At 41.0% G+C, this 105,547-nt stretch carries 77 protein-coding genes and 2 pseudogenes (1 of these 79 only partly in view); 28 read left to right on the top strand and 51 right to left on the bottom strand.

The features are described from left to right. Nucleotides 1-537, top strand: partial view of an SPFH domain-containing protein gene (locus V7K79_RS20250; protein ID WP_335049770.1) — the 3' portion only. Its footprint begins 306 nt before the window's first position; only the last 537 of its 843 coding nucleotides appear in the window; the start codon falls outside the window, past its left edge; the stop codon is at nucleotides 535-537. On the opposite strand, the gene folP is transcribed toward V7K79_RS20250, so the two are convergent. Both folP and tpiA read right to left on the bottom strand, forming a co-directional pair. Next, nucleotides 534-1,394 carry a dihydropteroate synthase gene (folP, locus tag V7K79_RS20255; protein ID WP_335049771.1) on the bottom strand — a complete coding sequence of 287 codons (861 nt, stop codon included), beginning with the start codon at nucleotides 1,392-1,394 and terminating at the stop codon, nucleotides 534-536. The genes V7K79_RS20250 and folP overlap by 4 nt on opposite strands. 52 nt (nucleotides 1,395-1,446) lie before the next feature. Continuing rightward, nucleotides 1,447-2,178 (bottom strand): triose-phosphate isomerase, encoded by a 732-nt coding sequence (tpiA, locus tag V7K79_RS20260; RefSeq protein ID WP_335049907.1) that lies wholly within the window; start codon nucleotides 2,176-2,178, stop codon nucleotides 1,447-1,449. 295 nt (nucleotides 2,179-2,473) lie between these two features. On the opposite strand from tpiA, the gene V7K79_RS20265 reads away from it, so the two are divergent. Then, complete coding sequence (locus V7K79_RS20265; RefSeq protein WP_335049772.1) at nucleotides 2,474-3,955, top strand: GTP-binding protein; 1,482 nt, start codon at nucleotides 2,474-2,476, stop codon at nucleotides 3,953-3,955. Between the two features lie 326 nt (nucleotides 3,956-4,281). Here V7K79_RS20265 and V7K79_RS20270 read toward each other — a convergent pair whose 3' ends face one another. Together V7K79_RS20270 and hisF are read right to left on the bottom strand one after the other, a co-directional pair. Beyond that, complete coding sequence (locus V7K79_RS20270; protein ID WP_094348875.1) at nucleotides 4,282-4,473, bottom strand: hypothetical protein; 192 nt, start codon at nucleotides 4,471-4,473, stop codon at nucleotides 4,282-4,284. A gap of 99 nt (nucleotides 4,474-4,572) precedes the next feature. Beyond that, complete coding sequence (gene hisF, locus V7K79_RS20275) at nucleotides 4,573-5,346, bottom strand: imidazole glycerol phosphate synthase subunit HisF (RefSeq protein WP_335049773.1); 774 nt, start codon at nucleotides 5,344-5,346, stop codon at nucleotides 4,573-4,575. 245 nt (nucleotides 5,347-5,591) lie between these two features. Here hisF and ruvB point away from each other — a divergent pair, with 245 nt between their 5' ends. From ruvB to V7K79_RS20290, 3 genes are all read left to right on the top strand, one after another. After that, nucleotides 5,592-6,692, top strand: a complete 1,101-nt coding sequence (gene ruvB, locus V7K79_RS20280; RefSeq protein ID WP_335049774.1) for a Holliday junction branch migration DNA helicase RuvB — start codon at nucleotides 5,592-5,594, stop codon at nucleotides 6,690-6,692. Between the two features lie 237 nt (nucleotides 6,693-6,929). Further along, entirely contained in the window at nucleotides 6,930-7,733 is an 804-nt protein-coding gene (locus V7K79_RS20285) for a tetratricopeptide repeat protein (RefSeq protein WP_335049775.1), read from the top strand. An 11-nt stretch (nucleotides 7,734-7,744) separates the two neighbouring features. Continuing rightward, entirely contained in the window at nucleotides 7,745-9,031 is a 1,287-nt protein-coding gene (locus V7K79_RS20290) for a glycosyltransferase (RefSeq protein ID WP_335049776.1), read from the top strand. 89 nt (nucleotides 9,032-9,120) lie between these two features. Here V7K79_RS20290 and V7K79_RS20295 read toward each other — a convergent pair whose 3' ends face one another. Next, the gene (locus V7K79_RS20295; protein WP_335049777.1) at nucleotides 9,121-9,252 is read right to left on the bottom strand and encodes a hypothetical protein; all 132 of its coding nucleotides are present in this window, start codon (nucleotides 9,250-9,252) and stop codon (nucleotides 9,121-9,123) included. Between the two features lie 87 nt (nucleotides 9,253-9,339). Between V7K79_RS20295 and V7K79_RS20300 the strand changes: the two genes are divergently transcribed. Next, entirely contained in the window at nucleotides 9,340-10,164 is an 825-nt protein-coding gene (locus tag V7K79_RS20300) for an FkbM family methyltransferase (protein WP_335049779.1), read from the top strand. Nucleotides 10,165-10,184: 20 nt separating this feature from the next. On the opposite strand, the gene V7K79_RS20305 is transcribed toward V7K79_RS20300, so the two are convergent. The 3 genes from V7K79_RS20305 to V7K79_RS20315 all read right to left on the bottom strand — a co-directional run bounded on the left by V7K79_RS20305 (nucleotide 10,185) and on the right by V7K79_RS20315 (nucleotide 12,983). Continuing rightward, on the bottom strand, nucleotides 10,185-11,579 hold the full coding sequence (locus V7K79_RS20305) for a cytochrome P450 (RefSeq protein ID WP_335049781.1): 1,395 nt from the start codon (nucleotides 11,577-11,579) through the stop codon (nucleotides 10,185-10,187). Between the two features lie 74 nt (nucleotides 11,580-11,653). Then, nucleotides 11,654-12,469, bottom strand: coding sequence for a TIGR01548 family HAD-type hydrolase (locus tag V7K79_RS20310; RefSeq protein ID WP_335049783.1), 816 nt, complete (start codon nucleotides 12,467-12,469; stop codon nucleotides 11,654-11,656). 43 nt (nucleotides 12,470-12,512) lie between these two features. After that, nucleotides 12,513-12,983: a DUF29 domain-containing protein gene (locus V7K79_RS20315; protein ID WP_335049785.1), complete on the bottom strand. Its 471-nt coding sequence runs from the start codon at nucleotides 12,981-12,983 to the stop codon at nucleotides 12,513-12,515. A gap of 138 nt (nucleotides 12,984-13,121) precedes the next feature. On the opposite strand from V7K79_RS20315, the gene V7K79_RS20320 reads away from it, so the two are divergent. Further along, on the top strand, nucleotides 13,122-13,421 hold the full coding sequence (locus V7K79_RS20320; RefSeq protein ID WP_069071048.1) for a 30S ribosomal protein PSRP-3: 300 nt from the start codon (nucleotides 13,122-13,124) through the stop codon (nucleotides 13,419-13,421). A 10-nt stretch (nucleotides 13,422-13,431) separates the two neighbouring features. On the opposite strand, the gene V7K79_RS20325 is transcribed toward V7K79_RS20320, so the two are convergent. The 4 genes from V7K79_RS20325 to atpD form a co-directional block, all read right to left on the bottom strand. Beyond that, on the bottom strand, nucleotides 13,432-15,327 hold the full coding sequence (locus tag V7K79_RS20325; RefSeq protein ID WP_335049787.1) for a serine/threonine-protein kinase: 1,896 nt from the start codon (nucleotides 15,325-15,327) through the stop codon (nucleotides 13,432-13,434). A gap of 104 nt (nucleotides 15,328-15,431) precedes the next feature. Then, the gene (locus tag V7K79_RS20330) at nucleotides 15,432-17,543 is read right to left on the bottom strand and encodes an SPFH domain-containing protein (protein WP_335049789.1); all 2,112 of its coding nucleotides are present in this window, start codon (nucleotides 17,541-17,543) and stop codon (nucleotides 15,432-15,434) included. 153 nt (nucleotides 17,544-17,696) lie between these two features. Further along, complete coding sequence (gene atpC / locus V7K79_RS20335) at nucleotides 17,697-18,110, bottom strand: ATP synthase F1 subunit epsilon (RefSeq protein ID WP_335049791.1); 414 nt, start codon at nucleotides 18,108-18,110, stop codon at nucleotides 17,697-17,699. A 151-nt stretch (nucleotides 18,111-18,261) separates the two neighbouring features. After that, nucleotides 18,262-19,710 carry a F0F1 ATP synthase subunit beta gene (gene atpD / locus V7K79_RS20340; protein WP_335049793.1) on the bottom strand — a complete coding sequence of 483 codons (1,449 nt, stop codon included), beginning with the start codon at nucleotides 19,708-19,710 and terminating at the stop codon, nucleotides 18,262-18,264. Between the two features lie 742 nt (nucleotides 19,711-20,452). On the opposite strand from atpD, the gene V7K79_RS20345 reads away from it, so the two are divergent. Continuing rightward, complete coding sequence (locus V7K79_RS20345; protein WP_335049795.1) at nucleotides 20,453-21,277, top strand: SirB1 family protein; 825 nt, start codon at nucleotides 20,453-20,455, stop codon at nucleotides 21,275-21,277. Between the two features lie 138 nt (nucleotides 21,278-21,415). On the opposite strand, the pseudogene V7K79_RS30040 reads toward V7K79_RS20345, so the two are convergent. From V7K79_RS30040 to V7K79_RS20355, 3 genes and pseudogenes are all read right to left on the bottom strand, one after another. After that, a pseudogene (locus tag V7K79_RS30040) lies at nucleotides 21,416-21,517 on the bottom strand (PEP-CTERM sorting domain-containing protein); the annotation flags it as partial. 24 nt (nucleotides 21,518-21,541) lie between these two features. Further along, nucleotides 21,542-22,012 (bottom strand): annotated as a pseudogene (locus V7K79_RS20350) (DVUA0089 family protein); the annotation flags it as partial. A gap of 663 nt (nucleotides 22,013-22,675) precedes the next feature. After that, nucleotides 22,676-23,119: an SRPBCC family protein gene (locus tag V7K79_RS20355; protein WP_335049799.1), complete on the bottom strand. Its 444-nt coding sequence runs from the start codon at nucleotides 23,117-23,119 to the stop codon at nucleotides 22,676-22,678. Nucleotides 23,120-23,366: 247 nt separating this feature from the next. Here V7K79_RS20355 and V7K79_RS20360 point away from each other — a divergent pair, with 247 nt between their 5' ends. Continuing rightward, nucleotides 23,367-25,043: a mechanosensitive ion channel gene (locus V7K79_RS20360; RefSeq protein WP_335049800.1), complete on the top strand. Its 1,677-nt coding sequence runs from the start codon at nucleotides 23,367-23,369 to the stop codon at nucleotides 25,041-25,043. A 664-nt stretch (nucleotides 25,044-25,707) separates the two neighbouring features. Continuing rightward, nucleotides 25,708-26,739: an HNH endonuclease gene (locus V7K79_RS20365; RefSeq protein ID WP_335049802.1), complete on the top strand. Its 1,032-nt coding sequence runs from the start codon at nucleotides 25,708-25,710 to the stop codon at nucleotides 26,737-26,739. A 268-nt stretch (nucleotides 26,740-27,007) separates the two neighbouring features. Here V7K79_RS20365 and V7K79_RS20370 read toward each other — a convergent pair whose 3' ends face one another. The 25 genes from V7K79_RS20370 to V7K79_RS20490 form a co-directional block, all read right to left on the bottom strand. Beyond that, the gene (locus tag V7K79_RS20370) at nucleotides 27,008-28,312 is read right to left on the bottom strand and encodes a hybrid sensor histidine kinase/response regulator (RefSeq protein WP_335049804.1); all 1,305 of its coding nucleotides are present in this window, start codon (nucleotides 28,310-28,312) and stop codon (nucleotides 27,008-27,010) included. Further along, nucleotides 28,309-31,068, bottom strand: coding sequence for a CHASE2 domain-containing protein (locus V7K79_RS20375; protein WP_335049806.1), 2,760 nt, complete (start codon nucleotides 31,066-31,068; stop codon nucleotides 28,309-28,311). The genes V7K79_RS20370 and V7K79_RS20375 overlap by 4 nt, the downstream gene beginning before the upstream one ends. Before the next feature lie 246 nt (nucleotides 31,069-31,314). After that, entirely contained in the window at nucleotides 31,315-32,235 is a 921-nt protein-coding gene (locus V7K79_RS20380) for a DUF928 domain-containing protein (RefSeq protein ID WP_335049808.1), read from the bottom strand. 193 nt (nucleotides 32,236-32,428) lie between these two features. Further along, a complete protein-coding gene (locus tag V7K79_RS20385; protein ID WP_335049810.1) occupies nucleotides 32,429-34,999 on the bottom strand; it encodes a CHAT domain-containing protein in 2,571 nt (856 codons plus the stop codon). A gap of 81 nt (nucleotides 35,000-35,080) precedes the next feature. Then, nucleotides 35,081-37,555 (bottom strand): S-layer family protein, encoded by a 2,475-nt coding sequence (locus tag V7K79_RS20390; protein ID WP_335049812.1) that lies wholly within the window; start codon nucleotides 37,553-37,555, stop codon nucleotides 35,081-35,083. 486 nt (nucleotides 37,556-38,041) lie between these two features. Next, nucleotides 38,042-38,209: a CopG family transcriptional regulator gene (locus V7K79_RS20395; RefSeq protein ID WP_094348841.1), complete on the bottom strand. Its 168-nt coding sequence runs from the start codon at nucleotides 38,207-38,209 to the stop codon at nucleotides 38,042-38,044. A gap of 500 nt (nucleotides 38,210-38,709) precedes the next feature. Beyond that, entirely contained in the window at nucleotides 38,710-40,050 is a 1,341-nt protein-coding gene (locus V7K79_RS20400) for a DUF4910 domain-containing protein (RefSeq protein ID WP_335049814.1), read from the bottom strand. A gap of 127 nt (nucleotides 40,051-40,177) precedes the next feature. Next, nucleotides 40,178-41,113 carry an NAD-dependent epimerase/dehydratase family protein gene (locus V7K79_RS20405; protein WP_335049816.1) on the bottom strand — a complete coding sequence of 312 codons (936 nt, stop codon included), beginning with the start codon at nucleotides 41,111-41,113 and terminating at the stop codon, nucleotides 40,178-40,180. A gap of 43 nt (nucleotides 41,114-41,156) precedes the next feature. After that, nucleotides 41,157-42,041 carry a hypothetical protein gene (locus V7K79_RS20410; protein ID WP_335049818.1) on the bottom strand — a complete coding sequence of 295 codons (885 nt, stop codon included), beginning with the start codon at nucleotides 42,039-42,041 and terminating at the stop codon, nucleotides 41,157-41,159. 321 nt (nucleotides 42,042-42,362) lie between these two features. Next, entirely contained in the window at nucleotides 42,363-42,920 is a 558-nt protein-coding gene (gene rfbC / locus V7K79_RS20415; RefSeq protein ID WP_335049820.1) for a dTDP-4-dehydrorhamnose 3,5-epimerase, read from the bottom strand. 39 nt (nucleotides 42,921-42,959) lie between these two features. After that, complete coding sequence (locus tag V7K79_RS20420) at nucleotides 42,960-43,613, bottom strand: PIG-L deacetylase family protein (RefSeq protein WP_335049822.1); 654 nt, start codon at nucleotides 43,611-43,613, stop codon at nucleotides 42,960-42,962. Next, a complete protein-coding gene (locus V7K79_RS20425) occupies nucleotides 43,610-44,407 on the bottom strand; it encodes a sugar phosphate nucleotidyltransferase (RefSeq protein WP_335049823.1) in 798 nt (265 codons plus the stop codon). The genes V7K79_RS20420 and V7K79_RS20425 overlap by 4 nt, the downstream gene beginning before the upstream one ends. A 38-nt stretch (nucleotides 44,408-44,445) precedes the next feature. Beyond that, nucleotides 44,446-45,711 carry a class I SAM-dependent methyltransferase gene (locus tag V7K79_RS20430; protein WP_335049825.1) on the bottom strand — a complete coding sequence of 422 codons (1,266 nt, stop codon included), beginning with the start codon at nucleotides 45,709-45,711 and terminating at the stop codon, nucleotides 44,446-44,448. A gap of 19 nt (nucleotides 45,712-45,730) precedes the next feature. Next, nucleotides 45,731-46,759, bottom strand: a complete 1,029-nt coding sequence (locus tag V7K79_RS20435) for an NAD-dependent epimerase/dehydratase family protein (RefSeq protein ID WP_335049827.1) — start codon at nucleotides 46,757-46,759, stop codon at nucleotides 45,731-45,733. Between the two features lie 3 nt (nucleotides 46,760-46,762). Next, the gene (locus V7K79_RS20440; RefSeq protein WP_335049829.1) at nucleotides 46,763-49,306 is read right to left on the bottom strand and encodes a glycosyltransferase; all 2,544 of its coding nucleotides are present in this window, start codon (nucleotides 49,304-49,306) and stop codon (nucleotides 46,763-46,765) included. Between the two features lie 50 nt (nucleotides 49,307-49,356). Then, a complete protein-coding gene (locus V7K79_RS20445; RefSeq protein WP_335049831.1) occupies nucleotides 49,357-51,999 on the bottom strand; it encodes a tetratricopeptide repeat protein in 2,643 nt (880 codons plus the stop codon). Nucleotides 52,000-52,385: 386 nt separating this feature from the next. Further along, on the bottom strand, nucleotides 52,386-53,636 hold the full coding sequence (locus V7K79_RS20450; protein WP_335049833.1) for a calcium-binding protein: 1,251 nt from the start codon (nucleotides 53,634-53,636) through the stop codon (nucleotides 52,386-52,388). 110 nt (nucleotides 53,637-53,746) lie between these two features. After that, nucleotides 53,747-53,917, bottom strand: a complete 171-nt coding sequence (locus V7K79_RS20455; protein WP_335049835.1) for a hypothetical protein — start codon at nucleotides 53,915-53,917, stop codon at nucleotides 53,747-53,749. A gap of 6 nt (nucleotides 53,918-53,923) precedes the next feature. Continuing rightward, nucleotides 53,924-55,186, bottom strand: coding sequence for a nif11-class peptide radical SAM maturase 3 (locus tag V7K79_RS20460; protein WP_335049837.1), 1,263 nt, complete (start codon nucleotides 55,184-55,186; stop codon nucleotides 53,924-53,926). Between the two features lie 67 nt (nucleotides 55,187-55,253). Further along, entirely contained in the window at nucleotides 55,254-55,682 is a 429-nt protein-coding gene (locus V7K79_RS20465; RefSeq protein WP_335049838.1) for a Nif11 family protein, read from the bottom strand. A 231-nt stretch (nucleotides 55,683-55,913) separates the two neighbouring features. Beyond that, nucleotides 55,914-58,880 (bottom strand): tetratricopeptide repeat protein, encoded by a 2,967-nt coding sequence (locus V7K79_RS20470; protein ID WP_335049840.1) that lies wholly within the window; start codon nucleotides 58,878-58,880, stop codon nucleotides 55,914-55,916. Between the two features lie 531 nt (nucleotides 58,881-59,411). After that, a complete protein-coding gene (locus V7K79_RS20475; RefSeq protein WP_335049842.1) occupies nucleotides 59,412-59,645 on the bottom strand; it encodes a hypothetical protein in 234 nt (77 codons plus the stop codon). Nucleotides 59,646-60,079: 434 nt separating this feature from the next. After that, nucleotides 60,080-60,868, bottom strand: coding sequence for a peptidylprolyl isomerase (locus tag V7K79_RS20480; RefSeq protein ID WP_335049844.1), 789 nt, complete (start codon nucleotides 60,866-60,868; stop codon nucleotides 60,080-60,082). A 113-nt stretch (nucleotides 60,869-60,981) separates the two neighbouring features. Then, nucleotides 60,982-62,526, bottom strand: coding sequence for an HlyD family efflux transporter periplasmic adaptor subunit (locus V7K79_RS20485; protein WP_335049846.1), 1,545 nt, complete (start codon nucleotides 62,524-62,526; stop codon nucleotides 60,982-60,984). 121 nt (nucleotides 62,527-62,647) lie between these two features. Continuing rightward, nucleotides 62,648-65,740 (bottom strand): peptidase domain-containing ABC transporter, encoded by a 3,093-nt coding sequence (locus V7K79_RS20490; RefSeq protein ID WP_335049848.1) that lies wholly within the window; start codon nucleotides 65,738-65,740, stop codon nucleotides 62,648-62,650. A 2,407-nt stretch (nucleotides 65,741-68,147) separates the two neighbouring features. Here V7K79_RS20490 and V7K79_RS20495 point away from each other — a divergent pair. Then, nucleotides 68,148-69,347, top strand: coding sequence for an acyl-CoA dehydrogenase family protein (locus V7K79_RS20495; protein ID WP_335049850.1), 1,200 nt, complete (start codon nucleotides 68,148-68,150; stop codon nucleotides 69,345-69,347). A gap of 252 nt (nucleotides 69,348-69,599) precedes the next feature. Here the strand turns inward: V7K79_RS20495 and V7K79_RS20500 are convergent, their stop codons facing one another. From V7K79_RS20500 to ssuD, 7 genes are all read right to left on the bottom strand, one after another. Next, nucleotides 69,600-69,794 carry a hypothetical protein gene (locus V7K79_RS20500; protein ID WP_335049852.1) on the bottom strand — a complete coding sequence of 65 codons (195 nt, stop codon included), beginning with the start codon at nucleotides 69,792-69,794 and terminating at the stop codon, nucleotides 69,600-69,602. Between the two features lie 259 nt (nucleotides 69,795-70,053). Next, nucleotides 70,054-71,001 carry a D-2-hydroxyacid dehydrogenase gene (locus V7K79_RS20505; protein WP_335049854.1) on the bottom strand — a complete coding sequence of 316 codons (948 nt, stop codon included), beginning with the start codon at nucleotides 70,999-71,001 and terminating at the stop codon, nucleotides 70,054-70,056. 70 nt (nucleotides 71,002-71,071) lie between these two features. Next, the gene (locus V7K79_RS20510; protein WP_335049855.1) at nucleotides 71,072-72,019 is read right to left on the bottom strand and encodes a D-2-hydroxyacid dehydrogenase; all 948 of its coding nucleotides are present in this window, start codon (nucleotides 72,017-72,019) and stop codon (nucleotides 71,072-71,074) included. 113 nt (nucleotides 72,020-72,132) lie between these two features. Then, complete coding sequence (locus tag V7K79_RS20515; protein WP_335049857.1) at nucleotides 72,133-72,636, bottom strand: GNAT family N-acetyltransferase; 504 nt, start codon at nucleotides 72,634-72,636, stop codon at nucleotides 72,133-72,135. Nucleotides 72,637-73,090: 454 nt separating this feature from the next. Continuing rightward, a complete protein-coding gene (locus tag V7K79_RS20520) occupies nucleotides 73,091-73,861 on the bottom strand; it encodes an ATP-binding cassette domain-containing protein (RefSeq protein WP_335049859.1) in 771 nt (256 codons plus the stop codon). Between the two features lie 94 nt (nucleotides 73,862-73,955). Further along, complete coding sequence (gene ssuC / locus V7K79_RS20525; protein ID WP_335049861.1) at nucleotides 73,956-74,783, bottom strand: aliphatic sulfonate ABC transporter permease SsuC; 828 nt, start codon at nucleotides 74,781-74,783, stop codon at nucleotides 73,956-73,958. A 93-nt stretch (nucleotides 74,784-74,876) separates the two neighbouring features. Beyond that, a complete protein-coding gene (ssuD, locus tag V7K79_RS20530) occupies nucleotides 74,877-76,025 on the bottom strand; it encodes an FMNH2-dependent alkanesulfonate monooxygenase (RefSeq protein ID WP_335049863.1) in 1,149 nt (382 codons plus the stop codon). 495 nt (nucleotides 76,026-76,520) lie between these two features. Between ssuD and V7K79_RS20535 the strand changes: the two genes are divergently transcribed. The 13 genes from V7K79_RS20535 to V7K79_RS20595 all read left to right on the top strand — a co-directional run bounded on the left by V7K79_RS20535 (nucleotide 76,521) and on the right by V7K79_RS20595 (nucleotide 93,419). Next, a complete protein-coding gene (locus V7K79_RS20535) occupies nucleotides 76,521-77,228 on the top strand; it encodes a TVP38/TMEM64 family protein (RefSeq protein ID WP_335049864.1) in 708 nt (235 codons plus the stop codon). 111 nt (nucleotides 77,229-77,339) lie between these two features. Further along, on the top strand, nucleotides 77,340-78,356 hold the full coding sequence (locus V7K79_RS20540) for a glycosyltransferase family 2 protein (RefSeq protein WP_335049866.1): 1,017 nt from the start codon (nucleotides 77,340-77,342) through the stop codon (nucleotides 78,354-78,356). Between the two features lie 788 nt (nucleotides 78,357-79,144). Next, on the top strand, nucleotides 79,145-80,965 hold the full coding sequence (locus V7K79_RS20545; protein ID WP_335049867.1) for an iron uptake porin: 1,821 nt from the start codon (nucleotides 79,145-79,147) through the stop codon (nucleotides 80,963-80,965). Nucleotides 80,966-81,548: 583 nt separating this feature from the next. After that, complete coding sequence (locus V7K79_RS20550; protein WP_335049869.1) at nucleotides 81,549-83,168, top strand: FAD-binding protein; 1,620 nt, start codon at nucleotides 81,549-81,551, stop codon at nucleotides 83,166-83,168. Continuing rightward, nucleotides 83,165-83,494, top strand: a complete 330-nt coding sequence (locus tag V7K79_RS20555) for a ferredoxin family protein (protein ID WP_335049871.1) — start codon at nucleotides 83,165-83,167, stop codon at nucleotides 83,492-83,494. The genes V7K79_RS20550 and V7K79_RS20555 overlap by 4 nt, the downstream gene beginning before the upstream one ends. Nucleotides 83,495-83,513: 19 nt before the next feature. After that, nucleotides 83,514-84,566, top strand: coding sequence for an ABC transporter substrate-binding protein (locus V7K79_RS20560; protein ID WP_335049873.1), 1,053 nt, complete (start codon nucleotides 83,514-83,516; stop codon nucleotides 84,564-84,566). Nucleotides 84,567-85,131: 565 nt separating this feature from the next. After that, a complete protein-coding gene (locus V7K79_RS20565) occupies nucleotides 85,132-86,313 on the top strand; it encodes an acyl-CoA dehydrogenase family protein (RefSeq protein WP_335049875.1) in 1,182 nt (393 codons plus the stop codon). A gap of 67 nt (nucleotides 86,314-86,380) precedes the next feature. After that, nucleotides 86,381-87,202 (top strand): class I SAM-dependent methyltransferase, encoded by an 822-nt coding sequence (locus V7K79_RS20570; RefSeq protein ID WP_335049877.1) that lies wholly within the window; start codon nucleotides 86,381-86,383, stop codon nucleotides 87,200-87,202. Between the two features lie 303 nt (nucleotides 87,203-87,505). Beyond that, nucleotides 87,506-88,615, top strand: a complete 1,110-nt coding sequence (locus tag V7K79_RS20575; protein WP_335049879.1) for an aliphatic sulfonate ABC transporter substrate-binding protein — start codon at nucleotides 87,506-87,508, stop codon at nucleotides 88,613-88,615. A gap of 36 nt (nucleotides 88,616-88,651) precedes the next feature. Next, nucleotides 88,652-89,515 carry a TauD/TfdA dioxygenase family protein gene (locus V7K79_RS20580; protein ID WP_335049881.1) on the top strand — a complete coding sequence of 288 codons (864 nt, stop codon included), beginning with the start codon at nucleotides 88,652-88,654 and terminating at the stop codon, nucleotides 89,513-89,515. A gap of 444 nt (nucleotides 89,516-89,959) precedes the next feature. Beyond that, complete coding sequence (locus tag V7K79_RS20585; protein WP_335049883.1) at nucleotides 89,960-90,994, top strand: aliphatic sulfonate ABC transporter substrate-binding protein; 1,035 nt, start codon at nucleotides 89,960-89,962, stop codon at nucleotides 90,992-90,994. A gap of 90 nt (nucleotides 90,995-91,084) precedes the next feature. Then, nucleotides 91,085-92,167, top strand: coding sequence for a sulfonate ABC transporter substrate-binding protein (locus tag V7K79_RS20590; RefSeq protein ID WP_335049884.1), 1,083 nt, complete (start codon nucleotides 91,085-91,087; stop codon nucleotides 92,165-92,167). 214 nt (nucleotides 92,168-92,381) lie between these two features. Beyond that, nucleotides 92,382-93,419: an aliphatic sulfonate ABC transporter substrate-binding protein gene (locus V7K79_RS20595; RefSeq protein ID WP_335049886.1), complete on the top strand. Its 1,038-nt coding sequence runs from the start codon at nucleotides 92,382-92,384 to the stop codon at nucleotides 93,417-93,419. Between the two features lie 237 nt (nucleotides 93,420-93,656). Here V7K79_RS20595 and V7K79_RS20600 read toward each other — a convergent pair whose 3' ends face one another. Continuing rightward, nucleotides 93,657-96,692, bottom strand: coding sequence for a hybrid sensor histidine kinase/response regulator (locus V7K79_RS20600; RefSeq protein WP_335049888.1), 3,036 nt, complete (start codon nucleotides 96,690-96,692; stop codon nucleotides 93,657-93,659). Nucleotides 96,693-97,120: 428 nt separating this feature from the next. Between V7K79_RS20600 and V7K79_RS20605 the strand changes: the two genes are divergently transcribed. Both V7K79_RS20605 and V7K79_RS20610 read left to right on the top strand, forming a co-directional pair. After that, nucleotides 97,121-97,405 carry a hypothetical protein gene (locus V7K79_RS20605; protein ID WP_335049890.1) on the top strand — a complete coding sequence of 95 codons (285 nt, stop codon included), beginning with the start codon at nucleotides 97,121-97,123 and terminating at the stop codon, nucleotides 97,403-97,405. Between the two features lie 181 nt (nucleotides 97,406-97,586). Beyond that, nucleotides 97,587-99,794 carry a CHASE2 domain-containing protein gene (locus tag V7K79_RS20610; protein ID WP_335049910.1) on the top strand — a complete coding sequence of 736 codons (2,208 nt, stop codon included), beginning with the start codon at nucleotides 97,587-97,589 and terminating at the stop codon, nucleotides 99,792-99,794. Between the two features lie 328 nt (nucleotides 99,795-100,122). On the opposite strand, the gene V7K79_RS20615 is transcribed toward V7K79_RS20610, so the two are convergent. Continuing rightward, nucleotides 100,123-101,778: an NB-ARC domain-containing protein gene (locus V7K79_RS20615; RefSeq protein WP_335049891.1), complete on the bottom strand. Its 1,656-nt coding sequence runs from the start codon at nucleotides 101,776-101,778 to the stop codon at nucleotides 100,123-100,125. A 199-nt stretch (nucleotides 101,779-101,977) separates the two neighbouring features. Here V7K79_RS20615 and V7K79_RS20620 point away from each other — a divergent pair, with 199 nt between their 5' ends. Beyond that, nucleotides 101,978-102,535 carry a calcium-binding protein gene (locus V7K79_RS20620; RefSeq protein ID WP_335049893.1) on the top strand — a complete coding sequence of 186 codons (558 nt, stop codon included), beginning with the start codon at nucleotides 101,978-101,980 and terminating at the stop codon, nucleotides 102,533-102,535. A gap of 446 nt (nucleotides 102,536-102,981) precedes the next feature. Here the strand turns inward: V7K79_RS20620 and V7K79_RS20625 are convergent, their stop codons facing one another. Beyond that, a complete protein-coding gene (locus V7K79_RS20625) occupies nucleotides 102,982-103,965 on the bottom strand; it encodes an RNA polymerase sigma factor, RpoD/SigA family (protein ID WP_335049895.1) in 984 nt (327 codons plus the stop codon). Between the two features lie 361 nt (nucleotides 103,966-104,326). Then, on the bottom strand, nucleotides 104,327-104,467 hold the full coding sequence (locus tag V7K79_RS20630) for a hypothetical protein (RefSeq protein WP_335049897.1): 141 nt from the start codon (nucleotides 104,465-104,467) through the stop codon (nucleotides 104,327-104,329). A gap of 251 nt (nucleotides 104,468-104,718) precedes the next feature. Between V7K79_RS20630 and V7K79_RS20635 the strand changes: the two genes are divergently transcribed. After that, entirely contained in the window at nucleotides 104,719-105,483 is a 765-nt protein-coding gene (locus V7K79_RS20635; RefSeq protein ID WP_335049899.1) for a transposase, read from the top strand. Nucleotides 105,484-105,547: the final 64 nt, after the last annotated feature.

Genomic DNA, 105,547 nt, shown 5'->3' on the forward strand with positions numbered 1-105,547 from the left:
CTGCAAGGGGCATTGACACAGATAACCACAACCACGCTGCGAGAAATCATTGCTCAGAATACTTTAGAGCAGACCAACGTCTCTAGAGCAGAGATGGACTCAGCCATCTTAGACCAGTTGAATAGTGTAACGGCAGATTGGGGAGTTGATATACTCCGGTTAGATATTCAGAAAATTACTCTACCTGAGAGTGTGCGAAAGTCTAGGGAAGAGGAACAAGCCGCCGTCATCAAAAAACGGGCACTGATTACCGAAGCAGAAGGGGAAAAGGAAGCTGCGATTAAAAAAGCAGAAGGAACTATGGCTTCAGTGCAAATCATTTCTCAAGCTCTACGTTCCAACCCCGACAGTAGGGACATTCTGCGGTATCTTGTAGCTCAAGATTACGTAGATGCCAGCCAAAAACTTGGTGAGAGCAGTAATGCCAAAATTGTCTTTGTAGACCCAGCTAACTCAAGTGAAATGTTTCAGGAGTTGATAGCTGAGTCAGGAAATCAAGAAGGTAACGGCAAAAAATTCGAGAACGGTAATCCTTAAGAGTCATGCTGTATAACTTGTCTCAATAGGGCATCAGCTACTAGTGAAACATCACGCATTTCTTGAACATCGTGAACTCGGAGGATATCAGCGCCATTAAAAATAGCAGCACAACAAGCTGCTGCCGTTCCCCAAACTCGTGCTTTGGGATCTGGTTGATTTAAAATGCGACCAATAAAATTTTTACGAGATGCTCCTACCAAGATAGGACAGTTGAGTGGTGCGAGCGATCGCAAGCCGCGAAAAATTTCTAAATTTTGCTCATAGTTTTTAGCAAAACCAATACCAGGATCGATAATAATTTTATCCAGGTCAATGCCCGCAGTAGTTGCTGCCTGAATTTGCCAAGCCAAAAAACTATAAATCTCACTGAGCAAATCTTGATAGTCAGTCTGTTGTTGCATTGTTTGTGGTGTTCCCCGGATGTGCATTAAAATCATCGGCACACCTAATTCTGCGACTATTGGCAACATTTCTGAGTCAAAAGTGCCGCCAGAAATATCATTAATAATATCTGCTCCAGCTGCTACAGATGCTTGGGCTACAGCAGCACGGGTTGTATCTACAGAAATCGGGACTGAAATTTCTGGTCTTAGCACCTGTAATACCGATAGTACCCGGTCAAGTTCCTCTGCCAGAGTTATTTGCTTTGCCCCTGGTCGAGTTGATTGACCGCCCACATCGATGATGTCAGCACCAGCAGCTACCAGTGCTTGCGCCTGAACTAAAGCGGTAGAGGTAGTGTTAAACTCACCCCCATCACTAAAGCTATCGGGCGTTACATTCAAAATCCCCATTAAATAAGTGCGCTGTCCCCACTCGAAACAGCGTCCCCGAATTATCAAGTTCCTTAACATAAATCTACATTAGGCATTCCCATGCAGAGCATGGGAACGAGAAGAAAGCACATTATAGTGACTGAAAATTCACAATTCGAGCGAAACTCTCTGCTTCCAAACTTGCTCCTCCGACTAAAACACCATCAATTTCTGGTTGAGCCATGATCTCATCAATATTATTCGGCTTAACAGAGCCACCATATTGAATTGATACATTTGGATTTGTCAACTGGCTACGAATTAAGCCAATTATCCGATTTGCCTCCGTTACTTCACAAGTATCACCAGTACCAATCGCCCAAATCGGTTCGTATGCAATCACCAAATTATCCTGATCAATATCTACCAAGCCTTTGTCAAGTTGGAGAGAAATCAGTGATTCAGTTTCTCCCGCATCTCGTTGTTGTTTAGTTTCGCCAACACAGAGAATCGGGGTCAAACCAAACCTTTGAGCAGTTCGGAGGCGTAGATTAACGGTGGCGTCCGTTTCACAAAAGTATTGCCGTCGTTCGCTATGACCGACAATCACAAAGCGTACACCAAGTTCTGTCAGCATTGGGCCAGAAATCTCACCTGTATAGGCTCCATATTCTTCCCAATGGACATTTTGTGCCCCCAGTTGGATAAGGCTACCGTGCAAACTCTTAGACAGAACACTTAAATCAGTGAACGGAGGGCATAATATCACTTCTCGCCCTTGGGGGGTTTGCTCTAAGTGAGGCAGAAATCCTTGTAAAAACTCCTGGGTATCTGCCTGGGTTTTGAACATTTTCCAGTTGCCGGCAATAACGATTTTCCGCACAGTTAATTTAGTCAAGATCCTAACGAGTTATTTAGATGCATTTTTCAGTTTATGACTTTTTGTTAGTCATTATTCACTGGGAATTTGGAATTGGGCATGGGGAAGAGGACAAGGGGACTCTTGAAAATTGGAGACTCTTGAGAAGTCTGAGCGCTGTAAGCCAGCGCTCAGAACTTCGGAGGAAAAACTTGTCACCTTGTCTTTGCTCCCTCATCTTCACAAACCTCTGTTAAAAATAACTAGGATAAGAGACAGGGCTAATTTAAAAATCCCAAATTTCAAATCTCAAATTTATATGACTTCGACATTGCCCGTGCCTGAACCTGATCAAAGCGATTCTGCTAATACTGACGCAAATTCTCTCAGCTGGGAGGAAGAATTGGATAGTGCTATTTTCAGTTTTGAAGACATTCAGACAGAATTAAACTATAAACAAGCACAAACAGCGTTACGAAACTTGGTAGCAAATCTCGACCTTACTCCCCAGGAAAAAACCGGATTGGAGGCAGAAATTGCTGATTTGGAAATCATGCTGGGAAAGTTAGACCGCATGGTGGTGCAGATTGCGGCTTTTGGCATGGTGGGACGTGGTAAGTCTTCGCTACTCAATGCTTTGGTTGGGCAAACGGTATTTGAAACTGGGCCGCTGCACGGTGTTACCCGTGCTGCACAAAGAGTTAATTGGAGTATTAGTGAGGAGGCGATTGGGGAAAGTGAACGTACTTTGCGTGTCACTCTCCCTGGTGTAGGTCAATCCCAGGTGGAATTAATTGATACTCCTGGGTTAGATGAAGTAGATGGTGCAACCCGCGCCGCCTTAGCTGAACAGATTGCAAAACAAGCGGATTTGATTCTGTTTGTGATATCTGGTGATATGACAAAGCTAGAATACGCTGCCCTTTCTCAGTTGCGGGAAGCAGGTAAACCAATCATTTTGGTGTTTAACAAAGTAGACCAGTATCCAGAAGCAGACCGGATGGCAATTTATCACAAAATCCGAGATGAAAGGGTGCGGGAATTACTCACACCTTTAGAAATTGTTATGGCTGCGGCATCGCCATTGGTGAAGACGGCAATTCGTCGCCCTGATGGTACGAGGGGCATACAGTTACGTACAGGGAATGCCCAAGTCGAGGAACTGAAGCTGAAAATATTGGAAATTCTGCATCGTGAGGGTAAAGCCTTGGTTGCCCTCAATACTATGCTTTATGCCGATATTGTAAATGAGCAGTTGATAGAGCGAAAACTGATGATTCGGGAACGGAATGCCAATCAGTTGATTTGGAAAGCTGTAATGACTAAGGCATTAGCGATCGCACTTAATCCCGTAACTGTGGTAGATATTCTCAGTAGTGTAGTAATTGATATTGCTCTGATTTTGGGTTTATCTAAACTCTATGGCTTCTCTATGACAGAAGCTGGGGCTATACAATTGCTACAAAAAATCGCCCTGAGTATGGGTGGCATCGGTGCTAGTGAATTGTTAGCAAATTTAGGCTTGAGTGGATTAAAAACTTTACTTGGAATCTCTGCAACCGCTACGGGTGGTATTGCGCTAGGTCCTTATATATCGGTAGCAATCACCCAAGGAGGAGTAGCTGGTGTTTCTTCTTACGGGATTGGACAAGTTACCAAAGTTTATTTAGCCAATGGCGCAACTTGGGGACCTGATGGGCCAAAAGCAGTGATTAATCGGATTTTGGCAAACTTGGATGAAACTTCAATTCTTAACCGGATTAAAGATGAATTACTTCACAAAGTAAAACTCAAAAAGTGATGTATAAATAAGGTTTGGTTAGCCGTATTTGTCCTGAGAGTTAATTTGTTAAGAAAAGTTTAAGATGCCATTTACTTTACCATCAGAGGAATCAATCAGCCATAAATCATTGCTTCACTTAACTCTTTAGCTCTGTCTAAAACTCATAATCCTTACTCAAACGCCGAAATCGATTGCGACATCTAATTTGTAAATGTACAGTTGCGTTACCACCTGCACTATAAACCTTTAAAATAAATTATGTATAATTACTTAATTAATTATTACTTTGTCAAACTCTTTCTGAAAGCTAAATTTTAAATATCTCCTTTGGCACTCAGCACTTTCTAGGATACTTGCAACAAATAGGTCATACAATGCCCCATCAAAAAGTAAACTACTAACATGGCAGCAGCAGCCAAAGCAACCAATGTACCAGCCAACATTAGAGAAAATTCTTTACTCTCATAAGCCTTTTCCATTAAGTGCAGCGACCACGCTACCAGGGCTACATCAAAAAGTAAAATAGGAAGCAACATATTTCTTAATATTTGTTAATACTTGTAAAATAATCTTAACATCCTTTTTGGTAAGTGTGTCTAACCTAAGATAGATGTCATTAAATGGAAAATAGTGGATCAACAGAATGTTCTGACTGGCACGTTGCGATCGCGCAAGTAACTTTTAATTTCTGCTACACTTAAGTGTCCGTAATGTAACAGTGAGGCGAGTAATGCGGCTTCAGCTTTGCCTTCAGTTAGGGCAGTGTAGATATGTTCACAATTACCTGCACCACCAGAAGCAATAACTGGAATTTCCACAGCATCGGCAATTGCCCGTGTGATTTCAATGTCATACCCAGCTTGGGTTCCATCAGCATCCATACTTGTGACTAGCAGTTCTCCGGCCCCCCGTTTTTCAACTTCCTGTGCCCACAATAGGGCATCTAAGCCTGTATTTTCTCTGCCACCCCGCACATACACATCCCAACCTGGATTCTCCGGGTTATTTCTGCGTCTGGCATCAATAGCAACAACTATGCACTGATTACCAAAGCGATCGCTTGCCCGATTAATCAAGTCTGGTTCCCGCACTGCCGCAGAATTAATACTAACCTTATCTGCGCCTGCTCGTAACAAAGCTTTAACATTTTCTAAGGATTGAATGCCACCACCTACAGTCAATGGAATAAAGACCTGTTCAGCAGTTCGGTAGACCACATCTAAAATTGTAGCTCGGTCTTCATGAGTAGCTGTAATATCCAGAAATACTAACTCATCAGCACCGGCTTCGTTGTAAACCTTGGCCAGTTCTACCGGATCGCCTGCATCTTGGAGATTAACAAAGTTAACTCCTTTTACAACCCGTCCCGCCTTCACATCTAAGCACGGTAAAATTCTTTTAGATAACATAATAATTTTTGTACTTCTGGGTAATTGACCGGAATTTAAATTTTAAATTGGCGCGGGTATTATCAAACGAAAATTTTCACGGGCATTAGGCATGGAGAACAGACAAGGTAGACGACGAAGAGATAAAAGACAAGAAAGAAACTTGTTCATAATTCTCCCTTGTCCCCTTGTCCCCTTGTCTTTCCACTCCCAACTCCCCAGTCCCAACTCCCCAGTCCCCAGTCCCCTTATTAAATAGCTGAATTATGGCGATAATCTCCTCGAAAAAACAGCCTCCAGAACCTAACAAAGAACCAAAGCAGCGTCAAGAGTCGGCGAAAGCACCATCCACAGAAAATATTTTGAAGCCTGAAGCTGCTATTGATGAGCAAGAACAGCAAGAAGAAGGTATTCGACCACACCGATTTGCTGATTACATTGGGCAAAAAGATTTAAAGGATGTTCTAGATATTGCCATTAAAGCAGCCAAGTCTCGTGGTGAAGTGCTGGATCACTTGCTGCTGTATGGGCCGCCAGGATTGGGCAAAACCACAATGGCAATGATTTTAGCATCCGAAATGGGGGTAAATTACAAAATTACCAGTGCGCCAGCCTTAGAACGTCCACGAGATATTGTCGGGCTACTGGTGAACATGAAACCTGGAGATATCTTATTTGTAGATGAAATTCATCGCCTCTCGCGGATGACGGAGGAAATTCTCTATCCGGCAATGGAAGATTATCGCTTAGATATTACCATTGGTAAGGGTTCCAGCGCTCGGATTAGAAGTTTGCCGCTATCAAAGTTTACCCTAGTTGGGGCTACAACCCGTGTTGGTGCTTTGACTTCACCACTGCGCGATCGCTTTGGTTTAATTCAAAAACTCCGATTTTACGAAGTTGACGAACTGACTAAAATTGTACTGCGAACTGCTCAATTACTCAAAACCCCTATTACAGAAGATGGCGCTACAGAAATTGCCCGTCGTTCACGCGGAACACCACGTATTGCTAATAGGTTACTGAAGCGTGTACGTGATTATGCGGAAGTGAAAATATCTGGTAATATTAATGAAAACATTGCATCCGAAGCATTGCAACTATTCCAAGTAGATCCTTGCGGTTTAGATTGGACAGACCGCCAGATGCTAAGTGTGATAATTGAACAATTTAACGGCGGTCCAGTGGGATTAGAAACAATGGCAGCAGCAACGGGTGAAGATACTCAAACAATTGAAGAGGTGTACGAACCTTACCTCATGCAGATTGGGTATTTAACTCGGACTCATCGCGGTAGGATGGCGACAAAGGCAGCATATAAGCATTTGGGATTCACGCCGCCTAATGAACAGTTGTCATTATTGTAATTATGGGCATTGGGCAAAACAGTGCTGAGTGCTGTTAGCGTCAACGGGGCGTTTAGCCCGTGCTGAGTACTGAGTTAGGAGTTAAGAGTTATTCTCCCCCTCTGCCCCACTCAGCACTCTTGGAGGGCATGGGGCATTGGGTATTGATAACTCGTTAATGAGTCTTTGAACTCCATTCCTTTGCTCCATTCTTAATGACAAATGACAAATGACAAATGACAAATTAGGTAAACCTAGATGATTAAGTTGATTGGTATTTTTCTCAGTCTGTTATTTGTATTTGGCTGGGGTACACCAGTTATGGCACAATCTCAGCCGCCCATTACTCAAGAACAGTTAAGACAAGGTGATGAGTGGGCAAATCAAGCGTTTGCAGCGACGAATCAAGGTGATTTTGCGACGGCTGAAACTTACTGGACAAAGATTATTGAGCAATTTCCCACAAATGCGGGGGCGTGGAGTAACCGGGGAAATTCGCGGGTGAGCCAGAATAAGTTACAAGAGGCGATCGCAGATTATAACAAAGCTATAGAATTAGCGCCGAATGTTACCGATCCTTACTTGAATCGGGGGGCGGCGTTGGAAGGAATGGGAAAATGGGATGATGCGATCGCAGATTACAATCGCGTTCTAGAACTCGATCCTAACGATGCAATGGCGTATAACAATCGTGGTAATGCTACAGCAGGTTTGGGAAAATGGGATTTGGCGATCGCAGACTACAAGAAATCTAATGAGATTGCTCCGAATTTTGCTTTTGCTCGTGCTAACTACGCCCTCGCTCTTTATGAAACTGGTCAAAAAGAGCAAGCAATCCGGGAAATGCGAAATATTGCCCGTAAATACTCTAAATTTGCTGATGTACGTGCCGCTCTCACAGCTGCATATTGGGTAAATGGAGAACAAGGCGAAGCCGAAAGTAACTGGGTTGCAGCTTACGGACTAGATAGCCGTTATAAGGACATTAACTGGGTAACAAATATCCGCCGTTGGCCGCCCAGTATGGTATCAGCCTTAGATAAGTTCTTGAAAATCAAGTAGAGGTATTGATTGTGACTCATTTTGGCATCATCTGTCCTGGTGCAGCAACTGGCCCCCTCAACACTATGCTTCCCTTGGGGCAAGAACTTCAACGGCGTGGGCATCGCGTCACCCTTTTCGGAACACTCGATACTCAACCGAAAGCACTAGCAGCAGGAATAGAATTTCAAACAATTGGTGAAAAAGATTTTGTCCCTGGTTCAACAGCAGAAACCTTTGGCAAGTTAGGTCAACTGAGGGGATTGGCTGCATTTCGGTACACTATTGATTTGCTGAAGCGTATTTCATCTGTGACGCTCCAAGATGCCCCAGCATTAATTAAAGCAGCAGGTGTAGAAGCGTTGCTAATAAACCAAAGTTCTATAGAAGGAGGAACAATTGCAGAGTTTCTGAAAATTCCTTTCATCACTGTGTGCAGTGCTGTAGTACTGAATCGAGAACCTAGCGTTCCTCCTTTTTTCACAACTTGGAACTATAGCCCAGCTGCGTGGGCACGCTTACGCAACCAAATGGGTTACACGTTACTTAACAGCGTCGTCAAACCACTTGAAGATTTGCTAAATGAATATCGTCGAGAGTGGAAATTACCCTTGTACTCTAATCTTAAAGATGGCTACTCTCCACTGGCTCAAATAAGTAATGCACCTGCTGAGTTTGAATTTCCCAGGGAAGAATTAGCTCCTTGGTTCCATTTCACCGGAAGTTTCCATACTTCAGCCAATCGAGCACCTGTTTCTTTCCCTTATGAAAAATTGACGGGGAAACCGTTAATTTACGCTTCGATGGGAACATTACAAAATCGGCTGATTTGGGTTTTTCAGACTATTGCTTCAGCTTGTGAAGATTTGGATGCTCAGTTAGTAATTTCTCTGGGAGGTTCTGCTAAACCAGAATCACTACCAAACTTGGCAGGAAATCCTTTAGTAGTTGAATATGCACCTCAATTAGAAGTGCTGGAAAAAGCCACCCTGATGATTACTCATGCGGGAATGAATACAACAATGGAATGTCTCAAAAAAGGAGTGCCAATGGTGGCAATTCCAGTCGCCAATGACCAGCCAGGAGTAGCAGCGCGGATTGCTTGGACAGGGGCGGGTGAGCTTGTCACCCTCAAGAAACTGAATGTTCCTAGATTGAAAAATGCGATCAAGCGGGTGTTGACAGAAGAATCTTATAAACAGAATGCCCTGAGATTACAAGCAGCTACTCTCGCTGCTGGCGGGGTAAGTCGATCTGCTGAGATTATTGAGCAGGTTATTTCTACTGGCAAGCCTGTCTTGGCTCAAACACAGCAGTAATAAAATATTGTACATGTAGGAATTGTAAAAATTGTTTTTGAAAAAATCTCAGTAGTCTTGTAGTGGCGTTGCAAGGTTAAAATAGTGCATTAAATGTAGGTTGGGGAGCCACTGCGTTGGACGGGTTCCCCGGCTTGTACCCCTTCGGGGAAGCAAGCTACGCGCAGCTTCTCCCAAGGGGAGAAGCAAGTGGCGTTTGAGGAACGAAACCCAACATTCATCGGGGTGTTGGCAAAATTTAATTCAGCATTTTAAGCTTGCCACGCCACTAGGTGGATTTCAAAAATCAAATAGGAGTCATATATTTGATGGCAACTTTAATTCCAGAAAATACGCTTCCTAATGGCATGAAAATATTTTGCATCCGCAAAAAGGAAGTACCGATTATTTATAGGCAAATCCAGGAGTATTTTCGATACGGGATTGAGTTACATGAAGGTGACACCGTATTTGATGTGGGTGCAAATATTGGTTTATTCACATTATGGGTATTTCATCTGTGTAAAACAAATGTGAATATTTACGCATTTGAGCCTATTCCTGCCATTTTTGATGTTTTACAAGCTAATGCCCAACGCTTTGAACCAGAAAAAATTAAAGTGTTTCCCTGTGGGCTTTCACAGGAATCTAAAACAATGAAGTTTGCTTACTATCCTAACGCTACAGCATTGTCTAGCGCTTATCCTGATGGTTCAAAACAGCAACGAGATAAGTTTAAGAATGCTATTTTACGTAATCTCAAAGATGCACCAAGTCAAGTCCGTTGGCTTCGTTGGTTGCCGTTGTTTTTGCGATCGCTTATTCTCGATTACAAATTGGAGAAAGCTTTTCAAGTAGAACAAGTCACTTGTCAATTGAAAACTGTATCACAAATGATCCGTGAGTATGATGTTCAGAAAATTGACTTGCTAAAAGTAGATGTGGAACGAAGCGAGTTAGATGTGCTTTTAGGTATTGAGGAGCAAGATTGGCCAAAGATTAAGCAAGTCGTTGTAGAAGTACACGATTTGGATAATCGAGTTAAAAGAATTACAGAGCTACTTAAAAAATACGGTTTGAGCAAGGTTACAGTGAAGCAAGAACCCTTTAAAGAGGGTTCCGACACTTACAACTTATATGCCTTACGTAAGTGATATAAGGTATCTAAAACTCTTCAAGTTAAACTAAAGCTAGTCTCGATAATGGGCTGATTTTGAAGACGCTTCCCCTTTACCACCATCTTCACACCACCTGCTGGGCTAAATAGCAAACCCTTACGTACTGCCTGCACTGGTTTGCTATCTGGTAGTTCCATGTCCCAGTGAGATAGCACTGTCGCCAACACCAATTTCATCTCAAACAAGGCAAATGCCATTCCAATACAGCGACGGTTCCCGCCACCAAAGGGTAAATATTCATAGGGAGAAAATTGCCGTTCCAGAAAACGCTCTGGCTTAAATTGCTTTGACTGAGGATATAAATCTTCTCGATGATGGGTCAAATAAATAGAGGGAATTAGCACAGTCCCAGGCTCAAACTTGTATTCCCCAATTTGTAACGGTGATTTGACGACTCGATTTAGTGCCGATATCGCCACTGGGTAAAGGCGTAGTGTTTCAGAACAGACAGCATTCAAATAAGGCAATCGAAAAATAGCGTTTGGATCTGGTTGTTCACCCAACTTCTCTAATTCTTGCAGCAGTTTTTCCCGCACTTGGGGCAGATGATGAATCCAGTACAGCGCCCATGATAAGGTAGTTGCAGTAGTTTCGTGACCCGCCACTAATAGGGTCATCAACTCATCGCGTAATTCCAAGTCTGTCATCGGCTTTCCCCCTTCATCACGAGCAGCCATCATTAAAGATAGAATATCAGTCCGAGATGGATCGGGTTGTGCTTTGCGTTCTTGAATCTGGGCGTAGATAAGTTGATCGATTTGCTGCCGTAAACGCAAGTATTTCCCCCAAGGACTCCACGCTCCTAAATCCTGTCGCATTGATGGAAAAAGAAGCAGAATTGTTCTTAAAATAGGAATTTTGGGATTTAGGATTGCAATTAAAAGTTTATTAAGTTTCTCGTAACGTACCCCATCTTCTAGACCAAATACAGCCTTCAAAATTACTTCAAAAGAGATTGCTTGCATTGATGGTAGAACTGCAAAGGTTTCTCCAACCTGCCACTGATTAGTCACTTGCTCAGTAATGTCGCGGATTAAATCACCATAAGCTAGCATTCTTTCTCCATGTAAAGGGGGTGTCAATAACTTTCGTTGGCGCTGATGAGGCTTACCTTCTAGAGCTAGTAGTGATTGACGTCCTAATAAAGGCGATTTAATCCCTGCTGATTCACCAGAATCTAACTGTTTTGGATCTGTAGTAAAAATCTGCTGAATCGCCTGGGGATTGCTAATGAAAACTTGAGGAGGAACATTTTGTCCAAGCTGAAGGGTAAAGATATCACCATACTGTTTAGCACAGGCTTCCATGTATTCCAATGGGTTAATTAGCCATTGAAATGTTTGTACCCAAGGGTGAGTTTGAGGACCGTTAGGCAGTTTAAGTGCAGACATTTCTATTAATCTCCCAATGATTAAAGCAAGATTGTTATCAGCCAGTCATTCATCCACACGCAGCTTGATTAATCTTAGACTACAGATTGGGCAGATGAACTTATCACTTCCTGAATCTGCCTTGGGGTTAATTCTTGCACATTCCGCAAAACTACTGCTGCTCCTGCTGCTTTTAGTGTCTCACCATAAGCATCACTACGGGCTGCTGTCTCCTGTACATGGGGCGGTAAAACCCCTACTCCAATCCAAAGGTGAGCAGAATCTAAACGCCGCGCTTTCTCAACGGTATACATATCTGCTACCGTATCTCCCACATACATGATCGCTGATTTTTGCTCAATTCCATTTTCTAATTCACGAACTGTCGCAAAAAGTCCAGTGGGGTCTGGTTTACCTGGCGCATCTTCCATCGCAATCAATACTGGAGATTTTAAGCCCAAACGCTTTTCCAAAATGTAGTTAGCTGAACCACGAGTCGCACCGCTAAAAAATCCCCAAGCAATGCCAGCTTGGGTAAGTTGTTCTAGATAGCTAGGTTGTAATAATAAGGGTTCATTACAGATATACCCAGTAAAATTATTTGGGTCTGGGCCGCGGTAACGCGATTGAAAAAAGGCAACGATCGCACCATAATCTAATTGCAGTTGTTCGCGGCTCTGTTTTTGGGTTTCAAAGTAGCGGTAAATTAATTCTTGCGATGCTTCCCAATCGTTATTCCACACGCCTTCAGACTTGAGTTGGTCAATATCTAGTGGTGTTGGCCGATATGCTTGGGTAGTAAAATGTTCTACGGTATCTGCGATCGCACGGCGATAGGAACCGCCAACATCGCGCACAACGCCATCAATATCGAAAACAACGATCGCTTTTCTAGAAGTTTGGAAAGTCATGGGGTAAAAAGTAAAAGAGTTTACACGATCATAAAACGTGAGATCATGACTCAGGTAAAAAATCCGGGTTGAGGGCTTGCTCTGGCGTGAAGGGAGATTGTTCAGGGAAGATAGCCACATCCAATTCAGTTTCATCGGCAGCTAAGAGTCTAGCATCGTCATAACACTGCCCGAAAACCTCACCAAAATAGGGTTTAAGGCTAGGACTTTCTTCCAGAGCTTGTCTGAGGCGTTTGCGGTGCTCGCGAATTGTTGCTCGCCAACTACCAGAGCGCTTCTCGGCTTGATATTTATACTTCAATAGATGCATTAGCACTACTTCCAAATTGCTTCTGAGTGCTTTCTTTTCACTCCTGCCGATTGTTTCAATTTCATCAATCAAATTCTCTAAGTCCAGTTCTGTAAGCCGACCTTGTTTAAGCAGTTCTGCCGTGATTTGAATCCACAGATAAAAGTCTTGCTTATACAAATCTGAACTAGATGTTGTTTGAGATTGCGGCAGTTGGGCAGTCATAAGCATCTTTAGTTCGCGCCGACTAAACCTTATGGTAGCCAATTCTCAATCACTGTTTGGTCATTTGATAGGGTATTGCGTTAAAATAAGCGATCGCTATCCTAGTTAAGTAATGCCCGGAAATTCCCGGAGGTGTGATTGACCAAGTTTATTTTGAAAATTCTGTGGTTAGACGAAAACGTTGCTCTAGCAGTCGATCAAATTGTCGGCAAAGGCACAAGTCCCTTGACTAAGTACTTTTTTTGGCCCAGAAATGATGCCTGGGAAGAGTTAAAAAAGGAATTAGAGTCCAAACATTGGATTACTGACGTAGATCGTGTCGAGTTGCTTAATAAAGCAACAGAAGTGATTAACTACTGGCAAGAGGAAGGTAGAAACCGTCCAATGGCAGAAGCTCAGTTGAAATTTCCAGAAGTTGCCTTCACAGGTAGCGCTTGATATTACAAAATTAGCTATTGTCCTGTTCTACAAGCTGCCACAGTTTGATAGTCTTGTCCCGGCTACCACTTGCAATTAATTGTGTAACTTTGCTTACAGCAACAGCAGATACTGAGTCTACATGACCAGAGAGAGTAACAATCTCTTCTGCTGTGCTTACTCTCCAAAGTTTAACTGTTTTGTCGCAACTTGCACTTAGGAGGGTTTTGCCATCGGCAGTAAAAGCCACAGCGACCACAGACCAAGAATGGCCTACAAGTGTGCAAATTAGCTGACCAGTGTTTACTTCCCACAATTTAATAGTGTTATCATCACTACCCGTCGCTAAAATTTGACCATCAGGACTAAAAGCGACTGTCAAAACCGCCCATGTATGACCTGAAAGGGTGCTTAACAAGCTATAGCATGGGCGGTTTTGAACAAGAGGCAAGGGTGCAGGGGGCAAGGAGAAAGGGGGAATGTCCTCTGCCCCTTGTGAGTGGTCTTTTAACTCAGCACTATTTATATCCCCCTGCTCCCTACTTTCTGCTCCCCTGCCTCTTCCTAATGCAGGTATCTGCCACAAACGAATTGTTCTGTCATAACTAGCGCTGGCTAAAAGCTGTCCTTGGGGACTAAATGCCACTGAATTTACCTTTAATTGGTGTGCAGCTATGGTGCAAATTTCTTTGCCAGTATTGACATCCCAAAGTTTGATTGTCTTATCCCAGCTACCACTAGCGAGAATCTGCCCATCTGGACTGAAAGCAACTGATTTTACAGCGTGTGCGTGTCCCAAGAGGGTGCAGATTTGCTCTAATGTCTCAACTTGCCACAATTTGATCGTTTTATCATCGCTAGCAGTTGCCAGAATTTGACCATTTGGACTGAAGGTAACTGATTTTACAGCTTGGGTATGTCCTGATAAGCTAGCTAAAACTTTTTTAGTATTTAAATCCCACAATTTGATGTTTTTGCGATCGCTAGCACTGGCTAAAGTATAACCGTCAGGACTAATGGCAAGAGCATTCACACTACTCAATATCCCAGAATGTTCAGTTAAGGTATGCAAGCATCGCCAAGGAGGATTTGGTAATTTCAAATTTTGAGTTTTATATTCCATACCCATTGCTTGCATAACTTCGTCAGCTGATTGAAAGCGACGGTTAATAGCATTTTGCAGCAGCTTGTCGAGAATTTGCGCCAAGCGTAGACTCTTTGAGTCTTGTCGCCAGACATCGCCTACCTTAGCAGTAAGATATTGTTGCCAAACCCAACAATCGTTAGCAATATCAAATAAATCAAAGGGAGAAATCTGCGTAAGTAAGTAAATACAAGTTACACCCAAGCTATATAAATCACTAGCAAAAACGGATTTCCCCTTGGTTTGTTCTGGTGCAGCGTATTCTGGACTGCCGATACTGGTTTGTGATGTTAGCCAATCGATTTGTGTGACGATTTTCGCAGTCGTAAAATCGACTATGACGAAATCTCCCTTTTTACTAATTGGGGATCTACGGATGATATTTTGGGGTTTAATATCGCGGTGGATGATGTGGCGATCGCTAAGAAACTGAAAAACTGGCAACACATCTTCTAAAAGTTGCCAAATCTGAGTTTCATTAAAAGCGCCTTCTTCCTCAACCACCTGAGCTAAATTAGTGCCTGCAATAAACTCCTGCACTAAATAAAAATGCCCGTTCTGCTGAAAATAATTTAATAATGCAGGAATTTGCGGATGCTTTCCTAATTCTTCTAGCTGTTGCGCCTTTTGCTGAAAAGTAATAGAAGTCTCGTATTCTGGCGATAATTCTTGAAGGACGCAAGGAACTGGAGGAAACTGAGCTTCGTCTACAGCGAGGAAGGTTTTACAGAATCCTCCTTTACCAATCTGCTTGATTAAACGATAACGTTCTTGTAAAAGCAAAATTTCTCTACCTACAAGGTGGGCAAAATGCTCACAATAAGATATTGCCGTTTGTTTCTTGTAAGGGCACAACAATGTTATGCCCCTACTTCATGTTCCTGATGTTACTTATCTACAGGAAAATTCACAACTATAGGTGGATGACCGTTTTCTGTGGTTGGTTGTGCTTTGGTAACTACTGGTTGTGGATGCAAAGGTGTTGGTGTCAATTCACCCTTACCAGTTTGATTCCATAAAATCAAGGATAGTAGCCCATCCACTAAACCATTATTGCTACCATTACTGCCAACTAAGACATCTGGAATCAAGCGGACATTGCGATCGCCAATAATCTGCATCAGCTGCATTGCTGTATAACCTTGTGACCCCAAAGCTTCCACACCAGCGCGGTAGGTTTCAGCTTTGGCGTTACCTGTGGCCCGAATACCTTCAGCCTCAGCAATTGACCGGAGTTTCGTCCCCTCGGCTTCACCGTTCGCCTCTTTGATTTGGGCTTGGGCTTTCAGGTCAGCAATATGCACACTCTGCTCTGATTTTACCATTTCTTGCTGGATATCAGCGAGTGCCGTTTCCCGGACAAGTTGCTGCCGTTGGGTTTGCGCCATCTGCTGGACTTCATAAGTCTTGCGTTCTTCTTCGGCAATTTTCCGGTCTGTCTGTGTCTGCATTAATGACGCTGGTGGCTGAATATCACCAATCAAAGTGTCGATCGCTTGCACGTCATAAGCCCGTAATGCTGTTTTAATATACTCAGCAGCCTCAGATTGTCGTTCGCTGCGAGCGGTGAGAAAGTCTAGTACAGTATAATCTTGGGCTGAGTTACGGAAATAATTACCAATAGTTGGTTCTAATACATGGTCTACCAAATTTTGCATTGCACCAACGCGAGATATTACCTTCGGAGCATCTAAAGCACCCACATGGATAATTTGCGCTACTTCCAAATCAAAGGCAAACCCATCACGCGATCGCACTGTTAAAGAAGCCAGTTGAGCGTCATAGCTGTGACGTTCGGTACGATCTGACCAATTTAATACAATGTTAGTCGTTGGCACGAGTTCCATCTTCATGATTCGGGAATTAATCGGGTGCTTACCAGGATATAGCGGTTCGACCCACACACCCTTATGTCCAGGATTCACTAAGTTACCGTGGGTGAAAGCTGCACCACTAACATCTTGATGTGCTTTACCCACGAAAGAAATTACCACACCCACATACCCAATCGGAATTTCTGTCATCGGTACTTGCTCAACCTGGACAAACCAAGGATTCAAGTTCCAAGAACCCGAAAGCAAAGTCTGTTCTTGTAAACCTCGCCGTCCACCGCCATCAATAAATTTTTGACCATTTTGGAAGTTGTCGTGTCCCTCAATTATCGGCCCTGCAAGTTCACCGGCGGAGATTGGTAAACCATCTAAGGTGGTGACAATGCCAACTTTGTCAGATGCCAGACTGTACACCTGCAAATGTTCTGGAGTCATACCATGAGCGCTGGCATTTGTTGCTACGATGACTTTAAACAGGGCAGTATTAATCCGGTACGTACCAGCTGTAAGAAAACCCATTTGGCGTCCTTTTTCCCCACCTTGGGCAAGGAATTTTCGAGCATCTTGGAAGTTGTCACAACTGACAATTTTACCCAAAATCCGCTCTGGTGGGTTGGGTTGACCATCTGCTGCCACAATCAAAGCGATTTCCCCTTGGGGAACGGCAACTATCGGCTCTTTTTTTACAGAATACTGCCAAGGCCAATAGCCCCAATGCCAGCCAGGAGCTAAAGTATCTGCTTGCAAGCCAGCTTCGCCGTTGAGGGCAATCAAACTCCCCGCCGGGAGTCCCCGCCCGGAAAGGGTAAATTTTCTAACTACAATACCGACTTCACGCTCACCAATTACTACAAGCCCACCAAAGAATAGGGGGACAAATATAACTAAACCCCCAACAAGGACGATGGGGATTAATACAAAAGGATCAATTCCAGCAGCTTGATATTGAGTCCTGCTAATTTGTAACTGGGAAATATTTGGTTTGGTCTGATTTAGCTGGACTGATGCAGAAGTAGTTTTTACAGGAGCCGCATTGGCAAAGTGAATACTTCCAACGTTCGTCAAAGACACTGGCGCAGCGATCGCTAAAGTTGCTACGACAGATGCTGCAAAACGAGCTACCTTATTTTGTTTACAAGTACTAAGTAGAAATGAAAACCTTTTCATAATTTGTGCCCATCTGGGCAACTAATTAGCTAAGTTAACACTTCACTAAGGCTTGGCTCAATTTCTTAAACTTGATGTAATTTTTTTAAAATTTAATAAATCATTTGTAGGTTGGGCATTCCCCAACCTACAAAGTTGAAATAGAAAGTTAAATTAGACCGAACCACCAGCCGCTTGAAACCGAGCGCGGGCGCGTTTAAAGGCTTGAGTTGCCTGAATTTGAGCTTGGCGATCGTCTGCGGAAACTTGACTTAGACGTGTTTCTGCTTGATTGTAAGCAGTACGAGCTTCATCAAGGTTAATTTTGTCGCCACGTTCAGCGCCGTTAACCAGAATTGTCACTTCATTTTCTTCGACTTCGGCAAAGCCACCCAAAAGAGCGATCGCTTCCCAATTCTGATTTTTAGCGCCACGAACTCGCATCACACCTGTATCTAGAGCTGTCAAAAGTGGTGCGTGTCCGGTTAAAATACCTAGTTGACCAGTAGTGCTAGGCAAAACTATCTCTTCAGCCGGCGCATCCCAGACTGTTTTATCTGGGGAAATTACACGAACGGTTAATGTCATTTGTCCTTTGTCCTTTGTTGTTTGTCATTTGTCCTTTGTTGTTTGTCATTTATCGTTTTGTCTTTCGTAATTGCCATTAGTCATTAGCAGTTGAACTAATGACTAATGACCAATGACCAATGACTAATGACCAATGACCAATGACTAATGACTAACCTTTGATTTTGTCAGCTTTAGCGATCGCTTCGTTAATATCGCCAACCAAGTAGAAAGCCTGTTCTGGCAGAGCATCTAACTCACCAGACAGAATCTTTTGGAACCCTTTAATGGTGTCTTCCAACTTCACGTACTTACCAGGAGAACCGGTGAATACTTCTGCTACAAAGAACGGCTGAGACAAGAAACGCTCAACTTTTCGGGCCCGTGCCACGATCAGACGGTCTTCTTCAGACAATTCATCTAAACCAAGAATGGCGATAATGTCTTGAAGTTCTTTATAACGTTGCAGAGTTGATTGCACCGCCCGCGCCGTATTATAGTGTTCATCACCAACAATGTTGGGTTGAAGCATGGTGGAAGTCGAACCAAGGGGGTCAACTGCGGGATAAATTCCCTTAGCTGCCAAACCGCGCGATAGTACAGTTGTCCCATCCAAGTGGGCGAAGGTGGTAGCAGGTGCGGGGTCGGTAAGGTCATCCGCAGGTACGTACACTGCTTGAATGGAGGTAATTGAACCCTCTGTAGTCGAGGTAATCCGCTCTTGCAGTTCACCCACGTCGGTTCCCAATGTAGGCTGATATCCTACCGCAGAAGGCATCCGACCCAACAGCGCCGATACTTCTGAACCTGCTTGTACAAACCGGAAAATGTTATCAATAAACAGCAGCACATCCTGCTTGTTTACATCCCGGAAGTATTCTGCTACTGTCAATCCCGATAGACCAACCCGCATTCTGGCTCCGGGTGGCTCGTTCATTTGACCGTAAACTAGAGCAATTTTTGATTCGTTGAGGTTGTCTTTGTTGATAACCCCAGACTCAATCATTTCGTTGTAAAGGTCATTGCCTTCACGGGTGCGTTCACCCACGCCAGCAAAAACGGATACTCCACCGTGCTGAGTAGCGATGTTGTTGATCAACTCCATCATGATCACGGTTTTACCAACACCAGCACCGCCAAATAGACCAATCTTACCGCCGCGTCGATAGGGAGTCAGAAGGTCAACAACTTTAATCCCAGTCTCAAACACGGAAGGTTTGGTTTCCAGGTCGGTGAATTTGGGAGCAGAGCGGTGGATGGGTAAACTTGCCTCAGCATTTACAGGGCCCCTGTTGTCCACAGGTTCGCCAAGGACGTTGAAAATCCGGCCCAAAGTGGCTTTACCAACTGGTACGTTGATGGGAGCGCCTGTATCGGTGACTTCAAAACCGCGGACTAAGCCTTCGGTAGAACTCATCGCAACAGTTCGCACCTGGTTGTCGCCCAGCAGTTGCTGTACTTCAACGGTGATGTTGATTTCCTGTGCAGCTTCGTTGGTGCCAACGATTTTCAAAGCGTTGTAGATTTGTGGCAATTTCCCGCTGGGAAATTTAACGTCTACAACTGGGCCAATGATTTGGGTAATGTAACCAATGTTTGTTTTTTCTGCGGTTGTTACCATGCTGCGCCTAATGAGTGAAGCTAGATTTCAGATTAAGATCGGAGAAGACATAAAATTAAGCAATGTCACCTTTCAGATTAGCACTGAACGACCCTACCTTCGCCTTAAATTGATCCTTAAGACTGGTGTCTGAGCAACCAAAGTAGGCTTGCTTGTAAAACTGTTCAAGTCAGTCAAGCAATTTTGGATTTTGGATTGCCGATAGATAGCGTTGCGATCGCGAGTCCACGTTCGATTATTGTTTTCCGAGAGTGACAAAACAAAGTTATAAACGTAAAAACCTCGCAATTTCCTGTTTTAAAGAACAAACTAGCTTCACTGGGACGCCTGACTGGCTATTTTGCAAAAGAAAAGCCCTCACTTTGATATTGTCAAGGCGATTATAGTTAAGTTTCTCGTTGGGTTTTAGTCTAGTTAGGGTTTCTGGTATTCGCTTTTTCAGTTTGTTGTGGAATCGACGTATTTTGCACTGAGCAATTTACATTCTGAGTCTGGTTATTCGCAAAGGCGAACTTACTTAGACTGGGGAGTATTTAAGTATTTACTCAAATGATGGAATACTCAATAGCTTAATACTACTCTTGTACCCATAGGGTTTGATTAAAATCAAAAGTCCAAAGCTGCGTAAGTTTGGAACTACCGCTGTTAAATGGTGTTAATGCAGCGCTAAAATAAATGTAGTTACGACAAACTGGTGTAAGTTTACCCACTTCATCTTCACACCTCCACCGAGTAATAGCTTATGAATTTATCGTCAGCACGACAATATTTTTACCAGGAGATTCAGCAGTCTGACGAGCACATTGACCTAGCAAAGGCAGCTTTGTATATTGCACTAGAAGAATATCCCAACCTAGACCCAGAGGAATACCTCAATGCCCTTGATACAATGGCGTGGGAGCTTCAAGAACGCCTGCCTGACTCACGATATCCTTTGCGGATAGTTCAAAGTATTAATCAATATATTTACGAAGATTTAAAGTTTTCTGGTAATAAAATTGACTATTATGATCCACGTAACAGCTTTTTCAATGATGTAATTGATCGCCGATTAGGGATTCCCATTACCTTAGCGCTGGTTTACCTAGAGATTGCCAGACGGATTGATTTCCCAATGGTGGGTGTGGGTATGCCAGGGCATTTCTTGATCCGCCCAGATATTCCCGATATAGAGATTTTTGTGGATGCTTTCAATGGCGGTGAAATAATCTTTGCCCAAGATTGCGAAGACCGACTGTCTCAACTTTATCAGCAACCTGTAACCCTACAACCAGAATTTTTAGCTGTAGTTAGTAATCGACAATTTTTGGCCCGGATGTTGACAAATTTAAAATTTATTTACCTCAAACAGCAAGAGTTAGAAAAAACGCTGGCAGCGATTGAACGAATTTTGTTACTGTTTCCTGGTTTAACTTTAGAATTGCGCGATCGCGGTTTGATCTACTATCAACTCGGTTATTACCCCCAAGCCATAGACGACTTACAAAATTATTTAGCAAAAGTTCCTGATGCCGAGGATGCATCTGTGATTCGGCGGCTACTTACCGAATTGGGTAAGAATCGTTGAATCAAGTAAAAGGACTGGGTGAGAAAGATACAATAGCTTTGATTGCAACTTAAGTATCAAAATCAAAAATGCTGTGTCAGCAACATATTGACACAGCAGTGGTTAATTAAATTAAACAGCTTAAATAAAAATTGATGCTTATGCCTTAACTGCGGCTTGTTGTTTACGCTTGCGAACAGAGGTAATGCCGAAAGCACCTAAGCCTAAGATACCGATGAGAGAAGCGGGTTCGGGAACAGAAGCAGTCTCCTGGTTTAGGCTGATAGAGTAACTGTCAGGAGAAAAACCAGGACCAATAGAACCATAAGTAGGACCAGATTCGGCAAAGTTGGCGAAGGATGATATTCCCAACAAGTACTCACCACTATCTACAAACCGGTTGAGAGTGGATTGCGGCGTCAACTGATAATCGTCGTTCTCAGCGATTAGCGTACCTGACGAATCAAACAGTTGTAGTAGGGTATCGAAGGTGAAGGGTGTACCACCGACTGTCGTAGCGTTGAATTGCCCACCACCCCAAGAGAAAGAAAAGAGGTCAGCATCGTCGCTAGAAGAGATAGTTCCTTGGATGACATTAGTGCTACCAGGAAGATTTTGGGCGGTATTTAAAGTCTGACCTGCATCACCCACTTCAGTAAAAGTCGTAGCTTGTGCGGTTCCTGCTGCTCCCAGTGTAATAACTGCTGCTCCCACTGTAGACAGTGATAATTTTGTCAAAACATTTACATTAGCCATTCCGTTATTTACCCTATAAACGAATCTTTTTGTCTGCCTTCAACGCTTCAATCCTAAGAGGATGTTTGAAAAGTCATAATTGGTGTATTAACGTTTTTTACCCCACCCTAACCCTCCCCGTATGTATTGGGGAGCCACTGCGTTGGGCGGGCAATGCCCGACTTGAAGCAAGTAGCGTGAGGGAACTAGATTTTCCAGTTTCTCCCCTTTACAAGGAGGGATTGAGAGGGGGGTAAAAATTCGATTAAAATCACAGCCAACCACTTTTTAAACAACTTCTAATACGTGTTTCTAATGAGTAAAAACATTTTTAGCTATTCTACAGAAAATTGACTGAGAAATAAAGCTATTAATGTGCGGAAAAAAGGTAAAAATACATGCTTTAAAAAGCTTGTAACCACATCTACTAGAGGTTAGAAGCTGTATTTATACTTAAAATAATGATCAAGGAGTATTCTCAACAACTCAGTTGCTTCTCTGTCAAAGACGCTCTTGCTAGCTTGCTTCTTTGTAAAAGTACAAGTCGTCAAAAGTATTGTATTCCAGGCTTTCGCGTCATTTTGAATGGTATGTTTATTTACGCGCTCGTTGTACTAGTTAGCCACCGACAGCTTTTGGCACGAATACTGGGTAAAACTCAATACCAAATGACAAATGATCGAATTATTCTTGTTCTTCTGCAACTCGTTTGAGGCGGCGCAGTTGGGCTTGCATATCTTCTTTTGTCCAAGACGCGGCAAAGGTGTTAAAACCCCAACTAATTAAAGGGTTAGGGATATCGTACTCAAAGCGGTTGAGTAGGAGCGTTCCCTTTTCTGTTGGCTGACATTCCCAGCGATCGCGCCCTTGAAAAAAACCCTGAAATTCCCAGACTACCAAACCCGGTTGTCGTTCTACAACTACGCTATTCAACGTGGGTTTGAGTAAAGGAATTTGAATGATAAAACGACTTTCACTGCCGACATCGGTACTCCAAGCTTCGCCTACAGGTTCGCAACGCAGGACAGGGTTAAGCCAACGGTGCATGAGAGCTAAATCGCTAATACAGCGCTCCACCACCGTAGCTGTAGCATTAATTTGAATCGATTGTTCCAAAACTTGGGACATTCCACATCTTTGGTGCTGTTGCTGCAATTAGAGTAACGCAAAATTCAGCAAAGTGGGAGATGAGGGAGCTGGGGAGCTGGGGAGGCTGGGGAGGCTGGGGAGTAGAGGAGAATAATTAATCCCCAATGCCCAATGCCCGTATATTAAATCAAATATGAGTAAATATGTATGTTTTTACTGGTAAATTGATAGGCAAAACACTGACTCAGTGTTTGCGGCGAATACTTAAGCATAATTCCCGAAAACTATGAACACAACTTGGCAAGAAATAACCCAGGTGATGTCAACGACGGGCTACGCCTACGGAGTTGGTTTATCCACGAGGGTGCAGCAATTTTTGGCACAATCATCACCCAGCCTGCAACCAATACAACCAGCAGTGAATCAAGGAATTGCTGATGTGCAAGATATTGTTCAACAGTTGATTCTGTTTACGCCTCGTCTTTTAGGGGCGGTAGCAATCTTACTAGTAGGTTGGCTGATTGCAGCGATCGCAGCAGCAGTGACGCGAGGAATCCTTAATCGCACAAATATAGATAACCGCATTGCCGCAGGGATAACGGGTCGTCAAGATGTTCCCCAAGTGGAGAAATTAATCTCTAGCTTAGTTTTTTGGAGCATTATCCTGTTGACGGCGGTTGCTGTTTTACAGACATTGGATCTGGAGATAGCCTCTCGACCCTTGAATAATTTTCTCAATCAACTTATTGGCTTTTTGCCAAAGCTGGTTGGTGCAGGAATCATTTTGGTAGCAGCCTGGTTTTTGGCGACCATTGTGAGGATTATCACTGTGCGCTCATTACAGGCATTTAACCTGGATGAGCGTTTGAATCCAGAACCAGCAGACACAGCACCCAGCCTCAATCAGCTGTCTTTGAGTCAGACGATTGGCAACGCTCTGTATTGGTTTATATTTTTACTGTTTCTCGCTCCAATTTTGGATACTCTCGGACTACAGCAGGCTCTACAACCAGTACAAGCTTTAATTACAGAAGTTCTGCTAATTCTGCCGAACATTTTAGCGGCGATCTTGATTGCTGTAGTTGGCTGGTTCATCGCTAATGTGGTGCGGCGGATTGTAACAAACTTGCTGGCAACAACCGGTCTTGACCATTTAGGTAGTCGGTTGGGATTATCTTCTACTGCGGGGGTGCAACCTCTATCGAGTATTATCGGCACAATTGTCTATGTTTTGATTTTGATTCCTGTAGCGATCGCAGCGCTGAATGCCTTGCGAATTGATGCGATATCTGTGCCTGCGATCGCTATGCTGCAACAGGTTCTCAACGCCCTACCTGCCATCTTTACAGCCGTGGCAATTTTGATTGTTGCCTATTTCGTCGGGCGGTTTATCGGGGATTTGGTTACAAGTATTCTCACCAATTTAGGGTTTAATAACATTTTCAGCATACTCGGTCTGACAACACCCAGCAGACGAGTTGTAATTTCTACAGAATCAACAACTCCCCTGATTCCAACCCGCACGCCATCGGAAGTTGTAGGCATTGTTGCCTTAGTGGGTATCATGTTGTTTGCAACGGTGGCGGCGGTAAATATCTTGAATATTCCAGCCCTGACGGCATTAGTGTCTGGGATTGTGATCGTATTCGGGCGGATTTTGGCAGGATTGATAATATTTGCCATTGGCTTATTCCTGGCAAATCTAGCTTTTAATATCATTACCAGTTCCGGCGAACGTCAAGCCCAGATTTTGGGACAAGTGGCGCGGATTGCCATCATTGGCTTAGTCTCGGCAATGGCACTACAACAGATTGGAGTTGCCAGTGATATTGTAAATTTAGCCTTTGGACTTTTACTCGGTGCGATCGCAGTTGCTATTGCCCTAGCCTTTGGTCTTGGAGGGCGCGATATTGCACGAGAGCAAGTTCAAGAATGGCTAAACTCTTTCAAAGGTAGAAATTAAAAATTGATGAAGGCGCAATTTCATCTGTAAATCTGGAAAAGTGCAGCCCTAAGCATTAATAGTGGAGAAAATCTCTCTGCAATTGTGCTTAAGAAATTAAAAGTTAGAACTGAGAAACTCGGAGTTTGAGTGTAGAATTTGACGTTTCGAGTTCTAAAGCTCAAGTTTCGAGTTCTAAAGCTCAAGTTCCCAGTTCAAAGGTCGAAGTTTCGAGTTCAGAGGTCGAAGTTTCGAGTTCAAAAGTCGAAGTTTCGAGTTCAAAAGTCGAAGTTTCGAGTATCCACAATATTTTTGTAGCTTGAAAAAATTAAATTAATAAATTTAAAAGGGTATTTTTAGTGCCGTTAACTGCGTAGGCGTAGCCCGTCGTAGACATCGCATTGAGGAAAGTTCTATCTCTCAGCAGAGTAGGATCATAGAACAGAGCAACCTCCACAAATTTTTAACTTTGGTAAGAATTCTTTTAATCCAAAATCCAAAATTGCTGGTTAAACTAATCGGATAGTTCAGTTTTTGAAACAACGATATACAAACGATACAAATTGATTACTATCTATTTAATATTTTTGAAAATAAATTAGTCATTAATGCTGAGGTGTTTATTGATTTGAAAAAGAGAAACTGGAGTAAATACTCTATAGCAGAAATTAAAGGTTACTAAAACATGGATTTTATCAACCAAGCACAGAAGTTGGCAGATACAGTTAGAGATAAAGCTCAAGAAGCAGCCAACAATGTAGTAAACGGGATGAATGAAGTAGTTGATGGAATCAAGAACACTACTAGCGATATAACGACTTCAAGTATCCGTGCAGTTAATGATTTACAAAGTTTATCAACCACCACAACACAATCAAGTTTTCAAGCTGTTCAAAATGTTAGTAAAACATTTCAACAGACTGCTGTTGGAGTTGCTGCATCTAGCATGGTTATGGCTGATGCATTGCAAAATTTACCAAAGACAGCTGCGGAATTAGCCCAAGAAATGCCGAAGATTGCAAATAGGCTGAGATATCGTGCTGGTGTTCGCGTGGGAGACTTACCTCGCTCTGATGCAGATGTCATGAAGCTTTTTGAGAAAATTCCTGGCACATCAAAGCTTGGAGGTAAAGAATATACAATTCGGCAATTTCTTAAAGATAAGCATGGTAGCCACATCAATCCACGTTCCCAAGGTGGCTCGAATGCAGCTGATAATATCCTTTGGGAAGTAGGTGTTGATAATCTCCGCCGAGGAGCCAAAGTTATGACTGTTGGCGAACAGTTTTATATTCGGGTTTATAATGCGGTAGATTCAATTGTCTGCAATTCTGGGACAATCGCGAAACTTGGGATTACCGCAACAGGAACAGCTATTCTCACTCAAGTTGTAGTAACGGCGATTTCCTACTCTTTGGATCTTTATCGAGGTGACATTACTGTTGAAGAGTATCAAAATCTAATTTTTGAAGCAGCAAAAGCAGCAGGTATTGCGACACCAATTGTTTTTTTGATTTTGGTAGCTGTGTTAGCTTTATTTCCAGAATTTACAGTTATTTTGTCAGCACCAGTCGTTGTTGCAGGCTTTAATGCTTTATTTGGTATTAGTATTGCTACACCCATTATTCAATCGCTAGTTCGTCATGTCGAAGCAGGAGGTTTTGGTATAGAAACTGCTGATGCTTACAAAACTGCGTTTGATGGTTCCGCGCTCTAAAATCAGCTATTCCAAATTGAAATTGCATAATTAGGGTGGGTATCTCGCCTACCCGTAGCCAAATGCGGGCTTTTCAGTTCATCTAACAAAATTGGATAATTGATTTGTTGTAAATTTCCAAATAATCAATAAAATCAGGTGCAACCTTTAGAGCTGATTCGTAAAGAAAATTTAAAAATAAATGAATCTGGTTTTACTCAGGTTATGGGCTAAATTGAGTGTAGTTATGTAGAGTTGCGGATTCATGATGAAACTAATATATATTATATCATATAGGTAAAGTAATAATAAATTTTGTCCCCTCACCAGGTACTGACAAGCAGTTGATTTGTCCGTTGTGTTTGTCAACAATAATTTGGTAGCTGATTGCTAATCCCAGCCCGGTTCCCTTACCTACGGGTTTGGTTGTGAAAGATTGCTCAAAAATTCGAGATTGCACTTCGGTAAGCATACCGGGGCCGTTATCTTGGATGCAAATTGTGACGGTTTGTTGCTGGGGATTAACCGATGTGGTAATGGTGATGATGTTCATCGGGCAAGCAGCAATCTCTCGCTCGGAATGGTTTTGATGGAGTTCATCAAATGCATCAATGGCATTGGCGATGATATTCATGAATACCTGGTTCAGTTGTCCGGGATAGCAACTGATTGGAGGTAACTCACCGTATTGTGTGACAACCTGGATTTTAGTGCGATCGCCATTGCCTTTGAGTCGATGTTTCAATAGCATTAAGGTGCTATCAATTCCTTCCTGAATCTGAAACTCCACCTGAGATGAAATATCTGCGCGAGTAAAAGTTCTCAAAGAGAGACTGATCTCTTGAAGACGAGTAATTCCCTGGTGCATTGATGCCAGTAATTTCGGTAGATCCTCTGCTAGATACTCCAAGTCGATTTCTTCAACAAGCTTTTCAATTTCCGGGTCTGGCTGAGGTAGCTTTTGCTGTTGGAGGCTCACCAGGCGAAGCAGATTATTTACATATTCCTCAATATAGAATAAATTTCCGCTAACAAAACCAACCGGATTATTAATCTCATGACCAATACCTGCAACCATCTGCCCTAAAATGGACATTTTCTCACTCTGGATCATTTGTAGTTGGGTTTGCTGTAACTTTTGTAAAGATTGAGTTAATTCTGTGGTGCGTTCTTGCACGCGTTCTTCTAATGTGCGGGTGAGATGGGAAATTTTTAGGTGTAACTTTAAACGGGCAATAACTTCTTCCTGTTGGAAAGGTTTGGTAATATAGTCAACCGCACCTATTTCCAGTCCCGCCACCTTGTCTGTAGAATCGGATAGGGCAGTCATGAAAATTACTGGAATATTCTGAGTAATGGGATTGGTTTTCAGTCTGCGACAAGTTTCAAATCCATCAATACCTGTCATCATGACATCTAAGAGAATCAGATCGGGATGAGCATATTCTGTTTGTTCGATCGCTGATTCTCCATCTGTTGCCATCAGGGCTTTCCAGCCACACCTCTGAATCGCTTCAGATAACACCTTGAGATTGTTGGGATTGTCATCCACTAATAGAATATGTATGGGTCTTGAGATCGGAACAGCGATCATGGATGTAACTCCGTTGTGACAAATGATTTGAGTAACTTACGGATTTTTCCAGTTTGGAAATTGGCAGTGAGTTTGCTTAACTCTGCTGCAAAGGGAGCTAGTTGACTATTTTGCTCAATTAGTTCTTTTAACATTCCTTCAATCGCCGCGATATCTCCCATCATTGCCAAATGATAGAGTTGTTGTAAAATATCTTGGGATGGTAATACCCATTCACTAGCACCAATCTGCTCACCTTTGGGAGGTGAAGATTCGGCATACATCCATTCCACTCCCAACAGCGATCGCAGTCTATTGAGTAGTTCCTCAATCTGGAGAGGTTTGGGTAGGAATGCTGTTGCCCCTGCCTCTAAACTCCGTTGGCGATTTTCCTCAAAAACGCTAGCACTAGAGACGATAATCGGAATAGAACGAGTTTGGGGATTCGCTTGCAGATGAACCATTAACTCAAAACCATCCATATTGGGCATGGCTAAATCGAGCAGAATCACATCTGGATTGTGTTCAATTGCCACCTGTAGCCCATGTTTGCCATCGGTTGCTTCTAGGGTTCGACAGCCAATTTCTTGCAGCAGACTAGTCAACATAGAACAGTGGTTGCGATCGTCATCAACAATGAGAATCTGAGGCGCACTACCGTGAATCCCGGTAATTTTCTGGGGTGTTGGGACGATTGCTTTTCCATGCCAGTCATGATCGAGTGGTACTGGTACTGTCAAATCTAGCCAAAACAGACTTCCTTCGCCCAGATGACTCTGCACTTGAATTTGGCTCTCCATCAATGCCGCAATTCTTTGGCTAATCGCCAATCCTAAGCCAGTACCTTCAGATCGCTGTCCTGCTTCACCAACTTGCTCAAAGGGCAAAAAGATTTTCTCCAATTGGTGTGGTGACATTCCAATACCAGTATCTTCAATCTGAAAACGAATCTTGGCGATTGGAGATTGGGAAGACTCTTGCCCAGTCTCTAATAACTCTACTTTGAAAATTACGCTGCCGTTATCTGTAAATTTGATCGCGTTGCCCAGTAAATTAATTAACACTTGCCGCAGCCGTTTTTCATCGACTTCAATGGCAAGTGGTAGGCGATCGCTAATTAAGATATTAAATCCAATCCCTTTCTGTTCAGCCCGGATACCACAAATTTCAGTTACACCATGTAAGAAACTTGCCAGATGGACGCTAGTGACAACCAAATCCAATTTTCTCGCTTCTATCTTCGAGAGATCGAGAATGTCATCGATCAGCATCAAAAGATGTGAACCGCATTGAGAAATAATGCTGACTCCTTCTAGGTTTTTAGCTGTCATGTTTGGCGATCCTTTTAGTAGCTGGGCAAAACCAAGGATGCCATTTAGAGGTGTACGTAGTTCGTGGCTCATATTGGCGAGAAACTCACTCTTGGACTGATTGGCAGCATCGGCAGCTTGCTTTGCCTCAACTAATTCATGAGTTCGTTCTTCGACTTTCGTTTCTAGGGTTTTGGAATAATCTAATAGTTGACTGTTGGCAATTTCCAGTTGGCGATTTGTTGCTTCTAACTTCCGTTGTTTATAGGCATTGGTTGTTGCAATCACACTACCGATAAACGCCGCTAAGGCGGGTGTTACCGGAATTAAAACACCAGACAAAAACATCCCATAGCCACACAATATAAAGGCTCCACTGATGCCTACAGTTGCCCAAAGAATTTTGCCACCGGGAATCCGCAGCTTGCTACTGGATAACAACCAACTGCCTGTAGAACCAATGACAGACCACAAAACAATCCAAAGTGATAAATAAATGCCAGAAAAACCGTGCAGACTGGCTTTTCCTGTTTTTGCTCCTCGTACTAATTGATGAGCAATATTCGCATGAACAACCACACCCGGAGTCGGTTTTTGAGCAGATATCCAAGAAGAGAAGGGTGTGCTGAAGAAATCATTGGTACTGGAGGCAATTGACCCAATAAATACCATGCGATCGCGCATCAAATCTGCCGGAATTTTCCCTGCTAACACATCGCGCATCGCAACTGTCCGAAATGCGGCATCTGCTCCATGCCAATTGAGCAGAATTTGATAACCTCCCATATCGGCATCGGTATAACCTGCTTCTTGATTTTGTAGTGGTAAGTAAATTTCTTTACCCAACTGAAACTTTTGCTGTTGAGGGTCAATGCTTTCTAAGCTAATTTTTTCAGCTTCGAGGTACTTTAAGGCTACAAGGGTTGCTAGTCCGGCTTTAATGGTGTTTTTCTCTTTAGCATCTTCAGCTGTCAAAAGGGCGCGACGTACAAAGCGATCGCCATCTAACACTAAATCTGCTAATCCTACCCGATCCTGTTTTTTCAATTCTGGCGGGGGATTGACGCGTTCACCAGTAATTTTCTCAACTCCGATCAAATTGGGAGTGTTCCGAAAAACTTGAACAAGTTGCTCGTATCCGCTTCCTTCCGGTAAATCTCGATAGAGATCCAAGCCAATGGCTCTAGGCTGCTGCGCTCGGATTTTTTCTAGTAATCGTGCTAGCGCCCAGTCTGGAATTGGCCATTTACGCACCGATTGGATATCGCGCTCATCGATTGTGACAATCACAATCTCATCAGCGATCGCCACACGCGATCGCTGACGAACCCATTCATCGCGAATTTTCCATTCTGGTAAATTGAAAAGTCCTAACGATTGCCCAACCATAACCGTCAAGGCAACGCTAGGAGTAATAATTAAAACGCTGCGAGTGCGTTGGACAAAAGCCCAGAATTTGCGCCACATATTCGTACTATATAAATGGGGATTGGGGAACTCGGCGTTCCCTCTAGAAAATAAGGGGTAATGGGGACTGGATGGAAGAAAGAAGAGGGGAGCAGGGGAGGCAAGGGGGACAAGGTGACTAAAGTTAGAACTTGCAACAAGTCTTTCCCTTCCCCTTGTCTCCAATTCTCAAGAGTCCCCAAGTCTCTTCCTAATGCCTTGTTTGCCCTGTTTGCCGAATTCCCAATCCCAATGCCCAAACTGCTATTAGTTAGTAGATGCTAATAAGTTCGCTGTTACAATCTCCTTCAAACTTACTGAGGATAGAAGTTCTTCCCATTGTTTGCGAAGAGTTGCATTGTCAGGTTGAGCGGTGTATACCGATGCAAGTGTTGCCACACAGTCATACCAAACACCGTTTTTACCCAAAACAGTAGCCCGCTTCAAAGCATCTTGCTCTTGGATTGCTGTTGCCAACTCAGCACTAGGCTGGATACGCTGAACCCAACCATCGACGTAGGGGGTACTTGGACTGAGTTGCCCATCTACTTTGAGTGCTAGGAACCATTGATAGTTTTTCCCAACAGCTAAAGCGGGCGCATTAGCTGGTAATTTGATCGCGATTACCCCAGTTCTCCCTGCAACTGAAATGTTCATCTGATATTGCATATTGCCAGCTTCATCCTTGAGGCTGAATACTGCTTCCTGGGCATTGGAAGCCGGGAGATATACTAATATTGTGGGACGTTCTGATACTGTTGTGCCATAGAAGTTTTGAGGCAAGAGGGCGATTAGCGCTGCTGGTTGCGCTGTACTTGTAGTCGCTGGATTCAAGTAGTAAGTACCAACGCGAGAAGCCCCCGCACTTGCTTGTTGGGGAGCGCCTTTGCCGACAGCAGGGGTAAAGAGGTTGCCGCGAGAAGCTCCTCCAGTTGCCTGTCTGGGCGTACCTTTGCCGACAGCAGGGGTAAAGAGGTTGCCGCGAGAAGCTCCTCCAGTTGCTTGTCTGGGCGCACCTTTACCGACAGTAGGTGTAAAAATACTACCGCGAGAAGCTCCTCCAGTTGCTTGTCTGGGAGAGCCACTGTTGGCGGGTGGGGTAAATGTAACAGCATGAGCACTTGTCCATGCATTGCTAGCGATCAGAGCGATAACACTCAATGTACTAGCTAAATATTGACGTTTCATGATGTTTTTCCCTATGTCATTGAAATATGATACAAACAAAATATGTTTTTTAAACTATGGTCAGAAGCTCATAGAATAAGTCTAGGTAATAGTAAAGTCAGAGAACTTCTACTAGCATTATAAGCAAGTTTAAAGTGGACTATTGTAAAAAATACTTTAAATTATTTATAAAAATCTCAGTTATATTACTTAGCTAAATCCAGTTGCCGATCAAAACAAAACCAGACCAAAAGAACGGTTCGTGGAAATCAGTTTGGCGAATTAGGCTAATTTGTGCTTGTCTTAATGCTTCGGCTTTAGTAATTTTGGGTTGTCGTAGTTGGTCATAAAAGCGAGTCATGAGCATCGCAGCTGCCCGATCTTTGACGGGCCATAAAGTAGCGATAGTTGAGCGAGCGCCGGATTTGACAGCCAAGCCTGCTAGTCCCAGGACGGCGCGATCGTCTCCTGCTGCTGTATCGCAGGCACTTAGTACCAGCAGTTCGATGGCTTTTGATGGATCGCTACCCCGATTTTTCAGGAGTTCAGATAACTCTTTAACATTGATTTCTCCATCCCAAGTGAGCAAGAAGGTGTCTTCGAGGCGAGAACTAAACTGTCCGTGGGTTGCGAGGTGAACAATACTTTTACTACTAGATTTCACACGTTTGGCAAGGGCTTGACTGGTGAATTCTTGATTCAGCAACACAGAGGAAGATACTGCCTTGGAGATTTGTTTCACTTCTGATTCCACGGCGGGTAAAGCACTAAAGCCAGCGCGAGATTGGCTAATGCCACCGACGATCGCACTGATGTGATTTTGATGATGCGATCGCGTCGCCATCAGTTGCAATCCTGGTGAGAGCGCTACAGCATATTTCTCAATCAGATATTGCTTACCATCAAAAAGAGCTGCTATGGGAATGTTCCGCAATCGACCATCTAAAACAAACACCAATGTCTTGGTATTAATGAATGCTTGCTCTGCTTCTTCTGGGCGAATTAACCAATCATAAATCTGTTGGGACAATCGATCTCGGTCTTTGGAATCTGAGACAGGGTTAAGAGCAACCAAAAAATTGTCTAGAGTCTGCTCAATTTCAGCTTGAGATTTATGAGTAACATAGGAACGGAGTGGTTGCCCTGCTTTGGAGAGAATTACTGTTAAACGATCTGGCAGAATAATCGGATAAATAACGGTTGCAGTAGGATCAACTTGATCAATCTGTTGGGTTCTATCTAAACAGGCTTCCCGAAAAAAGTTATCGAGTTCTGCAATTTGTAATGCCTCAATCAATTCACGAGCTTCTATTAGTTCTGCTTGACTCGGTTGATCCTCTAAAAGTAAATCAACCAGTTCCCGGTAGACCGGCTCCACACTGGTGCGAAAAGAGAACTGGACATCAGGGTTAATAGCTACCAAATCTCCCCGCAGTGCCTTTAAGGCATTAACTGCTTCCGTATAAGTGGTAATTGCTTTTGAGCGATCGCCTTGTTGTTTATACAACTGTCCCACCTGCCGCGCAGATTGAGCAATGATATCGTTAGCTTGGAGTTGACGGGCAATGTTGAGGGATTTCTGGGTTAACTCCTGTGCTTGGGATAACTGCTGTGTACGAAGATAGAGTTTTCCCCATTGATTTAGTGCGTGAGCTTCGGCTTGAGTATCCTGGATTTGCTGTGCAGATTTGACTGTGATTGCCATCAGTTGCGCCAAATCTTTTAGCGGTAGGATTGGGTGAGAATTTGACTGGCGGTTGATGGTAGCAACAAAATTGATCGCTGCGTAGAGTGAGGTGTGACTGGGGGGCAGTTCCCGGAGTTCTTGGAGTAGTTGAGGTGCGAGTGAGTTAACAAACTCTAGTTTGTTGTAATTGAGGAAAAGTTTGAACTGAGCTAAACGCGCTTGTAACCGATCGCTTGGGTTAGTTGTTAAGAGTTGAGCCTGTTCAAAGTAATCTAATGCGGCTTTTGGATCTTGCAAGTCAACGGCAGTTTGGCCCAAGCCGATCAGAATAGAACTTAACTGGGGTTGGGCTGAAATTTGGCGAGCGATCGCTAAACTTTGCTCTAAAATCTGTTGACTTTTACTAGAGTCACCGATTATTTGCAAAGCTAAACCAAGCGATCGCAGTCCACTAACTTTGATTTCATTATCTGGCATTCCTTGGAGTTTTTCAGTCAGTACCTCTAACTGTTGTTTAGAACGGCGGTAAAATCCCAAAGTTTGTAAAGCTTGTGCCTGGTTGATTTGACTACCCAGGCTTCCCATTTTATCGCCTGCTTGCTCATAAAATTTTTGAGCTTGTTGCCAACTTTCAAGCGCGGTTTCGGCTTTGCCAGTGTGCAATTGCAAATTTGCTTGGGTATTGAGTACTTGTGCCCAAAGAATTGCATCAGCAGAGGGAATAGAGGTTTGCAATAGTTTCAGACTTTGCTCAATAGATTGTTGGGCTGCTTGCCATTGATTAAGTTCTTGTTGTGTCAGCGAGAGGTAACTTAAACTTAGAGCTTCGTTCAGGCGATCGCCTTGGGCATGGTACTGTTGTGCTGCCGTTTGCCAAATCGTCACTGCTTCTGGAAAGCGTCCCGAACGGTAAAGGTTGCGTCCCTGTTCTAGCCAATTGCTCGGCTGCGAAGAAGTGGATACTGATACATTCAGGGTAGAAGTTGTTGGTATTTGCACAGATGCTCTAGCAGGTGTAATGCTTACTGCCAAACACAAGCTCAAAATACTCAGACTAATATATAGCCAACGACGTTGTTTAATAATTGAAAAAATCATAAGTAATTACCGATATAATTTTTAGAAATCTGTATATATTATTTTTAGTTAATGGACTTGGTTACAGAATTTTTGGGCAAATTAACTTTTTGGAACAGCTGCACAAGTTAAAAGCGGCTGTATATGTGCAGAAGATTGTGCTGCAATTAACTCAACTTTGCCGTTAGCGTTGCGCTGCCAAGAAGTGGCTTCAACTAAAACTTGCGGTGATGCTGGAATTTTGGCATTTAGCTCACCCGTTTTGTGGTAGGCAGACAAATCTCGCACATCGTCCCAAGGGCGATCGCTCGTCAGTTGTTGATTGGGATTTTCGGGCACACCACCTCGTCCCGTTGCCACAAAGCGACTGCGTTCACTACCCGAACAACCTGTGGCAATCTGCTGTGATGGATCGATAACATTTGCTGGTAGTTCTACTAAACCTGAATTTGGATCGACACCGATGGTATTAACTTGAACTGTACCGCTAACCCCAAATTGGGAACTGGCGGTGATGTCATTCTCTGGTGTCAGTTGGGGACGAAACTTCAGTCCGAAAAGCCCTTGGGTGCTGATTTGGATATTGCCCCCCCGACCTTTTATAGCACTAGCAATAATGTCACTGTTTTCTAAACCTACAACGATGGGAGTATTGAGCGTGATATTACCACCATCGCCTGCTTCCTTAGCTTCAACAGAAATTTTGCTATTACCGCGCATGAGCAATAGTCGTTGAGCATTGAGCATTAGGTTTCCTCCGTTGCCGGATTGTGTCGCTGCGGAAATCGTTCCGCGATTAGTCAGGAGAATCGAGTCTGCATAAACCTCAAAATTACCTGCATTACCCGTACCCTCATTTTTTACTCCTACGTCGCCTCGATCCATAACGCGCAATTGAGGTGTCATTAATATTACTCCTCCTGCATTACCACTGGGAGATTCAGGTAGTTGATAAATTGTACGGGTAACAGGATTGAGGCGTAGTGCATTAGATCCAATACTGCTACTCACAGTGCCATTTAGTGATGCGCCACTGACCTCAATGAAGTCTGAAGCCACAATCTTCACATTGCCAGCATTTCCGATTGCGCCAGTTGATGAGCTAACAATGCTGCCATTTTGTACTCTAAGTCGCGCGGTTGTAATGGTCAGATTACCAGCATTTCCAGATCCTACTGTTGATGATGCCAGAGTGCTAGGGAGCAATGTGAGGTTATTAATTCCAGAAACGTCTATCGAGTCTGAGGCATCAATTTGGACATTACCACCATCGCTAGTTCTCAAAGCAACAGACCCAATACCAGCGCCGTTAGTAAGTGTCAGTTTTTGCGTCGAAAGAGTAAGATTTCCCCCTTTTCCAAAACCTGCTGAAACTGCCTGAATTGATGTAGTTGTAAAAGGATTGACAGAGTTAAATCCAATGCCTGAAATGGACTCAGAAGCCTTGACTACAATATTTCCACCTTGACCCGAACTAAAATTTTGAGACTTGATTTGCCCTCCATCCCGCAGCAGCAATTGCTTAGTTGAAATGGTAATGTTTCCACCCTGTCCGCTCCCAACTGTACTGCTTGCCAATTGGGTGCTTGCAGTTCCCGCTTGATTTGTTCCTGCAAGGGTGAACAACCCTGTGGCATTTATTGTAATTCGATCCGATGAGAGGACACCTTGATTTAGAGTGCTAACAACCGAACCTTCCGAAAGGCTGATATTTTTTCCTTGCATTTGAATGGCACTACTTCCAAGCCCAAAGCCAGATATTTGTGCCTGCTGAGTCAATTGAATATCGCTTAGTTCGCCAACATTAGAATAATCAAATGTCCATCCCTGACTGGTGGGACTGAGGCGAACTTCCCCTGATTGGACACTACCGAGTTCGATGGAGCCATTGACGGTATTGAGAACGCCACCTGCTATATCAATATTATTTCCTAACAGAGCAAGGGTCTTTCCAGAACTCACTTGTAAGCCTAATGGATTTTTAACGATACCATTGCTCGAGTTTTGTAGAGCGATGCCTACGGCAGGCTGCGCCAACGCGCCTGAGTTTTGCCCAAACTGCAAGCCAACTGGTACATTGATCGTCAACAGAGGGGCTGCTGTAGTGTTGCTGGCACTAAACTCTATCCCATCAGCAAACTTAATGCTATTTGCAGTAGTACCAACAAACGATCCACCAATATTCAGTTGGGCATTGGGGCCAAAGACAATGCCACTAGGATTGATCAAAAATAAGCTAACAGGGTTGTTGCCGTTGATGGTTTGAATCACGCCATCAATGTGAGAAATACTATTTCCTGTAACCCGACTGAATATAGTAGATATATTAGGTGTGTTGACTAAATCAAAAATGGCTGAAGTGTTTGTGGGAACAGTAAACTGCTGGAAACTGTGAAATAAGTTACTGTTGGCGGCACTACCGTTAGTAATGGTGAAGTTTTTACCGCTTTGGGAGACGGTAGTATTCAAGCTGCCATCGGGAGTTACTTGGGCGTTGGCAAAGCCGCACCAAAGTGGCATTACTATCAACGGCACTATTCTACTGCATAGACCCAAGCAAACAGAGGTCATTGTCATTGTCAAGCCTTTATTTATACCTTGTATTTTAGGTTGCCCAAAACTGAATAATTTTGAACCCTGAATACCAATTCTCTAAAATGAGGCAACTCATTCAAACCCCTAAACTCAGATATAGTCTAGCTTTCTTAATTACGAATTACGAATTGGTATAATAAGGTGATAATGGCCAAGGACGACTATAACAAAAACTTTCACAATCTCATTTAGGATTGCTATAGCAAGAGCATCTTGATTCAGAATTATACCTTTTTTCAATTACTTTCATATTCTTAATTATGCAGGTGTATCAAGATGATTGCACTATATTCAAAGCAAAAGTCAGAGCGAAGATTTCCCCGGCTCTGAACTTTGTAAGAGAGTATTCTTATTTAAATTCCCTAACTTTAGTTATCGTGATTCACTGTTAGCTGATAACTGTTAAGCAGCATATTTCACTGATAAATTAAGATGTATTTATCCTGTTTGATTTTTTTGCAGTCTGATTCACGAGGTTTCAGATGCTTTTTCATCTTTAGGATAAAGAGAGCGAATTAACTCCCGAATTACATCAGTTGCTGGTCTACCCGTTGTTGAACAGTATTGTTCAAGCTTCTGTGCCTCACCTGATGTGAGATTGATTGTAAGTCGTTTAACAGCCCATTTCTTATTCATGTACTAGACAACGTATGTTTTTAAACTACTTCTCTAATATCAATCATCTAAACTGCTCTTACAATGGTATAAGTAAGGACATTTAGTTCAAGTAATCATGAAGTTAAATAGGGTATTTTTCTAAGCAATAGTGAAGAGATGAAGTATATTCTAGATTATAAAGTTAAGCTCTTTTCCAGGCAGTAATTATAAATATAATGTAAAAATAATATTAAATATATCAATACACAATAAGTATTTTCACAGAATAATTGAGGATAATAATATAGAAAAATTTGGCAGCCCTAGCAAATAGAATTCGCTGCTACAGACACCAAACCCACCTCCAGGGGTTTTAAACCAATACAGTGCAGTTAGGGTCAAAAACCTTAAACTGTGTAGGTTGGGGAGCCACTGTGTCCTTGGGGTTTCCCGACTTGTTCGCTTTTAGCGACTTGATAAGAAGGACTTGCCTACAATTGTGTCGTAGCGAATTTCAGTTTCCCAATATTTATTCAAACTTAGTTAGTTTTAATTGTTAATAAGTCATGTGTTGACAATGTATCGGCAGCAGATTTAATTACATCAAATGACATTCCCGACTTTTCTGCAATATCTAATAGAGTATGCTGACCGTCAGATAAATTTAAAACCCACAGGATTGCCATTTCATTTAGCCCGCTATCTTTGTTACCACCAACTGCCCGATATATTCCTCTTTTACCTAACTGTGGCTCACATTTGGGATTTTGGTTGTAGTAGATTTCGTTATTGTTGAGGATATGCAACATCGAATGACATTGAAAGAATGACTCACCTAGATATTGGGGTTGAACGAAATTTAAATCATCTGCTGAGGTGTGGTATTCAGGAAAACTACCATGAGGCGATCGCATGAAGCAACCTACTGCTAAATTAAATCCAGGTGAGCAATATTGTCGCTCATCATAGCCATAGGGGAAAAAATCTATAATTTTGTGATCTTGTTTTGAGTTTTTGAGTACATAAGCGGCAACTTTATCAATTTCAGTGTCACCTCTACGGCTTTTTTTGTAGGTAAAGTTGCCTGAATCTCCTAAACAAGTTAATACCAAGCCATGTTTAATATTATTGACTTTAGCTTCATTGAGAGCCAACCATGTAATTGAACCAATGGTTCCGGGAATCCAAAGGAATCGATAGGAATATCTTGGTGTAGTTTGACTTAAATATTTAGCGATAAAAGTAGCGATCGCAATTCCCGAAAGATTATCATTACACAGTGAAGGATGACAGGCATGGCATGAAATCAAGACTTCATCAGTACTGTCCCCTGGAATATAATACTCGCCATAAGTCAAATAACCTGGTTTTAGGGAAGAATCAATACATACTTCATATTCCTCATCTTTTAGTTGCAAATACTGGTTGTGAGTGAGGCAAAAACCCCAACTTTCTTTGTAATATGAAGTTCGGTAAGGAATCCAATTAGGATAATCGGCAAGTGTAAATAGATGTGATTTAAGTTCTTGAAGAGATAATTTTTGATGTATGGGAATACTATAGTTAACAACGTGCAAATTTGAATTAGTAAAATCTACAACTTTTTCACCTTGATAGTTTTTAATATAGGCATCTTTAATATTCCATTCATTAGGAACTGTCCAATCAAATACTTCTGTTCCTGTCGGCACTTCATGACTTGACAAAGGAATATACTGCTGGAGAATTTTTAAAGTTTCTCTAAAACCATTACCTGTAATACTACGACAAATGGGATATAAATCAGAAATTAGTTGGTAAATTTCTCGACTGATATCTTTTAAGTTAAAAGAATTTTTTAGCTCAACTAAATTAATATTTTGAAGTTTATCTGCAACCATAAGTATAATCCTTGTTATATCATGTCCAGCCAATTAGTTATGATTCCCAAATCTATTCAGAAACCCAAAAAACCTTCCCCTCTGCTCCTCTGCTGCCTCAATGATAAGTCTTTAACCGAACATGATATTAACTGGTGTATTCAATCTTTTCTTGATGTTTTGTATACCAATTTACAGTCAATTCTAAACCCTTCTTTAAAGGAATTGAAGGTTGCCAACCCAGTTTATCGTATGTATAAGCCGTATCAGCTACTCTTATTCTTTCCATCGGTCGCTCAGGTAAAGCACCAAATAGTGGCTGGATCTGAGGGTTGACCAGATTAACAAGCTGGGACACAACTGCATGAATGGGTACTAGTTCTCCCGAACCTAAGTCGAATGTACAACCTTCTACACTAGGAACTTGTATTGCAGCGAGAAGTCCTGCAATCACATCATCGATATAAATCCAATCAACTAGACGCTTTCCACTACTAAGTTTTGGAGCTTGCTCTTGCAACAAGGAAAGAATAACAGAAGGAACAATCTTATACACATTTTGCCCTGGCCCGTAGGTCATAAAGGGTCTAACAAGAACTACAGGTGTTTGATAAAGTCGATGGAACATCCGACCATAAGTACTACTAGCAAATTTAGCAATAGCATAAGGAGAAGAAGGAACTACTTCCGGACGATCTTGTTCTGGTTCTTCTAAAGAAGCTATTAACACAATGCGACTACAGCCAATTTCAGCAGCTATCGTCAATAAGTTAATAGTACTAGTCAGTAAACTGTAAAAGGTAGGCAATATGAATTCTAGATTAGGAACTGCTGTCACAAGACCGGATAAATGAAAGATTACGTCAGGTTTAATGTTGTAGAAAAGATTTTGAACAAACTTAATGTCTTCCATGTCACCGTGCCACCATCGCAAGCAGCTGATATCAGAAGTATGAAAACTGCGAGAAACAGCATGTACTTCTGCACCATTGTGGCATAAATGACGGATTAAATGAGATCCGAGAAATCCGCTAGCACCTGTAATCAGTATTGTTTGTCCAGACAAGTTTTCAACATAGTTCACTATTTATTGCTCACATACTGGAGTTTGGAAAACAAAAGTTATTTTACAGGAGATTGTTTGTTGTAGACATCAACAATGTGTCAGTAATCGGGCAGAAGTCAGTGCCTCGTAAGAAGTCGCCTAAAGAAGTTCCTGTACAAGCTGAATCAATATTTGGCGCACCCTTTTTAGCTATGACATCATCAAAATGTACAGTTCTAAAGTCAATACTGAAACGGGTATAGCCTGATGTATTGGGAATAGTGGAGTGCATCTGCGCTCCTGAAAAGAGAATCATACCACCGACTTGTGTAATTAACTGCAATTGCGGCTCCATTTCTAAAGTTTCTTGGGCATGGGGTTGCTCGCGCGTATCTGTTTTAATGTGCTGTGCCGCATTTTTGCGACTTTCTTTAATCCACTGAGCGTAGTCATAATCTCTTGAGCTATTCTTAACTGGTTGACTCCAGTAGCGCGGATGGAATGCCATCGCATTCTCTGGGGTAATATCGTAGACAGGAATCCACCAGTTGATTTGGCATTGAGGAGCAGAGTACCAGGTGTCACGATGAGGATGAAAAGCGTAAGCAATACCAGCAGTCAGATAGCGATCGCTGGTTGCTGTTCTCAGGCGAGGTACATCGAAATAGGTTTTATTCAAGTCACATCCACTTTCTTTCAAGATGCCTTGAATGAGTTGTTTAGATTCAGGGTGATGGATAAAAGCTGGCTTTAGTTGTGCTAAAATCTCAACGTATTTTTCTACAGACAAGCTATGTTGTGCTTCTCTTGGATCTAAAGGAGCAAACGCTTCTTCAACCAGACTGCGAGCAAAATCACATAAAGCGATCGCACTGGTGCAAGGAGAAAAGACAAACACTTGTCCATTATAAAGATGCTTGCGTCTGATTTCATCACTAAAAATCGAATCAAAATAAATTGTATTCACTTCGCCTCTCATTTGCTGTAACAAAGTTTGAACACAGTGTTAAGTATGAAACTCAAAATTGAATTTTTCAAATTTTGATTTTCCGTGTCTGTGCACCTCTGTACGATCCTAATCCTAATATTTACTCAGCAACTATATATAGCAGTCTTAAATCATTTGTGAAAATTATATATCTCTTTGTTTTTTCTTCCCTTTGCGTCCTTCTTTAACAAGAAGCTGTGCGTTGGCGGAGCCTCTCCAAGAGTTGGCGGTTTGTTTCCTTATCTATATTTTTCACAACTCCTGCAATAATTGCTATATTTTAAATTGATCTTAAAAGTCTTACATCATTGTATGCGTTACAATTTTTTTCGATTCAAATAAATTCCAAGCCCGATCTTTATCTGAAATTTCAGTCACAGATAGAGGCCATTCAATATCAAAAACTGGGTCATCATAGCGATACCCGCTAGCATATTCTGGTGCATAAAAGTCACCCATTTGATACATTACCTCCGTCTCATCGCTCAGAGTTTGAAAACCGTGAGCACACCTATCTGGGATATAGAGAGCAAGACGATTTTCAGCAGTTAACTCTATACCAATATGAGATAAATAGCTAGGAGAATCTGGACGTAAATCGATAATTACATCATAAATAGCTCCCTTGATACAACGCACCAATTTTGTTTCCTGAGAAGGAGGCATTTGATAATGCATACCCCGCAATGTTCCTTTTTTATAGTTAAAAGATAAATTGCATTGGGCGATAGTAGGTTTTAAACCACGAGCTTGAAACTCCTGAGTGCAGAAACTCCGAGCAAAAAAACCACGAACATCTCGCTGCAACTCTAAATCAACAATAAATGCTTCTTTTATTTTAGTTTCAGTGAATATCATAAATTTACAAACTTGAGATTAAATTCAAATTCTAATTTCTTAGAAAAATATTTTGCGACAATAAAATGCTTCTGCATATTTACTTGGTGAATTTGATTCAATCCCGCGAATTCTGAGAATTGAACGAAAAGTCTCTTCTGTAAACCACTGCTTATTATTCTGGGTAGCAAACGCATCCAAAATATATTGAATTTTTCGACAGCAGAGTGTTTCATTTAAATGGACAAAGAAATTAGGAATACCCAAATCACCATCATATTTGGGTATTTCATATTCTAAAATTAAATGATTTCTAAAGGTATTCCAAGTCAAGTCAGAAATTAAGCGATGATCTTGATGGCGATCGTCTCGATGATGAGTAAAGATTATATCTGGGGAAAATTCTTGCTTCAACTGTTCAAAGCATTCCTTAACCTCTATCCCTTGAAAAGGTAGAAAGCCATCTCGAAAATTTTTAATGATAATTTTCTTGACTGGGATTTCTTTTAAGAAGAGACTAGCACTTGCAGTTGCTTCCTCTGCTCTTTGCTCATTGGAACTAAAGACAACCCAATAGATAACAACATGTTGATAATTTTCTATCAGCTTTAAGATTGTGCCTCCACAACCAATCTCGATATCATCACAATGAGAACCGAGACAAAGAATTTTGTACTCAGATTCTTCTGTCTTATTCAACTTAAGTTGGATCATACATGGTCAACTTCTAATTGTTGATCTCCCCAAACTTCCCAAGGTCTTTTGCCTTGAGCATACATATCATCCAACTGTTGTTTCTCTTTAAATGTATCCATTACTCCGAAAAAGCCAGTGTATTTATATGCAAAAAGCTCTTCTTTGGCAATCAATCTTTGAAAAGGTTCAAGAACAAGTTCTTCACCATAATTTATATAATTAAAAATCTCTTTTTTAAAGATAAAATATCCTCCATTAATCCAAATATCACGTTGTTTTACCTCTTGGATATTTTCTACCAAGCCATCCTCGTTCATATCAACTAGGTGAAAACTTTGGCTTGGTCTAACACACAAAAAACTACCGATTTTATCACGTTGATAAAAATTATTAATATACGTTGGTAAATGTAAGTCTGTCAAACCATCACTATAATTAGCTAAAAATACTTCTTCTCCTTCTAAATATTTTTCTACTGCTTTGAATCTTTCACCAATATTGGCAGTTAAGCCTGTATCTACAAATGTAATATTCCAATCTTGAATATCTCGATTAAACAACTGAATTTGGCTACCGTTGGAAAGGGTAAAGTTATTTGAAAGCCATTCATTGTAATTCAAAAAATAGCTTTTGATTAGGTCAGACTTGTAACCAAGACATAAAATAAAATCTTTGTGTCCATAGTGAGCATAGTATTTCATGACATGCCATAATATTGGTCTATAACCAATATTTACCATTGGCTTAGGAATGCTTTCTGAATATTCTCTCATTCTGGCTCCTAAACCACCACAAAATAAAACTACTTTCATCTTAATTACCCCTTTTGGACGATAAAAATATTAAATACTTAAGAATAAACATTAACTTCAGGAATTGGTACAACAAATTGACCGCCCCAATCCCGAATGTAAGCTATTTGTGTCATAATTTCATTTTTCAGATTCCAGGGCAAAATTAGTATATAGTCAGGCTTTGTTTCGGCAATTTTGTCTGGATGAAAAATCGGAATATGAGTTCCTGGTAAAAATTGACCCTGTTTATAAGGATTACGGTCTACTGTATAGTCAATAAAATCTGTGCGGATACCGCAATAGTTTAAGAGAGTATTTCCCTTACCTGGAGCACCGTAACCAACAATCGATTTTCCCTCCCGCTTAACTTCGATCAAAAAATCTAATAAGTTGCGTTTAGTTTCTTTAACTTGTTCTCCAAAGGAAAAATAATATTGTAATTGTGTAAAACCACCCGCCTCTTCTCTATTTTTTAGTTCTGATACTTGGTCACTAATAGGTTTAGAAAAATCTTCATTATGGCGTGCATAAATTCTCAAAGAACCACCATGAGTAGTTAGTTCTTCTACATCAAAAATTGTCAAACCGTGAGCAGCAAAAATCTTATCTACGGTAAGAAAGGAAAAATAAGAGAAATGCTCATGGTAAATAGTATCAAACTGATTTTCCTCGATTAACCGCATTAAGTGGGGAAATTCCATAGTAATTACACCATGCGGTTTGAGGATAATTTTCATTCCTTTGACAAAATCATTGAGATATGGTGTGTGAGCAAGGACGTTATTTCCGAGTAATAAATCTGCCTGTTTGCCCTTAGCAACTTGTTCTTTTGCTGTCTCCTGACCAAAAAATTTGACAACTGTAGGAATACCTTTTTTAATTGCTACCTCAGCAACATTTGCTGCTGGCTCTATTCCCAGCGCCGGGATGCTTTTGGCAACAAAGTATTGCAGCAAATAGCCATCATTACTAGCAATTTCTATTACTTGACTTTCCTGGTTTAATTGGAAACGTTCTACTACTAAATCAACATATTTTTTGGCGTGTTGTAACCAGCTATCAGAGTATGAAGAGAAATAAGCGTAATCGCTAAAAATATTTTCTGGACTAATGTATTCTTGGAGTTGAACTAAAAAACACTGATCACAAACATAGACATGCAGAGGATAAAATGGCTCTACTTCATTGAGTTGTTTGAGAGTACGATAACTTTCGCAGGGAGGAGACATACCTAAATCTACAAAGGTATGGTGTAACCCTGTCCCACAGAATAAACAGTTACCAGTTATTAATTGATTATTTGTTGGCTGTAGTAAATTCATAATTTATTATATGAAATTTTTAAACAGTCTGCCAGAAGAAATCTTGATTGATTTGCTGAGTGCGAATGAGGTATTCTAGTTGTTTCAGGCGAGTAAAGCCTCTAGACTCAAATGTTGCTTTATCCATATCAATTTGCTGGAAGACATTATATAGTTGTTGAGCACCGCGTTGGGCATTCCATTCACATTTGAATCCTGGTAAATTTTGGTTAATTTTATGAAATAAAACCCGATAACTGCGGTTGTCAGGATCGTGTTTACCAAAGCTCAATTTACAATCTGTAAAAACTTCTGCAACTATTTGAGCAATTTGTTTGACTTGATAGTTGCTATTTGTATCGCCAACATTGAAAATTTGGTTGTGAATTACATCACGCGGAGCTTCTAAGGTACAGATAATTGCTTTGCAGATATCCAATAAATGCACTAGGGGACGCCAAGGTGTACCGTCGCTGTTCATCTTGATTTCTTTAATTGTCCATGCCCAACCTGCTAGATTGTTTAAAACAATATCAAAGCGCATTCTCCCAGAAGCGCCATAGGCTGTAGCATTTCGGAGAAAGGTGGGAGAAAAGCTATCATCAGCAAGGAGTTTCACATCCTGTTCGACAAGTGCTTTGCATTTGGCATAAGCGGTTTGGGGATTGATGGTAGACTCTTCGCTAACGTAGTCTTCAGTGGCAAAACCATAGACACTGCATGATGAAGTATAGACGAAGCGTTGGATTCTGGCTGCTTTCGCCAGCTTCGCTAAGTGTACTGAGCCTTTATGGTTGATATCGTAGGTGATATCAGGGGCTAACTGACCTAAAGGGTCGTTGGAGAGTTCTGCCATGTGAACTATTGCTTCCACACCTTGCAGGTCTTCTATTGTAATGTGGCGGATGTCTTTGTTGAGGGTTTTGGCAGTTACCTTAGTGCTGTTATATAGCCAACCTACTTTATAGAAGCCAGTATCTAAACCAATAACTTCATGACCTTCTTGGATCAACAGAGGAGCTAATAACGAGCCAATATAACCTTCAGTTCCAGTTACAAGTATTTTCATATCCTATGGTGCGATCGCAATTTGTCCGGGTTTTAATTCAGTAGGAATATTGTCTACAGGTGCTGATAGCAACTTAGCAATGATTTCTTCGCGTAGGGGAGCGGCTTCATCTTGAGTTAAGCAAGCAAATAACTTTGCTACTGCTTGTGGAGAGCGATCTATTTTCAAGGACTCTTGCAGTATAGACAAAGCTCCGGCGATATTGCCCACCTGGAGAGGAATTCCTGCCCGTGTCAGACAATAGTTGAAATTTTGGCTGCGAGCTTCGGCGGTAATCTTTGCGCGCTGCTCAATGGGAAAATAGGTATCAGAAATTTCAATCGCACGGTGAATAGCTTTTGGCATTTTTCCAGAAAGCCAATTTGTAGATGTCAATTTTTGGGTATGTTCGCGATAACGTGCCAAAATTCCTGGTTCGTACCACCAATCGTAATTAGCAGCATAGCGTTTAAAGATTTCCCAATCAGAAATTTCAGTTAAGTCTGGGTAATGCCCTCCTAATTGTTCGTAAGCAGTTCGACGAATGACTATTGCAGGTATGGTTACTAGACCACAGACACCAATCTGGGACAGCCAATTTGTCATGATGCCTCTGTATTCTCCATACAACGAAACTACTTCTCCAGTGTTGATCGCTTCTCCTTTTTCGTTAATATATTCAAAACCTGTACAACCAACCCCGACTGTATCTGGGCAAGTTGCAAGACTTTGCTGGAGGCGTTCATAAAAACCTGGAAGTACACAGTCATCATCATGGAGAACATGCACCCATTGACCGCGACTCAGGGCAATCCCGGCGTTATAATTTCTCGCTCCACCAATATTTTCTTGATTGCGGTAGTAGCGGATTACTCCTCCCCCAATACTGTTTACGAGATCAAACAACGGTGGTGTACTGGCATTATCCATTACCAGAATTTCCATCTGCTCTGCGCCAGGCCATTGCACTAAGACGCTAGCTAAACATTCAAGAAGATAATCGGTGCGGTTATATACCGGAATCACTACAGTCCAAAATGGTCGAGGTTTCTCTGAGTCTGTTACAGGTGGAATTGCTGGAAACTGATAGTCGCCAACAGTAACCTCATCTTGAGGAATAGGGGGAGTAACGAGCATTTCTTGAGTGATGCCAGCATCAAAGTAAGCAGATACAGCTTTAGCATAGTGAGGATTGAGTAAAGTTAATGCCTGACGATACACAGAAATTGCTTCTGCTCTGTTGTTTTGAGCTTGGTAAACCTGACTCAAACGGATGTAGATTTTCCAGTTTAAGGGATTAAGTTTCAGGGCTTGTTCATAAGAGGCGATCGCTTCTGACCATTGAGCTTCTTCTTGCAGGCTATTGCCTAAGCTATAGTATAGCTCTGGCAAATTTGGGTCAAGAGCGATCGCTTGACGATAATAATTGATTGCTTTCTTGAAATCCCCTGCGATTGTGCAAGAAAGTGCCAATTTTTGATTCAAATTTGCGTAGTACGTTTGTTGAGCTTTTGATAGTTTACCTTGCGCATTCAGGGCGTTGCCTAAATTGACTTTTGTTTCAGCACAGTTGGGCTGAAGTTCTAAGGCTTTTTGATAATAAGTAACTGCTTTATCAAACTTGCCTTGTTGTTCCAAGGTATAACTCAAGTTATTATATATTGCTACTAGCTTCGACTCTAGGGCTATAACATTAGGCAGAGAAGCAAAATCGAAATACAATATAAACTTTTGGTAAGGAATATTTTGAAAGTCTTTATTTTCTTGTTTAAATTTTTGAGATAATAAAACTAATTCTTTTTCTCTATTTTTTATCTCAATATCGTTCAATTTTTCTAAAAGCTCACCATCTAACTCTCTGCCGCCATTTCTCGAAAATGCGTTCTTTTTTAACCAATGTGTGTGCCAGAAAATAAAGCCTAAGTAATAAGGTGTGATTCCTTGAAATTGAATCGCTTCACAAAAAGGAATTTTTGCATTTTTATCGAAAATATATTGCGGTGAGACTGTCCAATATGCCACATCTCCATCACCAGAAGCAAGACATTTTAAATTTGTGTAGTAGTTGGGATCGTTTGGACGTTGATATAAGTTTACTCCTGAAAAAAATAAGGCTGTATTTTGCAGATGATTTTGCTTCAAATAATTATAAATAATTTCTAATTTTTCCGGAATTCCTATACAATCGCCATCGATATAAACGCAAATTTTATACTGCGTCTGACTGAGACCAAAATTAGAATAAAAAACGAAAGAATGAATGTCGGTTACATCCAATTCAACTTGTTCTTTTGTACAAAATGAATAGACGTGAGGTAAGTAATGAAAAGCCCGTATTTTCTGAGGATGTTTTTGTATAAATGCCTCTATTATTTGAGGAGTTTTGTCTGTACACTGATGAAACACAATTACCAATTCATCAACATAATCAATCCAAGATTCGATTGTTAGAGCCAAAAACTCCTCTTCATTACGAACTCGCATTAGACCGCTGATACCATCTTGTCGATTTTGTGGCTCAAAAGATGAAGCATTTATAGTAGGATGCTCAACTTGATTAATTGACATAGTTTTTTAGTCCAAAACTAGAAAATTTTTGCTTTTTCCTAAACAAGTCTTTATAAAGGAAGTGAGATAAATCTTGAGGCAATTTCTTCACGTAAAGGAGCTGCTTCTTCTTGTGTTAACCACCGGAATAACTTTTCCACTGCTTCTGGGCTACGATCTATTTTTAAAGCCTCTTCTAACCCTTGCCAAACTCCAGCCATATTCCCAGCCTGTAAGGGAATTATCAGCGATTCTAGACAATAAAGAAAATAATGACTCCGGGATTGGGCGGTAATTTGTGCCGAGTATTCAGTGGGAAAATAACTCTTTGAAATTTCAATTGCACGGCGGATAGATATCATCTGCTTCCCCGAGAGTAACAATTCACTCGTAACATTATTAGCATGTTGGCGGTAACGAGCTAAGATTTGTGGTTCATACCACCAATCGTAAACAGAAGCAATGCGTTTATAAACTTCCCAATCACTTGTATAGGTCAGTTCAGGATGATATACGCCCAATTGTTCATGCGCTTCTCGACGAATTACTACCGCAGGCATATTCAATGAGTTACTAATTCCAATTATTTGTAGCCAATTTTGAGCAATTCCTTGCTGATCTCCATAGACTTGTTGGCTAAAAATTACTTCTCCTTTCTCGTTAATATTTTCATAACCTGTAAAAGCGGCTCCTACAGAATCTGAACACCCTTCTAGACTTTCTTGTAGCCGGGAATAAAAACCTGGAAGAATATAATCATCATCGTGCAGTAAATGAACCCAATGACCGCGAGTTAGAGCAACTCCGGCATTCCAATTTCCTGGCAGACCGAGATTTTGCGGATTGCGATAGTAGTTGATTATGCCTTGTCCAATACTATTCACCAGTTCAAATACTGGGGTTGTACTAGCATCGTCCATGACGATGATTTCCATCTGTTCTCCTTGCCATTGAGCCAACACACTGACCAGGCATTCGAGTAGATAATCTGTGCGGTTATATACAGTTATTACTACACTCCAGAAAGGGCGCTTGCTTATATCATTTGCTACGGTTGGAATAGTTGGAAAGCTGTATTGTCCTACAATTACCTCTTTTTGGAGAATTGAAGGTGTGACTGGTGCTTGTTGAGGAATTTTAGCATCTTCATCAGTTGCTAATGCTTTGGCATAGTGGGGATTAATTAGCTTTAACCCTTGTCGATAGGCAAAAACTGCTTTTTGGTCTTGGTTAAGTTGTTGGTAAATTTTACCTAAATTGAGGTGTGCTTCTCCATGCTTGGGATTAAGTTCTAAGAGTTTTTGGTAGGATGCGATCGCCTCTTTTAATTTCCCTTGTTCTTGCAGCGCCAAAGCCAAGTTATAATGAGCTTCTAGAAAATTTGGTTGTAGTGCGATCGCTTGCTTGTAACAAGTAACAGCATTTTTCAAATCAAAAGCTTTTTTCCGGGCAACACCCAATTGATTATTTAATTGTGCATAGTAGATTTGTTGATTGCTAGAGAGCTTACCTTGAGCGTGTAACGCATTGCCCAAATTAGCCTCTGCCTCGATAAAGTCTGGTTTTAACCTTAGAGCTTTTTGATAATAATTAACTGCTTCTTCAAATAATCCTTGTTGTTGCAGAGTATAGCCCAAGTTGTTGTAAATTGGTAGTGAATTAGGTAATAAAACTAAAGCTTGTCGATAAGCTTTCTCGGCTTCGGGAAACTGTTCTTGAACTAAATACAAATTACCTAAACTGAACCACGTTTTCACAGAATCTGGTTGAACTTGTGAAGCCGCACTTAACCACTGTTCAGCAGTTTGAAGTTGCCCCATCTGCTGCGCCAACATCCCTAAACCATATAAAGCTTCAGGGTTATCAGGTTGTTTTTCCAGAACTTGACTATATAGTTTTTCTGCCTCCAATAAACGAACGCTGGGATTAAGTTCTAAGAGTTTTTGGTAGGATGCGATCGCTTCTTCTAATTTCCCTTGTTCTTGCAGCGCCAAAGCCAAGTTATAATGAGCTTCTAAGAAATTTGGTTGTAGTGCGATCGCTCGTTTGTAACAAGTAACAGCATTTTTCAAATCAAGAGCTTTTTTCCGGGCAACACCCAATTGATTATTTAATTGTGCATAGTATATTTTTTGATTGCTAGAGAGCTTACCTTGAGCGTGTAACGCATTACCCAGATTAGCCTCTGCTTCGATAAAGTCTGGCTTTAACTCTAAAGCTTTTTGATAATAATTAACTGCTTCTTCAAATAATCCTTGTTGTTGCAGAGTATAGCCCAAGTTGTTGTAAATTGGTAGTGAGTTAGGTAATAAAACTAAAGCTTGTCGATAAGCTTTCTCTGCTTCGGGAAACTGTTCTTGAACTAAATGCAAATTACCTAAACTGAACCACGTTTTCACAGAATTTGGTTGAACTTGTGAAGCCGCATTTAGCCACTGTTCAGCAGTTTGGGGTTGCCCCATTTGCTGCGCCAACATCCCTAAACCATACAAAGCTTCAAAGTTATCAGGTTGTTTTTCCAGAACTTGACTATATAGCAGTTCTGCCTCCAATAAACGATTGTCTTGTTGCTGGTAAACTGCTAGTTTAAGGATTTCAGCTACTTCTGTTTTATTTATTGATTCAGCTTCATCATTGTCATCTGACTGATGCTTTTGCACTGCAATTTGAATAAGATATTTAACTTTAGATTGTGAAATACTCGTAGCATCCATAATTATGTAGTATTTATAACTATATTTAATTTGATATTAGATTGTTATAGATTACTATAACTTCAGAATGATAGGTGATAACTAGATCATAAAATATTTTATCTATTTTTGCTTGTATAAACTAATGTTATAGATTCTAGATAAAAGAGAGATTTTGTCAACAGTATAGTCTATAAGAAAATCCTTAAATTAGTAATTAAAAATTACAATCTCAAGTAATTTTAATGCGTACAATATAGGAGTTACTCTTGGCAAAACCTCTCCCAGAAAAGGCATCGACATTTGTTTTGCACAATCAGATTTTTTATTCACCTAACTGTTTTAACTGAGATGCTTGTAAATCAGAGTCTATTAGGGAATGAAACAAGCAATTAGCCTTAAGCAAATTATATTACCGAGCTGATGTCACTGGCACTCAGGTTTGAAAATAGTATGCTTTCTTGAGGATTATTAGACGAAGACAAAGACAAAGAATTTAAGGTGAGAAGAGCGCCATCCTTGGTATCTGTTATTTTACCTTGACTTCCCCAGCCATCTAATACAAGTTTATCAACACCAACCTGGAAATCTTGAATAACATCAAAGTCTTTTTTAAACAAGCTATCGGTACGTTTGAAAGTAAATGTATCATTACCATCGCCACCAACTAAGACATCATTACCACCATTACCATTGAGAGTATCATTGCCTTTACCGCCATAAAGTGTATCATTGCCATCGTCACCATTTAGCAAATCATTACCTTGGCCAGCGTCGAGGACATCATTACCTCTGTTTCCAGATAGCTTGTCATCTCCCAAGCTAGCATAAAGTTTATCATCCCCTGTAGTTCCCCTCAGACTATCCTTGCGAATTGTGCCATAGATAACATCTGTACCCAGGTTGCCGATTAAAGTATCTCCTGCCAATTCAACAGAACTAGTATTAATTTTGACTATGGTTAGATTGGTATTGCGATTAAAATTCCGCTCATAAGTACCAACAGCATTACCATTTAAGAAGTCAGTACCATTGTCACCATCAATATCAGAATCTTTATCACGACTGTCGATTGTGACATTGCGACTACGACCAAATTTTAAATCCCCAATCTGATCAGAGGAGATTAATTTACCCTGAATGCCAAAATAATCTAAAACTTTGGCCTTGTTAGGATTTGTGGTATCTAATACCAAAAAAGTGGTTGTAGACTGACCCTTGTTATATTCAACGTCAGGATTTTCAATTTCTTTAGCTGTTAGTTCTAAATCTGCTGAAAAATCAAAAGAGAAGCTTTGATTACGGCCAACCGCAAAACTAGCAAGTACCTTTGCTTCGCTGTCGGAAGTACCTTCAAACTGACCACTTAATCCAACGACAGCAGCCTGAGTGAAAAGTGATGAAAAAGTTGGGTCAAAACTTGCTTTAGCCTCAGCAATTGCAGCAGTTATGCCACCTTCAACTAATGTGTCTGCCTGGGTAGCCGTTAAAATGCTTGCAGTACCTTCACTATAGTTAGAAAAAGTAGCATCTCCTTGAGCGCTAACAAAATTAGGACTAGGATCGGGCTTGGGATCGGGCTTATTATTGAGATTAACTCTACCATTGAAAGAAAGTAATTTTTGAGGTGTCAGTCTTAGACTTACTCTTGATGCCATAAAAAACCTGTGTTGATTTTGTGAGTTAACAAATTTGCGCGTAAATATTCAAAGAGTAATTCTCTCCTAATATTTACGAGCTAAATCTCTCGATATCCCTAATGATCCTGTCAGCTTTTATCCAGGACTTGCTTTGCTTTTAACAGCACTTTTAAATAGCTTAATTGACTATTCCAAGCTGAACGTGGAAGTAGTGGGATTTTCTCTGCTTCTTGAGATGGTAATGACTCAAAGTCAGTTTTGTTTTCTGAAATTGTGGTATTTTCTGAATTTTCTGCCATGATTTACTATCTGACAATAGAGTAATGAAATTCAGGTTCTTGTTGCCAACTTTCCGACCACTGAATGCTGTCAGCAGTAAAGTGTAATCGGTCGTTTGCTGGCAATAAAGTATCTGTAGGCTCGACAATTAGCTCAAATTCGCCATTATCAAATGGCAATCCTTGCGCCTTTACTTTGGGAACTACACGCTCTCTCATACCTTGTTTGGCATGAACAAGAGCGCGATGATGACAGTAAGGATTATTACCTCTTTTATCAAAGAAAACATGGGCAGTCCAACTGCAACCCCCACGACAAAGTTCAGCATATTCGCAAGTTTTACAGAAACCCCACAGGTGTTTTGTGCCTTCAGGTGTTCCTGCTCCTAGATTGAAGCGTAGTTCTTCTGTACTTTCGATAATATCATGCAAAGTCTGTTCTCGAATATTACCACCTGTATAGGCAGTAGTCGGTAGTGAGGGACAACCCTTAATCGCTCCGTCAGCTTCAATTCCCAAAGTGGAGAGTCCTGCACCGCAACCTTGCCAAAATGAGAAGTCATCCTCCTGTCCCCGTCCTCGTAACAGTCGTTCATAAGGGCCGTAGTAACCAATGTTATTTCCCGCCTGAAGTTGCACGCCTTCTTGGTAAGCACGACGCGCCACACGGGCAAGCATGGGGTAGATATCTAACAGTTCATGGGGTTGGAGGAGGATATCTGCGTTATCAGCTGCATTTCCCATTGGTACAGTTAGCTGAATTTGCCAAGCACGAGCACCAGCATCACGAATGCACTCATAGATGCAGGGAAACTCTGGCGCTGACAGGCGGTTAATTTGGGTGTTGCAACCAAAAGAAATACCCACTTCTTGCAGATGACTCATGGTTTTAAATGCATATTTCCAAGAGCCTTTCTTTCCCCGCAGGCGGTCATGAGTTGCTTCCAAGCCATCAATAGAAACAGAAACGCTACGAATTCCCGCTTCCTTCATTTTTTGGGCGGTTTCTAACGAAATGCCATAACCGCCTGTAGTCATACCACATAACATTCCTGCCTCGTTGATTGCTTTGGCAATTTCCAGCCAGTCTGGACGCAGAAATGCTTCACCACCAATGAGAGTAACTTCTTTGATGCCAACTTCTGCCATCTGTTTGACGAGATCCAAAGCTTCCTCTGGGGAAAGTTCTTTGGCGCGCTCATGTCCTGCACGGGAACCACAGTGACTACAAGCTAGATTGCACTTTAAGGTAATTTCCCAAACTGCGTAGCTTTTGCGGTGATATGTCATAGATTAACTCTCAATCTCAAACCTCAAAATAAACTAACGCATTCTATTTTTTCATCGTTTTATCGAGTTATTGTACTTCTGTTTGACTAATAAATTTTCCATATAATGGTTGTGGTTGTATAGGTGGGTTTGGCTTTGGATTTGGTTTAGGAATCCATTTACATTTACATTTAATTGGTGGTTTTTCACATTTATCATCGACAGGTAGAGGTGAGACTATAACTCCATACAATGGTTGAGCAACTGCGTTTGTAAGCCCACCAAAGGCTCCTACTAATTCCTCTTCACTAAGGTCGTCAAACTGACCTAATTCTTTTAATTCCAAGATTTTAATAGAGGCTGTTTCAAATTCTTCTTGAGAAAAATTATAGCCACCTTCTTCCATAACTTTTATCACTTCGTCAATTTTATCGTTCATCAATTGGGTGTAAAAAGCTTCGTCTTTAACTAGTCTGATGATGAACTCTTTAACTTTCTCAAAAATTGTTAATGACATAATTTTTGCTGTGTTGTTATGGTGATTGGATTTTTTGTTTAAGTTGAGATTAATGGCAATTGGCAATCGCGTGAGACAACCAGTTGAGCCAGAAAATTTTAGTGAGTCAATTTATGTAACTTTTTATTCCTAAGTTTGGTAAATCTCTCCTAATTTGATATTGGCTTTTTGGTGTTAGGGATTGAACTCCAAAGCTTTTTGATAGCAAGCGATGTCTACGACGGGCTACGCTTACACTTCTTCTAACTTTCCTTGTTTTTGCAGTATCACCCCCAAGTTATAATGGGCATCTACTAAATCAGGCTGTATTGCGATCGCAGCTCGATAGTAAACAACAGCAGTTTGCCAATCATCTGCTTCTTGGTGGGCAATGCCCATCTGATGATTCAATTCAGCATAATAGGCTTGTTTTTCTATCGAAAGCTTCCCTTGGGCAAAAAGTGCATTCCCTAAATTGATTTTCGCTTCTATGCAGTTGGGCTGAAATTCCAGAGCTTTTTGATAGGATGCAATTGCTTCCTCCCACTTATCTTGTTGTTGCAAGGTGTAGCCCAAATTGTTATAAATTGTCCCTGCATCTGGTCGCAAAGCAATAGCTTTTCGGTAAGCTGCTTCAGCTTCTGGTAACTGTCCTTGACCTTGAAGCAAATTGCCTAAACTAAACCAAATTTTCACAGAGTTAGGCTGAACTTGCGAAGCTGCACTCAAATGCTTTTGAGCTTCTTGCAACTCACCTTTCTGCTGGGTCAGCATCCCTAAATTGTATAATGCTTCTGAATAGTCTGGTTGTTTTTCAATCACCTGACGATATAGCTGTTCGGCTGTGTCTAGGCGATTAGCTCGATGATCTTGAAGTGCAAGTTGAAAGAGTTCAGCAACTTCTTCGGCGTTAAATTGTCTTGGTTTATTAACCAGTTGCAAAATAAAATCTTCCAGCGCTCTGACTGGCTTTAAATCGCCGTATAATTTATGTTTATTTTCTGCAACTTGCTGGGAAATATATTGGCGATATTTAGCATCTTTCCCTAGACGGATGGCGATTTGGACGTATTCTGATTTATTTGAAGCGATCGTCTCTTCTATACCCATCATCTGCAAAATTGCCAGAGAATGCCGCGATCGCATCAATTCTCCTGGTAAAGTTACAACTGGAATATTATGAGCAATAGATTCGAGCGTAGAGTTACATCCAGACCAACCAATACTATCTAAGAAGACATCTGCTAAAGCTGTAGTCCCGGCAAATTTCCTGTCATTCAGGAAAGACAAAAACAAACAATGATTTTGATAATTTAACCCTAATGCTGCAAAAGCATAGTCTAAACGCTGGCGAAATCTTTCTGTTATTTCTTCACTTTTGCTTTTAATAAACACAAACTTAGAATTTACTAATTCTTTAGCAATAGAAGGGAAAACGTCATCATGATTGGGCAAATATTTATATAATGACTGACAACACCAGAAGAAAATATCATCTTCTTTTAAACCTATATTTGGCTTCTTAATTTCTTCAGGTTGAATTGTTAAAGGTATGTAATGAATAGAGAGATTGGGTAATCTCACTAATTTTTCTGTATAATGTTCTTGAGCATTTTCTGGTTCCATTAAGTCACTGCTCAAGTAATAGTCAATTGTCGGGAGTCCACTAGTTTCGGGGTGTCCCCAAGATGTCATTTGAATTGGTGCTAATCTCAAACAACCCAGCTTGAGCGTCATTAAATCCATCCCAAATTCTGGAAAAATCAGGATATGTAATTTATCCTTTGTTATTACCTCACACCATTGTTCAGTTGAGCGAACACCTTGGACAAATTTATCAAAAGCCTTGGTGGCAGTTATTGTTGAGTAATCTTTTCTGTCCCCGGTGTAATAACCAAATAATTCAAACTCACTTCGATCTATATTTTCTACCCAACCTTTAATCGGGATTTTCCAATTGGAATGACTAGATAAAAACCCAGAAATAATACCAATACGAACCTTTTGATTTTTATCTAAATTTGGCAGAACAAGCGGCTGGCAATCTTGGGGATAGCGACTCGACATAATCTGGAAAATCATTTCCCCATAAGTTTGCTGTAAATCTCGATCATTTAAGCCTTGGTATGTCAAATAAAAAGGTTGAAATGTTCCCACAGCCTCAGATGCTTTTACCCGTTCTTCCTGATTAGTTAATTCATAATATTTAGCTAAATTTTGCAAATACTCTTGATACTGATTTCGTCTGAATGCAATTTCATCAACATTAGAATAGATAACTGGTAATTGGCTCATACAAGCACCAAATTTGGCCAGATCATAGTTTGGGTTCACTTTGACGGCTTGCTCAAATGCCTGGACTGCTGCTTCTATTTGGTTATCATCTCTCAAGACTGTTCCTAAGTTGCAATATATGTAATCAATATCAGGTCGAATATTAATAGCTTTTTGATAAGATTCTATGGCGGCATCAAATTTATTTTGTGCCCTGAGAATATTTCCCAAGTTGTTATAGGTGATTGCAAAATCAGGTTGAATGCTTAAAGTTTTTTCATAAACTTCTATTGCTTCTGCAAATTGCCCTTTTTCCTGGAAAAGATACCCTAAGTTGTGATAGGCGTAATGATAGTCTGGTTTAATTTCAAGTGCTTGTTGGTAAGAATCGATCGCATCATTGAATCGTCCTTGTTTTTGGAGTACCTCTCCTAAATTAGTATAAGCTGATGCCATATCTGGCTGTAATGCAATAGCTTGGCGATAATATAATTCTGCTATCTTGAAATCGCCTACTTGTTGCTTACCTAAAGCAAACTGCTCATTCAACTGTGCGTAGTGGACTTGTTCTTCTGGTGAGAGCTTGCCTTGAATGTGGAGAATATTATTGATATTGATTTGTACTTCTATGCTGTCAGGGAGAATGAAGAGTGCTTTTTCATAACAGGCGATCGCTTCTTCTAGCTTACCCTGTTGTTGCAAACTAAACCCCAAGCTGTTATGTATTGCCCCTACTTCTGGCTGTAATTGCAAGGCTGCTTGAAAAAACTGTTCTGCATTTTGATATTGTTCTCGTTGCTGTGCCAGCAGACCTAATCCATATAATGCTTCTGACTGCTGGGGATCTACGTCTATAATTTGACGATAAATCTCTTCGGCTTGGATGAAGCGCTTGGCTTGGTGATATTGACTTGCAAGTTGGAGAGCATCAGGAATTGTCGTCACGTCGCTTTGCTCCAAATTCAAAATTAACAATCCCCATAAACAAACTTAGGAACTTGTATCCTTTTATTTATGAGTCATAATTTATACAATCAATTTTATTTAATATGTTTTTTGTTCCTATCTCTGCAAGTAACTCAAGCTTTTAAAACTTATAACTGATATCGATTGATATTATGTCTACTTGATTACTTGCTAAACTTAATTAACAGGAATTTTACTCTTCTCTACCTTTCGAGGGTCTAGGAGAAGCTTAAGACTAGGTAAAGTATTCCTCTTATGACTATTAGCCCAGAGTTTTAATTCAGGGCGGACAAACAATGCAGACTGCAAACTGCATTGAAGATTAAATTTACAAAATTTTATTGCGGAAACAGTTATTTAAGACTAAATAATGTATTTCGGGTAAAAGCCGAAGGCTCAAATGAGCTAAAGAGCCTCCGGTAATTTATCAATATACTAAGCTTTTGAGCATAATTCTACTTACAAAAGTATTAACTTTTGCAAGTAGAATTTAATTATTACTACTTCTTACTAGCTGGAAAAAGTAGAAGCATAGCTTGATGACGAAGCAGTAGCACTATTAGGAGTGGTGGTAGCGTTAGTAAAGGTTATAGCGATGTTGTTGACGCCGCCACTTGCTTTAGCATCTGCATCTGCTTGTGCAATGTTGGCGTATTTGATTTTAGGTGGCTTTGGCGCCTTAGTTGTACCACCAATAATTTCTTCCGAGGTAATTTCCAAGTAGTTAAGATCAGAAATGATCATTTGATTTCTCCTAAATTTTGTAACTGTTGTTGGGAATATTTGGTATAACCAATTTGTTTTATTTGGCTATACATCTAATATACTTTAATTCTCAAAAAAGTCAATGCTTTTTTTAAAAATTTATGATAAAAAAAACTAATGTATTTATGTTTAAAAATCATTACTATGTAGTTTTATTTTTATTCAGAAATATTGCATAAAAAGTTTAATCAAAAACTCTAACTATTTCTGCATAGCAAGAGTTATAGCTATTTAGTTTAATTTTTAAATAACGCATTAACAGCACTTTGTAGATATTTTCACAAAATCCTAAAAAAGAAAACATATTAAGTTTTGAAGTAAATCAAACTTATATCTGCAACATTTTTGAATACTCAAAAACTTTACCCATTAAAGGAGATATTTAGCCACAAAAACATTTGAAATCTCCTAAACTATTTATTTTTGGTGAATAACATATCTATTAATTCCTCTTGTGAACCGTCCAAGTCTATTTGAGTAACTATTTTCATCGTGGTGATTTGTTGCTTTAACCAATCAGAAAAGGATTCTGTAATGATTTTTTGGCGTAACTGTTCATCTAATTGAGGTTGAATGATTTCCTCTACCCAAATTAAATACACTCCTTTGGGAGTCGTTATCGGTTTTAGAGCTTCTGGTGGTGCAGTAGCAAAGACAGCGGCTGCAATCTCTGGACGAAAATCTTTGCGGTATCTGATTCCTTTGTATCCATAAGCACGACGGGCTTCTGGTTCTGAGATATATAGACGAGCAATATCTGGAAAATTGATTTCGCCTTCTTCTAGGGCATAAAAAAGCTCTAAAGCCAAGTCTCGATCCTCGAAGACAACTTCGTAGGTAACGGCGGCGATATAATCTAGCTGATGTTCGTAAAAATGCTTTTCCAGTTGATTGGAAAACAGATGATTCGCTAGCTTCCGCCAAAGGATGTTGTTGTAAGCTAATTCTTCAAACTGATCCACAGAGAGGTGGTGTTTTTCTAGCCATGACCAAGTGTCTTTAGCTTTGACAAGCTTTTTGGCGAACCTTAAGTTGTCTCCTTCTTGCTGTAGTTCTTCTGGGGTAACTGTAATTCCTGCCGCTTGAGCTGCTTCGGCAATAATACTTTGCGATGCGATCGCCTCCACAACAGCAGGTATCTGACAGGAGAGTTTCAAACTGTGAATGATATCTGAAGTGGAAATGTTCAGATTGTGGGGCATAACACGATATCTCCGATAATTAAGTGGATTGGGAATTGGGCATGGGGCACGAGCATTGATTATTCCTCCAGCCTGACTTGTCCTATTTCCTGATTCCAGTGCGATACCTTTAACTACATCTCTAAACCGCCCTTTTTCAGTTTCTTGAACGGATCTAAAACAAAGTCAATTACTCGCCGTTGACGAATGATCACTTCAGCATTTGCTGTCTGACCGGCACCTAATGGAATACGTTTGTTGCCATTTTGGACATACTGCTGGTCTAAGGTGATTTCTAATTCATAGGTTTCGATGTTGCCTTGGGGTGTTTGGCTAACTTTCGAGTCAGGAGAGATCCAAGTAACTTTCCCTGGTACAATGCCATACTCTTGGAAGGGATAGGCATCAAACTTAACTTTTACTGGCATTCCGACCTTCAAGAAACCACTATCCTGATTTGGCATATTTGCTCTGAGTACGAAGTCTGTTTTTGTGGGTGCAATTTGGGCAATCCTTTGACCGACTTGTACCACCGCTCCTGGCTTAGTGGTGGGTAATTCAAAAATTACCCCATTAATTGGCGATCGCACCACGCGCTGCTGAATTTGTAGTTTTGTAGATAGAAGCTGGCTTTTAGTCTGAGCGATTTCTGATTGCGCTGCTGTTATTTGTGCCTGTATATTTTTTAGCTGCTCCTGATTTTTCATGACAGCTAGTTCTCCGGCTTGTGTGGCACTTTTATAACTGCTTTGTTCTTCTTGCAGTCGGAGTTTTGCTTGTTTAATATCAGACTCCAACGTTTTGATCGTTACTTGATAATTATTTACCTCTTGGGCTAAACGCAATTGAGATTGTTTAATATCTGATAGAGACTTTTTATAAAGTCGTTTGCTTTCTTCCTCTTGTTTTTTGAGTTGATCAACTTGGGCTGTAGCCACTGCACCCTTTTGAACAAGTCCTGTATAAGTTTCAACTTGCTTAGAATCTATACCCAAAAGTTTTTGAGCCGATTCTCGATCGTCTTGACTGGTGGAAATTTGCTCCTCTGCTTGTTTAACTAATGATTGTTTTTCTAACTTTTGGAGGTTATAGCTACTCAGTTTGGCATCCAGGTTTTGCTGCACCTGGTTAACTTGAGCCAATTTTTCTAATTCTTGGGATTTATTTTGTTGTTCTAAAAGACTCGTTGACATTAAGAGTTGATTTTTCAGCATTTCCAGTTGGGATTGCTGATTTTGTAGCCCTTGCAACTTGCTCTGGACTTGTTGCAGTTCCGTTTGTATTAAATTAGCATCCAGTTCCAGTAAAACCTGGCCGGCTCTAACTCTATCTCCTTCTTTGACTGTAACTGCTTTGACACTCCCACTAGCTTGAGCGTCTAATTTTTGAGTTGCGCCTTTAGGTTCTATACGCCCTCTGGCGCTACCAGTTTCATCTACTTTTGAAAGAATTGCCCAAGGTAAGAACAGACCAGCAAAGCCAATTAACACATACAACAAACCACGAGTCCAAATTCGAGGTAAGGCATCGAGTAGTTTTTCTGTACCATAGTACAAATCTTGACTTTCATTTTCTGCCTCTGTCTGCTCGTCAAATACCGATTCCTCTTGCTGTTTGTAACCTTGATATTCATCTTGCTCATCTTGGGGAAGTGGGGACGATCTATTGGGATGTGGCATGGTTTTATTTTCGATAACAGTAGATGGGGAGTGCAGGAGAAATCAATTCAAAATTGTACCTTTATAGGGAAGCAATTATGCGCAGAGTTTGGTCGATAAAAAAAAGACTACCCAATGTCCATCAACTAACTTGAGACATCTGTTGTTGATTCAGGTAGTAATAATGACCTTTTTTAGCGATTAATTCGTCGTGGGTACCGCTTTCTACCAAAATACCTTGATCCAAAACCAGGATTAAGTCCGCGTTGCGGACTGTAGAAAGGCGGTGGGCAATAATTACACTTGTGCGTCCTTTAAGAATTGTTTTAAGGTTGTTTTGAATAATTCGTTCTGATTCTGAATCTAAGTGACTAGTGGCTTCATCAAACAGTAATAACCGAGGATTTCCGAGCAAAGCACGAGCAATTGCTAGGCGTTGGCGCTGTCCACCAGAGAGCATTCCACCGCTTTCACCAATTTCGGATTCGTAACCCAGCGGTAATTTTTGAATAAATTCATCGGCTCCGGCATATTTTGCTGCTTGGATAATTTCTTCTAAAGAAGCATTTGGATTAGCGATCGCAATGTTTTCGCGAACAGTCCCACCAAACAGAAAAGTATCTTGGTCTACAACGCCGATTTGGGAACGCAGCGATCGCATAGATACACTGGTGATATCCCTACCATCAATGAGTATTTTGCCATCTTTCGGTGGGTATAAACCTAAAATCAATTTACTGAGAGTTGTTTTTCCAGAACCGCTGCGCCCTACGACTGCAACCATCTGTTCCGGCCGAATTTCAAAGCTGAGATTTTCTAATACGTTAGTGTCACTTTCTGAGTGATAACGAAAGGTAACATTCTGAAAAGAAATATTACCACGAAGTTTACCCAACGACTTGCGGGGTTTATTTGCTAAGTCTTCTTCTGGTTCTGCCTCCAACACATCATTAATCCGTTCGGTAGAAATCACGATTTCCTGTAATTCATTCCACAGCAAAGCTAGGCGTTGGAAAGGACTCAAGACGTTACCCACCAACATATTGAAAGCAACTAGTTGTCCAATAGTTAGTTCGTTGTTAATTACCTGGGTTGCTCCATACCACAGCAATGAAGTATTTACAAAGGTTTGGATGACGCCACTGATAATTTGCAGGCGATTGCCAATTATTTGAGCATTAAAGTCTTTTTTGATTAAATCATTCAGCAGTTCCTCCCAACGCCAACGCACTGTCTGTTCAATTGCTAATGAGCGGACGGTACGAATTCCGCTTAGGGATTCTATGAGATAGCTTTGTTCTTTGGTAGCTGCATTAAAAATATCTCTGGAGATGCGGCGCAAAATACTTGTGCTGGCTAGCGCCAAGATAAAAAATGGCGGTACAGTACACAGCACGAATAATGCCATCCGCCAGCTATAGGAGAACATCAAAGCCAGATAAACCACTAATGTCAGCATATCCAACACAATGGAGAGTGTCTGACCAGTAAGAAAGTGCTGAATTTTCTGGTTTTCTTGGACCCGCGAGATTATATCTCCAACGAAACGCGACTCGAAATAAGCAAGGGGTAAACGGAAGGTATGTTTGATGAAGCCTACGAGTAAGGCGATACTAATGCGGTTAGCAGTGTGAAATAAGAGATATTGCCGTACACCATTGACAGCAACACCAAACAATCCAAAAACAATCATTCCCAAACCAATGGCGTTTAAGGTTGGAACGCTGCGTTGCACAAGTACTCTGTCGAGCAACAACTGAGTAAATACTGGCGTTACTAACCCAAATAATTGAATTACTATCGAAGCTATAAAGATTTCTACCAGTGTTCGATAGTGAGGTTTGACTAACTCAAAAAATTTCCAGAAGCTTCTACTTTCGTCCTTAGCACTTTTTAGGAGAGCTGTAGGTTGCAGTAACAATGCATAACCAGTCCAACCTGCTTGAAATTCAGCTTTTGTCAGGCTGCGTTGACCAAGAGCCGGGTCACATACAATCACCCGCTTAGAAGTAATTTCATAGACAACAATAAAGTGTTTACCTTCCCAGTGAGCAATTGCAGGTAAAGGTTGTTCTGCTAATTTATCAAGAGTAGCTTTCACTGGACGGGTGGCAAAACCCAGGTATTCTGCTGTTGCTGCCATAGCTTTTAGGGATGCACCGTTGCGAGTGACATTGGTCATATCCCGTAGGCGATTGATACTAAAATGTTTGCCCCAATAGTTACCAATCATCACCAAGCAAGCAGAACCACAATCAGCTGCACTTTGTTGGGCATAGAAGGGATAGCTTTTGGTGATACGTTTCCACCAATGCCCCATTTGTACTTTCGGACTGGGAAAGTAAAAACTTGATTTTTTTGTTGGCTGTGGTTGTGATGGCTGCTCTCTTTGGGGAAAAGGAATAATTTTAGATTTAGATTTTGGAGATTGGAAAGTTTTTTCTCTAGTAGTCGGTCCCGAGTCCTCAGTCTCCGATTCCGTTTCGCTGACGCTCATGGCAAAAGCCCACTCCCCCAACTCTGGGAAATATTCTAGTGCTGTTTGCATCTGGTCGTTTTTCAGAATGTAAGCAATCGTTGGTTGGGTTGTTTGCCAATCTCCTTGTTTTGGTTGAGCAAAGATTGTACCTGGTATCAAAGAATGACCTTCAGAATGCCGCAGTTGACCTTTGTACAATAGCCACAACTGTGAATCTTGGGATATTTGCGGACTTACAGAGCCAGTGTCTAACTGGTGTCGCTCAAACAAAGATAAGGCTTTGAGCATTCCTGAAACTTGTGATGTATGGCGGGGAAATTGTGATATTTGGCGACACAACAACAACAAATCCCAAAGTTCTGCACGAGCAAATAGGCGATCGCGAATGTTAGGATACTTGTCTATCAACCTTTGCAATGCTTCTTGCCTGAAATAGCCAAGTTTTAAGCTTGTCGAAGCTCTAACTACATAAGGACTAAAGTTAGCTTCGGGAAACAAAGTCAATTCACCAAAGACAGACCACGCACCAAAGGTAGTAATTAAATTCTCAGAGCTATCTAACAGTCTGACTTTACCTGTAAGAATAATGTATATACCCGGATTCGTCTGTGCAGATTGCCAGAATTGCTTTGCTGATGGTGGCTCCACAATTTCCATTTCTGCCAAAAAATTCTCTAATTCTTTTTCTGAAAGTTTTGTATCCAAAGTGTACAAAAGTCTTTCACCCAGATGTTGCTCAGAAAGCACTGGTGGCATTTTCTAGTCTCCACAAAAAAATTTAGTTATCAGTCGGAATTCAATTCAAAAATTCATTAAAAATATTATTTAATCCCGTATGTTCACTGAGGAAACTCTCAGCTTTACTAAAGTAAAGTTAGAGAAAAATAGGATGATAAAAGCATCTACTTTTTAGATTTAAGGTATTTTGATTAAGCGGACAACCTACTTGTTGCAGCCGATTATTGATGTGGCAATAACTAGTTTAAATACCAAAATATCGAGCTAGAGCTTTGTTTACCTACATTTAGCTTCAAGAGCAATTAACTGCGTTGACATACTCCAGAGAAATATGGATTGCTCTTTTTGGCAATCAACAACGGTTGTAAGTGATGATTAAGAGGAACTATTTGCGGATCGTAATTTGCTCAATGTAGCAATAGCTATGCAAAGTATTTCATTTATCAATCACAAACTCTCAAAGTTTTTTCTAGTTCGGGACAATATTATGGCTGAAAGTTAGCTTTCATGCTCTTGAACAAAACCTGACTTGGAAGAATTTTTAAAAGAATGTTTTCAGACATTCCTAACTTGTTAACAGCCTTGTCTTGACTTAAATGGTGTGACATAATTGTAGTTAGATGCATTGAGTCATAAATTATGTGAAAACGTAATTTATTGCAGTTGTGTGAGCAAAGCCTGACAGCAAAAAAACCACAACTACAAATCTGACTAGCCTTGTAGTGTTAATCAGAAATTTACGCAATGTGCAATTAGCTCCCAGCATGTTCATTTAGTGCTTTGCAAGGCTGGGGGATAGTCTCCGGGATAGCCTCATACTTATCGTGCAACCTCGCTCAAAAGAGGGTTTTGAGTAGGCTACAAGAAACAGAAAACTATAAAGCTATAAAAGCACATCGCAAGTTTTGTTTAATGTAGTATTTCCCTATTCAGCAAAACTCCATTTAAACAAATATTGATTAAGTTTGCTTGGAGATTCCAAGATGAATCTTTTTCCAGCACTACTTAGTATCTTTAAGGGAACATCTAACAAGCTATTTAACGTTTGTATTATACCTCCTATAGTGTAATAAATGCAAGTGACTAAAAGAGACTTGCGAACATCATCATACTTACATACAAACATCATATTTACATAATTATTTTACACTCCTTAGATATTAAATTTAGATATTTTAGAAGTTTCTTAATGTAAATTCTCTGAGAAGTCACTTAATAGATGATTTTTAACAAAAAAAATATATTTTATAACCATTTATACATGAAATCTTTAAATAGCTAGGCGGCATAACATGGTGGTAGTCTTAACGGCGACTATTGTTTGCTTAAAGGTAATATTTAAGTTGTTTAAATTAGCTGTGAGGTAAAACACATTAATGTTGTGATCGAGCACACACACTAGTTAACTACGGTAATCTTAGCATTTTTTTATCCATCAAGGGCATAGCAATAATACATATTATAGCTTGATATAAGTTGAGAAATAACCATCATGTTTAAATGTGCCTATAGTTCAAAAAATGACAATAATTCCCAAATTCGTCTTTTAAAAGCGAAGATTACGATGTGATCGACTAAAGTAATAAATAGATAAAAATGGTGGTTATAGAACCAGTGCCCTAACGAAAGTGTGACACTTTAGATTTGGTAAAATATAGGAAATCATCTATAGCAGTTCTCAATCAGATGAGGTATATCCTCAAAGTTAAAAAATTTATATATCAAGTCTAGTTGTACCTCAGTAGTAGAGAAACTGCTATCAAAGCAACAAATATCACCTTGGTTGCGATCAGGCAATGCTGTTGCTGCATATTTATCCATTGGAAAATCTACTTGATGAGAAAATTATCCCTCTGTTATGCAGGGAGAATTATATTTCTCTCAGTACAGAATATTTAAAGGCTTGTTTCTCCGTGCTTGGTTCAAAACAAAGATTTTTAGCTTTGCCGCTCGAGCAGAGGTTTGAAAAAGACTCAAACCTACATTTATCTGAGAGTTCAACTTTTGTGAGTTAGACAGGCTATTTACGGACTGAGCACTATGATTCACCGCTCAACGAATCGCACGTTATAATTCCTTTTCTCCATGCATAAAGCTCAAAAACCCCTCCCTTGTGCACCTGAAGTGATCTTAACGATAAGTCTTTAATCAGACATGATATAAGTTGTAGGGCGATCGCTGAATTCTCTGCTTGGCTTGCTTTATGAAAGTAGTTTGTGTCATACTTACAGAAATTACTAAATATCGGTCGATTTTAAGTAGTATTTTCATGAGCGCTAGAAGTCATATAGTTAGGGCAATGAGGATTGGAGATTGAGGGAAGACTGACGGCGTGCAAAAAATTGATGTTCTTGTAAACCAAAGATGCTTGCATATTGAAAAATATCTCTGGTTTAGTAGTACAGTGAATTGTGAAGGAGTATTTATGTCACAGTTAAAGCAAGCAGTACCAGAAACCTTTGTAGCCAAAGGCTTAGAAACTCTCCCCAATATTTTCGACCGAGTTGAGGCTCTGGCCAAAGATTTTGCCACCCGTGCAGGGGCACACGATAAAGATGCTTCCTTTCCCTTCGAGAATTTTACAGCTTTGCATCAGGCAGGATTACTCAACCTCACCATTCCACGTGAATTTGGTGGTCAGGATTTGGGGTTGGAAGCTATCTGCCGAGTAATTGAAGGAATCGCACGTGGCGATGCTTCGACCGCCTTAGTACTGACAATGCACTATCTTCAACATGCTCATGCAGCCCATAGCCGTCGGTGGCATCCAGAAGTCTATAAGCGGCTGTGTCGTGAATCAATTGAAGGCATTGCTCTGCTGAATGCCGCCCGTGTTGAACCAGAGTTAGGAACGCCAGCTAGAGGCGGATTGCCTGCAACAATTGCCGAACGAACAGCAGAGGGCTGGCGTTTAACAGGACATAAGCAATACACTACAGGCAGCCCCATCCTGAGCTATTTTGTTGTTTGGGCACGGACAACCGAAGATGAACCACAAGTTGGGAATTTTCTAGTTCCGCGCGATCTGCCAGGTTTGCGAATTGTCGAAACCTGGGATCATCTGGGAATGAGAGCTACAGGTAGCCACGATCTCATTTTAGAGAATGTATTAATTCCTTTGGAGTATGCTCTAAGTATCAACCCTATATCTGCTGCACCATCTTTTGATCCGCTAATTTCCACTTGGGGCAGTTTGACAGTAAGTGCTTTATATCTCGGTGTTGCTACTAGTGCGCGAGACTGGCTTGCTAAATATCTTTGGGAGCGATCGCCTTCTAATCTCCAAGAGCCACTAGCAACTCTGCCACGCTTCCAAACTGCCGTGGGTGAGATAGAAGCACTGCTATTTGCTAATAATAGATTGATTTATAGTTTGGCTGAAGATATTGATAAGGGCGAATATGAGCCTAAAGTTGGATTACAGGCACAGGCTGTTAAATACCTCACTACAACCAACTCGATTCGGGCTGTGGAGATTGCCTTAGAACTAACTGGTAATCCTGGTTTATTAAAAAGGAATCCTTTAGAGCGTCACTACCGTGACGTTCTGTGTAGCCGTATACATACACCACAGAATGATGTTATTTGCCAGTCATTAGGTAAGTCTGTACTGAAAGTCAAGTGATCATAGCAGGAGGCAGTTCTTGCTGGAGGCAGGGGGTAAAAACATTACTCTTCCTGACATTCGCGCTTGTCATTATGTCCTAACCTATATGACTACGGCTATAAATACTAGGGATTAGGGACAAAGAGCAGTGAGCAGGAGAAAGGAATCTTCTCCATACTCAATGCTGAGTTTCCTTAAAACAATCAAGACTTTGTTGAGTTGAGTTACTAATTAAGGTAGTTAAACCTTGACTCGTTGTCAAAGTCAGCTTTACTCCTGATCAATTTTTTCGATATCCTCAGGTGTACCAGTGGCAGAAATTTTTGATGTACCAGATTTGCCTGCACCTGAGTTGCCGCCAGAAGCGCCAGCACCCCCTGAGTGTTTAGAATCTGTGTTGCCTTGTTCTTCTTGAAGCTGTTCAAGGCGGTTTTTTTCTTGAGCTTTATCTTTTTGGTCAGCCATATCTTATTTACATTTTTCGCATAGCGATCGCTATATACTCTATCATTTATTTTTATTCAAGCGACATGACGAAGCAAATGCTTTTAATTGAAACTTCTAGACTACGTTGCTGCAATAGTTCACTCCCTTTAAAACTAGCTTGTTGATTTTTGGGTTATGAGATTGCCTAAATCCCTGCGCATACATCGTACTGCTTCAATATTACGTGCGATCGCATCGTTATAGGAGCAATAATTAATTTTTGGGAATTTTGAATTGCTCAGTATCCTGCTTGCTTATCTACGACATTCCGCAAGGGCTGACCGGTTTGATAGCGTTTGAGATTGTCGATAAACAGTTGTGTTATACGCTCTTTCAGGCGTGGCGACAAAGCTGAACAATGGGGTGTGATAAAGGCGTTAGGCAACGACCACAAAGGGCTTTCCGGCGGCAGAGGTTCGGTTGCAACCGTATCTAATCCAGCACCCGCAATCCATCCCTCACGTAGCGCGGTTAGCAATGCGGCTTCATCTACTATTGCACCACGAGCAATATTAATTAGGTAAGCAGACTGACGCATAGAGCGCAACGCGGCTTTATCAATCGAGCCTTTAGTTTCTGGAGTTAACGGTGTAGCAATAACTACATAGTCTGCTGCTGGGAGAAGCGATCGCCACTCATCAGCACCCACAACTTTGTCAAAATTCGGTAGGGGTTCGGGATGGCGGCGACTACCCCAAACTGTTACTCCAAAGGCTTTAGCACGAGATGCAATCGCTTGACCGATATTTCCTGTGCCGAGAATTAATAAAGTCGCATCTGCCAACTCTTCAAGAAACACTCCTCTTACCCAAGTGTGTTCATTCTGTAAAGTTTGCAATTTCCGCAGATTCTTGGCGTGATAGAGCATAAATGCCAGTACAAATTCCGAAATTGGAATTGCATGAACCCCTGCGCCATTGGTGAGGATAATGTCCTTTTGCAAAAAAGTTGGCGTGAGGATGTGATTCACGCCAGCACTTGGTGACTGTTGCCAACGCAGTGCGGGTGCTGCTGTCAGTACTTTGTCAAGAGTAGAGGTTTTCAGATAAAATCCATTGACATAAATCTCTGCATCACTGGCATCAGCATCAAGATTACCTTCACTATCCACCTCCACGACATCTATATTAGATGGTAGATGTGGCTCTATATCTGCAATGAGATGATCGGGTAAAATTAATTTCACAATTTGCTACTCCCTAATTTCATTTTGGATTGTGCAACCCAATTGGCAGCACCTCTTCATTTTTAATCGTTTAGTATCCTGCTTTTTTATCTACTACATTTCGTAACGGCTGACCAGCTTGGTAACGCTTTAGATTGTCGATAAATAGAGCTATTGAACGCTGTTTACTTTTGGGTGAATGGGCGGAAGTATGAGGTGTGATAAAGATATTAGGAAGTGACCACAAAGGACTTTCTGGTGGTAACGGTTCTGAGTTAACTGTGTCTAATGCTGCACCTGCAATCCAACCTTCTGTAAGCGCTTTTATTAATGCCGATTCATCGACTACGCCACCGCGAGCAATATTAATTAGATAGGCATGTTTTGGGAGCGATCGCAATACGGATTCATCAATAAATTCTTTGGTTTCTGAAGTTAGGGGTGTTGCAATAACTACATAATCAACTCCTGGCAGGAGCGATCGCCATTCATCAGCACCCACTACTTTATCAAAATTTGGTAACTCTTGGGGATGACGGCGACTGCCAATAATTCTTAAGCCGAAGGGTTTAGCACGGGCGGCAATTTCTTGACCAATACCACCAGCGCCAATAATTAGCAAGGTCGCATCTGTCAACTCTTGGACGGCAAAGCCTCTTTTCCAGTGATGTTCTGCTTGTAAAGCATATAATTCTGGAAGATGTTTGGCATGAGCTAGTATGTAAGTAATAACAAATTCTGCGATCGGAATCCCATGCACTCCTGCCCCATTTGTGAGGATAATATCTCTTTTTAAATAAGTTGGTGTCAGGATGTGATTCACCCCTGCATTTGGTGCATGATGCCAACGTAGTGCAGGTGCTGCTTCTAGTACTTTATGCAGCGTCGGACTTCTGGATAAAAACCAACTGAAATAAACTTCAGCATCGCTAGCATCGCCGTCTAAATTTCCTTCAACATCTACCGTGACAACTTCTGTATCAGGTGGTAGATGAGGCTCAATGTCAGCAATGAGATCGAGCGGTAAAATCAGCTTCATTGTAGATTACCTCTTCTTTATTTACAGGGCTATCTTTAGAAATTGTCTCTGTCTAATTAAATAAATCAAATGCCTTTTTTTATTCTAAATATTTACTAAAAAACAAGATAGTTTTATTTAATTTTTAAACGCATAAATTCTAAATCAAAATATTCATGATTAAACTTATATGCCATTTCCTCTACTCCATATATTTGAAATCCCAATAACAAATAAAGTTGTTTGGCAAAAAAATTATTTTTAACAATATCAAGTAATAATAGTTCTACCTCGTTAATAGCTTTTGCTCTTTCAATTAATTCATTTAGTAATAATTTACCTATACCTTTTCTTCGATATTCTTGTTGAACATACATACTACTAATATATGCTTTATGCCTGAGTTTTATTCTTGATTCTTGGTGAAACGCAACTATTCCAATTAGCTTTTTATCCTCAAAGCAGCCCAAAATAAAGTTATTGTTATTTTCTGGTATTCTATCCTGAAATTGTTCTATAGTCTTAATTTTTTCTTCAGAATACGATGTGCCAAAGGAATCTGGATTTTTATATAAAGCCTCTAATCTGATCTGTCTATAATCTTCTGCATCATACTTTGTTAATTTTCTAATTATCATTAAATTAAATATAAATAATAAATATTGATGTTTATTTTTAATAAAGCTATGGATATTTATTACTCAGTATATTAAATCGATATTATAGAAAGCATAAAACCTTTACTAGGCATCAATAGCAGTTATTATTAATATTTTATATTTATGCACAAAATTTAGGCTTATAACCTGGATTTTAAAGTCAAGTTCTGATGCTTAACTAAAGATTTAGCATAACAGTTATGGAAAATCTAAAGCTATATAAGTTAACAATTATTGTATTTTACTTTGTCTAGTTTGTGAATACAGAAAAAATCACTCAGAACCGCAGAGAGGAGAATTGAGAGTTGTTTTAAGTATTCATAAATAATTTTCGATTCTTACAGCTGCTTTTGAAGAAGTTTTTATCTCGAAGTAGCCTATTTTACCACAGCTACCTCAAGCATGATATTAATCAACTAACGAAAGCTAAATCTTAATTACTCAACTGTAACAATTGATTAGTTGGCTGAGTACTTTCATTGCTCATTACTTGCTTGAGAATTGCTTCTCTGATATTGATAAACATTTCGCTACTTCTATCCCGTGGGCGTGAAAGTCTCACAGGAAAATCCATAGAAATCTTTCCTTGCTCAATCACTATCACTCGGTCTGCCAACGCCACAGCCTCTTCCACATCGTGAGTAACCAAAAATGCAGTAAATCTTCGTTCTTGCCATAAGTTTTCAATCAAGGCCTGCATCTCTAACCGAGTTAAAGCATCCAATGCTCCCAAAGGTTCATCTAGCAACAACAAACGGGGCTGACTGACTAAGGCTCTCGCCAATGATACCCGTTGCCGTTGTCCTCCAGACAAAACAGAAGGCCACTCATCAGCTCTATCTTTGAGTCCAACTTTATTAAGTGCCCACAAAGCTTTTTCACGCCAATTACCTTCTAAGCCCAACCCCACATTCTGATCAACGCGCTTCCACGGCAGCAAACGGGAATCTTGAAACATCATTGTTACGAAGCGGCTGAGTTTATGCAGTGGTTCTCCATCCAGTAGTATTCCACCTGAAGTTACTCTATCTAATCCTGACACCAGACGCAATAAGGTACTCTTACCACAACCACTTCGTCCGACAATAGCGACAAACTCACCCGCTTCAACTTCTAAATTCAGGGAGTTTAAAACAGTTTTCTTGCCAAAAACCTTCGTCAAATCCAAAATACTTAATTGTGTACCCTGTACATTTGAACTCATTTGCAAAATCTCCTTTTTAAGAACAACTGGAATTTAATTATTTGATGAGATGTTCAAGAAAGCAAACCACATTTAATTCTGGTGAATTTAGCATTTATCGCTTTTGATAATTAGGGTTCCAAGCCAAGAATTTTTTTTCTAATCCTCTAGCAATAGAATCTGCTAATTTACCTAGTAGTGCATAGATTACAATACTCAAAACCACAACATCAGTTTGCATAAATTCACGGGCATTCATTGCCATATAACCAAGACCGGAATCTGCTGCGATCGTTTCTGCCACAATTAGTGTTAGCCACATAATCCCTAGAGAAAAACGAACACCAACAAGAATCGAAGACAAAGCTCCTGGAAAAATAATTTGCCACAGAAGTTGTGGTGTTTTTAATCCATATACTTTTCCCATCTCAATCAGTCCAGGATCAACACTGCGAATGCCATGAAATGTATTGAGATATAAGGGAAAAAATACACCCATAGATACTAAAAATAATCTAGCTTGATCACCAATACCAAACCAGAGAATTACCAGGGGAATTAATGCCAAATTAGGGATAGTGCGGAGCATTTGCAAGGAACTATCCAATAACTTTTCTGCCACACGGGAAAAGCCATTGAGCAATCCCAAACCGAAACCAATACTGCCACCAATTATAAAACCAGATATCGCCCGCCCAGCACTAATGCCTATATTTTGGAACAATTCTCCGGTGGAGGCTAGTTTAATAGCTGTAGCGATTACGCCACTAGGGGCTGGTAAAATTCTGGTTGAGAGTAAACCTGTTTTGGAAGCAAGTTCCCAAAGTACTAGAACTAAAACAGGCACAATCCAGGGAACTATTTTTTCGATTTGCGGGTTTTCTAATACCTGGCTCAGTGATATATTATTTTTACTTTTGGTGTGTTTAAGGGTAATAGTCATGGATTTGGGATTTTAGATTGTTCCAAAGGATGAATCTAGAAGTTTAGTCAACATAATTCGTAATTTACTTTTTAATTACGAACTACGAATTAGTTATGAAGCACTTGTGAGTTGTTTCGCAAATTTTTCATTAGTGACGATTTCGCCGATAGGACTCAATATTGGTGGCGTTAAAGGTGTAGGTTCGTTCTGTAAAGGTAGACGTGGAAATAATAATTCAGCAGTACGATACGCTTCTTCTAAATGAGGATATCCAGAGAAAACGAATGTTTCTATGCCCAAATTGCGATATTCCAGCATCCTAGCGGCAACGGTGTCAGGATCTCCAACTAAGGCTGTACCAGCACCACCCCGCACCAATCCAATTCCTGTCCACAGGTTGGGGCTAATCTCTAAGGCTTCTCGATTACCACTATGTAGTTGACTCATGCGCCGCTGTCCTTCAGAATCAGAATTAGCAAGGTCTTTCTGAGCTTTAGCGATCGCATCGTCATTGACATATTTAATTAGCTCATTGGCAGCATCCCAAGCAGCAGACTCGGTTTCTCGCACAATTACGTGTAAACGAATCCCAAAACGGATTGTTCTGCCTTGTTCAGCCGCCAATTTCCTAACTTCAGCAATCTTTTGGGCCACTTGTTGTGGAGGTTCGCCCCAAGTCAGGTAAACATCTATATGTTTAGCAGCAACTCGCTTGGCAGCAGTAGATGAACCACCAAACCACAAAGGTGGATAGGGTTGTTGAATTGGTGGGAATAAAAGCTTACCACCTTTTATATCCAGGTAGTTTCCTTTAAAATCGACTGTTTCCCCGCTAACGATACCCCGCCAAACTGTGAGAAATTCATCGGTTAGATCATAGCGATCGTCATGACTAAGATGCAAGCCATCCCCAGCCAGTTGCACAGGATCTCCACCTGTTACCACATTAATTAACAATCTTCCTTTAGAAATTCGGTCAAATGTTGCTGCCATCCGTGCAGCAGCACCTGGGGAAGTAATTCCCGGACGAATTGCCACAAGAAATTTCATCTGCTTGGTGACAGATATGAAAGCAGCAGCAGTTATCCAAGCATCTTCACAAGAACTTCCAGTGGGTAACAATGCGCCCGTGTAACCTAAACTATCTACAGCTTGGGCAATTTGTTGTAAATAATCAGGTGTGACAACACGAGAGCCAATATCTGTGCCTAAATAGCGTCCGTCATGAGATCCAGTAGGAATAAACCAAAGAATTTCCATTTGTGTTAGGCAGGGTACAAGATTAATATATACGGTAGCTCGACCGAATTGCCGTAGTTTATAGTCAGTATTTTACAGGAAATTATTTAAAACGCCAGTATAGATTAATGATTCATAAAGAAAACTACCGATAAAATTGATGTTTTTACGCACAATCCTCACAATCATGACACTTTTGTTGCAACAATAGCTGTCGTGAAGAATACAAGTTTTGTGTCAATTACCCAACATTTTTGCGACTTGGAAGTGTTCACTTCTGCTTTCATCGACAGAAGCCTTGCTAGCTTGCAGGCAGAAGGCAGGAGGTAGAAACTCTTTATGTCTGAATCTAGTTGAAAACTGCTGTATTTCCTCTAGTACAATGTGGTCACACTACGAATTTATCAAAATTGATGTGTCACAGTACTAGTTTCCAGAACCAAAGTTTTCAAGAATTAATTAAAGGGGAAGTTTAAGAAAGATGGGTTGGGTTACAAAAAAAGTAGGAGTATTCTAGTGTGGAACTTGAAAGCTGGTATCTTGCTACTCACACTAAGTTGCATAATTGCAACTGGTATAGCAGTATATCTCCTTGGCGGCATCGAACCAGCACAAATCCAAGCATTGCTGAAATCTTCTGGGATCTGGGCACCTATTATTTATATTGCTTTGTACGTTCTGGCAACTATGTTGGTTTTGCCCTCAACGGTGCTAAATTTGACTGGAGGTGCAATTTTTGGCCCTTGGCTGGGTACTGTCTGGACTAGTGTGGCAGCAGTCATTGCAGCAATAATTGCCTTTGTTTTTACTCGGACTATTGGACGCCAAACAGTTGCAAGACGATTAGCAGGACGCTGGCAAGCTATGGATGCTGAGGTGCAACGTGGAGGGCTTTTTTATATGTTTGCCATCCGATTAGTACCGATCATGCCCTATGGTTTGGTTAACTTTGTTGCTGGACTGACTTCGATCGGTTTTAAAGATTATGTTCTCGGTACAACACTTGGTACTGTTCCCAGCGTCTTACCTTTTGTACTATTGGGTAGTTCTGGTCTGAAGGCAGTGAATACAGGCGATTTTTTGCCGCTAGTACTAGCATTAGGCTTAACTGGAATGCTGGTAGCAGGGTCTACTTGGTATCGCCATCGTCGGACTTTTCCCAAAAAAGCTGTAGAAAAACTTAAAAAATCAGACTCTTCAGATAACATAAAATCCGAAGAATAAATAAATTATGAGAATGAAACTTGAGTGTTGCTAGGTATACTGACAACTAAACCTTGACGATCGCCAGCAGTCTTTTCGCTTGGCTGTTCAAAAATTAAACCATATTTTTAGATGCTACCAAAGTATTCATTCATTGTTCCAATTTATAACGAAGAAGAAATTATTCCAGAACTATACCGCAGACTGAGTGCAGTCATGAATCGGATGGATGGGCTTGTCGAATTAATTTTAATCAATGATGGTAGCCGCGATCGCTCCCTACAATTACTACGAGAGCTTCATCAAAAGGACCCACGCATTTGCTATCTGAGTTTTGCTCGTAACTTTGGTCATCAAATTGCAGTTACTGCTGGTCTCAATTTTGTTAAGGGTCAAGTTATCGTCATCCTTGATGCTGACCTACAAGATCCACCAGAACTAATTCCTGATATGGTTGAAAAATGGCGGCAGGGCTATCAGGTTGTTTACGCTCAACGCACTCAACGTCTTAAAGAAGGATGGTTTAAGCGTTTTACTGCCTATTTCTTTTATCGCATCCTCAAAAAGCTGGCAGATGTAGAGATTCCTACTGATACTGGTGATTTTTGTCTAATGGATCGGGAGATTGTAGATATTCTCAATTCTATGCCAGAACGCAACCGCTATATTCGTGGTCTGCGTTCTTGGGTTGGCTTTCAGCAAATAGCAATTCGGTTTGAGCGCAACCCCCGCTTTGCTGGGGAAGTTAAATACACTTTTAGCAAATCTTTAGCCCTTGCCATTAATGGTCTAGTGTCCTTTTCAATAGTGCCACTGCGGTTATCAACTTACTTAGGGTTAGTAGCGGCGGCGGCGGCCATCTTCATGGCTTTATTAGTCTTGTATTGGCGTCTTTTTGTCCCCCATTCACCTTTAACCGGGTTTACGATTATTTTGATGGCAATTTTCTTCCTCGGATCTGTGCAGTTAGTCAGTGTTGGTATCTTAGGCGAATATATAGGGCGGATTTATGAAGAAGTTAAAGCTAGGCCCCTCTATACTTTGGCGGAGGTAGGTGGTTTCTATCGCAAGTCTTCTAACTCAACCAATAATTCTGACAAACCAGATAATTTAGAAGATCCTACTATTCAAAATTTAGACAAGTATTAACCTAACAAAGGCAGAGGGCAGTTCTTGGTGGAACAGTAGAGGTAAGAATATTTGCTGCTTTTGATTCGTTTTTACCACTGAGCTATTTCTGGCGATGTCTACGACGGGCTGTGACGCTTTTGCGGACGATCGAGTACTCGCTACCGCTTCTCTAACGCTAACGCTACGCTATCGGTGACGCAGTTGTTGGAATTGACTTAACTAAGAATTTTTACATATTTTCCCCTCATGAAAAAGTACTAGGTCTTGCATTGTACCAAGCTCTATGCAAAGATAATTGTGCTAAAGTACGGTAAATCGATAGAACTATCGTACTTAAATAACAATTGATGCTGTCAAAATACAGTTGATTACAAAATAGTGTTTTCAATTAATGTTAATTGGCAAATAATCACTTGCATCCAAATCAAGCTTTAGTCAATGTCAGTAGCCATTGATTAACTTTGTACAGCATAACCCAAAAAAACGGCATTAGTATGTTTCAGAAGTATCAGTTTAGATAGCGTGTGGTTGAGTTTTCCTTAAAAGGATAGAAGTCTTTACTAAGGTAGTGACTGTCTCATTCAAGCGTCAGAACTACTAGTTTTTGGCGAATTTTGGATTGCGCATTCAACGACTTAGTACCAACTTCGATATTTATTAGAAGCTTGTGCTTTTATCAGCAGCGAAACCTTTGCTAAATCCGTGTTCTAATCGTTTCCAAATAAGATTAGAGCAAGATTATTAATGGTTTTTCTATCTAATAAGAGTTAATTTATTCATCTTTAAGGTTGAGGAGTTAAGGAGTCATGTCTAATTTTCGCTGGAATTATAGATCCATAGTGTTCCTGGTTTTGTTGCTAGATATTCTAGCTATCCTGGTTTTTTCTCCAGCCAAAAGTCAGGCTGAACTGCCTAAATCTGATGTATCTCCGACTGAAGTAGAACAAAACAAAGCGCCAGAAGCAGTTGTCAATCAAACAGCAGACACTTCAATTACACCAGTCACTCGTAAAAAAGCCCCAAACGAGATTCAAGACCGAGTCACACCTGTCTCGCAATTGTTGCAAGTTGCACCGCCAGCTAACAAAAAAGCTCCAAATAATGCAGCAGGACAAGTGACATCCGTCTCGCAACTATCAGATATTAAGCCGACAGATTGGGCATTTCAAGCATTACAGTCTCTAGTTGAGCGCTACGGTGTAATTGCAGGATATACAGATGGTACATTTAAAGGCGATCGCTCCTTAACGCGCTATGAATTTGCAGCTGGATTGAATGCAGCTTTAGATCGCCTCAATGAACTAATAGCGACTTCGACAACAGATTTAGTCAAACGCGAAGACTTGGATACCATCAAAAAACTACAACAAGAATTTTCTCCAGAACTCGCTCAACTTCGGGGACGCTTAGATAGCTTGGAAGTACGAAATGCGAAGTTAGAATCAACTCAGTTTACGACCACAACCAAACTTATAGGTCGATCTCAGATTGTTCTTGGCGATCTTATAGCGGGTAATAATGTCGTCACTAAGAGACCAGCACCTCACAATCCCACACTTCAAGGCTCAACTTCTTTACGGTTCAACACCAGTTTTAACGGTAAAGATTCACTAGGTATAACCATAGGAGGTGGAAATATTGAATCATTGGGACAAACAAAAGTTGCAACTTCATTATTAGGAACTTATGAGGGGAGAAGTGCTGATAACTCCAGTATTACTTTTCAACGCAATACTATTATTCTCAGTGGTGTTCGCTATCGGTTTCTACCTTTTCCAAATACTCAAGTTAACATTTTTCCCTTGTCTGACGGAGCTAGTGAGATAGGTCTTTCTGGTCCGGTTAACCCATATTTTGAATCGTCTTCTGTAACTGGTGCTAATGGGATTTCACGATTTTCACGGCGGTCTTTGGTCTATAACTATGGAGATACCGGTCCCGGAATTGCCATACTCCAGGGATTAGGCAAACAACTTCAATTCGGGATAGCGTACAGCGCAGCAAACGGTGGTAATCCCACACCTAATAACGGCTTATTTACAGGCAGATATTTAGCTTTAGCACAGTTAATATACTACTCTGGTAATAGGAATTTTCGGGTGGCTGCAACTTACGTTAATACCTATAGCCCACCAAGGACAATAGGTTTTAGTGGGACAAATTTCGGCCCAGCAGTCGGGAGTAACCTGGCAAACAGCACCGTGGATGGAACAGCAACTCTAGCCAACCTTTATGGACTACAAGCGTTCTATCAACTTAATTCCAAGTTGGCAATCAATGGGTGGGTAAGTTATGGGGTGCACCGTTATTTGGGGCGCGGAGATGCTGAAGTTATGGATTGGGCAGTAGGACTGGCATTCCCGGATCTTTTTAGTGAAGGTGCTCTAGGGGGAATTTTAGTTGGTATGGAGCCAAAACTCATCAGTCTTAGTAATAGTGTAAATTTGGGAAAAGGTCTAGGACAAGCGGACAGAGATACTTCCCTGCACGTTGAGGCATTCTACCAATACAAAATCGGAGATAATATTGAGGTTACACCTGGTTTGATCTGGATTACTGCACCTGATTCGGATTCCAGCAATCCTGATAGTTTATTTGCTTGGGTTCGTACTGTCTTTAGATTTTAACCGAATAGCACTCCCCGGACTGAATAAAAATTTTTACATTTGTTTAATTAAAAGTCCGGGGATTCTTGAGTCTTAAGAAAGCGATTAAAGACAAAGCCCAATCCAATTTCGCGTCTCTACTTATCCAAACAAAACCGTTTATGCCTCCTGCCCAGTGGTGTCAACTTAATGTAAAAACCAGTCTATACATAGCTTTAAGAGATTATCTTTTTGTCTAGTTTCCACTCTCTGACTCGCGGCACAGCAATGACAAGCATTTCCAACCTCTAGCTGGAAACGAGGTTTGAAAAGGAGTTTTAGCTGAAGTTGACACCCATGCCTCCAGCCTCACTCCAACAAAGTTGATTTTACATAAATTTATCTTTGAAGTTGTTTAGTAAAATGCTTGCTTTTTGTCGAAAACTGTGAAAAACTCTATTATGCTAAAACTACGGTTTATCGATCAAGATAATGTAAATTAAATTATCAAGTTGGTGAAAATTTGTATTAAGGGATCGCAATTTATAGATTTTTAAATATTTATTTTGCAGGATGGCGTGAAGACTTGACGCTTAAGACTTTATAAATTGGGGGGAAATGGTAGATGCTGAAGACGTTAACAAACGATTTTGACCTCGACTTAGAAGCAGATGTGCTTGTAATTGGAGGTGGGCCAGCTGGAACTTGGGCGGCATGGAGTGCTGCATCAAATGGAGCTAAGGCGATCCTTGTAGATAAAGGGTATTGCGGCACAACTGGATGCGCTGCTGCATCTGGAAATGGTGTGTGGTATGTGCCACCCGATCCAGAAGCACGGGAAACAGCAAAGGCGAGTCGGGAATCGTTGGGTGGGTTTTTAGCCGATCGCAATTGGATGGATCGAGTACTGAATCAGACGTATATCAACGTTAATCAGTTAGCAGAGTGGGGTTATCCCTTTCCTACTGACGATGAAGGCAAACCCTATCGGCGATCGCTACAAGGGCCGGAGTATATGCGGCTGATGCGGCGGCAAATTCAACGCGCTGGAGTCAAGATTTTAGACAACAGCCCTGCCTTAGAATTACTGGTTGATGAGGATGGTGTTGTTGCTGGTGCAACGGGTGTAAATCGTCAGACTGGTGAGAAATGGATAGTGCGATCGCATTCCACAATTATCGCAACTGGTGGCTGTGCGTTTCTCAGTAAAGCGTTAGGATGCAACGTCCTGACAGGGGATGGTTATCTGATGGCGGCAGAAGCAGGAGCCGAGATGTCGGGTATGGAATTTTCTAATGCTTATGGCATCTCTCCCGCCTTTTCTTCAGTTACCAAAACCCTGTTTTATAATTGGGCAACTTTCACCTACGAAGACGGTAATGTAATTCCGGGGGCAAGTTCTCATAAACGGTCAGTAATTGCCCAGACATTACTGCAACAGCCAGTTTACGCCATCATAGACAAAGCGGCAGAATCGATGCGGCCATCTATGCGTTTAGCACAGCCCAACTTCTTTTTACCCTTTGACCGTGCAGGTATCGATCCATTTACTCAACGTTTCCCTGTGACTCTACGCCTAGAAGGAACTGTACGCGGTACGGGGGGAATTCGGATTGTCGATGAGACTTGTGCCAGTTCTGTACGAGGACTCTATGCAGCTGGAGATGCCGCCACACGGGAACTGATTTGTGGCGGATTTACTGGCGGTGGTAGTCATAATGCTGCTTGGGCGATATCTTCTGGCTATTGGTCAGGGAAATCGGCTGCTGAATATAGTCGCACTCTCAGAGAATACAAAACTCAACGACAAGTTAAGGGTGTTGGAGAAGTAGGATTACAGAGTGGGAGCGATCGCTCTTTAGCCACTGATGAAGTAATTCAGGCAGTGCAAGCTGAAGTATTTCCCTACGAAAAGAACTATTTCCGTACAGAACAAGGCTTAACCGAGTCTTTGGGTAAACTCAATCATCTTTGGCAAGAACTTCGCAGTAGCCACGTAACATCAGGTAAAGAGCTAATCCGGAAACGAGAAGCTGCGGCGATGGTAGCCACAGCGCGATGGATGTACAGCAGTGCCATTGAACGTAAAGAAACTCGTGGTATGCACAAACATCAAGACTATCCAGAACAAGATGCGAATCAGCAACATCACTTAATTAGTGGCGGATTAGATCGAGTCTGGGTGAAGAGTCAGCCGCTAAATATTACAGAAAAGCCTTTATCTAAAATAGGAGCAGCAGTGTGATTGAGTTGGTCAGCGAGTCGCGGTGCATAAAATGTAATATCTGCGTAAATATTTGTCCAACTAACGTATTTGACAGAGTACCTGATGCGCCGCCAACTATTGCCCGACAGAGTGACTGTCAAACCTGTTATATGTGCGAATTGTACTGTCCAGTTGATGCGCTTTACGTTGCACCAGAGAGCGATGTAACGACTTCAGTTAACGAAGCAGAATTGGCAGAAGTTGGGCTACTGGGTAGTTATCGGGAAAAGGTTGGTTGGGGACATAAACGCACTTCAACAGCAAAAGCCGATGAAACATTCCAAATTTTGAAGCAGATTAAATAGTGCGACGGAGAAAATAGTCATGCTGTCGTTCAAAGTAGGAACAGGTTCTATCAGTAAAAATAAATTTACTTCCAGATTATCAACTTCAGTGGCTTGTGTCCTACTACTAATAATTACAGGATGTAGCCAAGGCGAAACTAAATCTGCTCAATCCATTGAAGCTGTTAATGTCAATAACACTGATTCCAATAACATTTCTACCCTACGAATAGGTTATGTAGGTAGTTCAGAACCTACAGGAGCACTTGGTTGGGCAAAGAAAAAGGGAATATTAGAGCGTGAGTTGCAAAAAGTAGGATTTAAAAACATTACTTTTGCCAGATTTCCTAACGGGCCGGATCTCAATGAGGCGCTTGTTGCCGGACAATTAGATGTTGGTTCTTTAGGCGATACACCAGCCATAGTTTTGAGAGCTAGGGGTGTGGAAACCCGACTGCTGCGGATCAGTCAATTTAATACAACCGCCTGGTTAGTAGCGAAAAAGAATGGGCCGCGATCGCTTGCTGAACTTAAAGGTCAAAAAATAGCTACCCAAAAAGGTTCTTATATGCATCGATACCTCCTGGGTCTATTAGCTGAAGCTAAAATTGCCAAGGATGTAAAAATTGTTCACTTGATGACTACTGAGGCAAAAGCGGCTTTAGAACGTGGTGATGTAGCAGCTTATGCAACCTCAAGCGATTTGGGGCCTTATTTGAAATCGCAAGGGTTTCCAGTGATTGATTCTTCGGCGAATCATCAAGGTTTGTCAGGGACATCATTAGTTGTCGCAACTGAAAGCTTTCTGGCAAAACAGCCTGATTTTCCCCAGAAATTTAATGCAATTCTCACAGAAGCAGCCAAAGATTTAAAAGCTAATTCTGAAGAATATTATCAGTATCACGCCCAAATTACTAAATATCCCATCGATATTATCAAAGTATCGTTACCACTCAAACAGGTATCAGAAGAACCATTACCAGCAGATGGTGTGAAACTTTTAGAGGGGACAAAGAAATTTTTAGTCTCGCAGGGTTTAGCAAAGTCGGACTTTAAATTAACAGATTGGGCTGTTAATGAACAATCGCGTTAATTTTATTTGTCTTGTTGATTAAATTTTTTTAACGTAGACGCAAAGCGGCTTGCCGCAGGCTACCACAGAGGCATAGAGAAAACAGAGAGAATTTATGGAGAAAGGAATTATCAGTAAAGCTAGTTTTCGATATTTTATTTTTACTAATCACGCCACATTATATGTAAAGAAAAATTTCAAATTTTCCAAGAAACGAATATCTGTCATTAGTCACTTGCAAAGGACAAATGACTAATGACAAAGGACAATTTTTTACAACGTTCCATGTTCCATTTCCTCTGTTCACTTGTGGGGTGGGTCTTACCCACTCTGCATTTCTCCTAAATTCTGCATCTAATGCCAATTTCACAAAAAGAACTTATAGACACTTACCGCAGGCTACAGCAGAAGACAGAGAAAAATCAAAGCTTAAAAAATATTCTAAAACTGACGCAAAAGTTCTCTCTGTGTTCTCTGCGTCTCTATGGTTCGTTTATTTTGATTGATTTTTGGAAAATTCCTAAGTTCTATTAATAAACATTTTTCTGTGTTTGCCCTAATTACGAATTATAAGGATGATTTGATTATGGTGCTAGATATTACAAAACCAAAAGACTACATTGACTTAGCAGCTTCTTTATCCAAAGAACTTGCTCAATCCGCAGTTGAACGGGATGCCAAAGCTGGAGTTCCAGAAGAGGAAATTAATAGACTGCGTGAGAGTGGTTTGTTACCGCTGATTGTACCCAAGCAATATGGTGGCATTGGAGCAACTTGGATTGATGGCTTAAAAATTGTTAGAAAGCTATCAAAAGCAGATGGATCAATTGGTCAATTATATGGTAATCATCTCAATTTAACAGCTTTAGGTCATGTTTCCGGTACGCCGTCCCAAAAGGAAAAATATTATAGAGAAACTGCTAAAAATAACTTATTTTGGGCAAATGCCATCAATACAAAAGACACTAGGCTGAAAATTAGTCCAGAAGGTGAGAACTTTCGGGTTAATGGTGTTAAAAGCTTTGGTACAGGTATTTCTGTTGCAGATTATCGGGTATTCTCCGCTTTGGAAGATGGCGTAGAATTGCCCTTCATATTCATAATTCCCAAAGAAAGGGAAGGGTTAGTTTCCAATCAAGATTGGGACAACGTTGGGCAACGTCGCACTGATAGCAGTAGTTATACATTCAACAATGTCTTAGTAAAAAAAGATGAGATTCTAGGGCCACCCAATCCTCCTGATAATGCATTCTCAACTTTTCTTGGTATTATTGCCCAGTTAACAAAAACCAACGTTTATCTGGGAATTACTAAAGGAGCCTTCGCCGCCGCTCGTGAATATACTAAAACTACTACTAAACCGTGGATTACATCAGGAGTAGATAGTGCTACTCAAGACCCATATATTCTGCATCATTACGGGGACTTTTGGGTGGAAATTCAAGCTGCGATCGCTCTAGCTGACCAAGCAGCCGAGAAGGTGCAAGCAGCATGGGACAAGGATGTAGACCTGACTCATCAAGAAAGGGGAGAAGTAGCGATCGCAGTTTCCGCAGCCAAAGCGTTAGCGACCCGTGTAGGTATAGATATTACCAACCGTATCTTTGAAGTTACCGGAACTCGTGCTACTGGAACTAAATATGGATTTGATCGTTACTGGCGAGATTTACGAACCTTTACCCTGCACGATCCTGTGGACTACAAATTGAAAGCGATCGGCGATTGGGTACTTAACGAGCAGCTACCCGTTATCACCCAATATTCTTAGGGCATTGGTCATTTGTCATTATCCTCTGCGCCTACTCCCTTTTACCAACCTAAAATCCAAAATTGATATGACTCAACTAAAAACACTTCCTACCTATGACCCAAGTTTATTTGAGGGAGCCGCAGAGGGCTACGCTCAATATAGAACCAAATACCCATCAGTTGTATTCGACAAACTGACCGAAATATTTCATCTCAATGGTGAAGGACGACTCCTTGATTTAGGTACTGGGCCAGGATTAATTTCAATTGGTCTGCGAACCAGATTTGAGGAAGTTGTGGCGATCGATCCTGATCCCGATATGATTGCAGAAGCCAAACAGCAAGCAGCAGCAGTCGGAGCGGATAATATTACTTGGTTAGAACAAGGAGCCGAATTCATCGACTCTAGTTTAGGGAAATTTAAGTTAGCCACCATTGGTAGAGCCTTCCACTGGATGGAACGCGAACTAGTGCTTGAGAGCCTTTATGAATTGCTTGCTGATGATGGTGGATTAGCACTGCTTCAAACTAGTGATAATCCTTGGGAAAGTAATCTACCTTGGAAACAAGCTGCTGTTGGAGTAGTGAAAAAATGGTTAGGTGAAGAACGCCGAACTGGCTTACGAGGACAAGGCATTCGTAAGCCAGTCGATCCTCCCCATGAAGTCGTAATTGGCAATTCTGCTTTTGCTCGTCAAGAAACCTATGAAGTGCTATTTGAAAAATCTTGGACTGTCGATAGCTATCTTGGCTACTTATATACTACAGCTTTCTCTCTGAAAATTTTCTACGGCGATAACGCTCCAGCATTTGAAAAGGATCTTAGAGAAGCACTACTAGCAGTTGAGCCGTCTGGACATTTTATAGAAGAACTCAAAGCTACAATCCTAGTCGCTTGGAAGCACTAGTAAAATAGCACGCAAATAAAACAGAGTTCTATTCACAAATTTCAATCTTCCACTAGCACAACATCGGAGTGAGTCTTTCTCACTCCACTTCCTACATTTTTGCCTCCTAACTATTAAATTCTCAGTTCCTCGAGTCGTTTCAGGGTGGGTTCTACCCACTCTCTTTCTTAATTTCATAGATAAAATTTAAAAATTATTTATTTTAATTTAGAAATAACTTAATAAAAAAGATTTTTTGTTTTTTGATATTGCAATTAATCATCACTGTTTTAACCACCTAGAGGAAAATCAATAAAACAACCCATGCCAGCTTTAAAAGGAAAGTTTGAATTCAGAAAAAGCCCAAGAACAACACGTCGTTCTTTATTATTTGCTTTGGGCTACTGCTTAATGCTATCTACGACTCTATCAAGTTGTGGTGAAGCCAAAAATAATGCTCAACAGTCAACAGTTTCTCCTGAATCTGTAGTTTCTAGCACTACAGAGAAGTCAACTGATAAACAAGTACAAGTAGTGCGGATTGTACGTTCAAAACAACTTACCCCTTTAGCAGTTTTAGAAAAAGAAGGTTCCTTAGAAAAGCGATTAGAGCCTCTAGGTTTTAAAGTGCAGTGGACTGAGTTTGCGGCTGGGCCACAACAGCTAGAAGCCCTAAATGCAAATGGATTGGATATTGCATCTACAGCCGAATCGCCTCCTGTATTTTCCCAAGCAGCAGGAGTGCCTATTGTTTATCTAGCTACTACACACCCTAGTGGTAAATCTATTTCACTTTTAGTTCCTGCAAACTCTCCGATTAAAACTGTTAGCGATTTGAAGGGTAAAAAAGTAGCTTTTCAGAAAGCTTCCATTGGTCACTATTTATTAGTTAAAGCATTAGAAGATGCAGGGTTGAAACTGAGCGATGTCAAATCAGTTTTTTTACCACCGGCAGATGCAAATGCGGCATTCAGTCAGAATAAAGTGGATGCTTGGTATATTTGGGAGCCATTTGCTACTAGAAATGTACAAAATAAAATCGCTCGTGTTTTAGCAGATGGCGGAAAGTTGAGGGATACGGGTAACTTTTACTCAACCTCACGCCAATTTTATCAGGCTCATCCTGATGTCATCAAAGTTTTTTTAGAGGAGCTAGAAAAGAAAGAAATCTGGACTAAGGATCATCCCAAAGAAGTAGCACAACTGCTTGCTCCTGTAACCCAGCTAGATCCGCCAACTTTAGAAACAATGCATAAGAAATATGATTATGGGCTAGTACCAATTACCGAGAAAACTATTATCAAGCAACAGGAAGTTGCAGATAAGTGGTACAGCCTCGGACTTATCCCCAAAAAGGTAAATGTTAAAGATGGCTTTTTAACGCCTGAAGAGTACGCCAAAATTACTCCCTCTGATGTTCTAGCGAATAAGTAATTATCTGAATAAAAAATTAAAGCACAGGAGAGTATTATGCCTACCTCGACTTTGACAAAGGTTAAAATTAGTGCTATTGATGCCCCTTTGGGAGCTATAGTTACCGATTTTGATGCCAATCAAGCGATCGCACCTGAAGTTATATTACAACTGAAGCAAGCACTGCGCGATCGCCACATTTTAATATTCAAAGACCAAAAGCTCTCTGATAAACAGCTTTTGAACTTCGCTCTCTACTTTGGCGCACTGTTTGTACCATCTGATGAAACTCCAGTCTTAGCTTCTAAACCGGGAGAAACCCCAGTGGTGATTCCCATTTCCAACGTCGATGGCGGCTATACCGGTACTGGAGAACTGACTTTCCATTCTGACCACAAATGGACTCCTACCCCATCTAGCGGTTCGCTTCTTTATGCTTTGGAAATACCTTCTCAAGGTGGAGATACTTATTGGTTAAATACCAATTTGGCATATCAGGCATTAGATGAAGCCACCAAAGAACGGATTGCAGATTTACAGCTAATTACCTACAACCCATTCTTACAAGACCGGAATGCACCGCGCCCTTTGTATCGTTTGGATAAGAATATTCCTTTAATCAGTCCTGTTTTTCCCCATCCTTTAGTTAGAACACATCCAGAGAGTGGTAAAAAGCATCTTTACTTAGATGCTGCTACAGAAGTGGAAATTGTCGGCTTAGAGCCAGAAGAAGGAGCTAAACTGATTGAACAGTTAAGGCAACATCTAAATCAACCCAAATTCTACTACCAACACAAATGGTCTGTAGGCGATATTGTCTACTGGGATAATCAAGCTACCTTACATTACCGCCAAGCATTCAATCCCAATGAGCGACGAGTATTAAAGCGGGTTAGCCTTGCAGGTAGTCGTCCCTTTTAGGATTTATAACTCAGAAGATTAAGCTAATAGGCATTTAAATATACATTTTATTGGTCAATAGTCAAGAGTGATTCTGGACTATTGACCAATAAAAGTTGTCTGAAAATCATACTTTATGCTTGTAAATTAAAAATAGTAAAAAAATATTTTTTGTTTCAAAACAAGTGTTTATTAACACTTTATTCTCAAGCTAAACTTGATACACTTTAGACTGAAATTGATAGTTGCTAGCACTCATTCAAAACGCAACTACAATAATTATAAAATTTAACTATAAGAAATATTATGATGCTTTTGAGTTTTTTGCAAAGGCTAAATTTGTTTGGCAATAAAGAGCTACTACAATCAAAAATAAAAAATACTAATACGGTATGTGAGTATAGTCTAAATACTAAACCTATAGAAGCCAAATATAAAATTGAGCCTAAACATATATCTATATTAATGGCTGCTTGCACTCTTACCATACCAATGAGCATGGTTGGTTGTAGCCAAGAAACTAAAACTAATCAAAACGAACTATCCTCAATTAGTACACAATCTCAAAGTCAAACAGTTTCTAATACTCCCCAAAAACAAGAACTACGAGTTGTTTCTTCTAAGCTTGGTTCTCTTGCAGTGATGAGAAAGCAAGGAACTCTAGAAAAAAGTTTGGCAGCAAAGAATTTTACTGTAAAGTGGCTAGAATTTGCTGCTGGGCCGCAAGCTTTAGAAGCGTTAAATGCTGGTTCCCTTGACATCGCAGCTACAGCTGAATCACCACCGATATTTGCTCAAGCCGCAGGTACACCTCTTGTGTATATTGCAACAACTAGATTTAATGGTAGAGCAGTTTCTTTTTTAGTACCAAAAAACTCTCCGATTAAAAGTGTTGCTGATTTTAAGGGCAAAAAAATCTCCTATCAAAAAGCCTCTATCGCCCACTATGTTTTACTAAAAGCATTACAAAAAGAGGGACTAAAATTAAGTGATATAAAATCTCTTTATCTCCCACCTCCAGATGCAAATGTAGCTTTTAGTCAAGGAGGAATTGATGTTTGGGTAGTTTGGGAACCTTACATTACCAGAAATGTCCAAAAAAATCTTGGTCGTGTATTAATAGATGGACAAGGGCTTCAGGATCTTGGTAGCTTTTATACTACCTCACGTAAATTTGCCAAAGAGCATCCTGATATTCTTAAAGTTTTTCTAGATGAGTTTACCAAAGCTGAAGATTGGTCGCAGAAAAATATTGATAAGTTAGCAGAACTTGAGACTGGTGACGTTGGTATTGATGTACCTACTCTCAAAACAATTCATAGTAAAGCAGCTTATGGTTTGCTACCAATCACCGATGAAGTTATCAAAAAACAACAACAAATAGCTGATTTGTGGTATGCACAAAGACTTCTACCAAAAAAAGTTAATGTCAAAGATGGAGTACTTACTCCAAAAGAATATGCAGCATTCACACCTGATTCAATTAAATCTAATAAGTAAATCATTGTAATTAACTTGAAACAATTGAATATTTTCAATTATTAAATGATGGTTCTATAGCAGTATTCCATCAAAACTTGAGGTGAAAAAATGTTTAAATTTTTCGTGAATAAGACAACAGTCATCAGTAAACTTGCCTTGTTTACAATACCTAGTTTTATAGTATCTACTACTTTAATCAGTTGTACGCCAACTGTATCTAACACAAATACAGGAACTGAACCGAAAGCAGAACCAGCAGGGGCTAAAACTATAACTTTGAAAACAAAGTTACTGCGAATAGGGTATCAAAGCTCTGGTGATTTAGTTAGAGTCAGAGGAGTTTTAGAAAAACGTTTGGAGCCTTTGGGCTTGAAAGTCCAGTGGTCACAATTTGCTCAAGGGCCACAACTTATGGAAGCGATGAATGTGGGCAAAATTGATATTGGCTCAGTTGGCGAAACGCCTCCAATCTTTGCCCAAGCTGCGGGTGCAAAAATTATCTATTTGGCTGGTAGAAGACTTGGCCCTAATTCTGGTAAAGGTAGTGCGATCGCAGTTCCTAAAAATTCTCCAATTAAAACTTTAGCTGAAATTAAAGGTCAAAAAGTAGTCTTTCAAAAAGGTTCGGCTTCTCACTATTTTATTATCAAAGCCTTAGAAGAGGTAAATCTAAAATATAGTGATATAAAAGTTCTGAGTATGCCCAATGTTGAAGCCCGTGGTGCATTTATTCAAGGGACTATTCCAGTTTGGGTAACTGGCGATCCTCATTTAGCTTTGGTAGAAAAACTCTATGGTGCGCGTGTATTGCGAGATGCTACAAATATTGGCACTCCAGGCGGATATTACATTGGAACACGTGAGTTTACTAAAGAAAATCCCGACTTAGTTCGGATCATTCTAGAAGAAATTGATAAAAATGGTCAATGGGCAGAAGCGAATCGTAAAGAAGCAGCCAAACTCATAGCACCTGTACTCAAAATTGATTTACCTATTCAAGAAGTAATTTCTAGCCGTGCTACTTATCGCTTAAGAGGAATTACTTCAGAACTAATGCAATCTCAACAGAGTGTTGCTGATTTGTTCTATAACGAAAAAATATTACCAAAAAAGATTGATGTTAAAGAAGCATTGCTCACGCCTCAAGAATATGCAGCTATTACTCCACCAACACTGATAAGTGAAAAGTAGAGAATAGTTAGATATGAAGTTTGTTTTTTTAAACAAACTAGAATACCAATTTACTAGATGAAAAAGCAGATTTTTTAAATTAGCATAATCTCAAATTTTCTTCATAAATTGGTGTTTTAGGAGGTTTAAATAGCAACTTCCTATTATCTTACTTGCTGAAAGAAAGTAAGACTGACAACGTAAAAGTTAAAACTTACAAGGAAAATCACAACTGATGAACAAGCCATTTCAACCACAACGCCGTACAGTTTTAAAGCGTATTGTCCAATATTCAGCATTGGGACTGTTTACTTTATCATCTTCTTTGGTGGGTAGCCTTGTGCAAAGCACCCAAGCGCAGACAGCCAAAGTAATTAACTTGGCATATCAAGCTTCTGGTGATATTGTCAAGTCCAAAAAAACTGTTGAGCCACGTTTCAAAGCATTGGGTATAACCGTGAATTGGGTTGGACCATTTGCAGCAGGGCCGCAATTGATAAAAGCGCTGGATGAAGGTAAGGTGGATATCGGTACTGTGGGAGAGACACCTCCAATATTTGACCAAGCTGCACGCCCAGGCCTGATCCCTGAAGTTGTCTATCTTACTGGACGCACGCCCACCGATGGTACAAACCAAGGTATTGTGGTGAAAGCTAATTCTCCCATTAAGAAAGTAGCGGATCTTAAAGGTAAGAAAATTGCTTTTCAGGTAGGGTCGAATGCACAATATTTACTAGCAAAAGCGTTGCAAGAGGTAGGGTTAAAAATTAGCGATATTCAAATCGTTGCTTTGACTCCGACTGATGCTCGTGATGCCTTCATTCAAGATAAGGCTGACGCCTGGGTGGGTGGCGATCCCCTTTTAGCTGCTGTAGAAAAGACTACCCCGATTCGGAATCTGAGAAATGCAAAAGGAATTAACACTCTCAACGGGTTTTATATTGGCAGGCGTGCATTTGTCACCCAAAATCCGCAATTGGTGCGAGTATTTTTAGAGGAAGCAGAGAAGGTAGGAGAAGCGGCTGAAAAAGACCCAAGCGATTACGCCAAAATTTTAGCTGATGAACAGAAATTAGATCCAGCAGTTGCACTAAAGGTGGCAAGCCGTCGTACTTATAAATTGAGAAAAATTACACCTGCGATCATTGCCGAACAGCAGGGCGTTGCTGATTTCTATTTTGCAGAAAAAGTCATCTCGCGTAAGATTGATATCAAACAAGGGATTCTTTCTGATATAACATATAAAGCAATCATTCCTGATAATATCAAGTAACGGTAAACAAGTAGTAGGTTTATTCAGCTATTAACTTGGCTAGCTATTACACTGTAGCGGAAGTTTGCCTAACTTCAACAAGGGGCTTAACAAGTTGTTTAACTAACTTGTTAAGCCTATTGTCTGGTTAAGTAAAAACCAAGGAAGGAACAAGCGATCGCAAATCTTTTTACAAATATGATTTGGGACTAAAATGTTCCACTCAACGTATCAAGTAACGGTGAACAGGTAGCAGGTTTATTCAGCGATTAAGGTAGCGATCGCATCTACCAACTCGCTTGGCTCTACTGGTTTGGCAATATGCTTGTTAAATCCGGCTCTTAACACCTGTTGGGCGTTCATTTCTCCAGCATAGGCAGTAAGTGCGATCGCTCGAATTTGCCCTCCCTGCTCTGGTGGCAGTGTTCTCAACTGCCGCATGAACATACAGCCATCCACTTCTGGCATCCCGATATCGCTTAAAAGTATATCTGGCAAGGATTGGGCTAAAGTCGCTAGAGCTTCATTGGCTGATGTTACTGCTGTCACATTTGCCCCATACTCTTCTAGTAAGAAGGTAATAAATTCTCGCGTATCTGTATCATCATCCACTACTAAAATTTTCACACCATTCAAATTTGAGGATGGCTCAGAATTGCTACTGTCTTGTTTAATCTCTAATTTATTTTGGATTAACGGTAATCTGACAGTAAAAGTTGCCCCCCGCTCTTCGCCTTCGCTTTCTACCTGGACTGTCCCACCATGCAGTTCGACTAAGTGATGGACAATCGCTAATCCTAACCCCAATCCACCAAATTTTCTGGTGGTGCTGCTGTTCTCTTGGCGAAAATATTCAAACACGTAAGGCAGAAAATTGGGGTCGATACCTTTCCCTGTGTCGCTGACTTGAATGATTGCTGAGTTGGAATTTGACTTAGAACATGATGATAATCGAATATCAACTTGTCCGCCCTCTGGTGTAAACTTAACCGCATTTGAGAGCAGGTTCCAAACGATTTGCTGCAATCGGCTGGAGTCTCCCAAAACTTGTCCCAAATTTGGTTCCAAGCTGATGTGCATCTCAATTGACTTAGCTTCTGCCGATAGCCGCACTGTCTCCATTGCTGCCGAAATCACAGATGCTAGATCGACTGGGTAGATATTCAAGCTGATTTTACCTTGTAAAATCCGGGAGATATCCAGTAAGTCTTCAATCAGTTTAGCCTGTAATTTCGCATTTCGCTCAATAGTCTTCAGCGCTTGAGGAATTGTCTTTTCATCAAGTTTTTTGGTTTGGAGTAGCTTTGACCAACCTAAAATTGGGTTGAGTGGCGATCGCAATTCATGAGAAAGTACTGCCAGAAACTCGTCTTTTATGCGGTTGGCGTTTTCTGCTGACTTCCGGGCAGTTTGCTCTGCCTCATATAAACGGGCACGTTCCATCGCTTGAGCGCACTGCTGTGCTAGTGCCAGCATAAAGGCTCGATCATCTTGATTAAATTTCTGAATTTCGGTAAAAGCTAAAGACATTCCCCCGATAGCTCGTCCCTCAATGATCAATGGAATCGAAATCCAAGCGTCGTAGTTGTACTGGGCGTATTCCTGAGCTAGATTTGAGTAACGAGCTAGCCTTGTTTCGGTTGGCTGTTGCCAAATAGGTTGCTTAGTTCTGACTGCTTCTGCCACTGGCGCGGATGCATTAATCGAGAATCGACGCGATGAATCGATTATTTCTTGTTGATCGCCAACAGTTCGGACAATTTCTAATTCAGTGCCGCTTTCAGTCAATAGTGCGACAAAAACAGAACTAGCTCCGACTGCCATACCTTGCTTTACAATTACTTCAGCGACTTGTGTTGGAGTTAAAGATTCAGCAAGGGTAGCAGTAATCGCTTGCAGACGGGCAATGCGAGATGTTGCGAGTAAAGCCGCCTGTTGAGATTGCTGTGCTTCTCTGTATAGTCGGGCATTATCAACTGCGATCGCTGCCCGTCCAGCTAACTCCTCAGCTAACATCAGGCTTTTGGTGTCGTAGCGACGATTTGAAGAAGATACCAAAGTCATAACTCCCAACACCCGTCCCCGAAGGATTAGCGGTACACTCATACCAGATGTCGGATTTAATTCTTGCAATATTTTCAAGTGACTAGCGTTGTGGGTTAACCCTTGGATCTGTTCCTCAGAAATAAAATGAGTAATGTGTGATTTGCCTGTCTGTATTACCTTCGCAATACCTGCTGTTTCGGTCAAATCAGGCGGATAATCTTGTAACTGTTCTACTAATTCTTGTTTCTCTGGATTGGCATGGGCTGCTGCAACCCGACAGAGTAATTGATTGTCACTAATAATATCAACTAAGCACCAATCAGCGATTTCCGGCACAGCCAAACGCACTAAACCTGCTAAGGTTGTCTCGTAATCCAATGATGCAGCCAAAATTTCACTAGCCTCAGCCAGAAAACGCTGTTCTTCTTCCACCTGCTTGCGCTTAGTAATATTTCGTGAAGACGCTTGCATCTCTAAAATTTTTTGAGTTTGGCGATCGCGAATCGCTCGAATAGTTGCTTCCAACCAGATATAATGTCCGTCTTTGTGACGCGCACGGTGAGTAATGGTATAAATATCTAGTAAATCGCCATTGACTGGGTAATTCCTGGCAATCTCTACCAAATCGTCAGGGTGAATTAACTCATGGCTAGGATGACCGACTAATTCCTCTGGTTGATATCCCAGCACTGTGTAGCAAGCTGGTGAAACGTAGAGAAGAATTCCATCGACTGTATGGCGGGAAATAATATCAGTTGAATTCTCAGCCAGCAGCCGAAAACGCGCTTCACTTTCGCGCAATTTGGCCTCAGCTTGTTTGTGTTCGGTAATATCGACGCACATTCCTACCCATTCGCGGATTTCGCCTGTTTCGTCAAGTATCGGCACACCGCGTATATTCATATAACGGTATTCGCCGTCATGCCGCAGAACTCGATACTCGGCAACTGCAACGCTGCGTGTAGGAAATGCCTGTTTCCAAATTTCTGCGATCGAGGCACGATCTTCTGGGTGCACTGCCCCAACCCAACCCCATCCTTTATATTGTTCGGGACTTTGCCCTGTGAACGCCTGCCAAGTTGGAATATCAGCAACAACATTGCCCCAAGGTGCTGCCCTCCAGACAATTGATGCGCTTGCCTCTGCCAGTGAACGGTAACGTGCTTCACTATCGCGCAGTGCAGCTTGCTGTTCGCTCAAATATTGCTGCAATTCAATAACCTCTTGAGCTTTCAGGTTCTCACTCATTTTAAAAGTATTTGGCTAAAAGCGATTCATCGGGTTCTCTCATCTGCTGTAATAATTAGAACGGCGTAAATATTTGTAGTTAGGATGAGGCAGGAGGCAGGAGGCAGGAGGGAAGAGGAAAGAGGGTTTTAGTCTAGTTAACTTTTCTTCAAATAGTTTGGTTTTATCGTACCGACTTGCATAAGCTCAATTTAAATATATTTTTATTTTTCTAATGCAATATAACAGATGCTATAGCTCTAACTGCAACCATCTAAGGTTAGAGAGGTTATCAAGAAGATTGTCTACGAAGGGTGGGGTTTGTAGCAAAAATTATTTTCTCCTTTGCCTGTCTGCTTTTTTGTAAGTTGGTGATTATGTATTACATCAACTATCATGCAAGCTATTTAAGCTAGTAATAGAATTGTTTCAATTCAGGGGATAAGAATATGAAAGTTTGGCTTGCCTGCTTTTTGGTGTTGTTTGCCTTGGCGGAACTGTTTGACTGGTTGCAAGAATTTAATTTGCCATTACCTATCTATATTTTGGGTGGCGCTTTTTTAGCTGTTGCTTCTAACTATGATAAAATTGTCGGCTCCTATTTTGCTGATTCAAGCATTGAAGCATCACTTGAACAACCACAGTTAGATTCACTAACTCCATCTACTAATCCGATTTCTTTCCCAATTACCAGTCCTGTTGAAGATGTTCAAACATCTCAAACAGATGATTAGTGCTTGTCTTATTCTATGGTTCAGGCTAGGCGTTAAAAGTAGGAATACATCAAAGTCTTTAACTAGCGAGTAAATTGCTACATTAATAAAAGCTTCAGGTTAACTAGCTTTTAACCTAAATTCCGAAAATTAACTTCTGCGTTTGCAACATCTACCCAATTCAGGCTACCGCCTCAACGCCGTGATTAGTGGACTATTAGAAAAACTCCGTGTACCTTTTGTCAAAGTTCAGGATTCCCGTGAATCTTCTAAGAGCAAAAGCTGGCGGCAAATTATTTTTGTTACCAGTGTAGGAGTCACCGCTTTTATCTGGGGAGTTCGGGAACTCAAATGGTTAGAGCCTTGGGAGTTAAGAGTTTATGACCAAATGTTGCGATCGCGTCCCGCACAAGCACCCGATCGGCGGATTTTGCTAGTAACAATTACTGATAAGGATCTCAAACAAGAGAAATGGCCTCTATCAGATCAAACAATCAATCAGCTATTAAAAAAAATAGAGTCTTATCAACCGCGAATTGTTGGTTTATATCTTTTCCGACCAGAAGATAATAATTTGGCAGCTAATTTTCAAAATCAAGATAACATTGTCACTACCTGTTTATTCAGCAGCTTGGGTAGAGATGAAATTCCACCGCCGCCGAATGTCCCTATAGATAATGTTGGATTTAGCGATGTGGTTGCTGACAATGAAAACGATCAAATTCTTCGTCGCAGTTTATTATTTGCCAACTCTACAGACAAGAAATGTACAACATCATTTGCATTTGGTGCATTAATTGCAATTAATTATCTGGAAAAACAAGGTATTAAATACGATTTCACTAAAAAGGGAGATTTTCTATTAGGTAAAACCCTGTTTTTGCGTTTACAACCTAATTCTGGTAGCTACCAACATTTGGATGCACAGGGCTATCAAATATTATTAAATTACCGTCACCCCAACAGCTTCGCCGACCAAGTAACCCTTACAGATGTTCTTAATGGTCGAGTCAACTCCAACTTATTCAAAGACCGTTTGGTAATTATTGGCACTACGGCAGCTAATATTCCTCCAAGTGGCTTTTATACGCCCTACAGCGTTTTGCCAGATCAACCAGCTAGAATGTCTGCTCTGTTTCTTCATGCACAGATAGCAAGTCAACTCATCAGCACAGTGTTGGATGGGCGACCCTTGATTTGGTATTGGCCCGACTGGGCAGAACTTATTTGGGTGTGGGGGTGGTCGCTATTAGGTAGTTTTTTAGCATGGCGGTGGCAAAATCCGCTGCTTTTGCTAGTGATGGAAGCAACAACTCTACTTGGCTTAGTAGTAATCTGCATTGCTTTGTTTTTGCAAGCTGGATGGATACCATTAATTCCCTCTGCTCTTGCTTTGGTAATTAGTAGTATCTGTGTAATTGCTTATACTAGCTACCAAAATCAACGACAAACTCAGGTGATTGTTCTACAAGTTGAAAAACAACAAGAAGCGATCGCCCAATTAAATGTACTCTTAGAAGATAAAACAGCACTTCCCGATTCCTCTGTTGACTTTCTTTCCGCAGTTGATTCACCAGAAATAAAATCAGGTGATTTGCTTTTGAGTGGACGTTACAAAATCTCTCAAACTCTTGGTGCAGGTGGATTTGGTCGGACTTATTTAGCACAGGATAGTCAACGACCGGGTAATCCTACTTGTGTAGTTAAAAAGTTAATGCCAGCCCGTCAAGATACACGATTTTTGCAAGTGGCTCGCAGGTTGTTTCATAGTGAAGCTGAAATTTTAGAAACTTTGGGTAAACATCATCAGATTCCCGAACTACTTGCTTATTTTGAAGATAACCAAGAATTCTATTTAATTCAACAATATATTGAGGGACATACCTTAAGCGAAGAATTACCACCTGTACAAAATGTGCAAAACGAATCATTCGCGATTGAGATGCTCAAACAAGTTTTAGAAGTTCTAGAATTTATTCATCAACATCGAGTGATTCATCGCGATCTCAAACCAGCTAATATTATTAGATGCGCTCAAAATAATCGGCTGGTATTGATTGACTTTGGTGCTGTGAAATTGATGCAACCGCCGAGTAGCGAGCAAACAGAATTAGCGACAGTAGCCATCGGGACGCGGGGTTATGCACCTCCAGAACAATTTGCCGGTCATCCTCGCTTATGCAGTGACATTTATGCTTTAGGAATGATTGCCATTCAAGCCATAACTGGTATACCACCGCAAGAACTCCACCCAGATCCAGAAACAGGGAATGTGATGTGGCGACAAACGGTACAAGTCAGCGAAGAATTAGCAATAATTTTAGATAAAATGGTTTGCTATCATTTTAGCGATCGCTATCAATCAGCCACCGCAGTTTTACAAGATTTGAAACGTTTTTCAACTAAGTGATATCATGTCCGTATAATTAGTTATGATTTTCACAGTCATTGCACCCCACCCCCCAGCCCCTCCCCGCTCTTCGGGAGGGGAGACAAAGTATAGCTTTGGCGGGGTGGGGTTCTTCAGGTTTAATAAGTAATCTAGCGAACATGATATGAACTGGTAACTGGGGATTAGGGACTGGGACATATACAGCAGATTTCAAGTTGGTAAGTACACACTCCTGAATTCTCAATTCTGAATTCTGCTGTATCAATCCACTTCTAGCGCTCCTAAAGTTTTTAAAGTTACTACCTCTGCTTCAGTCAACCCTGTCACCCTAGTAATAATCATGCCTTCATAAGTGCGGGCTGGTCTCAACGTTTGTTGACAATCTGGACTGCACCGCAACTGCCCAAACATGGTTTGAGTCTGCCTTGTTCCCGCCCCCTCTTATCTCCTTATCCCATTCCCCATGCCTAAAAACTTCATCCCCTTGTGGATGGGGTTTTTCATTTTGGAGCTTTCTAACTAGTCTGTCAAGTTTATCCTCAAGCTGATCAGCAGAGCCAAGGGTTATTCGTAGTTGATTTAGGATAGGTCTTACAATCAGATGAATTTGACTATTGTGGATGTAGTCTTTTGCTTGGGCTTGCATCGAAGCATAAGTCAGCAGATATTGCGGTGATTCTGTTATGATTTCCTCGCAGACTTGCTCAATCAAGCACTTTGTCACATATTCCATCACCACAGGTTGCTGTGTGAATCCTCCAGTATTGCTTTCTATCAAGCTACGCCAGCGTAAAGATTCAAGGACTGACATTAACTTAGGCTTAGGTAATATTGGTGTGAAAGCTGTTTGCAATTCTGTGGAGGAAAGCTTACCCCGATTAATTGCCAGCCAGTACATCACTAACTGCTCAGACGTGGAGAGTCTTTTGAATTGTTGTTCTAGAAGATTGCCAATGCCCTGACATACGGTTGTGCCTTCGGCAAAGAAGCAGACGATGTTACCTTCATGTAAGTCCCGAATGGAAGTGGCGGCAATTTTCAAAGCTAGGGGATTACCACCGTAACACTCAACCAGTTGGTGGGTTTCGTCCTCAGAGCCTGATAGCCCTTTGAGTTTCAGAATTGTTTGCCCGGCTGCGACTTCTAATCCTGATAAAGCAAGGGTACGGACTGGCAAACCATCACCTTCCAAGGCAGCGACTTCAGTAGGTTTTTCCCGGCTGGTGAGCAGGACAGAGCTTTGATGCCCAGTTTCTCCTAATCGCCACAGAAGTTCGCCGTAGGGTTTATAGCCCTCACGGTAACAGCCTGTCCCTTTACCTTGCTCCAATAATGTGTCGAAATTATCCAGAATCAGCAAGCATCGATATTTGCGGAGATAATCGATTAAACAAGTAATTTGCTCATAGGGGGAAGCAGGCAATATGGTAAGTTGTTGATCAGAAAGGATTTTGATGCACTCCTTCATCTTGTCGTGAAAAAAAGGTGCGTGTCGGAGCGATCGCCAAATCACATATTCAAATTCTCCCTGCAATTGTTCTGCTAACTTCACCGAGAGCGCGGTTTTGCCCATACCACCCATACCTAATAGTGTGACTACACGAGCGCGATCTCTCACAATCCATTGGCTGAGGGTTTCTAATTCTGTAGTACGTCCATAGAACTGGGAAACGTCGATTGCTTCCCCCCAATTTGTATAGTTCGTAAAGGGTTGAAAGTCTAAGGTTGAGGAAGTGTTTATGTCCTGTTGTCGCTGTGCGATTCGCTTCAGCACTCCTTGCAGGTTATTTTTGGTAACTTTTTCGCCCAAAGCTTGAGAGAGCGATCGCCATAATTCCGAGCCAACGTCTTTGATGTGACCGGGGTCATAAGTGACTGCTCGCGCCATTTCTAGATAAGTTTTCCCTTCCCAAGCGTAGCGAAATACAATCTCTTGCGCTCTCGTTAAGCGTCCACGTTCCAATAATTGCTCGACTATTGCGATCGCTTCTTCAACCGTCATTTCTTTCGGTAATAATACAGTCTCACTACAATATTCACACCATAAACTTGATTTTTTGTAAAAAGTTTACGTAAATCTACGAAAAAGAACCCGACCTTTTCCCGACCTTTTCCGACCGACAAACTTGATACTAGCCCTTTAGAATCTATCTAACGATCAGAGCGATCGAGAATGTAACCAAATTATTGAGGGCAAAGACATGGCTGATTACTACTTCGGTACAAGTGGAAATGATTATCAAAACTACACTGGTTCAGAAAGTTATTTTGCTTATGGTTATGAGGGAAATGATACCATCTATGGCAATACTAACGACGATTACCTCTATGGTGATAGTGGCAATGACTACCTATATGGTTACACAGGTAACGACGTCTTATACGGAGGCTCTGGTAGTGACAACTTATATGGCGGAGCTGGTAGCGATACTTTATACGGTTCTAGCTCAACTGCCTACAACAGTTATGAATATGATATCTTAAATGGTGGCGATGGCTTTGATAGGTTTGTTTTAGGTACATCCTATGATGGAAACTATTATCAGGGATCTGGCTACGCTACGATACAAGACTACAATCCTGCGAATGACTATATCCAACTGAAAGGAAGTGCAAGTTCTTTTTATCTTGGTACTGCAAATTATGAGGGAACTAGTGACCTTGATACACTCATATATCAGAATGATGGTGACTTGTTAGCAGTAGTTCAAGATCAGACTAATGTACAGTTAACCAGCTATTATTTTACCTTTGTCTAGTCCTACTACAGTTGGGAAATAACTCTACAGTTACAAATCTTTTATGACTTTAGAGCAACGCAATTTTAGCTCGCTCCTCAGCTTTATTTATCTGAATTTACACTCTTGTATCTACAACCAAGGAGGTTAAAAATCCACTTGCGAGTGGAGCATTCCAATTGTAGAAAAAAGTTTGATCACTCTAATTCTCTTAAGAGGTTCTTTGTAAAGTATTATTGCTAACATCTGAGCCTCAAAAACCTAACCCCCATTCACTAGTAGGGAATGGGGGTTTCAAATTCAAAGCGTTTTGACCTTTAAACTGATAAAAATTGAGCAATAAAAAATTCGCCTACGGAGAAGCAAGCACACATTTTTCTGGTTTTCAGTATAAAAAAATCGCCCCCTGAATTCAGGAGGCGCATCACCAAAGTGGTATAGAGACGCGAAATTCCGCGTCTCTATTTTTAGCTAGCAATGTATTCTTTGACATTGGCACGACGGCGACGCAGATGAGCCAAAGCTTGATGCTCTAACTGACGGACGCGTTCGCGACTGAGATTTAATCTCTCACCGACTTTTGCCAATGACATTTCATTACCATCTTCTAAACCAAAGCGTAAACCTACAACTTCTCGCTGTTGCGGGGTTAGTTCTGCTAGCAGATTGTTCAAGTCTTGGCGTAAGAATTCCTGGTTGGTGTAATACTCTGGCGATGGGCCATCATCTTCGAGCATTTCTTGCAACTCAGTATCCTGGTTCTCACCAACTCGCACATCCAAAGACACTGGTTGACGAGCCATATTCAGATACTCGCGAATCTGAGTTGGTTCTAATTCTAGTTCTTTGGCAATTTCAGCTGGAGTCGGCGATCGCCCCAAGGTTTGAGCCAACTCGCGCTGCACTTTTTTGATTTTGTTCAGTTTCTCGGTAATGTGGATCGGTAAGCGAATAGTACGACCTTGTTGAGCGATCGCCCGAGTAATTGCTTGGCGAATCCACCAGTAAGCGTAAGTCGAGAACTTGTAACCCCTCATTGGGTCAAATTTCTCCACACCCCGCTCTAATCCTAGTGTTCCTTCCTGGATTAAATCCAGAAACTCCATATTTCGCTTTTGGTATTTTTTGGCAATAGCAACGACCAAGCGCAAATTCGCTTCGATCATTTTTTGTTTTGCTCGCTTACCTTGCGCCACTGTTTGTTGCACATCGGTTTCCGATTGTTTAACGTGATCCGCCCACTCTGAAATATCCGGTTCGCGTTGCAACTTCTTCGCCAAAACTTCCTTGGCGTCAATGAACGTCATCATTTGTTGCACTTGCTTCCCAAAGATAATTTCTTGTTCGCGGGTTAGCAGTGGTACACGACCAATTTCTCGCAGATAGGTTCGCACCATATCAGCCGTGAATTTGGTGTTAAGGTTTTCTGTTTGGGTATTGACAGTAGGCATTGGTGCGATGTCCTCTACTTCGTAAAGATAATGTATGTTTTATTACTAAAATGGATGGGAAAAGTAGTACATCTATCTCGAAATATTGGGAGCGACCAAAAACAATTAATTGATACAGCCGTTGTTAAGACGGTAAGCCCCCAATGATAGGTTCCTCTACTTCCCTAAATTTTCAATTTTTTATAAGCACACTGGTTATTTTTGAGATCCTTCTCTTAGACGATTACTGACACCGATTGGCAAAACCAAAGTCGGTATGAGTTCTACTTAATTTATGATACGATAAATCAGGCAAATAGTAATCTATCTTAAGATAAAACCTATCATTATAATTTAAAAGCAGCCGTTATATAAAAAAAATTTAAACTTCCTCGAAATTGCTGACTACATCTATAGTGACGCTAAAAATCCCTCTTCTGTTGCCAAAACTAGCGGGATAACCGAACTTAATTTGCTGTGATAATGGACGGATGTCAACCCCTTGGGGGAATTCAAAAGTCAAAATGACGCTCTCTACAAGACGCTAAAAGCGAACGCGGACTCGCTAACGCTACGCTAACAAAATTCAAAATTAATAGTCCCCATAAATAAATTCAAGGGCTTGTATACGAAAGCGTTTTCGGTCATTAGTCATTAGTCATAGAAATACGTGGGATGCGGGAAACTCAGTCCCTTTAGGGCTGAGAGGGAAGCGGCTCATGCGATTTTAATCGCAGTCAAATTTTCTAACTTTGGATGAGTTACAATAGCATCATGACTCAGCCCATCTCTGTTAAATGCAAGCTTATAGTACTCCCTAACTTTAGTGGCGAAATTGACCGCACGATGGAGGGTTTTGCAGATGCTTGTAATCAGATATTGGAAGTAGCTAAACGTGAGAATTGCTGGAATACCACCAAACTTCACCACTTGGTTTACAAACCAATAAGGGTTGCTACCGGACTTAAGGCTAACCACGTTTGTCAAGCCATCCGACGAGTTATTGGTAATGCAAAAGCAGTTAAACAAATCCACAAATTTAGACCCACTTCTGTCAGTTTGGATGTTCGCACCTTTGTTTATAAGGAAGAAACCCAATCTGTAGGGGTGACTTTGATGTGTGGACGAGTTGAATTTAAGTTGTCCATTGGTGGCTACCAGATTGCATTGCTTAGGGATCAAACCCCAACCAGTGCAACTCTCAATAAAACTAAATGCGGAGATTACTTTATCAATTTCGTTGTCGATATCCCAACTCAACCTACTGGCAAGACTCCCAAAGTAATTGGAGTCGATCTCGGTAGAAGGGATATTGCTACCACTTCTACGGGTGAATCGTGGAGTGGTAAACAGATTCAATCGGTTCGTGACTGTTACAGTCAGGTCAGGGCTAATGTTCAATCCAAACGCACTCGGTCGTCTAGGCGACTTTTGAGAAGGCTTTCTCTTCGAGAACGGAGGTTCCAAGAATGGTTGAATCACAACATTTCTAAACAACTTGTTCAAGAATCTAATCGTAGAGTGCGATTCGTTGCTTAGTGAATCGCGGTAATCAGTCCGTACATAACTAAGCCAGTCTGACAGCAGATTACTGTCATTAAAA

This window comes from Nostoc sp., from assembly GCF_036917575.1.
In the GTDB taxonomy this organism is placed as follows: domain Bacteria; phylum Cyanobacteriota; class Cyanobacteriia; order Cyanobacteriales; family Nostocaceae; genus Nostoc.

Excerpts from the sequence above, each read along its gene's own strand:
- folP (WP_335049771.1), bottom strand. The coding sequence starts at position 1,394 with ATGTTAAGGAACTTGATAATTCGGGGACGCTGTTTCGAGTGGGGACAG.
- V7K79_RS20265 (WP_335049772.1), top strand. The coding sequence starts at position 2,474 with ATGACTTCGACATTGCCCGTGCCTGAACCTGATCAAAGCGATTCTGCT.
- V7K79_RS20270 (WP_094348875.1), bottom strand. The coding sequence starts at position 4,473 with ATGTTGCTTCCTATTTTACTTTTTGATGTAGCCCTGGTAGCGTGGTCG.
- hisF (WP_335049773.1), bottom strand. The coding sequence starts at position 5,346 with ATGTTATCTAAAAGAATTTTACCGTGCTTAGATGTGAAGGCGGGACGG.
- ruvB (WP_335049774.1), top strand. The coding sequence starts at position 5,592 with ATGGCGATAATCTCCTCGAAAAAACAGCCTCCAGAACCTAACAAAGAA.
- V7K79_RS20285 (WP_335049775.1), top strand. The coding sequence starts at position 6,930 with ATGATTAAGTTGATTGGTATTTTTCTCAGTCTGTTATTTGTATTTGGC.
- V7K79_RS20295 (WP_335049777.1), bottom strand. The coding sequence starts at position 9,252 with ATGAATGTTGGGTTTCGTTCCTCAAACGCCACTTGCTTCTCCCCTTGG.
- V7K79_RS20300 (WP_335049779.1), top strand. The coding sequence starts at position 9,340 with ATGGCAACTTTAATTCCAGAAAATACGCTTCCTAATGGCATGAAAATA.
- V7K79_RS20305 (WP_335049781.1), bottom strand. The coding sequence starts at position 11,579 with ATGTCTGCACTTAAACTGCCTAACGGTCCTCAAACTCACCCTTGGGTA.
- V7K79_RS20310 (WP_335049783.1), bottom strand. The coding sequence starts at position 12,469 with ATGACTTTCCAAACTTCTAGAAAAGCGATCGTTGTTTTCGATATTGAT.
- V7K79_RS20315 (WP_335049785.1), bottom strand. The coding sequence starts at position 12,983 with ATGACTGCCCAACTGCCGCAATCTCAAACAACATCTAGTTCAGATTTG.
- V7K79_RS20330 (WP_335049789.1), bottom strand. The coding sequence starts at position 17,543 with ATGAAAAGGTTTTCATTTCTACTTAGTACTTGTAAACAAAATAAGGTA.
- atpC (WP_335049791.1), bottom strand. The coding sequence starts at position 18,110 with ATGACATTAACCGTTCGTGTAATTTCCCCAGATAAAACAGTCTGGGAT.
- atpD (WP_335049793.1), bottom strand. The coding sequence starts at position 19,710 with ATGGTAACAACCGCAGAAAAAACAAACATTGGTTACATTACCCAAATC.
- V7K79_RS20345 (WP_335049795.1), top strand. The coding sequence starts at position 20,453 with ATGAATTTATCGTCAGCACGACAATATTTTTACCAGGAGATTCAGCAG.
- V7K79_RS20355 (WP_335049799.1), bottom strand. The coding sequence starts at position 23,119 with ATGTCCCAAGTTTTGGAACAATCGATTCAAATTAATGCTACAGCTACG.
- V7K79_RS20360 (WP_335049800.1), top strand. The coding sequence starts at position 23,367 with ATGAACACAACTTGGCAAGAAATAACCCAGGTGATGTCAACGACGGGC.
- V7K79_RS20365 (WP_335049802.1), top strand. The coding sequence starts at position 25,708 with ATGGATTTTATCAACCAAGCACAGAAGTTGGCAGATACAGTTAGAGAT.
- V7K79_RS20370 (WP_335049804.1), bottom strand. The coding sequence starts at position 28,312 with ATGATCGCTGTTCCGATCTCAAGACCCATACATATTCTATTAGTGGAT.
- V7K79_RS20375 (WP_335049806.1), bottom strand. The coding sequence starts at position 31,068 with ATGTGGCGCAAATTCTGGGCTTTTGTCCAACGCACTCGCAGCGTTTTA.
- V7K79_RS20380 (WP_335049808.1), bottom strand. The coding sequence starts at position 32,235 with ATGAAACGTCAATATTTAGCTAGTACATTGAGTGTTATCGCTCTGATC.
- V7K79_RS20385 (WP_335049810.1), bottom strand. The coding sequence starts at position 34,999 with ATGATTTTTTCAATTATTAAACAACGTCGTTGGCTATATATTAGTCTG.
- V7K79_RS20390 (WP_335049812.1), bottom strand. The coding sequence starts at position 37,555 with ATGACAATGACCTCTGTTTGCTTGGGTCTATGCAGTAGAATAGTGCCG.
- V7K79_RS20395 (WP_094348841.1), bottom strand. The coding sequence starts at position 38,209 with ATGAATAAGAAATGGGCTGTTAAACGACTTACAATCAATCTCACATCA.
- V7K79_RS20400 (WP_335049814.1), bottom strand. The coding sequence starts at position 40,050 with ATGGTTGCAGATAAACTTCAAAATATTAATTTAGTTGAGCTAAAAAAT.
- rfbC (WP_335049820.1), bottom strand. The coding sequence starts at position 42,920 with ATGATATTCACTGAAACTAAAATAAAAGAAGCATTTATTGTTGATTTA.
- V7K79_RS20420 (WP_335049822.1), bottom strand. The coding sequence starts at position 43,613 with ATGATCCAACTTAAGTTGAATAAGACAGAAGAATCTGAGTACAAAATT.
- V7K79_RS20425 (WP_335049823.1), bottom strand. The coding sequence starts at position 44,407 with ATGAAAGTAGTTTTATTTTGTGGTGGTTTAGGAGCCAGAATGAGAGAA.
- V7K79_RS20430 (WP_335049825.1), bottom strand. The coding sequence starts at position 45,711 with ATGAATTTACTACAGCCAACAAATAATCAATTAATAACTGGTAACTGT.
- V7K79_RS20435 (WP_335049827.1), bottom strand. The coding sequence starts at position 46,759 with ATGAAAATACTTGTAACTGGAACTGAAGGTTATATTGGCTCGTTATTA.
- V7K79_RS20440 (WP_335049829.1), bottom strand. The coding sequence starts at position 49,306 with ATGTCAATTAATCAAGTTGAGCATCCTACTATAAATGCTTCATCTTTT.
- V7K79_RS20445 (WP_335049831.1), bottom strand. The coding sequence starts at position 51,999 with ATGGATGCTACGAGTATTTCACAATCTAAAGTTAAATATCTTATTCAA.
- V7K79_RS20450 (WP_335049833.1), bottom strand. The coding sequence starts at position 53,636 with ATGGCATCAAGAGTAAGTCTAAGACTGACACCTCAAAAATTACTTTCT.
- V7K79_RS20455 (WP_335049835.1), bottom strand. The coding sequence starts at position 53,917 with ATGGCAGAAAATTCAGAAAATACCACAATTTCAGAAAACAAAACTGAC.
- V7K79_RS20460 (WP_335049837.1), bottom strand. The coding sequence starts at position 55,186 with ATGACATATCACCGCAAAAGCTACGCAGTTTGGGAAATTACCTTAAAG.
- V7K79_RS20465 (WP_335049838.1), bottom strand. The coding sequence starts at position 55,682 with ATGTCATTAACAATTTTTGAGAAAGTTAAAGAGTTCATCATCAGACTA.
- V7K79_RS20475 (WP_335049842.1), bottom strand. The coding sequence starts at position 59,645 with ATGATCATTTCTGATCTTAACTACTTGGAAATTACCTCGGAAGAAATT.
- V7K79_RS20480 (WP_335049844.1), bottom strand. The coding sequence starts at position 60,868 with ATGCCCCACAATCTGAACATTTCCACTTCAGATATCATTCACAGTTTG.
- V7K79_RS20485 (WP_335049846.1), bottom strand. The coding sequence starts at position 62,526 with ATGCCACATCCCAATAGATCGTCCCCACTTCCCCAAGATGAGCAAGAT.
- V7K79_RS20490 (WP_335049848.1), bottom strand. The coding sequence starts at position 65,740 with ATGCCACCAGTGCTTTCTGAGCAACATCTGGGTGAAAGACTTTTGTAC.
- V7K79_RS20495 (WP_335049850.1), top strand. The coding sequence starts at position 68,148 with ATGTCACAGTTAAAGCAAGCAGTACCAGAAACCTTTGTAGCCAAAGGC.
- V7K79_RS20500 (WP_335049852.1), bottom strand. The coding sequence starts at position 69,794 with ATGGCTGACCAAAAAGATAAAGCTCAAGAAAAAAACCGCCTTGAACAG.
- V7K79_RS20510 (WP_335049855.1), bottom strand. The coding sequence starts at position 72,019 with ATGAAGCTGATTTTACCGCTCGATCTCATTGCTGACATTGAGCCTCAT.
- V7K79_RS20515 (WP_335049857.1), bottom strand. The coding sequence starts at position 72,636 with ATGATAATTAGAAAATTAACAAAGTATGATGCAGAAGATTATAGACAG.
- V7K79_RS20520 (WP_335049859.1), bottom strand. The coding sequence starts at position 73,861 with ATGAGTTCAAATGTACAGGGTACACAATTAAGTATTTTGGATTTGACG.
- ssuC (WP_335049861.1), bottom strand. The coding sequence starts at position 74,783 with ATGACTATTACCCTTAAACACACCAAAAGTAAAAATAATATATCACTG.
- ssuD (WP_335049863.1), bottom strand. The coding sequence starts at position 76,025 with ATGGAAATTCTTTGGTTTATTCCTACTGGATCTCATGACGGACGCTAT.
- V7K79_RS20540 (WP_335049866.1), top strand. The coding sequence starts at position 77,340 with ATGCTACCAAAGTATTCATTCATTGTTCCAATTTATAACGAAGAAGAA.
- V7K79_RS20545 (WP_335049867.1), top strand. The coding sequence starts at position 79,145 with ATGTCTAATTTTCGCTGGAATTATAGATCCATAGTGTTCCTGGTTTTG.
- V7K79_RS20550 (WP_335049869.1), top strand. The coding sequence starts at position 81,549 with ATGCTGAAGACGTTAACAAACGATTTTGACCTCGACTTAGAAGCAGAT.
- V7K79_RS20560 (WP_335049873.1), top strand. The coding sequence starts at position 83,514 with ATGCTGTCGTTCAAAGTAGGAACAGGTTCTATCAGTAAAAATAAATTT.
- V7K79_RS20565 (WP_335049875.1), top strand. The coding sequence starts at position 85,132 with ATGGTGCTAGATATTACAAAACCAAAAGACTACATTGACTTAGCAGCT.
- V7K79_RS20570 (WP_335049877.1), top strand. The coding sequence starts at position 86,381 with ATGACTCAACTAAAAACACTTCCTACCTATGACCCAAGTTTATTTGAG.
- V7K79_RS20575 (WP_335049879.1), top strand. The coding sequence starts at position 87,506 with ATGCCAGCTTTAAAAGGAAAGTTTGAATTCAGAAAAAGCCCAAGAACA.
- V7K79_RS20580 (WP_335049881.1), top strand. The coding sequence starts at position 88,652 with ATGCCTACCTCGACTTTGACAAAGGTTAAAATTAGTGCTATTGATGCC.
- V7K79_RS20585 (WP_335049883.1), top strand. The coding sequence starts at position 89,960 with ATGGCTGCTTGCACTCTTACCATACCAATGAGCATGGTTGGTTGTAGC.
- V7K79_RS20590 (WP_335049884.1), top strand. The coding sequence starts at position 91,085 with ATGTTTAAATTTTTCGTGAATAAGACAACAGTCATCAGTAAACTTGCC.
- V7K79_RS20595 (WP_335049886.1), top strand. The coding sequence starts at position 92,382 with ATGAACAAGCCATTTCAACCACAACGCCGTACAGTTTTAAAGCGTATT.
- V7K79_RS20600 (WP_335049888.1), bottom strand. The coding sequence starts at position 96,692 with ATGAGTGAGAACCTGAAAGCTCAAGAGGTTATTGAATTGCAGCAATAT.
- V7K79_RS20605 (WP_335049890.1), top strand. The coding sequence starts at position 97,121 with ATGAAAGTTTGGCTTGCCTGCTTTTTGGTGTTGTTTGCCTTGGCGGAA.
- V7K79_RS20615 (WP_335049891.1), bottom strand. The coding sequence starts at position 101,778 with ATGACGGTTGAAGAAGCGATCGCAATAGTCGAGCAATTATTGGAACGT.
- V7K79_RS20620 (WP_335049893.1), top strand. The coding sequence starts at position 101,978 with ATGGCTGATTACTACTTCGGTACAAGTGGAAATGATTATCAAAACTAC.
- V7K79_RS20625 (WP_335049895.1), bottom strand. The coding sequence starts at position 103,965 with ATGCCTACTGTCAATACCCAAACAGAAAACCTTAACACCAAATTCACG.
- V7K79_RS20635 (WP_335049899.1), top strand. The coding sequence starts at position 104,719 with ATGACTCAGCCCATCTCTGTTAAATGCAAGCTTATAGTACTCCCTAAC.